The 88,111-nt window shown below is 68.5% G+C and carries 88 protein-coding genes, 1 tRNA gene and 1 pseudogene; 59 read left to right on the top strand and 31 right to left on the bottom strand.

The window, feature by feature from the left end:
• Nucleotides 1–37 precede the first annotated feature (37 nt).
• From H261_RS04710 to H261_RS26480, 5 genes are all read left to right on the top strand, one after another.
• Nucleotides 38–391: an EscU/YscU/HrcU family type III secretion system export apparatus switch protein gene (locus H261_RS04710; protein ID WP_008614905.1), complete on the top strand. Its 354-nt coding sequence runs from the start codon at nt 38–40 to the stop codon at nt 389–391.
• A complete protein-coding gene (locus H261_RS04705; protein ID WP_008614903.1) occupies nt 388–654 on the top strand; it encodes a hypothetical protein in 267 nt (88 codons plus the stop codon). Before H261_RS04710 ends, H261_RS04705 begins: the two co-directional genes overlap by 4 nt.
• A gap of 2 nt (nt 655–656) precedes the next feature.
• Nucleotides 657–980: a flagellar biosynthetic protein FliO gene (locus H261_RS04700; RefSeq protein ID WP_008614895.1), complete on the top strand. Its 324-nt coding sequence runs from the start codon at nt 657–659 to the stop codon at nt 978–980.
• Nucleotides 977–1,729, top strand: a complete 753-nt coding sequence (gene fliP, locus H261_RS04695) for a flagellar type III secretion system pore protein FliP (protein WP_008614893.1) — start codon at nt 977–979, stop codon at nt 1,727–1,729. Before H261_RS04700 ends, fliP begins: the two co-directional genes overlap by 4 nt.
• A gap of 149 nt (nt 1,730–1,878) precedes the next feature.
• The gene (locus tag H261_RS26480; protein WP_008614891.1) at nt 1,879–2,010 is read left to right on the top strand and encodes a hypothetical protein; all 132 of its coding nucleotides are present in this window, start codon (nt 1,879–1,881) and stop codon (nt 2,008–2,010) included.
• 64 nt (nt 2,011–2,074) lie between these two features.
• On the opposite strand, the gene H261_RS04690 is transcribed toward H261_RS26480, so the two are convergent.
• Nucleotides 2,075–2,653, bottom strand: a complete 579-nt coding sequence (locus H261_RS04690; RefSeq protein ID WP_008614889.1) for a TetR/AcrR family transcriptional regulator — start codon at nt 2,651–2,653, stop codon at nt 2,075–2,077.
• 125 nt (nt 2,654–2,778) lie between these two features.
• On the opposite strand from H261_RS04690, the gene rlmN reads away from it, so the two are divergent.
• The 7 genes from rlmN (at nt 2,779) to H261_RS04655 (ending at nt 11,271) form a co-directional block, all read left to right on the top strand.
• Entirely contained in the window at nt 2,779–3,906 is a 1,128-nt protein-coding gene (gene rlmN / locus H261_RS04685; protein ID WP_008614887.1) for a 23S rRNA (adenine(2503)-C(2))-methyltransferase RlmN, read from the top strand.
• Between the two features lie 73 nt (nt 3,907–3,979).
• Nucleotides 3,980–5,194: an argininosuccinate synthase gene (locus H261_RS04680; RefSeq protein WP_008614886.1), complete on the top strand. Its 1,215-nt coding sequence runs from the start codon at nt 3,980–3,982 to the stop codon at nt 5,192–5,194.
• Between the two features lie 133 nt (nt 5,195–5,327).
• A complete protein-coding gene (locus H261_RS04675; RefSeq protein ID WP_152426703.1) occupies nt 5,328–7,814 on the top strand; it encodes a PAS domain-containing protein in 2,487 nt (828 codons plus the stop codon).
• A 68-nt stretch (nt 7,815–7,882) separates the two neighbouring features.
• Nucleotides 7,883–9,187 carry an iron transporter MagA gene (gene magA / locus H261_RS04670; RefSeq protein WP_008614884.1) on the top strand — a complete coding sequence of 435 codons (1,305 nt, stop codon included), beginning with the start codon at nt 7,883–7,885 and terminating at the stop codon, nt 9,185–9,187.
• The gene (locus H261_RS04665; RefSeq protein ID WP_008614883.1) at nt 9,162–9,767 is read left to right on the top strand and encodes a ribonuclease HII; all 606 of its coding nucleotides are present in this window, start codon (nt 9,162–9,164) and stop codon (nt 9,765–9,767) included. Before magA ends, H261_RS04665 begins: the two co-directional genes overlap by 26 nt.
• Before the next feature lie 113 nt (nt 9,768–9,880).
• Complete coding sequence (locus tag H261_RS04660; RefSeq protein WP_008614882.1) at nt 9,881–10,957, top strand: site-specific DNA-methyltransferase; 1,077 nt, start codon at nt 9,881–9,883, stop codon at nt 10,955–10,957.
• A complete protein-coding gene (locus H261_RS04655) occupies nt 10,957–11,271 on the top strand; it encodes a hypothetical protein (protein WP_008614881.1) in 315 nt (104 codons plus the stop codon). The genes H261_RS04660 and H261_RS04655 overlap by 1 nt, the downstream gene beginning before the upstream one ends.
• Before the next feature lie 67 nt (nt 11,272–11,338).
• Here the strand turns inward: H261_RS04655 and H261_RS04650 are convergent, their stop codons facing one another.
• Nucleotides 11,339–11,962 (bottom strand): hypothetical protein, encoded by a 624-nt coding sequence (locus H261_RS04650; RefSeq protein ID WP_235062865.1) that lies wholly within the window; start codon nt 11,960–11,962, stop codon nt 11,339–11,341.
• Nucleotides 11,963–11,978: 16 nt separating this feature from the next.
• Nucleotides 11,979–13,034, bottom strand: coding sequence for an A/G-specific adenine glycosylase (mutY, locus tag H261_RS04645; RefSeq protein WP_008614878.1), 1,056 nt, complete (start codon nt 13,032–13,034; stop codon nt 11,979–11,981).
• 46 nt (nt 13,035–13,080) lie between these two features.
• Between mutY and H261_RS04640 the strand changes: the two genes are divergently transcribed.
• The 11 genes from H261_RS04640 to H261_RS04595 all read left to right on the top strand — a co-directional run bounded on the left by H261_RS04640 (nt 13,081) and on the right by H261_RS04595 (nt 21,487).
• Nucleotides 13,081–13,593 (top strand): DUF721 domain-containing protein, encoded by a 513-nt coding sequence (locus tag H261_RS04640; RefSeq protein ID WP_152426701.1) that lies wholly within the window; start codon nt 13,081–13,083, stop codon nt 13,591–13,593.
• Nucleotides 13,594–13,655: 62 nt separating this feature from the next.
• Nucleotides 13,656–13,841 carry a hypothetical protein gene (locus H261_RS04635; RefSeq protein ID WP_008614876.1) on the top strand — a complete coding sequence of 62 codons (186 nt, stop codon included), beginning with the start codon at nt 13,656–13,658 and terminating at the stop codon, nt 13,839–13,841.
• Between the two features lie 76 nt (nt 13,842–13,917).
• Nucleotides 13,918–14,520 carry a DsbA family protein gene (locus H261_RS04630; RefSeq protein WP_008614875.1) on the top strand — a complete coding sequence of 201 codons (603 nt, stop codon included), beginning with the start codon at nt 13,918–13,920 and terminating at the stop codon, nt 14,518–14,520.
• Nucleotides 14,521–14,682: 162 nt separating this feature from the next.
• Nucleotides 14,683–18,144, top strand: a complete 3,462-nt coding sequence (smc, locus tag H261_RS04625; RefSeq protein WP_040475702.1) for a chromosome segregation protein SMC — start codon at nt 14,683–14,685, stop codon at nt 18,142–18,144.
• Between the two features lie 60 nt (nt 18,145–18,204).
• Nucleotides 18,205–18,498 (top strand): nucleotidyltransferase family protein, encoded by a 294-nt coding sequence (locus tag H261_RS04620; protein WP_008614873.1) that lies wholly within the window; start codon nt 18,205–18,207, stop codon nt 18,496–18,498.
• 10 nt (nt 18,499–18,508) lie between these two features.
• Nucleotides 18,509–18,709, top strand: a complete 201-nt coding sequence (locus H261_RS23760; RefSeq protein WP_268743944.1) for a HepT-like ribonuclease domain-containing protein — start codon at nt 18,509–18,511, stop codon at nt 18,707–18,709.
• A 200-nt stretch (nt 18,710–18,909) separates the two neighbouring features.
• Nucleotides 18,910–19,278: an AtpZ/AtpI family protein gene (locus H261_RS04615; RefSeq protein WP_040475696.1), complete on the top strand. Its 369-nt coding sequence runs from the start codon at nt 18,910–18,912 to the stop codon at nt 19,276–19,278.
• A 13-nt stretch (nt 19,279–19,291) separates the two neighbouring features.
• Nucleotides 19,292–20,035, top strand: a complete 744-nt coding sequence (locus tag H261_RS04610) for a F0F1 ATP synthase subunit A (RefSeq protein ID WP_008614864.1) — start codon at nt 19,292–19,294, stop codon at nt 20,033–20,035.
• 78 nt (nt 20,036–20,113) lie between these two features.
• On the top strand, nt 20,114–20,338 hold the full coding sequence (locus H261_RS04605) for a F0F1 ATP synthase subunit C (protein ID WP_008614862.1): 225 nt from the start codon (nt 20,114–20,116) through the stop codon (nt 20,336–20,338).
• Nucleotides 20,339–20,462: 124 nt separating this feature from the next.
• Entirely contained in the window at nt 20,463–20,957 is a 495-nt protein-coding gene (locus H261_RS04600) for a F0F1 ATP synthase subunit B family protein (RefSeq protein ID WP_008614860.1), read from the top strand.
• A complete protein-coding gene (locus tag H261_RS04595; RefSeq protein ID WP_008614858.1) occupies nt 20,954–21,487 on the top strand; it encodes a F0F1 ATP synthase subunit B family protein in 534 nt (177 codons plus the stop codon). Before H261_RS04600 ends, H261_RS04595 begins: the two co-directional genes overlap by 4 nt.
• A gap of 64 nt (nt 21,488–21,551) precedes the next feature.
• Here H261_RS04595 and H261_RS04590 read toward each other — a convergent pair whose 3' ends face one another.
• The 3 genes from H261_RS04590 to H261_RS04580 all read right to left on the bottom strand — a co-directional run bounded on the left by H261_RS04590 (nt 21,552) and on the right by H261_RS04580 (nt 23,275).
• Nucleotides 21,552–22,253: a pirin family protein gene (locus tag H261_RS04590; RefSeq protein ID WP_008614856.1), complete on the bottom strand. Its 702-nt coding sequence runs from the start codon at nt 22,251–22,253 to the stop codon at nt 21,552–21,554.
• Between the two features lie 106 nt (nt 22,254–22,359).
• Complete coding sequence (locus H261_RS04585) at nt 22,360–22,947, bottom strand: exopolysaccharide biosynthesis protein (RefSeq protein WP_008614855.1); 588 nt, start codon at nt 22,945–22,947, stop codon at nt 22,360–22,362.
• Between the two features lie 28 nt (nt 22,948–22,975).
• Nucleotides 22,976–23,275, bottom strand: a complete 300-nt coding sequence (locus H261_RS04580) for a DUF1476 domain-containing protein (RefSeq protein ID WP_008614854.1) — start codon at nt 23,273–23,275, stop codon at nt 22,976–22,978.
• 192 nt (nt 23,276–23,467) lie between these two features.
• Between H261_RS04580 and H261_RS04575 the strand changes: the two genes are divergently transcribed.
• From H261_RS04575 to H261_RS04565, 3 genes are all read left to right on the top strand, one after another.
• Complete coding sequence (locus H261_RS04575) at nt 23,468–24,499, top strand: HlyD family secretion protein (RefSeq protein WP_008614853.1); 1,032 nt, start codon at nt 23,468–23,470, stop codon at nt 24,497–24,499.
• The gene (locus H261_RS04570) at nt 24,496–26,073 is read left to right on the top strand and encodes a DHA2 family efflux MFS transporter permease subunit (RefSeq protein ID WP_008614852.1); all 1,578 of its coding nucleotides are present in this window, start codon (nt 24,496–24,498) and stop codon (nt 26,071–26,073) included. Before H261_RS04575 ends, H261_RS04570 begins: the two co-directional genes overlap by 4 nt.
• Nucleotides 26,074–26,205: 132 nt before the next feature.
• Nucleotides 26,206–27,192: a sensor domain-containing diguanylate cyclase gene (locus H261_RS04565; protein WP_008614851.1), complete on the top strand. Its 987-nt coding sequence runs from the start codon at nt 26,206–26,208 to the stop codon at nt 27,190–27,192.
• A 77-nt stretch (nt 27,193–27,269) separates the two neighbouring features.
• On the opposite strand, the gene H261_RS04560 is transcribed toward H261_RS04565, so the two are convergent.
• The 9 genes from H261_RS04560 to H261_RS04520 all read right to left on the bottom strand — a co-directional run bounded on the left by H261_RS04560 (nt 27,270) and on the right by H261_RS04520 (nt 32,944).
• On the bottom strand, nt 27,270–27,914 hold the full coding sequence (locus H261_RS04560) for a phosphoribosylanthranilate isomerase (protein ID WP_008614850.1): 645 nt from the start codon (nt 27,912–27,914) through the stop codon (nt 27,270–27,272).
• A 4-nt stretch (nt 27,915–27,918) separates the two neighbouring features.
• The gene (gene pyrF, locus H261_RS04555; RefSeq protein WP_008614849.1) at nt 27,919–28,626 is read right to left on the bottom strand and encodes an orotidine-5'-phosphate decarboxylase; all 708 of its coding nucleotides are present in this window, start codon (nt 28,624–28,626) and stop codon (nt 27,919–27,921) included.
• 12 nt (nt 28,627–28,638) lie between these two features.
• Entirely contained in the window at nt 28,639–28,908 is a 270-nt protein-coding gene (locus H261_RS04550) for a LapA family protein (protein WP_008614848.1), read from the bottom strand.
• Nucleotides 28,905–29,195 carry an integration host factor subunit beta gene (ihfB, locus tag H261_RS04545; RefSeq protein ID WP_008614847.1) on the bottom strand — a complete coding sequence of 97 codons (291 nt, stop codon included), beginning with the start codon at nt 29,193–29,195 and terminating at the stop codon, nt 28,905–28,907. Before ihfB ends, H261_RS04550 begins: the two co-directional genes overlap by 4 nt.
• A 106-nt stretch (nt 29,196–29,301) precedes the next feature.
• The gene (locus tag H261_RS04540; protein WP_008614843.1) at nt 29,302–29,793 is read right to left on the bottom strand and encodes a glycine zipper 2TM domain-containing protein; all 492 of its coding nucleotides are present in this window, start codon (nt 29,791–29,793) and stop codon (nt 29,302–29,304) included.
• A gap of 2 nt (nt 29,794–29,795) precedes the next feature.
• Nucleotides 29,796–30,788 carry an NAD(P)H-dependent glycerol-3-phosphate dehydrogenase gene (locus H261_RS04535; RefSeq protein ID WP_040475695.1) on the bottom strand — a complete coding sequence of 331 codons (993 nt, stop codon included), beginning with the start codon at nt 30,786–30,788 and terminating at the stop codon, nt 29,796–29,798.
• Between the two features lie 58 nt (nt 30,789–30,846).
• Complete coding sequence (locus tag H261_RS04530; protein ID WP_008614840.1) at nt 30,847–31,086, bottom strand: CDGSH iron-sulfur domain-containing protein; 240 nt, start codon at nt 31,084–31,086, stop codon at nt 30,847–30,849.
• A 60-nt stretch (nt 31,087–31,146) separates the two neighbouring features.
• A complete protein-coding gene (locus tag H261_RS04525; protein WP_008614839.1) occupies nt 31,147–32,445 on the bottom strand; it encodes a methyl-accepting chemotaxis protein in 1,299 nt (432 codons plus the stop codon).
• Nucleotides 32,420–32,944: a PAS domain-containing protein gene (locus H261_RS04520; RefSeq protein ID WP_008614838.1), complete on the bottom strand. Its 525-nt coding sequence runs from the start codon at nt 32,942–32,944 to the stop codon at nt 32,420–32,422. The genes H261_RS04525 and H261_RS04520 overlap by 26 nt, the downstream gene beginning before the upstream one ends.
• Nucleotides 32,945–33,194: 250 nt before the next feature.
• On the opposite strand from H261_RS04520, the gene H261_RS04515 reads away from it, so the two are divergent.
• From H261_RS04515 to H261_RS04490, 6 genes are all read left to right on the top strand, one after another.
• The gene (locus tag H261_RS04515; RefSeq protein ID WP_008614837.1) at nt 33,195–34,952 is read left to right on the top strand and encodes a GGDEF domain-containing protein; all 1,758 of its coding nucleotides are present in this window, start codon (nt 33,195–33,197) and stop codon (nt 34,950–34,952) included.
• A gap of 87 nt (nt 34,953–35,039) precedes the next feature.
• The gene (trpB, locus tag H261_RS04510) at nt 35,040–36,263 is read left to right on the top strand and encodes a tryptophan synthase subunit beta (RefSeq protein ID WP_008614836.1); all 1,224 of its coding nucleotides are present in this window, start codon (nt 35,040–35,042) and stop codon (nt 36,261–36,263) included.
• On the top strand, nt 36,263–37,072 hold the full coding sequence (gene trpA, locus H261_RS04505) for a tryptophan synthase subunit alpha (protein WP_008614835.1): 810 nt from the start codon (nt 36,263–36,265) through the stop codon (nt 37,070–37,072). The genes trpB and trpA overlap by 1 nt, the downstream gene beginning before the upstream one ends.
• Before the next feature lie 12 nt (nt 37,073–37,084).
• Nucleotides 37,085–38,011 carry an acetyl-CoA carboxylase, carboxyltransferase subunit beta gene (gene accD / locus H261_RS04500; protein WP_008614834.1) on the top strand — a complete coding sequence of 309 codons (927 nt, stop codon included), beginning with the start codon at nt 37,085–37,087 and terminating at the stop codon, nt 38,009–38,011.
• A 115-nt stretch (nt 38,012–38,126) separates the two neighbouring features.
• Entirely contained in the window at nt 38,127–40,007 is a 1,881-nt protein-coding gene (locus tag H261_RS23220; RefSeq protein WP_008614833.1) for a sensor histidine kinase, read from the top strand.
• 16 nt (nt 40,008–40,023) lie between these two features.
• Nucleotides 40,024–41,328: a bifunctional folylpolyglutamate synthase/dihydrofolate synthase gene (locus tag H261_RS04490; RefSeq protein ID WP_008614832.1), complete on the top strand. Its 1,305-nt coding sequence runs from the start codon at nt 40,024–40,026 to the stop codon at nt 41,326–41,328.
• On the opposite strand, the gene H261_RS04485 is transcribed toward H261_RS04490, so the two are convergent.
• The 3 genes from H261_RS04485 to H261_RS04475 form a co-directional block, all read right to left on the bottom strand.
• Nucleotides 41,292–43,460, bottom strand: a complete 2,169-nt coding sequence (locus tag H261_RS04485; RefSeq protein WP_008614822.1) for an ATP-binding protein — start codon at nt 43,458–43,460, stop codon at nt 41,292–41,294. The two genes, H261_RS04490 and H261_RS04485, sit on opposite strands and share 37 nt — an antisense overlap.
• 97 nt (nt 43,461–43,557) lie before the next feature.
• Entirely contained in the window at nt 43,558–44,121 is a 564-nt protein-coding gene (locus H261_RS04480; RefSeq protein ID WP_008614820.1) for a flavodoxin family protein, read from the bottom strand.
• A 60-nt stretch (nt 44,122–44,181) separates the two neighbouring features.
• Nucleotides 44,182–44,604: an Rrf2 family transcriptional regulator gene (locus H261_RS04475; protein ID WP_008614818.1), complete on the bottom strand. Its 423-nt coding sequence runs from the start codon at nt 44,602–44,604 to the stop codon at nt 44,182–44,184.
• Nucleotides 44,605–44,715: 111 nt separating this feature from the next.
• On the opposite strand from H261_RS04475, the gene H261_RS04470 reads away from it, so the two are divergent.
• A complete protein-coding gene (locus H261_RS04470; RefSeq protein ID WP_008614816.1) occupies nt 44,716–46,335 on the top strand; it encodes a tetratricopeptide repeat protein in 1,620 nt (539 codons plus the stop codon).
• Between the two features lie 32 nt (nt 46,336–46,367).
• The gene (gene asnB, locus H261_RS04465) at nt 46,368–48,284 is read left to right on the top strand and encodes an asparagine synthase (glutamine-hydrolyzing) (RefSeq protein ID WP_008614815.1); all 1,917 of its coding nucleotides are present in this window, start codon (nt 46,368–46,370) and stop codon (nt 48,282–48,284) included.
• Here asnB and H261_RS04460 read toward each other — a convergent pair.
• Genes H261_RS04460 through H261_RS04450 form a run of 3 tightly spaced genes read right to left on the bottom strand, consistent with a single transcriptional unit; the run spans nt 48,274 to nt 50,233 of the window.
• On the bottom strand, nt 48,274–49,008 hold the full coding sequence (locus H261_RS04460; protein ID WP_008614806.1) for a substrate-binding periplasmic protein: 735 nt from the start codon (nt 49,006–49,008) through the stop codon (nt 48,274–48,276). The genes asnB and H261_RS04460 overlap by 11 nt on opposite strands.
• On the bottom strand, nt 49,005–49,688 hold the full coding sequence (queC, locus tag H261_RS04455; RefSeq protein ID WP_008614797.1) for a 7-cyano-7-deazaguanine synthase QueC: 684 nt from the start codon (nt 49,686–49,688) through the stop codon (nt 49,005–49,007). Before queC ends, H261_RS04460 begins: the two co-directional genes overlap by 4 nt.
• A gap of 2 nt (nt 49,689–49,690) precedes the next feature.
• Complete coding sequence (locus H261_RS04450) at nt 49,691–50,233, bottom strand: aspartate 1-decarboxylase (protein ID WP_008614795.1); 543 nt, start codon at nt 50,231–50,233, stop codon at nt 49,691–49,693.
• Between the two features lie 163 nt (nt 50,234–50,396).
• Between H261_RS04450 and H261_RS04445 the strand changes: the two genes are divergently transcribed.
• A complete protein-coding gene (locus H261_RS04445; RefSeq protein WP_008614793.1) occupies nt 50,397–51,764 on the top strand; it encodes a glutamate--cysteine ligase in 1,368 nt (455 codons plus the stop codon).
• 30 nt (nt 51,765–51,794) lie between these two features.
• Here the strand turns inward: H261_RS04445 and H261_RS04440 are convergent, their stop codons facing one another.
• The 9 genes from H261_RS04440 to gap all read right to left on the bottom strand — a co-directional run bounded on the left by H261_RS04440 (nt 51,795) and on the right by gap (nt 60,306).
• A complete protein-coding gene (locus tag H261_RS04440) occupies nt 51,795–52,277 on the bottom strand; it encodes a YcgN family cysteine cluster protein (protein WP_052004155.1) in 483 nt (160 codons plus the stop codon).
• The gene (locus H261_RS04435) at nt 52,240–53,466 is read right to left on the bottom strand and encodes a polyhydroxyalkanoate depolymerase (RefSeq protein WP_008614790.1); all 1,227 of its coding nucleotides are present in this window, start codon (nt 53,464–53,466) and stop codon (nt 52,240–52,242) included. Before H261_RS04435 ends, H261_RS04440 begins: the two co-directional genes overlap by 38 nt.
• 142 nt (nt 53,467–53,608) lie before the next feature.
• Nucleotides 53,609–54,934, bottom strand: coding sequence for a cobyrinate a,c-diamide synthase (locus H261_RS04430; protein ID WP_008614788.1), 1,326 nt, complete (start codon nt 54,932–54,934; stop codon nt 53,609–53,611).
• Nucleotides 54,927–55,529 (bottom strand): SCO family protein, encoded by a 603-nt coding sequence (locus tag H261_RS04425; RefSeq protein ID WP_008614786.1) that lies wholly within the window; start codon nt 55,527–55,529, stop codon nt 54,927–54,929. Before H261_RS04425 ends, H261_RS04430 begins: the two co-directional genes overlap by 8 nt.
• Nucleotides 55,530–55,545: 16 nt before the next feature.
• Nucleotides 55,546–56,304: a sulfite exporter TauE/SafE family protein gene (locus H261_RS04420; RefSeq protein WP_040475699.1), complete on the bottom strand. Its 759-nt coding sequence runs from the start codon at nt 56,302–56,304 to the stop codon at nt 55,546–55,548.
• Complete coding sequence (cobA, locus tag H261_RS04415) at nt 56,301–57,080, bottom strand: uroporphyrinogen-III C-methyltransferase (RefSeq protein ID WP_008614782.1); 780 nt, start codon at nt 57,078–57,080, stop codon at nt 56,301–56,303. Before cobA ends, H261_RS04420 begins: the two co-directional genes overlap by 4 nt.
• A gap of 37 nt (nt 57,081–57,117) precedes the next feature.
• Nucleotides 57,118–57,879 carry a precorrin-4 C(11)-methyltransferase gene (gene cobM, locus H261_RS04410; RefSeq protein ID WP_008614781.1) on the bottom strand — a complete coding sequence of 254 codons (762 nt, stop codon included), beginning with the start codon at nt 57,877–57,879 and terminating at the stop codon, nt 57,118–57,120.
• Nucleotides 57,880–57,988: 109 nt separating this feature from the next.
• On the bottom strand, nt 57,989–59,236 hold the full coding sequence (locus tag H261_RS04405; RefSeq protein ID WP_008614780.1) for a phosphoglycerate kinase: 1,248 nt from the start codon (nt 59,234–59,236) through the stop codon (nt 57,989–57,991).
• 71 nt (nt 59,237–59,307) lie between these two features.
• Entirely contained in the window at nt 59,308–60,306 is a 999-nt protein-coding gene (gene gap / locus H261_RS04400) for a type I glyceraldehyde-3-phosphate dehydrogenase (RefSeq protein WP_008614779.1), read from the bottom strand.
• 308 nt (nt 60,307–60,614) lie between these two features.
• On the opposite strand from gap, the gene H261_RS04395 reads away from it, so the two are divergent.
• The 19 genes and pseudogenes from H261_RS04395 (at nt 60,615) to H261_RS04310 (ending at nt 82,927) form a co-directional block, all read left to right on the top strand.
• Nucleotides 60,615–61,436: a peptidylprolyl isomerase gene (locus H261_RS04395; RefSeq protein WP_008614778.1), complete on the top strand. Its 822-nt coding sequence runs from the start codon at nt 60,615–60,617 to the stop codon at nt 61,434–61,436.
• A gap of 68 nt (nt 61,437–61,504) precedes the next feature.
• Nucleotides 61,505–62,737 carry a bifunctional glutamate N-acetyltransferase/amino-acid acetyltransferase ArgJ gene (gene argJ, locus H261_RS04390; RefSeq protein WP_008614777.1) on the top strand — a complete coding sequence of 411 codons (1,233 nt, stop codon included), beginning with the start codon at nt 61,505–61,507 and terminating at the stop codon, nt 62,735–62,737.
• An 18-nt stretch (nt 62,738–62,755) separates the two neighbouring features.
• Nucleotides 62,756–63,226 (top strand): annotated as a pseudogene (locus tag H261_RS26845) (GNAT family N-acetyltransferase); the annotation flags it as partial.
• A gap of 99 nt (nt 63,227–63,325) precedes the next feature.
• A complete protein-coding gene (mutT, locus tag H261_RS26840) occupies nt 63,326–63,739 on the top strand; it encodes an 8-oxo-dGTP diphosphatase MutT (protein ID WP_456095267.1) in 414 nt (137 codons plus the stop codon).
• 27 nt (nt 63,740–63,766) lie between these two features.
• Complete coding sequence (locus tag H261_RS04380) at nt 63,767–64,501, top strand: competence/damage-inducible protein A (RefSeq protein ID WP_008614775.1); 735 nt, start codon at nt 63,767–63,769, stop codon at nt 64,499–64,501.
• A 5-nt stretch (nt 64,502–64,506) separates the two neighbouring features.
• The gene (locus H261_RS04375; RefSeq protein WP_008614774.1) at nt 64,507–64,767 is read left to right on the top strand and encodes a hypothetical protein; all 261 of its coding nucleotides are present in this window, start codon (nt 64,507–64,509) and stop codon (nt 64,765–64,767) included.
• A 194-nt stretch (nt 64,768–64,961) separates the two neighbouring features.
• Nucleotides 64,962–66,728 carry a flagellar hook-length control protein FliK gene (locus tag H261_RS04370; RefSeq protein WP_008614773.1) on the top strand — a complete coding sequence of 589 codons (1,767 nt, stop codon included), beginning with the start codon at nt 64,962–64,964 and terminating at the stop codon, nt 66,726–66,728.
• Nucleotides 66,729–66,739: 11 nt separating this feature from the next.
• Entirely contained in the window at nt 66,740–67,546 is an 807-nt protein-coding gene (locus H261_RS04365) for a flagellar hook assembly protein FlgD (RefSeq protein ID WP_008614772.1), read from the top strand.
• Nucleotides 67,547–67,568: 22 nt separating this feature from the next.
• Nucleotides 67,569–70,067, top strand: coding sequence for a flagellar hook-basal body complex protein (locus tag H261_RS04360; protein WP_040475694.1), 2,499 nt, complete (start codon nt 67,569–67,571; stop codon nt 70,065–70,067).
• Nucleotides 70,068–70,277: 210 nt separating this feature from the next.
• On the top strand, nt 70,278–71,939 hold the full coding sequence (gene fliF, locus H261_RS04355) for a flagellar basal-body MS-ring/collar protein FliF (protein ID WP_008614769.1): 1,662 nt from the start codon (nt 70,278–70,280) through the stop codon (nt 71,937–71,939).
• Between the two features lie 12 nt (nt 71,940–71,951).
• Nucleotides 71,952–72,971, top strand: a complete 1,020-nt coding sequence (gene fliG / locus H261_RS04350; RefSeq protein WP_008614767.1) for a flagellar motor switch protein FliG — start codon at nt 71,952–71,954, stop codon at nt 72,969–72,971.
• 3 nt (nt 72,972–72,974) lie between these two features.
• Nucleotides 72,975–73,652, top strand: coding sequence for a FliH/SctL family protein (locus H261_RS04345; RefSeq protein ID WP_008614765.1), 678 nt, complete (start codon nt 72,975–72,977; stop codon nt 73,650–73,652).
• Between the two features lie 163 nt (nt 73,653–73,815).
• A complete protein-coding gene (fliN, locus tag H261_RS04340; protein ID WP_008614763.1) occupies nt 73,816–74,145 on the top strand; it encodes a flagellar motor switch protein FliN in 330 nt (109 codons plus the stop codon).
• 25 nt (nt 74,146–74,170) lie between these two features.
• A complete protein-coding gene (gene flbD, locus H261_RS04335; RefSeq protein WP_008614761.1) occupies nt 74,171–75,547 on the top strand; it encodes a sigma-54-dependent transcriptional regulator FlbD in 1,377 nt (458 codons plus the stop codon).
• Nucleotides 75,548–75,560: 13 nt separating this feature from the next.
• A complete protein-coding gene (gene flhA, locus H261_RS04330; protein WP_008614759.1) occupies nt 75,561–77,672 on the top strand; it encodes a flagellar biosynthesis protein FlhA in 2,112 nt (703 codons plus the stop codon).
• A 115-nt stretch (nt 77,673–77,787) separates the two neighbouring features.
• Nucleotides 77,788–78,789 (top strand): flagellar biosynthesis protein FlhF, encoded by a 1,002-nt coding sequence (locus H261_RS04325; protein WP_008614756.1) that lies wholly within the window; start codon nt 77,788–77,790, stop codon nt 78,787–78,789.
• Nucleotides 78,786–79,583, top strand: coding sequence for a MinD/ParA family protein (locus tag H261_RS04320; RefSeq protein ID WP_008614754.1), 798 nt, complete (start codon nt 78,786–78,788; stop codon nt 79,581–79,583). Before H261_RS04325 ends, H261_RS04320 begins: the two co-directional genes overlap by 4 nt.
• 4 nt (nt 79,584–79,587) lie before the next feature.
• Complete coding sequence (locus H261_RS04315) at nt 79,588–81,345, top strand: hypothetical protein (protein WP_008614752.1); 1,758 nt, start codon at nt 79,588–79,590, stop codon at nt 81,343–81,345.
• Between the two features lie 73 nt (nt 81,346–81,418).
• Nucleotides 81,419–82,927, top strand: coding sequence for a DnaJ domain-containing protein (locus tag H261_RS04310; protein WP_008614751.1), 1,509 nt, complete (start codon nt 81,419–81,421; stop codon nt 82,925–82,927).
• Between the two features lie 64 nt (nt 82,928–82,991).
• Here H261_RS04310 and H261_RS04305 read toward each other — a convergent pair whose 3' ends face one another.
• Nucleotides 82,992–83,978, bottom strand: coding sequence for a cyclic nucleotide-binding domain-containing protein (locus H261_RS04305; RefSeq protein WP_008614750.1), 987 nt, complete (start codon nt 83,976–83,978; stop codon nt 82,992–82,994).
• A gap of 181 nt (nt 83,979–84,159) precedes the next feature.
• On the opposite strand from H261_RS04305, the gene ubiT reads away from it, so the two are divergent.
• The 5 genes from ubiT (at nt 84,160) to H261_RS04280 (ending at nt 88,109) form a co-directional block, all read left to right on the top strand.
• Nucleotides 84,160–84,840, top strand: a complete 681-nt coding sequence (gene ubiT, locus H261_RS04300) for a ubiquinone anaerobic biosynthesis accessory factor UbiT (RefSeq protein WP_040475693.1) — start codon at nt 84,160–84,162, stop codon at nt 84,838–84,840.
• Entirely contained in the window at nt 84,840–85,847 is a 1,008-nt protein-coding gene (gene ubiU / locus H261_RS04295; RefSeq protein WP_008614748.1) for a ubiquinone anaerobic biosynthesis protein UbiU, read from the top strand. Before ubiT ends, ubiU begins: the two co-directional genes overlap by 1 nt.
• Nucleotides 85,848–85,970: 123 nt before the next feature.
• Nucleotides 85,971–86,867 (top strand): ubiquinone anaerobic biosynthesis protein UbiV, encoded by an 897-nt coding sequence (ubiV, locus tag H261_RS04290; protein ID WP_008614747.1) that lies wholly within the window; start codon nt 85,971–85,973, stop codon nt 86,865–86,867.
• A gap of 110 nt (nt 86,868–86,977) precedes the next feature.
• The gene (locus H261_RS04285) at nt 86,978–87,988 is read left to right on the top strand and encodes a hypothetical protein (RefSeq protein WP_008614745.1); all 1,011 of its coding nucleotides are present in this window, start codon (nt 86,978–86,980) and stop codon (nt 87,986–87,988) included.
• 48 nt (nt 87,989–88,036) lie between these two features.
• Nucleotides 88,037–88,109: transfer RNA gene (locus H261_RS04280), tRNA-Ala, on the top strand.
• Nucleotides 88,110–88,111: the final 2 nt, after the last annotated feature.

The following is an 88,111-nucleotide window of genomic DNA, read 5'->3' as shown; positions in this document are numbered from 1 at the left end:
ATTGTGGACGCTGGAGCACCCGCTGGGAAGCCGGTCTATGGGCAACAGGGACGTTTGGGACGAAGGGGCGGAGAGCGAGCAGGCCAAGGCCGCCGCGCGGCCCCCGCGCCGTCAGGTCGCCGTGGCCCTGGCCGACGACCCCGACAATCCCGGCCTGCCCACCGTCACCGCCTCGGGACGCGGCGCGGTGGCCGAACAGATTCTGCAGCTGGCCTTCGCCCACGGGGTGAAGGTCCGCACCGACCCCGATCTGGCCGAGGTCCTGGCCGCCGTCGAGGTGGATACCGTCATTCCGGTGGAGGCCTTCGTCGCCGTGGCCGAGATCCTGGCCTATGTCTACCGCGCCAACGCCGCCATGGGCGCGGCCCCACCGCCGGGAGGCGCCGCATGAGCGCCGAATCCGAGACTGTCCGCCAGGAACTGGAAAAGGCGTCCACCCTGGTGGGGGCCGCAAGGCGCCTGCTGGCCACCGGCACCGAGGTGGACCTCGCCGCCCTGGAAGGCCGGGTGCGCTTCGTCTGCGGCGCCGTCCTCGACCTGGAGCGGAGCGAGGGAGCGGCCTTCCGCCCCGGCCTCGAGACCCTGGTCGCCGACCTGGACCGGCTGGCCGCCGCGCTGACCCAGCGCAACAACCCGACCTCCCTGGACGCCTGAGCATGGATTCATCCCATTACCTGCGCTTCGTCCTGTCACTGGTGGCGGTGCTGACGTTGATCTTCGCCGTGCTGTGGGTGGTGCGGAGCCGCCTGCCGGGCATGATGGCCGGGCGGGCCGGAGCCGGCGGCCGGCGGCTCGCCGTGGTGGAAACCTTGACCTTGGACGTGAAACATCGTTTGGTCCTGGTGCGCCGCGACGACCGCGAGCACCTGCTGGTCCTGGGCGGCGGGCAGCCCGTGGTGGTGGAGGCCGACTGCCCCCGCGCCGCCTTCACCCTTCCCCCCGCCAAGGCGGGGACAGCCAAGCCGGAGACCGGAGAATGACCCGCCCTGCGCCGCGCCTCCGGACGGTCCTGGCCGCCGCCGTCGCCATCGCCGCCGCCCTGGCCGCCGGCCCGGCCCTGGCCCAGTCCCTGAGCATCGACCTGGGGGGACCGCAGGCCAGCGCCACCTCGCGCATCATCCAGCTGATCGCCCTGACCACCGTGCTGTCGGTGGCGCCGAGCATCCTGGTGATGATCACCTCGTTCACCCGCTTCGTGGTGGTGCTGGGCTTCCTGCGTCAGGCCCTGGGCACCATGCAGAGCCCGCCCAACACGGTGCTGGTCAGCCTGGCCATGTTCCTCACCGCCTTCGTCATGGCGCCGACCTTCGAGAAGGCCTGGGAAACCGGCATCCAGCCGGTGATGGACGGCCATCTGGACGAGATCGAGGGCTTCGAGCGCGCCGTCAAGCCGTTCCACGCCTTCATGAGCGCCCATGTGCGCGCCCAGGACCTGAAGCTGTTCATGGACCTGTCGCGCGCCAAGGAGGTGGAGAAGGCCGAGGACGTGCCGCTGAAGGCGCTGATTCCCGCCTTCATGATCAGCGAGCTGCGCCGCGCCTTCGAAATCGGCTTCCTGATCTTCCTGCCCTTCCTGATCATCGACATGGTCATCGCCTCGGTGCTGATGAGCATGGGCATGATGATGATTCCACCGGCCATGATCTCGCTGCCGTTCAAGCTGATCTTCTTCGTCATGGTAGACGGATGGTACATGGTGGTCGGCAGCCTGGTGCAGAGCTACGGATAAGAACCTACTACCGAATCAAGAAGTGACGCCGCGTTTTGAACTGGTTTAAATTCAGTTAACGGGCGTCGCGAAATGTGTTGACTATCTTCAGCCATACTTCGCGCAGGCCTAACGTATGGGCCACCTCCAACCCGGGGAAACGCTGAAGAATGGCTTTCGACCTCGATAAATTCCGCGCCGGTTTCGGCGCCACCATGGCCCGAATTCGCAGCCAATTGGATGAATTCGACCGTGCCCGAGATGAAATGCACCGCCGCATCCAGGCGTTCTGCGCCACCTGAGCGGACCACCACGGAAAAGCCCCGCCGGCGCGTTGCTGCCGGCGGGGCTTCCTTTTGCCGGCTCCTACAGCATCCGCACCGCCATCATCTTGGCTTCGGCAGCCGCCTGGGCGTCGCCGGCGATGGTGGCGTCGGCGATGGCGCCTTCCTTGAGCAGGGCCAGACGCCGGGCCAGGCGCTCGGGCTCGGGCAGTTCCGCCTTGTGGCACATCTCGCCCAGGGTCTCGACGATGCGGCGCTTGTGGTCGCCGGCGATCCGGTGGATGGGATCGCCCGGTTCGGCATACTCGGCCGACGCCTTGACGAAGGGACAGCCGCGGAAGGTTTCCGTCCCGCCGCCGCCGATCGCCGCCTCGCCCCGGAACCATTCGCCCAGGGCGTCGAACATGTTCAGCACCTGGGAGCGGGGGGTGCCGCCGATGGCCTGCATGCGACCGAACAGCCAGTCGCGGAACTGGCGGTCGCGCAGCTCCAGGGCGGCGACGATCAGCTCTTCCTTGGACTTGAAGTGATGATAGAGCGTCATCTTGGTCAGCCCCGCCACGTCGAGGATGGCGGCGATGCCGGTGGCGTGGAAACCATCGTTGAGAAACAGGCGGAGCGCCGCCACGACCAGATCATCACGGCGTGAGGGAGGAGCCATTGCCGTCTCCTTGTTAGACCAACCGGTTGGGTATGGATGATGCCAGCCCGCCCCCCGGCTCCACAACATCCCTTTGCACACACCACCATTGCTTTGCGGCGCGCTCATCCTTATGTGTTGCCACCATGGACGACACCAAGACCAACCTTATCGGCCTGTCGCGCGACCAGTTGATCGCCGAGATGGCCCAGATCGGCGAAAAGCCCTTCCGCGCCAAGCAGCTGTGGCACTGGATGTACAATCGCGGCGAAACCGATTTCGCCAAGATGACCTCCATCTCCAAGAGCATGCACGGCGCCCTGGCCGAGCGCTATGTGGTGCGCCGCCCGCAGGTGACCAGGGAGCTGACCTCCACCGACACTACCCGCAAGTGGCTGCTGAAGTTCGACGACGGCCACGAGGCCGAGACCGTCTACATCCCCGATGCCGACGAGGACAGGGGCGCGGTGTGCATCTCCACCCAGGTGGGCTGCACGCTGACCTGCCGCTTCTGCCATACCGGCACCCAGTTGCTGGTGCGCAACCTGTCGGCCGCCGAGATCGTCGGCCAGTTCATGGTGGCCCGCGATTCCTACGGCGAGTGGCCGACTCCCGACGACGGCGGACGGCGACTTTCGAATATCGTGGTCATGGGCATGGGCGAGCCGCTCTACAATTTCGAGAACGTCGCCACGGCGCTCGAAATCGCCATGGACGGCGAGGGCATCGGTATTTCCCGGCGCCGCATCACGCTGTCCACCTCGGGCGTGGTGCCCATGATGAAGGAATGCGGCGAGCGCCTGGGCGTCAACCTCGCCATCAGCTTGCACGCGGTCACCGACGAGATCCGCGACCGCATCATGCCCATCAACAAGAAGTATCCCCTGGCCGAGCTGATGCGGGCCTGCCGCGAGTATCCCGGCGCCTCCAACGCAAGGCGCATCACCTTCGAGTACATCATGCTGAAGGGGGTCAACGATTCCGCCGCCGACGCCCGGGCGCTGCTGAAGCTGGTCAAGGGCCTGCCGGCCAAGTTCAACCTGATCCCGTTCAATCCCTGGCCGGGCTCGGAGTTCGAGACGCCGGACATCAGGACCACCAAGGCGTTCTCGGACATCCTGCAGGACGCCGGCTATTCCGCCCCCATCCGCATGCCCCGGGGCCGCGACATCCTGGCCGCCTGCGGCCAGCTGCGCTCGGAAAGCCAGCGCGAACGCGCCTCGCTGTCCAAGGCCCGCGCGGCCGCCGGCATCGAGGACGGGCATCACGGCTGAATCTATTGCCTCCGCCGTCCCAATGCCTATACTGCGCGCCCAATTCCCTCCCCATCTCGGAAAGGCGTTTGCCATGAAGGGCGAAGTCAAGAAGGTCGTTCTGGCCTATTCCGGCGGTCTCGATACCTCCATCATCCTGCGCTGGCTGCAGGACCAGTATCAGTGCGAAGTGGTGACTTTCACCGCCGATCTCGGCCAGGGCGAGGAGCTGGAGCCGGCCCGCGCCAAGGCCCGCCTGATGGGTATCAAGGAAGAGAACATCTTCATCGACGACCTGCGCGAGGAATTCGTCCGCGACTTCGTCTTTCCGATGTTCCGCGCCAACGCCCTGTACGAGGGCGTCTACCTGCTGGGCACCTCCATCGCCCGGCCGCTGATCTCCAAGCGCCAGATCGAGATCGCCAACATGGTCGGCGCCGACGCCGTCTCCCACGGCGCCACCGGCAAGGGCAACGACCAGGTGCGCTTCGAGATGGGCTATTACGCCCTGAAGCCCGACATCAAGGTCATCGCGCCGTGGCGCCTGTGGGACCTCACCTCCCGCACCAAGCTGCTGGACTTCGCCGAGAAGCACCAGATTCCCATCGCCAAGGACAAGCGCGGCGAGGCCCCCTACTCCACCGACGCCAACCTGCTGCACATCTCCTACGAGGGCAAGGCGCTGGAAGACCCGTGGGTCGAGCCCTTCGAGGACATGTACACCCGCTCGGTGGCGCCCGAGCACGCTCCCGACAAGCCCACCTATATCGAGATCGAGTTCGAGAAGGGCGACGCGGTGGCCATCGACGGCGTGCGCATGAGCCCGGCCACCCTGCTGACCAGACTGAACGAGCTGGGCGGCGCCAACGGCATCGGCCGCCTGGACCTGGTGGAGAACCGCTTCGTCGGCATGAAGAGCCGCGGCGTCTACGAGACCCCCGGCGGCTCGGTGCTGATCGTGGCGCACCGTGCCATGGAGAGCCTGACCCTGGACAGGGGCGAGTCCCACCTCAAGGACGAGCTGATGCCGCGCTATGCCGAGTTGATCTACAACGGCTTCTGGTTCGCGCCCGAGCGTATCGCCATCCAGACCATGATCGACAAGGTCAGCGAGAACGTCACCGGTACCGTGCGCCTCAAGCTCTACAAGGGCGTCGCCTCGGTGGTGGGGCGCAAGTCGCCCAAGTCGCTCTATCGCATGGACTACGTCACCTTCGAGGAGGACTCGGTCTACGACCAGCGCGACGCCCAGGGCTTCATCAAGCTCAACGCGCTGCGCATGCGTCTGGCCAAGATGGCGCGCGGATAAGTTCCCCCGTCGCCGGAACGATTCCGGAAAGGGCTCCGCCGCGGCGGGGCCCTTTCCTTTTAGTCGATTAATCTATCCGCTTTACGCGCCCGACCACGTTTTATACCATCGGTTAGAGATTACCTCCCATCCGATGGTCGCAGCATTGCCCTCCGCCGCCAGACGCCGCCGCTCCGCCTCCGCCGCGACCCTGAAGTGGTGGCCGCTGGCCCTATGGGGCATCGCCATGGCGGTGGTCGCCACCTGGACGGCCATGACCGCCCTGCACGACCGCGACGCCTTCATGGCCCAGGCGGAGTTCCGCACCCAGTCCATGGCCGACCTCGCCGCCGAGCAGGTGCTGCGCACCATCGAGGGCGCCGACACCGCGCTGCAGGCGGCGCGCACCCTGTTCCGCAACAGCGGCGACTGGGAGGCGCTGTCCCAGGACCGCAAGACTTGGCAGGTTCTCTACGACTACGCCGAGGCCCTGTCGGCCGTGCCCATCCTGTACATGGTCGATCAGAACGGCGTCATCCGCCTGCACGGACAGAGCTTCCCCTTCCGGCCGATCTCCATCGCCGAGCGCGAGTATTTCAAGTTCCATCGGAATAATGCCGTCACCGGCGCCCAGATCAGCACGCCGGTCATCGGCGCGGTCACCGGCAATCAGGTGATCATCATCAGCCGGCGGCTGTCCAATCCCGACGGCGGCTTCGCCGGCGTGGTCGGCGCCACCCTCAGGGCCGATGCCTTCCAGGGCTTCTTCCAGACCCTGGGTCTGGGCGACGGCGCCATCGTCAACCTCCAGCGCGGCGACGGAATCATCCTGGCCCGCCATCCCCACCGGGACGGCGCCGTGGGGTCGAAGGTCGACAATTCCCGGATCTTCCCCGCCATCACCGAGGGCAAGCCCAAGGGCTCCGCCCTCACCACCTCGCCCCTGGACGGCGTCAGCCGGGTCACCGCCTTCCGGCGGCTGGACCGCTACGGGCTGGTACTCATCGCCGCCATTCCGGTCGAGACGGTGCTGGGCGACTGGCGGCGCCAGACCATCCGCCTGGCCGCCATGGCGGCGGCCGGCATTCTCGGCCTGTCGGCCCTGTTCGTGATGATGCTGCGCCGCTACCACAACGAGGCGGCCGCCCGCGCCGAACTGAAAAACAGCGAGGCGACGCTCAGCCGCGCCCAGAGCGTCGCCCATATCGGCTCCTGGCAGGTGGAGCTTCCCACCGACCGGGTCCGCTGGTCGGACGAGACCTACCGCATCTTCGGACGGGCTCCCGGCGCCCCCATTTTCTTCTCCGCCGTGATGGCGATGATTCACCCCGACGACCGCCCCCGGGTGCAGGACGCCCTGGCCGCCCTGATGGCCGGCAGCGCCTCCTTCGAGATCGAGCACCGCATCATCCTCGCCGACGGCGCGGTCAAGTGGGTGACCGCCCGCGCCCAGCTGACCAGTTCGGCGACGGGCGAGCCGCTGGAAATCCTGGGAACCGTCCAGGACATCACCGAGAAGAAGCTGGCCGAGACCGCCATCCGCGAGCATCAGGCCCTGCTGCTCGAGGTCCAGAGCGTCGCCAATCTCGGCTATTATGACTACGACATGCTCGGGGATTGCTGGCGAAGCTCGCCCATCCTCGACGACATCTTCGGCATCACCCCCGACTACCCGCACAACGCCCACGGCTGGCTCGACCTGGTCGCCCCCGCCATGCGGGGCGACATGGCCGCCTATCTGGACGAGGTCCGGGCCGGCGACCACGAGTTCGACAAGGCCTACGCCATCATCCGCTCCAGCGACGGCAAGCAGCGCTGGGTCACCGGCCTGGGCAAGCTGGAGCGCGACGGCGATGGCCGCCCCATCCGCATGGTCGGCACCATCAAGGACATCACCGACCAACGCCGCGCCGAGCAGGAATTGCGCGACAAGGCCGACGAACTGGAACGCTCCAACACCGAACTGGAGCAGTTCGCCTATGTGGCCAGTCACGATTTGCGCGAGCCGCTGCGCATGGTGTCGTCCTATGTGGAACTGCTGGCCCGGCGTTACGGCGACAAGCTGGACGACGACGCCCGCGAATTCATCGCCTTCGCCAAGGACGGCGCGTCGCGCATGGATCGCCTGATCCTCGACCTGCTGGAATATTCCCGCATCGGCCGCGTCACCCGGCCCATGCTGCCGGTGGCGCTGGGTCCGGTGGTGGAGCGCGCCCTGCGCGCCCTGACGCCCAAGATCGAGGAAAGCGGCGCCGAACTCGCCACCCCCCCGTCCGTCCTGCCCACCGTGTTGGGCGACGGCGAGGAGCTGATGCGGCTGTTCCAGAACCTGATCGGCAACGCCATCAAGTACCGCGATCCCGAGCGCAAGCCGGTGATCGCCATCGAGGCCGAGAATACCGGCAAGGAATGGATCATCACCGTCGCCGACAACGGCATCGGCATCGAGCCCAAGTACTACGACCGCGTCTTCCTGATCTTCCAGCGCCTGCACCGCAGGGGCGAGTTCGAGGGCACCGGCATCGGGCTGGCCGTCTGCAAGAAGATCGTCGAACACCACGGCGGCCGCATCTGGGTCAATTCGGCCCCGGGCGAAGGCTCGCGCTTCTCCATCACCCTGCCGCCCATCGGGCAGGTGTGAACGGCCGCCTCATTGCCGCCACAACCTGCCTTTAGACCGGAGCGGTCGAACGTGATAAGACCGCCGCCATGGACCTGCATCATCCCGAACTGACCTATGCCGCCGCCGTCGCCCTGGCCGCCGTGCTGTGCGGCGGGCTGATGACGCGCCTGAAGCAGCCGGCCATCGTCGGCTACATCCTGGCCGGCGTGGTGCTGGGACCTTCCGGCTTCGGGCTGGTCAGCAACCGCGACGCCGTGGCCGTCCTGGCCGAGTTCGGCGTGCTGATGCTGCTGTTCGTCATCGGCATGAAGCTGGACATCTCGCGCTTCCTCGGCGTGTGGAAGACGGCGGTGTTCACCACCGTGCTGCAGATCGCCGGCAGCGTCGGCACCGCCCTGTTGCTGCGCCACGTGCTGGGCTGGAGCCTGGGGCTTTCCGTGGTGCTGGGCTGCGCCGTGGCCATCTCGTCCACCGCCGTGGTGATCAAGGTGCTGGAGGCCTCGGACGAGTTGGACACGCCGGTGGGACGCACCACACTGGGCATCCTGATCGCCCAGGACATGGCGGTGGTGCCCATGATGCTGGTGCTGGAATCCATGCAGGCCAAGGCGCTGCTGCCCGCCGACCTGGCCCGGGTGGTGCTGTCGGTGCTGTTCCTGGCGCTGCTGTTCTGGTGGCTGTCCAAGCGCCGCATCGACCTGCCGCTGACCGCGCGGCTGGCCCGGGATTCCGACCTCGCCACCCTGTCGGCCCTGGCCTGGTGCTTCGGCACGGCGGCGATCTCCGGCGTGCTGGACCTGTCGCCGGCCTACGGTGCCTTCCTGGGCGGCGTGGTGCTGGGCAATTCCGCCCAGCGCGACATGCTGTTGAAGCGCGCCCAGCCCATCGGCAGCGTGCTGCTGATGGTGTTCTTCCTGTCCATCGGGCTGCTGCTCGACTTCAAGTTCATCTGGAAGAACCTGGGGACCGTGCTGACCCTGCTGGCCATGGTCACCCTGTTCAAGACGGCGCTCAACGTCGCGGCCCTGCGGCTGGCGCGCCAGGACTGGCCCAGCGCCTTCCTGGCCGGCGTGGCCCTGGCCCAGGTCGGCGAGTTCTCGTTCCTGCTGGCCGAGACCGGCAAGGCGGTCAAGCTGATCAGCGCCCAGGAGACCAAGCTGGTGGTCGCCGTCACCGTGCTGTCGCTGGTGCTGTCGCCGTTCTGGCTGTTCACCATGCGCCGCATGCACCGGGTGGCGGCGGTGCACGTCCATTCGTTCCGCGAGCTGGTCTCGCGGCTCTACGGCGACGAGGCCCGCACCGTGGCCCGCACCGCCCGGCGGGCGAGGCTGCTGGCCCATCGCGGTTCATGGAGGGATGACAGCAATGCCGGACCTGGCTCTGGAATCTGAGATCGGCGGCATCGTCTGCGGCATCGACGAGGTGGGCCGCGGCCCCCTGGCCGGGCCGGTGGTGGCCGCCGCGGTGATCCTCGACCCCGCTTGCCTGCCCAAGGCCCTGCTGGAGCGCCTGGACGATTCCAAGAAGCTGTCCAAGCGCCTGCGCGAGGAACTGGCCGAACTGGTGCCCGCCACCGCGACCATCGGTTTCGGCGAGGCGTCGGTGGAGGAGATCGACCGCCTCAACATCCTGCAGGCCACCTTTCTCGCCATGCGCCGCGCCTACGATTCCCTGGGCCGGGACTGCGCCTGCGCCCTGGTGGACGGCAACCGCCCGCCGAAGCTGTCCTGTCCCATCCGCTGCGTGGTGGGCGGTGACGGCCTCTCGCTGTCCATCGCCGCCGCCTCGGTGGTGGCCAAGGTGCGGCGCGACGCCCTGATGGCCGAACTGGCCCGCGCCCACCCGGATTTCGGCTGGGAGAGGAACGCCGGATACGGCACCGCCGAGCATCTGGCGGCGCTGAAAAGGCTGGGGCCGACCCCCCATCACCGCCGCTCCTTCGCCCCCGTGGCCCAACATATACCGGTCTAACCTGTGGATAACCCACTACCTGTGGCAATGAATCATTAGATTCCAACAGGTTCTTGACGGACTCTCATGTTTGACTCAAATTGAGTCTCCCAACTCATTTGAATCGGTCCGCCATGACCCTGCCCTTCAACACCATTCTCGCCGGCGACTGCATCGCCATGATGAACTCGCTGCCCGCCGGTTCGGTGGATCTGGTCTTCGCCGATCCGCCCTACAACCTGCAACTGGGCGGCGAGCTGCTGCGCCCCAACAATTCCAAGGTCGAGGGCGTGGACGAGGATTGGGACCGCTTCTCCGACTTCGCCGCCTACGACGCCTTCACCCGCGACTGGCTGAAGGCGGCGCGCCGGGTGCTGAAGGACGACGGCGGGCTGTGGGTGATCGGCAGCTACCACAACATCTTCCGCGTCGGCGCCATCCTGCAGGATTTGGGCTTCTGGATGCTCAACGACATCGTCTGGCGCAAGACCAACCCCATGCCCAATTTCAAGGGCACCCGCTTCACCAACGCCCACGAGACCATGATCTGGTGCGCCAAGTCGTCGGATTCGCGCTACACCTTCAACTACGACAGCATGAAGTCGCTGAACGACGACCTGCAGATGCGCAGCGACTGGACCCTGCCGCTGTGCACCGGGGCCGAGCGCCTGCGCAAGGCCGGGCGCAAGACCCATCCGACCCAGAAGCCGGAATCCCTGCTCTACCGCGTCATCATGGCGTCGACCAAGCCGGGCGACGTGGTGCTCGACCCCTTCTTCGGCACCGGCACCACCGGGGCGGTGGCCAAGAAGCTGGGCCGCCGGTTCATCGGCTGCGAGCGCGACTCCGACTACATCGCCGCCGCCAAGGAGCGCATCGCCAAGGTGATCCCGGTGGCCGATCCCAGCCTGCTGATGACGCCGTCCAAGCGGTCCGAGCCGCGCGTGCCCTTCGGCACCGTGCTGGAGCGCGGCCTGCTCACCCCCGGCGATTTGCTGTTCGGCGGCACGCGGCGCGACAAGGTGGCCAAGGTGCGCGCCGACGGCACCCTGATCACCGACGACCACCGCGGCTCCATCCACAAGGTGGGCGCCCTGGTCCAGGGCGCGCCGGCCTGCAACGGCTGGACCTATTGGCACTTCCAGGCCTCGGGCGAGGATTACCTGCCCATCGACGTGCTGCGCCAGAAGATCCGGGCCGAGCTGCACTGATGAAGCGTTTGGCCGCCCTCGTCCTGCTGACGGCGGCCCCGGCCCAGGCCGGCGTCTGCATCACCCAGGGCGAGACCCTGTCGTGCACCGATGCCGGCGAGACCGTGATCCTCAAGGGCGGCGAGGGCGTGGCCTATTCCAGGCTGGCCGGGCGGCCCATGACCGTCGCCCGGGATTCCCAGGGCAACATGATCGGCCTGATCGGCGAGCAGAAGCTGATCATCCAGAAGCTGGACGGCCTGTCGGTCGCCCGCTTCGGCAACCGCAAGATGATCTGCGCCGAAGCCGGGCCGGGCATCACCGTCTGCAAATAAGATCCCGATGCCCCCTTCCCCACCCCTCCTCCGGCAAGCCGAGGGAGGCCGGGAGGGGGGACTTCCATCACTTCGGGCAGGGATGCTTCGCCGGATCGGCCGTGTCGCAGACGGCGACGCCGCGCAGGAATTCCCCCCACTCCTTCAGCATCTCGGGCGGAATCGGCGCGGTGGAGTTGCGCTCGAAGGGCTGGCCGCGCCAGATGCGCTGGATGACGTAGAGCGCCTGGGCCCCCCGGATGGCCTTGACCGCCACCAGACCGCCCAGGCCGCTCTGGCGGCCCTTGGTGCAGGTCACGGTGAGGGTCGAGACGGGATAGCCGTTGACCGTCCCCTCCGTCACCGGGCTGGGGCCCGAGGCCTCGCAACTGGTGCGGCTGGCCTCGATGATCCGCTGGATATGCTCGCGCGCGTCGGCGGCCGAATCGCCCATCACCTGGATGGACAGCATCTCGCTCCACTTCTCGGACGTCTGGCCGGGGGGAAACAGATGGGTGGTGATGGCGTTGCGGGCCCGGGTGGTGCCGCCCTCCTGCCAGCCGGCCGGCGGCATCAGCAACAGCCGCTCGGTCAGTTCGGCGCCGGGAGCCTGGGCCGCCGGGGCCGGGCGGCCCTGCTGGCGCATCTGGGCCTGCGCCGCCGGGACGGCCAGGGCCACGGACAACCCGACGAGCAGCATAAGCTTTCGCATCACATCTCCATCCGCGTCAATAGGCCTTGGCCAGGGCATGGCGCGCCACCTTGCGCATCAGGGTGGGCAACGCCTGGTTCTCCAACCGGTCCAGGGGGCACCATACACCACGAACCGCCGCCTGGGCAGGGGTGCGCCCCGCCGCCACCGCCAGTTCCAGATGGAAATGGGTGAAGGTGTGGGTGACCAGTCCGGGCAGCAGCTTCCAGGATTTCGGCGCCAGCGGCGAAACGGGGGCCGCCTCGTCCAGACTCCACGCCGCCTCGCGCCACTCGGTGGAGGGGAATTCCATCATGCCGCCCAGCAGCCCCTTGGGCGGGCGGCGGCGCAGCAGCACCGAACCGTCGGGGGCCATCAGCCAGAAGGCGACGCCCCGCCGGGTGGGGCGCTCGGCCTTGGCCACCTTGGCCGGCAGGGTCTCGGCGATGCCCAACCCTTGAGCGCGGCAGGCGGGCCGCCAGGGGCACAGGCCGCAGGCCGGGCTCCTGGGCGTGCAGAGGGTGGCGCCCAGATCCATCACCGCCTGGGCGTAATCGCCGGCCCGGCTGCCGGGCGTGAGGGAGGCGGCCAGGTCCTTGAGCCGGGGCTTGGCGGCGGGCAGCGGTTCGAGGACGGCGAACATCCGCGCCATCACCCGCTCCACATTGCCGTCCACCACCACCGCCCGGCGGCCGAAGGCGATGGCGGCGATGGCGGCGGCGGTGTACTCGCCGATACCCGGCAGCTGCCGCAAGCCGGCCTCGTCGTCGGGGAAGCGCCCGCCGCGCCATTCGGCCACCAGCCTGGCGCAGGCATGCAGGTTGCGCGCCCTTGCGTAGTAGCCCAGCCCGGCCCAGGCGGCCATCACGTCGTCGACCGGCGCGGCGGCCAGGTCCTCGACCCGCGGCCAGCGATGGGTGAAGGCCAGGAAATAGGGAATCACCGCCGCCACCGTGGTCTGCTGCAACATCACCTCGGACAGCCAGACATGGTACGGGTCCGCCGTCAGGCCGGGAGCATAGCGCCATGGCAGGATGCGGCGGTCGCGGTCGTACCAGGCGAGCAGGGCGGAGGAGAGTTCGTCGGGGCGCATGCCCCGACCATAGTGCAAATCCCGGCCCTGGGGTATGCTCAGGTCCATGGCCGACAGCAAGACCAAACCCCCGACCAAGCCGTCCGACGAGCGCCGCACCTACGGGCTGGTGTCCATCGCCGTGCCCTGCGAGCGGGTGACGCGGCCGGTGTTCGGCAAGCACGGCTTCGCCGGTGGCGCCCTGGTGGTCGACTGGCCGGCCATCGTCGGCTCGGCGGTGGCCAGCCATACCCTGCCGCTCAGCATCAAGTTCCCGCCCAAGGAGCGCAGCGAGGGCACCCTGGTGGTCAAGGTGGATTCCGGGGCCTTCGCCCTGGAGATGCAGCACCTGGAACCGCTGATCGTCGAGCGCATCAACGGCTATTTCGGCTGGAAGGCGGTGGCCCGCCTGAGGCTGCGCCAGGGCCCCCTGCCCGAGGCCGCCACGGCGAAGCCCGCCCCGGCCCCGGCCCCGACGGCCAAGCCGCCGGCCGCCGGCCGGCTGGCCCAGGTCGAGGACCCGGAATTGCGGGCGGTGCTGGAACGCCTGGGCCGCCGGCTGGCCGAAAGTCGGCCCTAACCAAATCCTAAGGGCTTCCCATATACTGTGGGCGGAAGCCCAATCCCGCGAAGGGTGGCCGGATGAACGCGTTTCAGGACCTTGCCGAGATGACCCGTGACTACGGTCTGGTCCGCTATTTCGTGCTGACCATCGCCGTGGTCGCGGTGCTGATGGCCGTCCTGTTCCTGTGGGGCCATGTCCCCGAGAATGCACCCGAGGTCGCTCCCCTGCCGCCGGCGCCGGCCGCCGCCCCCGGCGGATATTGAGTCCCTACGCCTTGTGCGGAGCCGGTTGACCCCCTAATATCCCGCCCGGATTTCCGTTTCCCGGAGGGACCTCAAGGTGAAGCCGTTCATTCGTCTGCTCGGCGCCGTCGCGGCGCTGTTCCTGGTGGCCCAGACCGCCGCCGCCGCCGACCTCAGCTATCCCATCGACCAGGTCCTGGGCCGGCCCGACGCCCCCATCACGGTGATCGAGTACGCCTCGACCACCTGCCCGCACTGCGCCACCTTCCACAAGACCACGCTGCCCAAGTTCAAGAGCGAGTGGGTCGACACCGGCAAGGCCAAGCTGATCTTCCGCGACTTCCCCACCGGTCCGCGCGGATTGTCGGTGGGCGCCTCGATGATCGCCCATTGCGCCGGGCCCGAGCGCTATTTCGGCCTGCTGGCCCTGATCATGGAGCAGCAGGAGAAGTGGATGAACTCGGCCAACCCGCTGGTCGAGCTGAAGAAGCTGGCCAAGCTGGCCGGCCTGGGCGAGGACAAGGTGGATGATTGCCTGAAGCGCCAGGACCTGGCCAACGCCATCAACGAGCGCGCCAAGGAAGGCCACGAGAAGCTGGGCGTGGAAAGCACCCCCACCCTGATCGTCGCCGGCAAGGTCATGCCCGGCGCCATCCCCTACGACCAGTTGGACAAGGCGCTGAAGGCCGCGTCCAAGTAGCAACCATGCCATGGCGGGCATGGCCCGTCATGGCTAGGCGCAAGGCGCCGCACGGGCTTATGCCGCGAAAGCCAAGGAGCGCCGGGGGCGCTCCGCCCGGCGCCTGAGGGGCACATACCAAAACGCCGCATGTGATGCTGTCGGCCCAAGGGGATTTTGCCGGTGATCCAGTTCACCAAGCTGCGTCTGTCGGGCTTCAAATCCTTCGTCGATCCGGCGGAGCTTCTGATCGAGCCCGGCATGACCGGCGTGGTCGGCCCCAACGGCTGCGGCAAGTCCAACCTGATCGAGGCGCTGCGCTGGGTCATGGGGGAAACCTCGGCCCGGCAGATGCGCGGCGGCGAGATGGACGACGTCATCTTCGGCGGCACCTCGGGCCGCCCGGCCCGCAACGTGGCCGAGGTGATGCTGGGCCTCGACAACACCGCGCGCACCGCGCCGCCCCAGTTCGACCGCGACGAGATCGAGGTCATGCGCCGTATCGAGCGGGGCAACGGCTCCAACTACCGCATCAACGGCATCGACACCCGCGCCCGCGACGTGCAATTGCTGTTCGCCGACGCGGCGACCGGGGCGCGCTCAAGCGGGCTGGTCAGCCAGGGCCGGGTCGGCGCCCTGATCAACGCCAAGCCCGCCGACCGCCGCTCGCTGCTGGAGGAGGCGGCGGGCATTTCCGGCCTTTATTCCCGTCGCCACGAGGCCGAGCTGCGCCTGAAAAACGCCGAACTCAACCTGTCGCGCCTGGACGACGTGCTCAACACCCTGGACGAGCAGTTGAAGTCGCTGCAGAAGCAGGCGCGCCAGGCCAACCGCTACCGTACCCTGTCCGAGCAGATCCGCCGCATCGAGGCCCAGGTGCTGTATCTCGGCTGGCTGGAGGCGCTGGTCACCGTCGATGCGGCGCGCGGCGCCTTCCGCGAGGCTGAGATGAGGGTGGAGGAGGCCACGGGCCACGCCGCAAGCGCCTCGGTAATCCAGGCGGAGACCGCCGCCGGCCTGCCCGATCTGCGCCGGGCCGATTCCGAGGCCGCGAGCGCCCTGCAGAAGGTAATGGCCGAGCGCGAGCAGTTGGAGGCCGAGGAAGGCCGCCTGGCCGAGTTGCGCCGCGACCTGGAGCGTCGCCTGGAACAGGCCGGCGCCGACCTCCAGCGCGAACACGCCCGCGCCGCCGATGCCTCGGGAGCTTTAGCCCGGCTGGAGGAGGAACGCGCCTTGCTGGCCGAGGCCGGCGAGGGCGAGGCCGAGGCCAGGCTGCGCGCCGAGGAGGCGGTGGACCTCGCCGCCGAGGCGGTGGTGACGGTCGAACAGGAACTCTCCGTCCTGATGGAGGAGGTGGCCGCCGCCGACGCCGAGCGCGCCAGCGCGCTGCGCCGCCTGTCGGAAAGCGAGACCCGCCTCGCCCGTTTGGCCGAGCGCCTGGGCGTGGCCGAACGCCAGAAAGCCGAGATCGAGGGCGAGAGCATCGACCGCTCCGACCTCACCGCCCTGGAAATGGAGCTGGAGGAGACCCTGGAATTCCTGGAGGAATCCCGCGAACAGGCCGAAACCGCCGACCGCCGCCGCATCGAGGCCCTGGCGGCGCGCGAATCGGCCCGCGATGCCTTCCAGGCCGCCAGCGCCGCCAAATCCCGCCTGCAGGCCGAGGCCGACGGCTTGCGCCAGGTGCTGGCCCAGGGCAAGGCCGGCGACCACCGCCCCGTGCTCGACGACGTCTCGGCGCGGGCCGGCTTCGAGCCCGCCTTGGCCGCCGCTTTGGGCGAGGACCTCTCCGCCCCCCTCGACGCCACCGCGCCGCTGCACTGGGAAGACCTGGGGCCGCTCGACCATCCCCCCGCGCTGCCCGAGGGCGCCGAGCCCCTGTCCCGCGTCGTGGCCGCCCCCGCCCAGTTGGCGCGGCGCCTCGCCCAGGTCGGGGTGGTCAAGAACATGGCCAGCGGCGAAGCGCTACGCCCGCTTCTGGCCGTGGGCCAGCGCCTCGTCACCCCCGAGGGCGATCTGTGGCGCTGGGACGGCTATGTGGCCCGCTCGGGCGCCCCCTCACCCATGGCCTTGCGCCTCGCCCAACGCAACCGGCTGCGCGAGCTGGAAGCCGCCCTGGACGACGCCGCCATCGGGGTGGAGGAGGCCGAGGAAAAAGTCGAGACCGCCACGCGCGAGGTGGACGGGGCCGCCGAGGCCGAGCGCCGCGCCAAGGAGGCGGTCCGCCAAGCCGAGGCCGAGGCCGCCAAGGCCCGCGACTCCCATGCCAAACTGTCCCAGCGCTTCGCCGCCTTCGAGACCCGCATGGCCGCCGCCACCCAGGCCTGGGAGGATTCCCGCGCCGACCACGCCCAGGCCGGGGCCGAACTGGCCGAGGCACAGGGCGCCGTCGCCGCCTTCCCTGAATCCGCCGACGGCCGCGACAAGGTCAACGGCTTGCGCGCCACCCTGGCCGAGCGCCGCTCCGTCCTGGTCGAGGCCCGCTCCGCCCTGGACGGCGTGGCGCGCGAGGGCGCCGAGCGCCGCCGCCGCCTGGATTCCCTGGACGGCGATGCCCGGTCGTGGCGCTCGCGCGCCGAGGCGGCCAAGGCCCATGTGGAAGAACTGGCCGAGCGCCGCGAGGAGATCGCGCTGGAGATCGAGCGTCTCGCCAGCCTGCCCGACACCATCGCCCGGCGCCGGGCCGAGCTGTTCGAGCGCCTGGAAGCGGCGGAAGCGGCGCGTAAGGCCGCCGCCGACACCCTGATCGCCGCCGAGCAGCGTCTCGGCGAGGCCGACCGCCGCATGCGGGAAGCCGAGGCGCTGCTGGCCAACGCCCGCGAGGAACGCATCCGCCGCGAAGCCGCCGTCTCCGCCGCCGACCAGGCCTGCCGCGCCGTGGCTTTGCGCATCGGCGAGCGCCTGGACATGACGCCCGAGCAATTGCGCGAGGTGGCCGGTCTGGTGGAGGAGGAACGCCCCGACCCCGAGGAACTCCAACGCAAGCTCGACCGCCTGAGCCGCGAGCGCGACAACATGGGACCGGTCAACCTGCGCGCCGAGCAGGAGGTGGAGGAACTGGAGGCCCGCATCGGCGGCATGGTGGCGGAAAAGGACGACCTGCTGGCCGCCATCGCTAAGCTGCGCCACGCCATCGGCGACCTCAACCGCGAGGGGCGCGAACGCCTGCTGGCCAGCTTCCAGGAGGTGGACCACCATTTCCGCGACCTGTTCGTCAAGCTGTTCGGCGGCGGCCGCGCCCATCTGGCGCTGACCGAATCCGCCGACCCCCTGGAAGCCGGCCTGGAGATCATGGCCAGCCCGCCGGGGAAAAGGTTGCAGCAGCTCTCCCTGCTGTCGGGCGGCGAACAGGCGCTGACCGCTCTCGCTTTGCTGTTCGCGGTGTTCATGACCAACCCGGCCCCCATCTGCGTGCTGGACGAGGTGGACGCGCCCCTGGACGACGCCAACGTCGACCGCTTCTGCTCGCTGGTGGAAGGCATCGCCGGGGTGACCCGCACCCGCTTCCTGATCGTCACCCACCACCGCATGACCATGGCCCGCATGGACCGCCTCTACGGCGTCACCATGGCCGAGCGCGGCGTCTCGCAGCTGGTCTCGGTCGATCTGGCCCAGGCGGAGCTGCTCAGGGACAAGGTGGCGTAGGGCTGGCGGCGCACCCTTGCGCGGCCTATAATCGCTCGACCGACCAACAGGTGACGCGCCATGCGGAGCATCGACGACATCATCGGCCAACTTCGGACCATGCAGCCGGATCTGAGGCAGCGATACCGCCTCAGGGAAATGGGCGTGTTCGGCTCCTATGTCCGGGGTGAGCAGCGCGAGGACAGTGACCTGGACGTGTTGGTGGAGTTCGACGACGGAACCACTCTGCTGGATTATGCCGGACTCCAGATGGAACTGTCCGACGCCCTGGGGCTGCCGGTTGAGTTAGCCAACAAGAAGACGCTGAAGCCCCGCATCGGCAGGAGCATCCTGGCCGAGGTCCGGACATTGTGACCCCGCGAATTTGGCGACGTCTTCGTCGATATGCCCGATCACGCCCGTCTGGCGGCGGATCATCGGAATGCGCAACGTGCTGGCCCATAATTACGATGGCGCGGCCCCTCGCATCATCTTCGACACCGTCACCCTCTTCCTGCCCGATCTGATCCGGCTTCTGCCTGCCATCACCGCCGAAGATACGGACTCGTCCGCGCCTTCGGCCTGACGCCACCCCCTCGGGTGGGAGGATTTTTACCGCATCGCAGCATCAGAGGCGGTGCGATGGCGCAAACCCCCTGATTTCACAACGCAAATCGGCACGCGGCCCCTACCGGTTTGAGTCCTTGACACGGGTGGGGCCAGACCTTATGGTGCCCGCGCTTTTGGCACCAAGGGGCCAGAAGGGGGATTTCGAGGACCGACCCTATGGCTGACCACGAGACTCCCCCGTCTTTCGATGACCTCGATGCCCGTCTGCGCGCCGCGCGCGCCAGGGAGGAAGAGGACTCGGGTCGCGGACCGGAACGGCGTGGATCGCCCTCCGGAATGGGTCTGGGGATGCGCATCGGCGCCGAATTGGTGGTAAGCGTGCTGGTGGGGACCGGCATCGGCTGGACGTTGGACGCCTGGCTGAGGACCGCCCCCTGGCTGATGGTGGTTTTCCTGCTCCTGGGCGGAGCGGCCGGCGTCTTGAACGTGTACCGCCTTATGCGCGGCATGGACGAGACGGTGGGACTGGGCCAGGCCCAGCGGAGAGCCGAAGGGGCCGGAGAGAATCCGGCGAAGGACCATTGAGAGAGGCAAAGCGGTGGCTAATCCGATCGAGCAGTTCAAGATCCAGCCGTTGGTTCCGCTCAAGGTAGGGAGCGTGGACATTTCGTTCACCAACTCCGCTGCCATGATGGTGCTGTCCATCTGCCTGATCACCCTGTTCCTGACTCTGTCGGTCCGGTCCCGTGCCCTGGTGCCCGGCCGCTGGCAGTCCATGGCCGAGGTGTTCTACGAATTCATCGCCGGCATGCTGCGCGAGAACGTGGGGGCCGAAGGCCGGAAGTATTTCCCCTTCATCTTCTCGCTGTTCATGTTCGTGCTGTTCGGCAACCTGCTGGGCATGATTCCGATCCCGGTGATCGGCTTCACCTACACCAGCCACGTCATCGTCACCTTCGCCATGGCGCTGGTGGTGTTCGTCGGCGTCACGGCCATCGGCTTCGCGCGGCACGGCACCCATTACCTGCGCATGTTCTTCCCGCACGGCGCGCCCATCGCGACGGCGGTCATCCTGATCCCCATCGAGCTGATCTCGTACTTCTCGCGTCCCTTCAGCCTCGCCGTCCGTCTCTTCGCCAACATGACCGTGGGTCACATCATCCTCAAGGTCATGGGCGGGTTCGTGGTGTCGCTGGGCGCGTTCTACGTGATCCCGGGCGTGGTTCCCTTCGCCTTCCTGTCGGCCATCACGGTGCTGGAATTCGGCATCGCGCTGCTGCAGGCCTATGTGTTCACCATCCTCTCCTGCATCTATCTGCACGACGCCATCCACATGCACTAAGGGATGGCCGGGCGATGGTCCGGTAGAGTGTCTACAAGTTTCACCCCTGTTCCGTTTTGTCCTGAAGGAGTTGAGTAAATGGAAGCGAGCGCTGCTAAGTTCATCGGTGCCGGTCTGGCTGCCATCGGCATGATCGGTTCGGGTATCGGCGTGGGCAACATCTGGGCCAACCTGATCTCCACCGTGGGCCGCAACCCCTCCGCCAAGGCCAATGTCGAGCTGTACGGCTGGATCGGCTTCGCGGTGACCGAGGCGATCGCGCTGTTCGCCCTGGTCGTTGCTCTGATGGTCCTCTTCGCCTAACAGCGAAGAGTCTCTCCTTACGGAACGGTAGGGTCCGCGGCAGGACGCCCCAAAGGCGCCCCGCCGCGGTTCACCGGCCGCTCCGCACAGTTTTTTCGGGCCTTCCCCGTTTGGGAGCTTTGGGATGCCTCAATTCGATCCCGCCTTCTTCGCGCCGCAGCTGTTCTGGCTGGTGCTCACCTTCATCACGCTCTACTTCGTGATGTCCACGGTGGCGCTGCCCAAGATCGGCGCCGTTCTCGACGAGCGTCAGCGCAAGATCGACGACAACCTCGACAAGGCCGCCCAGTTGAAGGCCGAGGCCGAGGCCGCCGTGGCCGCCTATGAAAAGGCCCTGGCCGAATCCCGCGCCCACGCCCAGTCGGTCATCAAGGAAGCCTCGGACCGCCTGGCGGCCGAAGCCGAGACCCGCAACCGCGAGCTCGCCGCCCGTCTGGCCGATCAGGTCAAGGCCGGCGAGGCCCGCATCGCCGAAGCCAAGGACAAGGCCCTGGCCAACGTCCGCGACGTCGCCCTCGACGTTGCCGGCGCGACCATTGCCCGTCTGGTGGGCAGCCCCGCCGACACCGCCCGTCTCGAGGCCGCCGTCGCCGCCGCCCTCAAGGAGCACGGCAAATGATTTCCGTCGCTTACGCCGCCGATGCCGCCGGCGCCGCCCACGGCGCCTTCTACCAGCAGCCCCATTTCTGGGTGAACATCGCCTTCTTCCTGGTGGTGGCCATGGCCTTCAAGCCGGTGTCGCGCGCCATCGCCGCAGCGCTGGACGCCCGCTCGGCCAAGATCAGGGCCCGCCTGGACGAGGCCCACAAGCTGCGCGAGGAGGCCCAGGAAATGCTGGCCACCTATCAGCGCAAGCAGCGTGACGCCATGAAGGAAGCCGAGGAGATCATCGCCCACGCCCGGTCCGAGGCCGAGCGCCTCGCCAAGCAGGCGGCCAAGGATCTTGAGGTCTCCATGAAGCGCCGCGAGCAGATGGCCATGGACCGCATCGCCCAGGCCGAGGCCCAGGCGGTCAAGGAAGTCCAGAACCTGGCTGTGGACGTCGCCATCGGCGCCGCCCAGAAGGTCATCGGCGAAAGCCTGTCGGCGGCCCAGACCGGTTCCCTGGTCGATAACGCCATCAAGGACCTGCCGGGCAAGCTGCACTAAGCCGAGCCCGATCCGGACCAGACAAACCCCCGCCGGTCGCCCGACGGGGGTTTTGTCTTGGGCCTTACACCAGATCGAACAGCAGGACCTCCGCCCCATTCTCGGTGGCCAGGACCAAGGCGGCCTCGTCCTCGATGGCGACGCCGTCGCCGGCCGACGCCATCTGGCCGTTGACGGTCAGGGCACCGCCCACCACCTGCACCCAGGCGCCCCGCCCGGCCGCCAGGGCATGGCCGAGGGTCAGCCCGGGGCTGAGGATGCCGGCATGGATGGCGACGTCCTGATGCAGGATCAGCGAGCCGCCGCGTCCATCGCGCGAGGCGATCAGCCGCAGGCGGTCGCGCTTGGACTCGTCGTCGAACACCGTCTGGCTGTAGCCCGGCGTCAGACGCGGCGCCTCGGGCAGAATCCAGATCTGCAGCAGGTGCAGGGTCTGGTCGGCCAGGGGATTCATCTCGGAATGGCGGATACCGGTGCCGGCAGTCATGGCCTGCACCTCGCCCCGGCGGATGAGGCCGTGGCCGCCGGTGCTGTCCCTGTGCTCCACCGCGCCGGCGATCACATAGGTCAGGATTTCCATGTCGCGGTGGGGATGGGTGCCGAAACCGGTCCTGGGCGCCACCCAATCCTCATTGATCACCCGCAGGGCGCGAAAGCCCATGTGGGCCGGGTCGAAATACTCGGCGAAGGAGAAGCTGTGGCGGCTGTCCAGCCAGCCGTGATCGGCGTGGCCACGGGCGGCGGCGGGACGAAGCTGAAGGGTCATGGGGGATACTCCCGCTTGGATTCAACACTGCCCAAGACTTAAGACCCGAGCGCAGATTCAACAATACCGCATCAGCTCAATGCACTGTTGCGGCATGAGCAACAAATCAGGTGGCGAGGACCACCGCCGACCAGGCCAGCCCGCCGATGACGCCCAGCGACAGCAACCCGAGCAGGTGCCCGAGCAACACCCCGATTCCGTCGCGCCACAGCAGCCCGGCGGCCAGCACCACGATGGCCGCGGCGGGCGCCACGTTGCCGAACGGCAGGGGCACCGCCAGCACCAGCCCCTGCAATCCGATGGCGCCCAGGGCCAGTCCGTGGCCGCCGCCCTGCACCAGATGGGGAAGACGCGGACGGGTCAGGCGCTGGACGCGGCGCAACAACGGCACCAGCCGGCGCAGCGCCGCGTCCAGGATGCCGCGCGGCAGGGCGCGGCCGGCCAGCCGGACGGGAAGGCCGCCGCCCCGCCCCCGCAGGCTGGCGAAGGCCAGCCAGGCGATGGCCAGACCGGCCACCAGCCCGAGGGGCAGGCCAGGCGACGGCACCATGGCCAGGGCGGCCATCAGCATGACGATCAGCAGGGTCGAGCGCTCGGCCAGATGGGCGGCCGCCTCGGCCAGGGTGGGGCCGGCCGGTCCCCCGACGCGACGCAATCCGGCGAGATGAAGGGCCGGAGACGGGGGCCGGCTCATGCAATCCTCGCCGCGACGCCCGCCGGAATCATGTGGTCCCCGCCTCCGCCTCGGTGAGGCAGCGGGTCAGCGCCGCCCGGATGTCGGCCTCGGACACGCCGGTGGCGGCCATCTCGCTCCGCAGGCGGCCGATCACGTCCTCGTCGCCGGGTTCATCGAAATCCGTGGCCACCAGCGACTTGGCGAAGGCTTCGGCGGCATCGCCGGACAGGCCGAGATGCCCGGCGGCCCACAGGCCGCACATCTTGACCCCGCGCGCCCTGGCCCGGAAGGCCCGGTCGTGGTCATGGGCCAGCTTCTTGTCGTGAACGGGATTGTCCATGGGCATGAAATCACTCCCTCGCGGTTTCGCGGCCCGGCAGAGAACCGGACCGTCCGTTGATCATCTGGGGCAATCCGCCGCACCGCGAAAGGCCGGGGGCCGATTAATGTTTGGTAACCCGCCGCCGGCCCGGCAATTGACTCCCCCGGCCGGCCCCGCTATAAACTGAACTGAACGGTTCAGTTTTTCGGACATGCCATGAAAAAGCCCATCCTTCTCGCCGTCATTCTTGCCGCCACCGCCGCCGGCGGATGGAGCGCCCTGCGCTGGTCCCAGGACTGGCGGTGGATGGAAAGCACCGACGACGCCTATGTGGACGGCGACATCACCGCCATCTCGCCCAAGGTGGCCGGGCATGTGGTGGAACTGGCGGCGCGCGACAACCGCCCGGTGGCCAAGGGCGAGGTGCTGCTGCGCATCGACGACCGCGACTACCGCGCCCGCGCCGACGAAGCCGCCGGGCAGGTCAAGGCCCGCCTGGCCCAACTGGTGCAGATCGACGACCGCACGGCGGTGCAGGAGGCGGTGATCGCCCAGTCGGGCGCCTCCATCTCGGCCGCGCGGGCCGAGATGGTCCGCGCCAAGGCCGATTACGAACGCTCCCGCCGGCTGGTGCGCGAGGATTACGTCAGCCGCCAGCGCTTCGACATCTCCCAGGCCGACGCCGCCCGCGCCGAGGCGGGGCTGAGCGGCTCGGGAGCCGGGCTGCAGGCGTCCCGGCGGCAATTGTCGGTGCTGGCCTCCGAGCGCAACGTCGCCCTGGCCCAGTTGGAGCAGGCCCGCGCCACCCTGATCGTCGCCGAGACCGAGCTGGAGGCCACAATCCTCCGCGCCCCCGTGGACGGAGTGATCGGCAACCGGGCGGTGCGCGACGGCCAGTACGTGCGCCCCGGCCAGACGCTGCTGGCGGTGGTTCCCCTGGGCGACGTGTGGATCGACGCCAATTTCAAGGAAACCCAGATCGGCCGCATGAAGGCCGGCAACCGGGTGGAGATCAGGGTCGACGCCTTCCCCGGCACGGTGATCGGCGGCCGGGTGGACAGCTTCGCCCCGGCCTCGGGCGCCAAGTTCAGCCTGCTGCCCCCCGAGAACGCCACCGGCAACTTCACCAAGGTGGTGCAGCGCATCCCGGTGCGCATCCGGGTGGACGAGGGCCACCCCCTGGCCGGCCAGTTGCGGCCCGGCCTGTCGGTGGTGGTCAAGGTCGACACCAGGGATGCCGGAAGGTGACCATCCCCGCCCCGCCCAGCCCCCACGACCGGGTGGTCACCCCCCGCGACTGGGTGGGATTCCTGGCCATGGTGGTGGGAATGTTCATGGCGATCCTCGACATCCAGATCGTCGCCAGCTCCATCGCCCAGATCCAGGCGGGCATCTCGGCCTCGGCCGAGGAGATCAGCTGGGTCCAGACCTCGTACCTGATCGCCGAGGTGGTGATGATCCCCCTGTCGGGCTGGCTGGCCCGGGTGGTCTCGACCCGCTACCTGTTCTTCGCCTCCTGCGTCACCTTCACCGTGGCCAGCGCGGCCTGCGCCATGTCGTGGAGCATCGAATCCATGATCGCCTTCCGCGCCGTCCAGGGATTTCTGGGCGGGGCCATGATCCCCACGGTGTTCGCCATCACCTACATCATCTTTCCGCCGCGCATGCAGGCCGGCCTGTCGGTGGTGATCGGCCTGGTGGCCACCATGGCCCCGACCATCGGCCCCAGCCTGGGCGGCTGGCTGACCGAGACCTGGAGCTGGCACTGGCTGTTCCTGATCAACGTGGTCCCCGGCGTGGTGGTGGCCGCCCTGGTCTTCACCTGCGGACGGCATGAAAAGCCGCAGCTCTCCATGCTGAAGGGCTTCGACATGGCGGGCATCGTCCTGGTGGCGGTGTTCCTGGGTTCGCTGCAATACATGCTGGAGGAAGGCCCCGGCGACGACTGGTTCGAGAGCGGCCACATCGTACTGGCCACCCTGGTCTCGGCCCTGGCCGGAATGGGCTTCGTCTGGCGCGAGCTGACGGCGCGCAATCCGGTGGTGGATCTGCGGGCCTTTTCCGACAGCAATTTCGCCGTGGGCTGCCTGTATTCCTTCATCATCGGCATCGGACTCTACGGCTCGGTCTACGTCATCCCCCTCTATCTCGGCCGGGTGCGCGGCTATTCGGCGCTGGAGATCGGCGTCACCATGATGGTCACCGGCGCCTTCCAGGCCCTGTCGGCGCCGCTGGCCGGCAATCTGGCCCGCCACATGGACCTGCGCCACATGCTGGGGCTCGGCCTCGCCCTGTTCGGCGGCGGCCTGTGGCTGAACAGCGCCCTGACCTCGGAATGGGGCTATTGGGAGATGTTCCTGCCCCAGGCGGTGCGCGGCCTGTCGCTGATGTTCTGTTTCGTGCCCATCAACGCCGTGGCGCTCGGCCATCTGCCGCCCGACAAGGTGCAGAACGCCTCGGGGCTCTACAACCTGATGCGCAACCTCGGGGGAGCCATCGGGCTGGCCGCCATCAACACCGCCCTGACCCATCGCCTCGACCTGCACATGCTGCGCCTGTCGGAAACCCTGACCGCGGCGCGCGGCGCCGCCACCGGCATGCTGGACGGACTGTCCGCCCGCCTCGCCCCCCTGCTGGACGGCGGCGCCGACCGGGCGGCGCTCAAGCTGCTGTCGCAGCTGACCCGGCGCGAGGCCATGACCATGGCGTTCGGCGACGTGCTGCTGATGATGGGTCTGGTCTTCGCGCTGGGCCTGCTGCTGCTGCCGCTGCTGCAGCCGGTCCGCCACCCCAGCGCGGGCGATGGCGGCGGCGGACATTGAAATCGCTCTGATCGAGTGCGGAGTTGACGGAACCGGTGGAATCAGATGCCGGTTCCATGCATGATTGCATCCAAGGGAGTAGCCAGGACCGCCACAGAAGCGGCCGGCCGTGAACGTCACACGGGGGAAGCGGTGCCTACCTCACGCAATACCGAGTCCGCGCACGTCTTCGCCGTGCGCCTGATGCAGCATCTTGTGGTTCCCACTTTCGTCCTCAACGCCGAGCGGCGGGTGATCATCTGGAACAAGGCCTGCGAGCGCCTGACCGGCGTTCCCGCCCACGAGGTGATCGGCACCACCAACCACTGGCGGGCCTTCTACGACCAGGAGCGCCACTGCCTGGCCGATCTGGTGGTGCTGGGCTGCCCCGACACCATGGACCAGCTGTACGTCACCCACACCGAGCCCAGCGACTGCGCCCACGGCCTCAGGGCCGAGAACTGGTGCGTAATGCCCCAGGTGAAGAAGCGCCTCTATCTGGCGGTGGATGCCGGCCCCATCTACGACGAGGAGGGCAACCTGCTGGCCGTGGTGGAGACGCTGCGCGACCAGACCGAGCAGAAGCTGGCGCAGATGGCGCTGCAGAGTCTGGCGGTCAAGGACGGGCTGACCGGACTGGCCAACCGCCGCTCCTTCGACGAGAAGCTGGAGGCCGAGTGGCTGCACAACCAGCGGGAAGGCACCTCCATGGCCATCCTGCTGGTCGATGTGGACCACTTCAAGCTCTACAACGACACCTATGGCCACCAGAAGGGCGACACCTGCCTGAAGGCGGTGGCCGCCGCCCTGGACCAGCAGGTGTTCCGCCCCGCCGACCTGGCGGCCCGCTACGGCGGCGAGGAATTCGCGGTGATCATGCCCAACACCGACCTGGACGGCGCCCTGCACGTGGCCGACCGCATCCAGGAGGCGGTGCAGGCGATGAACCTGCCCCATGGCGCCAGCCTGACCGCCGAATGCGTCACCCTGTCCATCGGCGCCGCCGCCCTGCTGCCCTCGGACGATCATGCCGCCGCCGACCTGGTGGCCGCCGCCGACGCGGCCCTCTACCGCGCCAAGCGCCAGGGCCGCAACCGGGTGGTCTGCACCGACCGGGTGGAGGAACTGGCGGAGGCTTGAATGCGGGCAGGATGCCCGCGCTCCCGACCGGGCGCGTCCTGGAGCGCGGCCGTCTCGGCAGTATCATCCGCCAGAAACTATCCTGACGAACGGGCCGCCCGGATGAAGGCCTGAATTTTTTCTGCGTCCTTGACGCCCGGCGCGCTTTCCACCCCCGACGAGACGTCGACGCAGAGAGCGCCGCTGATGCGCACCGCCTCGGCCACGTTGGCAGGCGTCAGGCCGCCGGCCAGCATCCACGGCAGGCCCCATTTGCGTCCCGTCAGGATCGACCAGTCGAAGCTCGTCGCGTTGCCGCCGGGCAGCAATGCGCCCTTGGGCGGCTTGGCGTCGAACAGCAGGCGGTCGGCCACCGCCAGGTAGGGCTCGGCGGCATCCAGGTCGGCCGGCTCCGACACCGGCAGCATTTTCATCACCGGCAGGCCGTATTCCAGGCGGATGGCCTCGACCCGCTCGGGCGTCTCGCGCCCGTGCAACTGCAGCAGATCGAGCCGCACCCGGGTCAGCACCGCGTCCAGGGTGGCATCGTCGGGGTCGACGAACAGCCCGACCTTGCCCACGTCGCCGGGGGTGAACTCCACCAGTTCGGCGGCGCGGTCGGGGGTGACGTTGCGCGGGCTCTTGGGAAAGAACACCAGCCCGACATAATCGGCCCCGGCCTCGATGGCGGCATCCATGGCGTCTTCGTCGGTGATGCCGCAGATCTTGACCTCGACCGGCATGATCTTAAAGTCCCAGTTCGGCCTTGATCCGCCCGGCGGCCTCGGCCGGGTCGGCGGCGCCGGTGATGGGCCGCCCGATCACCAGCACGTCGGCGCCCTTGGCACGGGCCTCGGCCGGGGTGAGGAAGCGCTTCTGGTCGCCGGCCTCGCTCCAGGCGGGGCGGATGCCGGGAATCACCAGCTTGAAATCGGGACCGCAGAGGGCGCGCACCGCCTCGACCTCCAGCGGTGAACAGACGATGCCGGCGGCCCCGCTCTCCTGGGCCAGGGCGGCGAGGCGCTTGACCTGATCGAGCACCGGGCGGTCGAAACCCACCTGCTCGGCCCCGGCCTGATCCAGGCTGGTCAGCACGGTCACCGCCACCACGGCGGGCGGGACCATTCCCAGGCGGGCAGCCTCGTCATTGGCGGCGTCCACGGCGGCGCGGATCATGGCGCCGCCGCCCGAGGCGTGGATGGTGGTGATGGCGGCGCCCAGGCGCACCACGCCCTTCATGGCGGCGGCCACGGTATTGGGAATGTCGTGCAGCTTGAGATCGACAAACAGCGGCATGCCGAGGCCGGACACCGCCTCCATGCCGGCCGGACCGTTGGCGGTGAAGTATTCCAGGCCCAGCTTGAACCCGCCGACCTGCCCCTTCAGGCGTTCGGCAAGGGAGATGGCGCGGGCGGCCTCGGTGGTGTCGATGGCGACATAGACGGGATTGGTCACGGACAGGCTACCTCAAGCTTGAGACTGGGTCTTCTCGGCGGCGTCCAGCCGGCGGCGCAGCGAACCGGCGCGCAGGCGGGCCTTCAGCCCCGACGCCCAGCCCAGCAGGAAACCGCCGGCCAGCCCGATGCCCAGCGGGGCCAGCACCGCCAGATAGCCGGGCAGATCCACGCCGAACGGCAACGGCCACAGGTCGAAATGAATCTCCGCCCGGTTGGCGACGGCGAACACCGCCACCAGCACGGCCAGGGGCAGGCCGGTTATCCAGGCCAGCAGCCTCACGAGCCGCCGCCGACGTTGAGCTTCTCGCGCAGCTGCTTGCCGGTCTTGAAGAAGGGAACCGCCTTGCCCTCCACCGACACCGTCTCGCCGGTGCGGGGATTGCGTCCGGTGCGCGGGTCGCGCTTCTTCACCGAGAAGGCGCCGAAGCCGCGCAGTTCCACCCGGTCGCCCCGGGCCAGGGCCGAGGCGATCTCGTCGAAGATGGTGGTCACGATGCGCTCCACATCCCGCTGATAGAGATGGGGGTTGGCCTCGGCCAGGCGGGCGATCAGCTCCGACTTGGTCATGGATTTCACGTCCTTGGTTGTGCTCCAGGTTGCGGGCCAGCATGCCGAAGCCCCCCGCCCCCGTCAAGCCGGGTCTATTGGGCAAGTCTATGATGAGGAAGGATTTTTAGCTTTTCGGCTCATCTTCGGGCGGCAGCACCACTTCCCAGGTGCCGTCCGCCAGCCGGCAGGCCACCACCTGGCGGGAATAACCGCCGCCGGTCTCGCCCGTCCGCAGGGCCGACTGCGCCAGCCGGCGGCAGGCCCGCCCGCCGTTATCGGTCCAGCCCGCCCCCTGGGGCACCACCGCGCCTTCCAGACCGCGCGCTGCCCAGCGGGCCTCCTGCCCGGTCTCGGCCGCCTCGATGGTCGCCGCCGACCACAGCCGGTTGGGATGGGGATCGAACCAGCCGCCGACCATGCTGCCGGCCACCGCCCCGGCCACCGCGCCCACCGGCGTGAAGGTGGCGGCCAGATGGGGGGCGCCCAGGGCGGCCGCCCGGCCGATGCCGCCGCCGACGATGGCTCCGGCCCCGGCGCCCCACAACTGGCCCTCGGTGGGATTTTCGGCGCAGCCGCCGAGAGCCAGCAGGCACAGAGCAAGGGCGGAGCGGCGCATGGCTATAATCCTTCGGTGCGGAACGGGCGCGACAGCAGGGCGCGGATGGCCTCGTCCAGACTCTGGCCCTTGTTGATCACCGCGTCCACCGCCGCCGAGATGGGCATCTCGACGCCCAGACGCCCGGCCATGTCGACCACGGCGCCGGCGCTGTAGACGCCCTCGGTCACCGAATGGCGCTCGCCCAGGATGTCGGCCAGGGCGCGGCCCTCGCCCAGGGCGAAGCCCAGCGAGTAGTTGCGCGACTGGGTGGACGAGGCGGTGAGGATCAGGTCGCCCAGGCCGGACAGGCCCATCAGGGTCTCGGGCCGGCCGCCCTTGGCCATGGCGAGGCGGGTCAGCTCGGCCAGTCCCCGGGTGATCAGGGCGGCGCGGGCGTTGTCGCCCAGGCCGCGCCCCTCGACGATGCCGCAGGCGATGGCCAGCACGTTCTTCACCGCGCCGCCGATCTGGGCGCCGATCGGATCGTCGGAGAGATAGGGACGGAAGGTGGCGGTGCCCAGCGCCTCGACCAGCCTGCGGCCCAGGGAGGCGTCGTCGCAGGCCAGGGTGATGGCGGTGGGCAGGCCGCGCGCCACCTCGGCGGCGAAGGTGGGGCCGGACAGCACGGCGATGGGAGCGTCCGGCAACGCGGCGGCGACGGCGTCCTGCATCAGGGCGCAGGTGGCCAGCTCGATGCCCTTGGCGCAGATCACGGCGGGCACCCCGGCCCGCCAGTGGGGGGCCAGGGCATGGCAGGCGGCGCGCAGATGCTGGGCCGGCGCCACCAGCAGCACCGCGTCGGCATCCGCCGCCTCGGCCAGATCGCCGGTGGCGCGCAAGCCCGGATCGAGGGCGACGCCCGGCAGGAAATCGGGATTGGCGTGGTTGGCGTTGATGGCCGCGACCACGCCCGGCTCGCGGGCCCACAGCACCACGTCGCGGCCGGCCCGGCGGGCGGTGAGCGCCAACGCCGTTCCCCAGGCCCCTCCGCCGATCACACCGATTCTGTTCATGGAAACCCCGCCATTGCCGTCCCCCGGTTTACCCCGATGACGGGTTGCGGGCAAGGGATCACAGAGTTTTGTGGCTGCCGTCGCACAGCGGCGGCTTCTTCGTCGCCTTGCAGCCGCAGAAATAAAGGGTGCCCGCCTTGTCCGGGGTATGGGCGACGGGGGCCAGCCCGGTGCCCTTGTGGCTGCCGTCGCAGAAGGGCTGCGCCTGGGAGCGGCCGCAGGCGCACCAGTGATAGGTCTTGCCCGCCTCGACCGCGACGGGATAGGGCGCCTTCTGGGCGATGACGGGTTCGGTCATGGGATTGCCTCCTGGTTGCGGCATTCCCACACATGGGAATGCCGCAACGGGGAAACAATCTCAGGCGGCCTGGCCCTTGATCTTGGCGATGAAGCCGTTGATCTGGGCCTCCAGGTCGTCGGCGCGGTGGGCCAGGCTGGCGGCGGCGGCGGAGATGTCGCGGGCCTCCTGGTCGGTGGTCTCGGCGGTGTCCTTCACATAGGCCACCGCTTCCGACACCGAGGCGGTGCCGGTGGCGGCCTCCTGGACATTGCGCGAGATCTCCATGGTCACCGCGTTCTGCTCCTCCACCGCGCCGGCCACGGCGGTGGAGGTCTCCTGGATGGTGCCGACGATCTGGGCGATCTCGCGGATGGCCACGGCGGCGCCCTGGGAGGCCAGCTGGATCTGGCTGACATGGGCCGAGATCTCCTCGGTGGCCCGCGCCGTCTGGTTGGCCAGGGTCTTGACCTCGTTGGCGACGACCGCGAACCCTTTTCCGGCCTCGCCGGCGCGGGCCGCCTCGATGGTGGCGTTGAGGGCCAGCAGGTTGGTCTGGGACGCGATGTCCTGGATCAGCGACAGCACCGAGCCGATCTTCTCGGCGGCATGGCCGAGGTCCTGCACGGTCTCGTCGGTGCGCTGGGCGGTGACCATGGCCTCGGACGAGATGGCGGTGGCCCGCGTGGTCTGCATGTTGATCTCGCCGAACGAGGCGGCCAGCTCCTCGGCGGCGCCGGCCACCGACTGGACGTTGACCGAGGCCTCCTCGGCGGCGGCGGCCGAGGTCATGGCCTGGTGCACGGTCTGGGTGGCGTTGTTCATCAGCCGGTCCGAACTCTGCCGCAGCTGGGTCGAGGCCGACGACACCTCCTGCACCAGGACGCGCACCTTCTGCTCGGCGAAGTCCAGCGCCTCGGCGTCGCGCTGCTTCATCAGGTCGAGGGAGGAATTGATCACGCCGGCATAGCGGGCGAAATCACCGCGCAGGCCGGTGGGGATGATCTTGCGGAAGTACTGGCGCTGGTTGGCGTGCTCCATGGCCGCCTGGGACTCGCGGCAATAGGCCTCGGTCAGGTCGAGCAGCCGGTTGATGGAACGCAGCATGACGGCCAGGTTGCCGCCCCCCCGGATATCCATGATGCGCTCGCCGAGATTGCCGGCGGCGGCCCCCTGGCAGACCTTCACCGCCTTCTCGATGCTGGCGTTGGCGCGGTTGAGGTAGCCGATGGGCAGCCAGGCCGGCACCGCCAGGGCCAGGGCGAAACCCGCCGCCACCCAGTTCTGCAGCAGCAAGGCGACGACGGCCAGGGCGAGAGCCAGCCCGAAGGTGATCTGGCACGCGCGCAGGGCCTTAGAGACCGAGGACAAATTCTGCATAGGGCTTTCCTTCGCGCTTCAACTGGTCGACGAGGGCGGTGAACGCCGTCTCCATCCCCTGCTTGCGGTCGGGGCTCGCGGCCTCGATCTTCAGCAGGCTCTGATACAGGGGCACAACCTTGGCCAGCGCCGCGCGGCTCGGCACGCGGCGGTTGGAGTGATAGCCGACGATCTGGCCGTCGGGGCCGAAATCCGGGGTGACGTGGGCGAGAACCCAGTAATGATCGCCGTTCTTGGCCAGATTCACCACATAGGCGAACAGCTCCTTGCCGGACGCGATGGTGTCCCACAGGAGCTTGAAGACGCAGCGTGGCATGTCGGGATGGCGGATCAGGCTGTGCGGCTGGCCGATCAGCTCGGGCTCGGTGAAGCCCGACACCGACATGAACACGTCGTTCACATAGGTGAGGCGCCCCTTGATGTCGGTCTTGCTGACGATGATCTCATCCTCGGCGAAGGCCCGCTCCCTACCCGAGGGTTGAATGGTCTTGCTGCTCATTCGACTCTACCATCCCAATGACATAGGCATATTAGCCCTTTGATACAAATTAATATCAATCGAGTAATAACGATTCAACATGCTTCGTGTAACTTCGTATGTCTTTCGTTTAAATCTGGTTTATGGCAGCGATGAAATCCGGGCGTGTGACAGGCGCGTGAATTTGCCTTCCGCCCCCCATCCGGGCGTTGACCCCGCCCCGGCTTCGGCGGATGAATCCGTACCGGGATGACCGGCCGGAGCGATCGGAATGCCGCCCCACACCCTGGGCCCCAATATCCTCGACCGCCTGACCATCGCCCTCCAGCCGGTGGTCGGCATCCATTCCGGCGCCTGCCACGGCTACGAGGCGCTGCTGCGGGGCACCGAGGCGGCGGGCTACGCCTCCATCCAGGACTTCTTCGATCGCTGCCATGCCGGCGGCCATCTGGCCGAGGTGGAGCTGGCCCTGCGCGAAAAGGCGGTGGCCGCCTTCGCCACCCTGCCCCACCACCCCCGGGCCAAGCTGTTCCTCAACATCGACAACCGTGTCCTGGGGCTCGAGGGCGACCCGGCGCGGCGGACGCGGGCCATCCTGGAGCGCCACGGCCTGCCCGAATCCTCGGTGGTGTTAGAGATTTCCGAGCGCCACCCGCTGGAGCCCGGCCTGGACGCCGTCGCCACCTTCCGCCATTTCAAGCGCCAGGGCTTCCGGCTGGCCATCGACGATTTCGGCACCGGCTTTTCCGGGCTGCAGCTGCTGTACTACTCGGAACCCGACTACCTGAAGATCGACCGCTTTTTCGTGGCCGACATCGCCGCCGATTCCAAGAAGAAGGTGTTCCTGGCCCATATCGTCACCATCGCCCACCTGCTGGGCGCCATCGTGGTGGCCGAAGGGGTGGAGACCGAGCGGGAATTCCGCGTCTGCAAGGAGATCGGCTGCGACATGGTCCAGGGCTGGCTGGTGAGCCGCCCGACCACCGAGTGGGCCGGGCTGCGGCCCCATTACCCCGAGATCGAACGGCTGGCCCGCCTGGACCGCCGGGCCGGCGCCTCGGACCAGCGCATCATCGCCGACCAGATCGCGCGGCCCGAGCCGCTGGGGCTGGACACCCCCATGGAGCGGGTGTTCGAACGCTTCCGCACCGACAAGTCGGCAACCTTCTTCCCGGTGGTGGACGGATCGGGCGCGCCGGTGGGGATCGTGCGGGACCAGGAACTGAAGGACTACACCTATTCCCCCTTCGGCAAGGAACTGATCGCCAACAAGAGCTACGGCCGCTCGCTCAAGGATTTCATCGTCCGCTGCCCGATGGCCGACATGGGCGCCAGGGCCGAGCAGATCCTGGAAGCCTATTCGGCGGTGGAGCGGTCGGAAGGCATCCTGATCGTCAACGACATGCGCTATGTGGGCTTCCTGTCGGCGGATTCCCTGCTGCGCGTCATCAACGACAAGAATCTGGCCACGGCGCGCGACCAGAACCCGCTGACCCGGCTGCCCGGCAACGCCGTCATCCTGTCCTGGGTCTGCGAGGCCATGGAGGACAGGGACGGCAGCTATCTGCTGGCCTATTTCGATTTCGACAATTTCAAGCCGTTCAACGACAAGTACGGATTCCGCCTCGGCGACCGCGCCATCCTGCTGTTCGGCGACCTGCTGGCCAAGGCCATGACGGCGGCGGGCGGCTTCGCCGGGCATATCGGCGGCGACGATTTCTTCGCCGGCTTCCGGGGAGCGGCGGCGGAGAACGCCGAGGACACCTGCCGCCGGCTGATCGCCGATTTCGCCCGCGACGTGGAAAGCTTCTACGACGACGAGACGCGGCGCCTGGGCCATATGGTCGGCCAGGACCGCCTGGGCCATACGGCGCGCTTTCCCCTGATGACGGTGAGCTGCGTCGCCGTGCACCTGGCCCCGGGCCGGGCCGCCGGCTCCTCCGACGAAGTGTCGCGCCTGCTGGCCGCCCACAAGAAGGCGGCCAAGCAGGCCGCCGGCCATCTGTGCGTGGTCCGGCCGGAGGGTTGAGAAAACTTCTCCCCCACAAAATCTCTCCTCAGGGGCGGCGCTTTCTGCTTTATTGGCGCCTTTCCGCCCCCGGGGTCTTGGATACAGATGCAAAGCCTGAACACCTACCGCGCCGGTCCCGACGAGCGTGGCCATTTCGGCATCTTCGGCGGCCGCTACGTCGCCGAGACCCTGATGCCGCTCATCCTCCAGGTCGAGCAGGCCTATGGGGCCGCCAAGGCCGATCCCGCCTTCCAGGCCGAGTTCCGCTCGTTGCTGGCCCAGTATGTGGGCCGCCCCAACCCGCTCTACTTCGCAAGGCGGCTGACCGAGGCGTTCGGCGGCGCCAAGGTGTTCCTGAAAAGGGAAGACCTCAACCACACCGGCGCCCACAAGATCAACAACTGCATCGGCCAAATCCTGCTGGCCCGGCGCATGGGCAAGCAGCGCATCATCGCCGAGACCGGAGCCGGCCAGCACGGCGTGGCCACCGCCACGGTCTGTGCCCTGTTCGGCATGCAATGCGTCATCTACATGGGCGCCACCGACATCGAGCGGCAGATGCCCAACGTCTACCGCATGAAGCTGCTGGGCGCCGAGGTCAAGCCGGTGACCGCCGGGGCGGCGACCCTGAAGGACGCCATGAACGACGCGCTCAGGGATTGGGTGTCCAACGTCGCCGACACCTATTACCTGATCGGCACGGTGGCCGGCCCGCACCCCTATCCCGCCATGGTCCGCGACTTCCAGTCGGTGATCGGGGACGAGGTGCGCGGCCAGATCATGGCCCAGGAAGGCCGCCTGCCCGATTCCCTGGTCGCCTGCATCGGCGGCGGCTCCAACGCCATGGGGCTGTTCCATCCCTTCCTCGACGACAAGTCGGTGCGCATCATCGGCGTCGAGGCGGCCGGCCACGGCCTGGACAAGCTGCACGCCGCCAGCCTGACCGGCGGCAAGCCCGGCGTGCTGCACGGCAACCGCACCTATCTGCTGCAGGATGCCGACGGCCAGATCGCCGAGGCCCATTCCATCTCGGCCGGCCTGGACTATCCCGGCATCGGGCCGGAGCATTCCTGGCTGCACGAGGCGGGCCGCGTCGAATACGTCTCGGTCACCGACGACGAGGCGGTGGCCGCCTTCCAGCAATGCACCCGCCTGGAAGGCATCATCCCGGCGCTGGAATCCAGCCACGCCATCGCCCACGCCGCCAAGATCGCCCCTAAGCTGCCCAAGGACCACCTGATGGTGGTCAACCTGTCGGGGCGCGGCGACAAGGACGTCAGCACCATCGCCAAGGCCCTGGGCGACGAACATCTGGGAGGGCTGGTCTGATGTCCCGCATCGCCAAGCGCTTCGAAAAGCTCAAGGCCGAGAACCGCGCCGCCCTGGTGACCTTCATCACCGCCGGCGATCCCGACCGCGCCACCAGCCAGGCCCTGCTCGACGGCATGCCGGCGGCCGGCGCCGACATCATCGAGCTGGGCATGCCCTTCACCGATCCCATGGCCGACGGGCCGGTAATCGAACTGGCGGCGGGCCGGGCCTTGAAGGCCGGCGGTTCGCTGAGACAGACCCTGGAGATGGTGGCGGCCTTCCGCAAGACCGACGCCGAAACGCCGGTCATCCTGATGGGCTACTACAATCCCGTCTATGCCTGGGGACCGGAAAAGTTCGCCGCCGACGCCGCCCGGGCCGGAGTGGACGGGCTGATCATCGTCGACCTGCCGCCGGAAGAGGCCGACGAGTTAGTGCCCCATCTGCGCGCCGCCGGCATCGACTTCATCGTGCTGACCACGCCGACCAGCGACGATTCCCGCCTGCCGGTGGTCCTGGCCAACGCCTCGGGCTTCGTCTACTACGTGTCCATCGCTGGCATCACCGGCACCGCGTCGGCGGCGCAATCGGCCGTCGACGAGGCGGTCGCCCGCATCCGCCGCCACACCGGCCTGCCGGTCTGCGTCGGCTTCGGCATCAAGACCCCCGCCCAGGCGGCCGAAATCGCCCGAATCGCCGACGGCGCCGTGGTGGGCTCGGCCATCGTCTCGGTCCTGGCCGCCAACATCGGCAAGCCCGGCGCCGTCTCCGCCCCGCTGGCCCTGGTCAAGGACCTGGCCGAGGGCGTGCGTGGCGCCAGGAAGTAGGAGCATTTTTCCATGAATTGGCTGACCAACCTCAACGAGACCCGCCGCTCGCTCAAGGAGCGCCTGGTCGGACTTGTCGCGCCCAAGGAAGTGCCGGACAACCTGTGGCACAAATGCCCGGGCTGCGGCCACATGATCTTCCACCGCGATCTGGAGAAGGCGCTGAACGTCTGCCAGCATTGCGGCCACCATATGCGGCTTTCGGTCAAGAAGCGCCTGGGCATGCTGTTCGATGACGGCCAGTTCCAGCGCATCGAGCTGCCCAAGGTTCCCGACGATCCCCTGAAGTTCAAGGACCAGAAGCGCTACTCCGACCGCCTCAAGGACACCCGATCCAAGACCGGCGAGGTGGACGCCATCGTGGTGGCCCACGGCCGCATGGGCGGCATGAACGTGGTGGCGGCCTGCTTCAACTTCGACTTCCAGGGCGGCTCCATGGGCATCGCCGTGGGCGAGGGCATCGTGGCGGCGGCCGAACTGGCCGTGCTGCAGGATGCGCCGCTGATCGTCATTCCCGCCTCGGGCGGCGCCCGCATGCAGGAAGGCATCCTGTCGCTGATGCAGATGGCGCGGACCACCGTGGCGGTGGACAAGGTCAAGGAGAAGCGGCTGCCCTATATCGTGCTGCTGACCGACCCCACCACCGGCGGCGTCTCGGCCAGCTTCGCCATGCTGGGCGACATCGCCATCGCCGAGCCCGGCGCGGTGATCGGCTTCGCCGGCGCCCGCGTCATCGAGAGCACCATCCGCGAGAAGCTGCCCGAGGGTTTCCAGAAGGCGGAATACCTGCTGGAGCACGGCATGGTCGACATGGTGGTGCCGCGCCGCGACCTGCGCGCCACCATGATCCGCATCCTGTCCCTGCTGAAGAACCGCGGCGCGGCGGGCGATCTGGTGGCGCTGCCCATCGATACGCCCGATTCCGCCGATCAGGACTGACCCGGCCTCCTGCGGGCTGGAAATCCTCCGAAAGACACACTATACTACGTCAATGGTAATACCGAGGCCCTGGGCCTCGGTATTGTCGTTTATGGGGTAGGGTGCGAGGTCTTCCGTGGTGAGCCGAGTCGAGAAAAGCATCCTGCCGCTGGTCCTGCCGCCGCTGTCGCTGCTGGTGGCGGCGGGGCTGTGCGGCGTGGCGGTGCAGGCCGTGCCGCCGGGCCGGGTCTTCGACGACCCCGCGTCCTATCTGCCGGTCCACTCCATTCTCGAGATGATCTCCATCGCGGTGTCGCTGATGGTGTTCTCACTGGGCTGGACGGCGCACCGGGCCGATCAGAGCCAGCGAAATCTGATTCTGGGGCTGGCCGCCCTGGTGGCCGGAACCATCGACATCTTCCACACCCTGTCCTATCCGGGCATGCCGGATCTGGGAGCCCCCAGCGACACGGAAAAGACCATCAATCTCTGGCTTTTAGGGCGGCTGGCCATGGCGGTCGGCCTGATCCTGGCCGTGGCCGCCCCCGAACACCAATGGAGCGGCGCGAGGCGGCGCTGGTGGCTTGCCGGAATCGGGCTGCTGACCATGCTGCTGGTCACCGCCGGGCTGTTCCACCCGGAATGGTTCCCGCGGACCTTCATCCCCGGCAGCGGCCTGACCCCCTTCAAGGTGAACGCCGAGTACACCCTGGCCCTGGCCTATGTGGCTGCCTCCAGCCTCCTGACCCTGGAATTCCGCCGGACCGGGGACCGCAACGACCTGAAGATGGCGGTGGCCGCCTGGATTCTGGCCCTGTCGGGCCTGCTGCTCACCCTTTACGGCGAGGTGGGCGACGTCTTCAATCTGGCCGGCCATGTGGGCAAGGCGCTGGCCTACCTGCTGATCTACAACGCATTGTTCGTCTCGGGCGTCCAGACCCCCTATGACGCCCTGGCCAAGGAGCAGGCCCTGCTGCGCACCCTGATGGATTCGGTGCCGGACCTGATCTTCTTCAAGGACCCGCAATCGCGCTATCTCGGCTACAACCGGGCCTTCGCCGCCTATTGCGGCCGGCCCGAGGCCGGAATGATCGGCAGGACCGACGACGAGTTCGTCCCCCCCGAAATCGCCGAGTTCTACCGGAGCAAGGACCGCGAGGCCATGGCCGCCGGGCGGCCCACCAGCAACGAGGAATGGATCGACTATCCCGACGGGCGGCGGGTCCTGCTGGAGACCGTCAAGGCGCCGATCCACGACCACCGGGGAAGCCTGCTGGGCATGGTCGGCGTCAGCCGCGACATCACCGGCCGCAAGTCCGCCGAGGAAAAGCTGCGCCGCGCCCATTACGACCTGGAGATGGTCACCGCCGTCGCCGCCCACGACCTGCAGGAACCGGCGCGGACCATCGCCAGTTTCCTGCAATTGCTGCAATTGCGCTACGGCGACAAGTTGGGCGAGGACGCCGACCAGTACATCACCTACGCGGTGGAAGGGGCGCATCGCATGCGGGCTCAATTGGCCGGGCTGCTGGAATACACCCTGATCGACCGGGCGGATGCCTCGTTCCCGCCGGTAGACGCCTCCACCATCCTTGCCCAGGCGCTGGACGGCCTGCGACCCCGGATCGGCGAGGCCGGGGCGGCGGTCGTCCAGGAGTCCCTGCCGGTGATCAACGCCGATCCCGGGCAATTGCGGGTTCTGCTGCAGCACCTGATCGGCAACGCCATCAAGTTCCGCCATCCCGACCGCAAGCCGGAAATCCGCGTGACGGCGGCCCGTCTTCCCGATTGCTGGGAATTCTCGGTGGCCGACAACGGCATCGGCATCGAGGAGGATTACTGGGACAAGATCTTCGTGGTGTTCCAGCGCCTGCATTCCCTGCACCACTACGAAGGCACCGGGATTGGCCTTGCCATCTGCCGCAAGATCGTGGAACGTCACGGCGGCCGCATCCGGGTGGTGTCGGTCCCCGGCCAGGGCAGCACCTTCAGCTTCACCCTGCCGGATCGCGCCTGACCCCTTTCGGCAAGCCATGATCGACAGCATTCTCGACCGCCTGACCCGGCTGCACCCCAAGGTCATCGACCTGTCCCTGGACCGCGTCCTGCGGCTGCTGGACGCGCTCGGCAATCCCCAGGAGCGGCTGCCGCCGGTGATCCACGTGGCGGGGACCAACGGCAAGGGCTCGACGGTGGCGACCTTGCGCGCCCTGTTCGAGGCGGCGGGGATGCGGGTCCACGTCTACACCTCGCCCCATCTGGTGCGCTTCGCCGAACGCATCCGCATCGCCGGCCGCCTGCCCACCGACCCGGAACTGCTGGCCCTGCTGGAGGAGGTGGAGGCGGCCAACGGCGACGCCCCCATCACCTTCTTCGAGATCACCACGGCGGCGGCCTTCCTGGCCTTCGCAAGACAGCCCGCCGAATTGTGCATCCTGGAGACCGGGCTGGGCGGGCGGCTGGACGCCACCAATGTGGTGGAGCGGCCGGCGCTGACCGTCATCACCCCCATCGCCATGGACCACGAGAGCTTCCTGGGCGGCCGCATCGAGGCCATCGCCGCCGAGAAGGCCGGCATCATGAAGCGCGGTATCGCCTGCGTGGTCACCCGGCAGGGACGCAAGGCGGCCAAGGTGCTGGAGGCGCGCAGCAGCGAACTGGGCGTGCCGCTGATCAGGGAGGGCGAGCACTTCTTCGCCCGCACCGCCCCGGATGGCGGGCTGGTCTATCGCGGCCCGTCGGTGGAATGGAGCCTGCCCGCCCCAAGCCTGGCCGGCGCCTTCCAGTACCGCAACACCGCCCTGGCCCTGGCCTGCGTCGAACGCCTCAGCCGCACCGCGCCGGTCCCGGCCTTCCCCGATTTCCCCCAAGGCGCGCTGGGCCCCGGCATCCGCGCGGTGGAGTGGCCGGCCCGGCTGCAGCGCCTGTCCCGGGGGCCGCTGGTCGATCTGCTGCCCGCGGGCTGGGAGCTGTGGCTGGACGGCGGCCACAACCCCCATGCCGCCGAGGCCATCGCCCAGCACGCCCGCGCATGGCGGGACAAGCCGCTGATGGCGGTGTTCGGCATCCTGTCGACCAAGGATGTGGACGGCTATCTCGAGCCCCTGGCGCCCCGCTTCCACGCCTTGCGCGCCGTGGCGATCCCCGGCGAGGCGGCGACGCTGTCGGCCGAGGACGGGGCGAAGGCGGCGACCCGGCATTTCTGCCTGGACGCCAGCCCCGCCGCCTCGGTGGCGGCGGCCATCGGCGACCTCGTCGCCTCCGGTCCCGGCCCGGCCCGCATCCTGATCTGCGGCTCGCTCTATCTGGCGGGAACGGTGCTTTCCGACAATTCCTGAGGCGCGCCGAAGCGCTGGACCATCGCGGCGCGGGTCGCCGACCACACCTGGTCCAGGGGCTGGACGCGCCGGCGCACCTCCTCGGCATGGCCGTCGCGGGCGGCGGCCTCGATGGCGGCGGCGAGATCGGCCAGCGGCCCGCAGCCGGCCGCCCCGGCCATGCTCTTGAGGTCGTGGGCCGCCATGTGCAGGCGCAGCAGGTCGCCGGTCTCCCCGGCCAGGATGCGGCAGGCCTCCTCGGCCTGGGTGAGGAAGGTGGCGATCAGGCCGGCCATGCCCTCGGGGCCCAGATGGGCGGCCAGCTCGGTGAAGGGCGCGGTTCCCGCCACCAGGGGCGCCGCCGCCGCCTCCACCGGCCGGCCGGCCAGCACGTCAGCGATGACCTGGAACAGGATGTCGGGGTCCACCGGCTTGGCCACGTGGGCGTTCATGCCGGCCTCGCGGCAGCGCTCGGCGTCGCCGCGCATGGCATTGGCGGTCAGCGCGACGATCGGCACCATGCCGGCCGGGGCGGGTAGCGCCCGGATGCGCGACGCCGCCTCCAGCCCGTCCATCACCGGCATCTGCATGTCCATCAGCACCACGTCGAAGCCGCCGTCCCGCGCCATCTCCAGCGCCTCGGCGCCGTTGGCCGCCACGCTGACCCGGTGGGAGGCCTTGGTCAGGAACCCCAGCGCCACCTTCTGGTTGATGGCGTTGTCCTCGGCCAGCAGCACCGACAGCGGCGGCAGCACCGCGCCGCCCTGGGCGTCCACCGCGCCGAGGGCGGGGGCCGCGGTGGCGGGCAGGTCCAGGCGGAACCAGAAGCGGCTGCCGATGCCGGGGCGGCTTTCCACCCCGATCTCGCCGTCCTGAGCCTCCACCAGCCGGCGGCAGATGGCCAGCCCCAGCCCGGTGCCGCCGAACCGCCGGGTAATGGAGGAATCCGCCTGGGCGAAGGCGTGGAACAGCCGCTTGATCTCGGCCTCGCCCAGGCCGATGCCGGTGTCGGTCACCGAGAATTCCAGGCGGCCCGATCCGTCGCCGGCCAGCCCGGCGCGGATCAGCACATGGCCGGCATCGGTGAATTTCAGCGCGTTGCCCGCCAGATTGAGCAGGATCTGGCGCAGGCGGCCGCCGTCGCCCTCCACCCATTCGGGCACGCCGGAGGCGATGACGTGGGACAGTTCCAGCCCCTTCTCGCGGGCGCGGGCCGACAGCAGGGTCTGGATGCCGGCGACCACGCGGGCCGGACTGAAGGCGGCCCGCTCGAACTCCATCCGCCCGGCCTCCACCTTGGACAGGTCGAGGATGTTGTCCAGGATGCCCAGCAGCAGCTCGGCGGAATGGTGGACCATCTCCAGCCGGTCGCGGTCCTCGGATTCCAGGGGCCGGTCGAGCAGAAGGCGCACCATGCCGAGGATGCCGTTCATGGGGGTGCGGATCTCGTGGCTCATCACCGCCAGGAATTCGCTCTTGGCCCGGGTGCCGGCCTCGGCCGCCTCCTTGGCCTCCAGCAGGGTGACCCGCGCCCGCCGCTCGCCCTCGACCAGCAGGAACTGGCTGCGCCCCATGCGCTTGAGCTGGATGCGGGCGGTGGCGCCGACCAGATAGGCCACCACGGTCATCAGGGCGATGATCGCCATGTCGGCGGAGCTTTCCGGCACCGCGCGCAGCTCGGCCCAGGCCACCAGGCTGAGCAGGGGGGCGACGGCGCACAGCAGCGCCACCCGCCGGAACGAGCCCGGCAGGAACATGAACATGGACATGGCGATCAGCGGAAAGAACATGCCGCCGTGGCGGTCGAGCAGCGGATGGGCGAAGACCAGGGCGTTGAGGCAGAAGAAGGCGTAGAGCTGCAGGTGGGTGACGGCGATGACCATGCGGGCGGTGGCGGCCCGCGCCAGGGCGGACAGCCCGATGGCCAGCACGGTGGCGATGGCCAGCCGCACGGTCAGGAAGAACGCCAGCCGGTCGCCGTCCAAGGTCATCATGTCGAGGGGGACGAAGGACAGGCTGGTCAGGCCGGTGGCCAGCATGCAGAGATAGGCCCCGTCCCGCAGCCGCTGCCGGGACGATTCGATGAAGGTGCCCTCGAGTTCACGCGAACGGAACTCGCCGCACCAGGTGATGGCGGCGTCCCTGATCCCCATGGGGCGCAGGGTAAGAAGCGGATAGGACTCCAGTCAATACACTGAAACCCTGAGAGCCGGGGAATGGAGGCGGCCGGAGCCGCCCCCACCGTTCACCCTATTTCTTCCACCGCGCCGCCGCCTCGGCGACCCGCTTGCCCAGATGGGCGGCGGTCTTCCTGTCGGCCGCGGTGACGCCTTCCGGTCCCTGGTCGGAATTGGCCTGGGCCATGGCGCCGAGGAAGCTGCCCAGCCGGTTGAGATCCTCGACGCTGCCCTTGGAACTGTTGTTGCCGGGCAGCAGGTCGAGGCCCACCCACACCATGCCGTGCTGGGCGGCGAAGACCGACAGCTGGATCAGGGCGTTCAGCTTGTCGCCGCTCTGGCTGGCCGAGACGGTGAAGCCCGCCGCCACCTTGTCCTGCCAGCCCCGGCCGTACCAGGTCTTGGAGCTCCATTCCATGAACTCTTTGAACTTGGCCGAGACCGAGCCCATGTAGGTGGGCGAGCCGAAGACGATGGCGTCGGCGCCGTCCAGCAGGGCGGCCTTGGCCTCGGCCTCGTCGGCCGGAATCAGGTGAACCTGGGCGCCGGCCACCTGGGCCGCCCCCTGGGCCACGGCCTCGGCGACCGCCCGGGTGTGGCCGTAGCCGGAATGAAAGACGATGGCGATGGAAGTCATGCTGTTCTCCTTGATGTAATGGTATCTGTTACCGTTACGTTTATCCGCAAAAAAAGAGGGCTACCCCTCGACCTTCAGGGCTCCCACCACTTCCGACAACAGGGTGGTGGAAAGGACCGCGTCGCGGGCGGCGTCGGCCCGCTCCATCACCCGGACCAGCACCGACTGGATGTTGCGCCCCACGGGACAGGCCGGGTTGGGCGGCTGGTTGTGCAGGGCCGGCTCCTCGTCCTCGTCCACCGCCCGATGGATGTCGAGCAGGGAAATCCTGTCCGCCGGCCGGGCCAGCACCGACCCGCCGGCGCTGCCCCGCGTCGAACGGACCAGCCCGGCCTTGGCCAGGGCCGACAGCAGCCGGCGCACCACCACCGGATTGGTATTGACCGAACCGGCGATCCATTCCGACGTGCACGGCTGCCCCTCCATGGTGGCGAGCAGGGCGGTGATGTGGACGGCAACGGCGAAGCGGCAGTTTCTGGCCATGGGAAATATGTAACAGATACAGTTTCTATTCGCAACAGGAAAACCCGCCCCCGGTTTCCCGCGTTGCTCGCTTTGGCCGGGGCGGCCTATTCTGGGGACAGGGAGAAAACCATGAACACGGGTAATCCGCTGAATATCGGTGAGGCGTTCGGCCGCGCCATGCAGGCCTGGGACGACGGCAATGCCGCCGAGGCCCGGCGGCTGGCCCGCACCATCGTCGAGGCACGGCCGGATTTCGGCGGCGCCCATTACCTGCTGGGCCTGATCGCCCTGGGGCAGGGTCAAGCCAAGCGGGCGGTGGAACACCTGACCCAGGCGGTGGCCGCCGACCCCAGCCAACCGGTGCCGCGCCTGGCCCTGGGCCGCGCCCTGGAGGCCCTGGACAATGTCAACAGCGCCATCCTGCACTACCGCGCCATCCTGGGCCGCGAACCCAATCATGCCGAGGCCAATGCCCGGCTGGCCGACCTGCTGGGCCGGCTGGGGCGCAACAAGGCCGAGGCGCTGGACCATGCCCGCCGGGCGGTGGCCGCCGACCCCCGTCACGCCGAGGCCCTGTGTACCCTGGGCGCCCTGCTGCACCAGGACGGCGAGAACGCCGAGGCCGCCGGCATGCTGGAGCGCGCCCTGGAGCTGCGCCCCGACTGGGCGGTGGCGCTGAACAATTACGGGCTGGTGCTGCGCGCCCTGGGCCGGAACGAGCGGGCGGTGGCGGTGCTGTCGGGCGCGGTGGATTTGCGCCGCGACCATGCCGGCACCAGGGCCAATCTGGCCGCCGCCTTGCGCGGCCTGGGCCGCCTGGACGACGCCCGCGTCCATGCGGAACGGGCCACCAAGCTCAATTCCCGCGATCCGTCCGGCTGGCTGGAACTGGGGCTGATCCGCCGGGGCCTGGGGATGCCCGAGGCCGCCGCCGCCGCCTTCGAACGGGCGGTCACCGCCAGCCCCGATTCGGTGAACGCCCATTACTGTCTGGCCGAGGCCCGCCTCGCCCTCGGCCAGAAAGAGCGGGCCGCCAAACATTTCCGCCGCTGCCTGGAACTGGACCCCGAGGATCGCCACGGCGCCGCCCTCGGCCTGACCCAGGCCGGGGCCGGAGACGCCCCCAGCCGCGCCCCAGACGCCTATGTGCGCCAGCTGTTCGACGATTACGCCGACAAGTTCGATGCCGCCCTGGTGGACAAGCTGGCCTATCGCGCCCCAGCCTTGCTGGCCCAGGCCCTGGACAAGACCCTGGAGCGCCGTCAAGACCTGGACGTGCTGGACGCCGGCTGCGGCACCGGGCTGGCCGCGCCGGTGCTGCGCCCCCTGGCCGCCCGCCTGGACGGCATCGACCTGTCGGGCGCCATGGTGGACAAGGCCCGCAGCCGCGGGCTGTACGACCGGCTGGAGGTGGGGGAGCTGGTCGCCAGCCTCAAGGACCGCTCCGAGACCTACGACCTGGTGGCGGCCGCCGACGTGCTGGTCTATTTCGGCGACCTGGAGGAGATCATGGCCGCCGCCGCCCGGGCGCTGAAACCCGGCGGCGTGTTCGCCTTCACGGTGGAGCGGGCCGAGGATTGCGCCTCCTACCTCCTGGGCGCCAAGAACCGCTATGCCCATGCCCCCGGCTACGTCGAGGCGGTGGCCGCCAGCCACGGCTTCGCCATCGCCGCCATGGAACAGGCCTCCACCCGCCAGGAGGCGGGCGAGGACGTGCCCGGCCTTGTGGTGGTGCTGCGCAAGGGATAAGGTCCCGGCGGTTCCATCTGGATTGACTCCGCATGTGCGGCTTCGCCGGCTTCCTCGACCTGACCCAGGCCACTCCCGAGCGGGAAACGGTGGTGCGCGCCATGGCCGCCACCCTTCTCCATCGCGGCCCCGACGACGACGGCGCCTGGGTGGACGACGCGGCCGGGGTGGCGCTGGGTTTCCGCCGCCTGGCCATCCTCGACCTGTCGCCCCAGGGCCACCAGCCCATGACGTCGCACGACGGGCGCTGGGTGATCAGCTTCAACGGCGAGATCTACAACCACGGCGACCTGAAGGCCCGGCTGGGCGACGGCATCGCCTGGCGCGGCCATTCCGACACGGAAGTGCTGCTGGAGGCGGTCGCCGCCTGGGGGGTGGAGGCGGCGCTGGCCGAATGCGACGGCATGTTCGCGCTTGCCCTGTGGGACCAGCGGGACCGGGCCCTGACCCTGGCCCGCGACCGCTTCGGCGAAAAGCCGCTCTATTGGGGCAGGGCCGGCGGCAGCCTGCTGTTCGGCTCGGAACTCAAGGCGCTGGCCGCCCATCCCGCCTGGGAGGGCGGCATCGACCGCGACGCCCTGGGGCTTTACATGCGTCTCGGCTGGATTCCGGCGCCCCACACCATCCATCCCGGCATCTTCAAGCTGGAGCCCGGCCACCTGATGCGGGTGAGCGGCGGGCAGATCGCGGCCAAGGCCTACTGGTCGGCCGCCGACAGCGCCGTCCGCCTGGAGAACACCTTCACCGGCGATGCCGGGCAGGCCGCCGACCGGCTGGAGGACTTGCTGCGCCAGTCGGTCGGCTTGCGCATGCAGGCCGACGTGCCGGTGGGGGTCTTCCTGTCGGGCGGCGTCGATTCCTCCATCACCGCCGCCCTGATGCGGCAATTGTCGGCCGGACCGGTCCATTCCTTCACCATCGGCTTCGACCAGTCGGGACTGGACGAAAGCCCCCACGCCCGCGCCGTCGCCGACAATCTGGGCACCATTCACACCGAGGTGCGGATCGGCGATTCCGAGGCCCTGGCCATGGTGCCGCGCCTGCCCGTCCTCTACGACGAGCCCTTCGCCGACGCCGCCGCCCTGCCCACCGCCCTGCTGGCTCAGGTGACGCGCCGGAGCGTGACGGTCGCCCTGTCGGGCGACGGCGCCGACGAGCTGTTCGGCGGCTACGGCATCTACCGCTCCATACCGAAGGACTGGCTGCGACTGCAAGGCCTGCCCGGCGGCCTGAAGAGCGCCGGCGCCCGGGCCGCCCGCCTGCTGGCCGGACCGGCGGAGGGCCTCGCCGCCCTGGCCGGGGGAATCGTCAGACGCCGCAGCCATCCCGGCTACCGCCTGGGGCGCGAGGCCGAGCGGCTGGAGGCCGCCTCGCTGGCCGAGCTGCTGGGCCTGCATTATTCCCGCTGGCGCGGCATGCCCGGCCCGGTCCTGGGCGCCGGCCGCGCCGACAGCCTGTTCACCGCCCCCACGCCGCGGGTGAGCGACGATGGCCTGGCCACCATGCTGCTGGATGCCGGCGGCTACCTGCCCGACGATCTGTGCGTCAAGACCGACCGCGCCACCATGGGCGCCTCGCTGGAGGCCCGCCTGCCCTTCCTGGCGCCCGGCATCGCCCAATTCGCCTGGAGCCTGCCCGCGCCCTTGAAGATCGAGGGCGAGGTGGGCAAGGCGGTGCTGCGCCGGGTGCTCTACCGCCATGTGCCGCGCGCCCTGGTGGACCGCCCCAAGATGGGGTTCGAGGTGCCGCTGCGCCGCTGGCTGAGCGGCCCGTTGCGCGGCTGGGCCGACGACCTGCTGTCCGAGGACAGGCTGCGCCGCCAGGGCTGGCTCGATGCCGGCCTGGTCGCCCGCTGCTGGAGCGAGCACCGCTCGGGCGCCAAGAACTGGCAGAACGAGATGTGGCACGCCCTGATGTTCCAGGCGTGGCTGGAGACGGTCAGTCCCTGACCGAGTTCCGCTCGCGGGCCGCCCGGATGACGGCGCGGTCGGCGGCCAGGATGGAATCGACGGCTCCGTCCTGGCGCATGGCCTTCAGGGCTTCGGCCAGCCTGGGGGCCAGGTGGGCGTGGCGGATGTTGACGTAGTGGTAAAGCGGGGTGACCGCCACCGGCGTCTCCAGCGCCCGGAGCGGCCCCAGCTTCAGCTCGTCGATCAGCAGCCAGACCGCATCGCCCAGCAGCGTCATCTGGCAATGCCCGGCCTTGACCATGCGCAGCGACGCCTCGTTGGTGGAGACCAGCTCGCGGTTCATGCCCTCGGTGCCGTTCTCGCCCAGCTTGAAGCCGCGCACCACGCAGATGGAATAGGGGCGCAGGCTCTCCCAGCCCCTGACCTCGAATCTCATCCCGGCGGTGAAGGCGACGGTATCGAAGCTCAGCACCGGCTCGGGCACCCGCACCAGATTGGGATAGCGGGCTTCCAGCCCGGCCATGCGCATGGTGTCGCCGTCGGTGTCGCCGCTGTCGGCCGAGACGATGCCGCGCTCGTTGGGACGGATGTCGGCCACCGCCTGCAAGCCGATGCGACGATAGGCCTCGCGCACCACCTCGAAGCCGCGCACGCTGAGATGGTCGCCCTGGATCTGCGAGATCATGTGAATATCGGCGGCACCGGCCGGTCCCGTCACCGGCCAGGCCAGCAGGACGAGGAGGCTGAGCGCCGCCCGGATCACGGGGAATACTCCGCCGGATCGGCCAGTCCGGCCTCGGCGAAGCCCTTGAGGCGCAGGCGGCAGGAATCGCAATGGCCGCAAGCCCTTCCCCCGGGATCGGGGTCGTAGCAGGTCGAGGTGATGGAATAATCGACGCCGAGGCCCAGGCCGCGCCGGATGATGTCGGCCTTGCTGAGATCGATCAGCGGGGTGTGCAGCCGCAATCTGGTGCCCTCCACCGCCGCCTTGGTGGCCAGGTTGGCCATGGCCTCGAAGGCCCCGATGTAGTCGGGACGGCAATCGGGATAGCCGGAATAATCCACGGCGTTGACGCCGACAAAGATGTCGGCGGCGCCGATCACCTCGGCGAAGGCCAGGGCGAAGGACAGCATGATGGTGTTGCGGGCCGGCACGTAGGTCACCGGAATGCCGGCCGGAATGGCCTCGTCCAGATTACCTTTGGGCACCGCGATGTCCGACGTCAGCGCCGAACCGCCGAACACCCGCAGATCGATGTCGGCGATGCGGTGGTCGGCGATCCCCATGGCCGCCGCCACCCGCTCGGCCGCCCGGATCTCCACCGCGTGGCGCTGGCCGTAGCGGAAGGTCAAGGCGGCGGGCGCGAAGCCCTCGGCCTTGGCGATGGCCAGCACCGTGGCGGAATCTAGACCGCCGGACAGCAGGACGACGGCCGGCCGCATGGCTACAGCGAGAAATGCGACGCGATGAAGGCGTCGATCTCGGCCTCGGACCAGCCCTTGGCGGCCAGACCGTCCCTGACCTTGGTGATGTCCACGTTGGGCCAGGTGTGGCAGCTCTCGATGGTGTGCTTGTCGGCATCGACGATGCGGAAGTCGTAGGGCCGCCTCTCGCTCTGGAACACGTCGTAGTACAGCACCTGATCCACGTGGTTGTCGGGCAGGAAGGTCAGGATGCGCGGCTTGATCTCGTACAGCTTCTCCGGCCCGGCGATGTCGGCGGACGCCGCGATGATCAGCTCGTCGCCCTTCTGGCAGGTGCGCGCCGCGGCGCCGTTCAGCACGCAGCAGCGCGAGCCGGGCTCGCCGAAGATGACGTAGGTGGAGATGCGGGCCGCCGAGTTCTTGTTCCAGATATCGACGAATTCCATGGGGTAGATGCCGGCCATCTCGCACTGCTCGGGGTCGAGCGTGATCGAGCCGTGGTAATTGAGGTCGGCATTGGTAACGCGAATGCCGTGCAGCTTCGCGCGAATGATCTTCATCATGGGACACCGGAACAAACTTGCAGCATAGTGCAGTGACCTAAACGTACCGGGCCCCCTTCCGCAACACCTTATTGCGGTGAGGGGCGCGGATTCGGCGCTTGACGCCCTCATGCGCCCTGTCGTTTGCTGGGGCTCCGAGTTGTTCAGTAGGATAATCCCGCCCATGTCCGCACCCGCCAAGCCCAGCGGCGAACCCATCGCCGGCAAGCATCAGCTGGTCGAGTACCTGGAATCCGGGTGCAAGCCGAAGGATGCCTGGCGTATCGGCACCGAGCATGAAAAGTTCGGTTTCTCCCTCGACGATTTCAAGCCGCTGCCCTATGGCGGCGAGCGTGGCATCAAGGCCATGCTGGACGGGCTGGTCGGCCTGGGCTGGGAGCCGGTGTTCGAGGGCGGCAACGTCATCGCGCTGCACGATTCCTGCGGCGCCGCCATCAGCCTGGAGCCGGGCGGCCAGCTGGAACTGTCCGGCGGCCTGCTGGAAACCATCCACCAGACCGCCGCCGAGGTCACCCACCACCTGGCGCAGGTCAAGCACGTCGCCCAGGGCCTGGGCATCGGATTCATGGGGGTCGGCTTCCAGCCCAAATGGAGCAAGGACGACACGCCGTGGATGCCCAAGGGCCGCTACGCCATCATGCGCCGCTACATGCCCGAGGTGGGAACCAAGGGCCTGGACATGATGCTGCGCACCTGTACCGTGCAGGTGAACCTGGACTTCGCCTCGGAAGCCGACATGGTGAAGAAGCTGCGCGTTTCCCTGGCGCTGCAGCCCGTCGCCACCGCCCTGTTCGCCGCCTCGCCCTTCGTGGACGGCAAGCCGTCGGGCTTCATCTCGGCGCGCGGCGACGTGTGGACCGACACCGACCGCCACCGCACCGGCGGCTTGGCCTTCGCCTTCGACGACGGCATGGGCTTCGAGCGCTATGTGGACTGGATGCTGGACGTGCCCATGTACTTCGTCTACCGCGACGGCAAGTACATCGACGCGGCGGGCCAGAGCTTCCGCGATTTCATGGCCGGCAGGCTGCCGGCCTTTCCCGGCGAGCTGCCCACCATGGGCGACTGGGCCGACCACCTGACCACCGCCTTCCCCGACGTGCGGTTGAAGAAGTTCCTGGAGATGCGCGGCGCCGATGCCGGACCGTGGCGGCGGCTATGCGCCCTGCCCGCCCTGTGGACGGGCCTGCTCTATGACGACGCGGCCCTGGATCAGGCCTGGGAACTGGTCAAGGGCTGGGGGCCCGAGGAGCGCGAGGCCCTGCGCGCCGCCGTCCCCGCCCAGGGACTGGCCGCCACCATCGGCGGGCGCAGCGTGCGCGAAGTGGCGCTGGACGTGCTGGCCCTCGCCTCCGCCGGCCTGAAGGCGCGCGCGCGGCTCAACGATTCGGGACGCGACGAGAGCATCTACCTCGATCCCATCGAGGCGGTGGCGAGGAACGGCAAGACCGCCGCCGAGGACATGCTGGAGGCCTACGCCACCCGCTGGCGGGGCTGCATCGATCCGATCTTCAAGGAATACGCCTACTGAAGACGCGGCCGGGATGGCCGCATCCCGCCCCTATTCCGGCCAGGTGACCACGTGGTAGTCCAGCAGGTCGGCGCGGGATTCGGCGATGACCTTGCCGCGCACCGAGATGCCGGCCCGGTGCACCGTTTCGGAGTCGCCGGACACCAGCGGATGCCACCATTGCAGCACCTTGCCTTCGGAGAGCACCCGGTAGGCGCAGGTTGACGGCAGCCATTTGAGGGTGGGCAGCACCACCGGGCTCAGTTCGACGCAGTCCGGCACCGAATCCCAGCGCTTCGCATAATTCTTGCAGCCGCAGGTGTGCAGGTTGAGCAGCCGGCAGGCCACGTTGGTGTAGTGGACCTCGCCGGTATCGGCGTCCTCGAGCTTGTGCAGGCAGCAGCGGCCGCAGCCGTCGCAGAGCGATTCCCACTGTGCGCGGGTCATGGCCGACAAGGGCGTGGTCCGCCAGAACGGCGGACCCTCCTCTGTCACCTTATCCCCGGTCGTGTTGGCGGATGAACTCGGAGACATTGGGATAGACCTCTTCACGCCAGCGGCGGCCGTTGAAGACGCCATAATGGCCCACCTTGGGCTGCAGGTGGTAGCGCTGCTTCTCGGGCGCCAGATTGACGCACAGGTCGTGGGCCGCCTTGGTCTGGCCGACGCCGGTGATGTCGTCCTTCTCGCCCTCGATGGTCATCAGGGCGGTGTGGCGGATGGCGGCGGGATCGACCTTGCGGCCCCGGGACACCATGATGCCGCGCGGCAGGTGGTGCTCCTGGAACACCTTGCGGATGGTCTCCAGGTAGTAGCCGGCCGGCAGGTCCATCACCGACAGGTACTCGTCGTAGAACTCGCGGTGCTGGGCGGCGGAATCGCCGTCGCCCTTGACCATGTTCTGGAACAGCTTGACGTGCTCGCCCACGTGGCGCTCCAGGTTCATGCTCATGAAGCCGTGCAGCTGCAGGAAGCCGGGATAGACCTTGCGGCCGTGGCCGGGATAGTTCATGGGCACCGAGTGGATCACCGTGCGCTCGAACCACGAATGGGGCTTGTGGGTGGCCACCTCGTTGACCTTGGTGGGATTGATGCGGGTGTCGATGGGCCCGCCCATCATCAGCATGGAGCGCGGCTGGTTGGGATTGCCCGCGGCGGCCATCAGCGACACCGCCGCCAGCATGGGCACCGACGGCTGGCACACCGCCATGATGTGGGTGTCCGGCCCCAGGACCTCCATGAACTCCACCAGCATGTCGATATAATCGTCCAGGGTGAAGTCGCCCTGGGCCAGCGGCACGTTGCGGGCGTCGATCCAGTCGGTGATATAGACGTCGTGCTCGTGCAGCATGGTCTCCACCGTGCCGCGCAGCAGGGTGGCGAAGTGCCCGGACATGGGGGCCAGCAGCAGAACCTTGGGGTCGTTGCGCCCCTCGACGCCGCGCTTGAAGTGCAGCAGGTTGCAGAACGGGGTCTCGTGGACCACCTGCTCGACCACGTTCACCGTCTCGCCGTCCACCGTGGTGGTGGGCAGGTTGAAGGGCGGCTTGGGGTAGCGCCTCGTGGTGCGCTCCACCAGCTCCGCCGTCGCCGCCACCGTGCGGCCGAACTTGGTATAGGCCATGGGCACCCAGGGGTGGCTGTACACCGACTGCATGGCCTCGGCCAGCAGGCGCATGGGGGCGAAAGCGTGGTGCTGCATTTCGTGCAGGTGATAGAGCATGTCCGTCAATCCCAGGCTGGTTGGAACGGTGGCTTGTTCTTTTGTTACAGCTTGACGCCACTCCTCGCAATAAAATTATTCGGTACTCGGCTGCCTATTTCGCCTTGACCCTGGAATCATTTTATGCTGCGCCGCAGCAAGTTCAAGGAGCAGCGGCGTCGATCAGATGGACGAAGGAGCCCATCACCCGGCCCGCCACCAGCCCGGCGCCGCCCAGCGCCGCCCCCGGCGCATCGGCGACGGCGAACAGCGGCGCCCCCTGCTCGGCCAGGATGGAGGCGTAGTGGAATTCATGGCCGCGAAAGGCGGCGCCCGCCCCGCCCAGCGGCCCAGCGGCGGCCAGGGTGGCGCGGCGATAGCCCAGGTGCAGCTTCCGCCGGGCGAACGAGGTCTCCAGCCCCAGCAGCCCGGCCATGGCGTGACGGGTTCCGTCCGCGTCCTCCATGCCGCGTCCCAGCACCATGTAGCCGCCGCATTCGCCGTAGAGCACCGCCCCGCGGGCGGCGGCGGCGCGCAGGCCGTCCAGGAAGGCGGCATTGCCCGCCAGCGGGCCGGCATGCAGCTCGGGATAGCCGCCCGGCAGATAGACGGCGTCGGCGGTCTCCATGGGCCCCTGGCCGGCCAGGGGGGAGAAGAACGACAGATCGACCCCGGCGGCGCGCCAGCCTTCCAGCATGGCGGGATAGGCGAAGGCGAAGGCGGTGTCGCGGGCCACGGCGATGCGCTGGCCCAGGGGGGGGACGGGAATGCCCCCCTCTCCCCCGCCCAGGCGCGAGGGTCCGGCCAGGCCCACCAGCCCGTCCACGTCCAGATGCTCGGCCGCCAGGGCGGCGGCGCCGTCGAGGAAGGCCTGGAGATCGGCGCGCTCGGCGGCCTGGACCAGCCCCAGATGGCGGGACGGGGTCTCCAGCCCGGCGGACGGCGGCAGGAAGCCCAGCAGCCTGATCTCCGGGCAGGAGATGGCGCAGGCCGCCGCGATGGCCGCCTTGTGCTTCGCCCCCATCACCCGGTTGAAGATCACGCCCCGGATGCGCACCTCGGGCCTGAGATGGGCGAAGCCGGCCAGCACCGCCGCCGCCGAGCCGGTCATGCCGCGCCCGTCGATGACCAGCACCACCGGCCAGCCGGTGGCGGCGGCCAGATCGGCGGTGCTGCCGTCCGGCTGCCCCGCCGGCACGAAGGCGCCGTCGAACAGGCCCATGACGCCCTCGCAGACCAGCAGGTCGGCCCCGTCCGCCGCCCTGGCCGCCAGGGCGCCCAGGGTCTCTGCGCGCATGGCCCAGGAATCCAGGTTGTAGCAGGGCCGCCCCGAGGCGCTCGCGTGGAAGGCGGGATCGATGTAGTCCGGCCCCACCTTGGCCGAGCCCACCGCCATGCCTCTGCGGGTCAGCAGGCGCAGCAGGCCCAGGGTCAGGGTGGTCTTGCCGCTCCCCGAGGCGGGAGCGGCGATGATCAGGCCTTTAGCCAATATGTTTCTTCAGCCCCGCCACCAGATCATCCACCGAGATACCGTGGGTGAAATGGGCGACGAACCGGCCGTCGGGCCCCATCAGGTACAGGATGGCCGAGTGGTCCACCGTGTAGTGCTCCGGCCGGTCGCCCTTGACCTTGGCGGCGTAGACCTTGAACTCCTTGGCCACCTTGGCCACCTCGTCCGGCGTGCCGGTCAGGCCGACGATGTCGGGGGAGAAGGCGCCGACATATTCCTTCATCACCGCCACGGTATCGCGCTCGGGATCGATGGTGACGAAGATGGGCACCACCTTCCTGGCGTAGCCGGGGCCCAGCTTCTCCAGGGTCGCCGTCACCGTCGACAGGGTGGTCGGGCAGACGTCGGGGCAGAAGGTGTAGCCGAAGAAGACCAGCATGTAGCGATTGCGGTAATCGCGGTCGCTGACCGATTTGCCGTTATGGTCGGTCAGCTGGAAGGGGCCGCCGATGGCGGGAACCGCCTTGGCGCCTTCGGAATTCTGGCCGCTCCAGATCACCAGGCGGACACCGACCACCACCAGGGCGACAACGATCACCACCATCAGGGCCAGCAGGCTACGCGAAAACTTCATACCGCTCTCTCCGCATTCAGGAGGCGAGAAGCTGCCAGGCCATGAAGCCCAGCATCCCCGCGTTCAGAACCAACAAGGCGGGCGCCGCCCGCAGCAACGGTCCGCGCCAATGGGACAAGGCCGCCTGCCCCACCGCCGCCACCAGCACCAGCATGGGCACCGTGCCCGCCCAGAAGGCCAGCATGCCGAAGGCGCCGGCCACCGGGTTGCCGCCCGCCGCCGCCGCCGCCAGGGCGGCATAGAGCAGGCCGCAGGGGATGAACCCCAGCATGACGCCCAGCGCCCAGCCGCGCAGCCCGAAGGGCCGCGCGAACAATGGTCCGGCCATGCGTCCCACCGCCCGCGCCCAGCCACTTTCGCCGCCCCCGCCGGCCAGCGCCTTGACTCCGGGCAAGGCCATGGCCAGCAGCAGCAGGGCCGCGACGCCCAGCAGCAGGGCGGCCAGCAGGCGGAACGATCCCGCCCCGCCCAGGATGCCGCCGAAGGTGGCCGCCGCCGCCCCCAGCACCCCGTAGGTGGTGGCGCGGCCCAGATGATAGGGCAGCAGCGCCGCTCCCGCCAGCCGCCGCATCTCGGTCATGCGGCCCAGGGGAATGGCCTCCAGCCGCGCCGCGCATTGCGACAGGGCGAAAGGGCCGCACATACCGGCGCAATGGGTCAGGCTGCCCACCAGACCGGTGACGAACAGCCCGAGGATCAGGTTTTCGCGCCCGTCGATGCCGGCGCGGCAGATACCGATGCCGGCATGGGCCAGACCGGTCAGCGCCTCGATCACGGCATCCACCAATCCAGCTGGCGGCGCAAGGCGACCACCGGGCCGACCACCAGCAGGGCCGGCGGCTTCAGCCCGGCCCGCTCGACCGCGCCGGCGGCTTCGGCCAGGGTGGTTTCCAGCACCGCCTGACGCGGGGTGGCGGCGTCGCAGACCACGGCCACCGCCTCGTCCGCCCGGCGCCCCGCCGCCATCAGGCGCGAGGTCAGGCGGTCCAGATGCTTCAGCCCCATGTAGAACACCAGCACCGGCGCGCCGCGCGCCAGGGCATCCCAATCGAATTCGTCGGGCATCTCGCCGTCGGGTCCGTGGCCGGTGACAAAGGCCACCGCCGAATTGGTTTCCTTGGCGGTCACCGGAATGCCGGCATAGGCCAGCCCGCCGATTCCCGCCGTGATGCCCGGCACGATGCGGAACGGCACCCCGGCCGCCGCCAGGGCCAGGGCCTCCTCCGGCCCGCGCCCGAAGACGAAGGGATCGCCGCCCTTGAGGCGCAGCACCTTCTTGCCCGCCCGTGCCAGTTCGATCAGCCGCGCCGTGATATCGGCTTGCCGCGCCGAGGCCGCGCCGCCGCGCTTGCCCATGGATTCCACCGCCACGCCGGCCGGGATCAGGGCAAGGATACGGCCATCGACCAGGGCGTCGTGCACCACATGCTCGGCACCGCGCAGCCCATGCAGCGCCAGCAGGGTCAGCAGGCCGGGATCACCGGGACCGGCACCGGCCAGCCAGACGGAACCGGGGGCGAAAGCGGGGAGATCGAAGGGCAGGTCGAGCATGGCGGCCCGTACTATAAGGCTTTGCGCGGCGGGAGTCTCACCCCTTGGCCGGACGCAGCACGTGGGTATGGTCCTCGGCATAGAGCCGTGAATCGGTGAACTCGGCCCCGCCCAGCACGCGGCCCACCAGGATCAGGGCGGTGCGGGTCAGCCCCGCCGCCTTCACCGAGTCGCGAATGTCGGCCAGGGTTCCCCGGATGAAGCTCTGGTCCGGCCAGCCCACCCGGAAGGCCACCACCACCGGGCAATCCCCGCCGTAGAGCGGCGACAATTCCTTGACCACATGGGCCAGGTTGCTCACCGACAGGTGGATGGCCAGCGTCGCACCACTTTTGCCCAGCGTCGCCAGATCCTCATTATTGGGCATGGAAGACGAACGCACCGAGGTCCGGGTCAGGATCACCGTCTGGCTGACGTCGGGCAGGGTCAACTCGGTGGCGAGCGCGGCGGCGGCGGCCGCGAAGGCGGGAACCCCGGGGGTCACGTCATAGGCGATGCCCAGAGCGTCCAGGCGGCGCATCTGCTCGGCGATGGCGCCGTAGAGGGAGGGATCGCCGGAATGGATGCGGGCCACCTGCACGCCGAGCTTATGAGCCATCTCCATCTCGGCGATGATCTCATCCAGGTTGAGCGGCGCGGTATCGACCACCCGGGCGTCGGACATGGCCTCGGCGACGATCTCGGCGGGCACCAGCGAACCGGCGTACAGCACCACCGGGCAACGGCGGATCAGGTTCAGCCCCCGCACGGTGATCAGGTCGGGGGCGCCCGGTCCGGCGCCGATGAAATGGACGGTCATGAAATCAATATCCTCGAATGGATCGGGCCCTCGCCCGAGCCCAGTCGGGGCGATGCCCCGAACTCCCTTCGCGTTGCGACGAAGACGGTTCGGGGAGTGACCTGAAGACTCAGCCGCAGCCGCCGACGCCGCCGGCGCCGCAGCCGCAGCCACTGCCGCGCACCTGATCGGGCTGGACGTGCAGGGCGGCCACGCCGGGCAGCTCCTTGCCCTCCAGCCATTCCAGGAAGGCGCCGCCCGCCGTGGAGATGTAGGAGAACTTGTCCTCGACCCCCGCCTTGGCCAGGGCCGAGACGGTATCGCCGCCGCCGCCCACGGTCAGCAGCCCGCCCTTGGCGGTCAGCGCGGCGGCCGCCTGGGCCACGGCGTTGGTGGCCTTGTCGAAGGGGGCGATCTCGAAGGCGCCCAGCGGGCCGTTCCACACCAGAGTCTTGCAGCCTTCCAGCAGCCGGGCCACCGCCTCGGCCGAAGCCGGACCGGCGTCGAGGATCATCTTGTCCTCGGGCACCGCGTCGACGCCGACCACGGCATTGGCGGCGTTCTCGGCGAACTCGCCGGCCACCACGACGTCGGTGGGAAGGATGATGCGGCACTTGGCCGCCTCGGCCTTCTTGATGATCTCGCGGGCGGTGCCGGCCAGATCCTTCTCGCACAGGCTCTTGCCCACCTGCTTTCCCTGGGCGAACAGGAAGGTGTTGGCCATGCCGCCGCCGATGATCAGGTAGTCCACCTTGGCCACCAGATTGCCCAGCAGATCCAGCTTGGTGGAGACCTTGGCGCCGCCGACGATGGCGGCCACCGGCTTCTCCGGCATTTCCAGCGCCTTGCCCAGCGCTTCCAGCTCGGCCTGCATCAGGCGGCCGGCGGCGGCGGGCAGCAGGTGCGCCAGACCCTCGGTGGAGGCATGCGCCCGATGGGCGGTGGAGAAGGCGTCGTTGATGTAGAAATCACCCAGGGCGGCCAGGGCCTTGGCGAAGGCGGGGTCGTTCTTCTCTTCCTCGGGATGGAAGCGGACGTTTTCCAGCAGGGCGATGTCGCCGTCCTTCATGGCGGCGATCAGCTTTTCCGCTTCCGGCCCGATGCAGTCGTCGGCCCAGGCCACGGTCTTGCCCACCGCGCGCGCCAGCGGCTCGACCAGCAGCTTCTGCGAGTACTTGTCCTCGCGCCCCTTGGGGCGGCCGAAATGGGTCAGCACGATGACCCTGGCGCCCTTGGCGGCCAGCTGGATCAGCGTGGCGGCCGAGCGGTCGATCCGGGTGGTATCGGTGACCTTGCCGTCCTTGGCCGGCACGTTGAGGTCGGCGCGCACCAGCACCCGCTTGCCCTTGACGTCGAGCTTGTCGATGGTCCGGAACATGGAAGCGTCCTTATGTCTTGAAGGTGACGGGCGGAAGGCAAACCCTTCCGCCCGAACCGGAGCGAAGCGGCCTACTTGGCGATATGCTGCAGGAAGCGCAGCATGTTGCAGGTGTAGCCGTACTCGTTGTCGTACCAGGTGACGACCTTGACGAAGGTGCTGTCCAGCGCGATGCCGGCATCGGCATCGAAGATGGACGGCAGGTTGCAGCCGACGAAATCGGTGGCGACCACCTTGTCCTCGGTGTAGCCCAGCACGCCCTTCAGCTCACCCTCGGAGGCGGCCTTCATGGCCTTGCAGATGTCCTCGTAGCTGGCGTCCTTGTTCAACTCGACGGTCAGGTCGACCACCGAGACGTCCGAGGTGGGAACGCGGAAGGCCATGCCGGTCAGCTTCTTGTTCAGCTCGGGCAGCACCTTGCCCACCGCCTTGGCGGCGCCGGTCGAGGACGGGATGATGTTTTCCAGGATGCCGCGGCCGCCGCGCCAATCCTTGGACGACGGGCCGTCCACGGTCTTCTGGGTGGCGGTGGCGGCGTGCACGGTGGTCATCAGGCCGCGCTTGATGCCCCAGTTGTCGTTCAGCACCTTGGCCACCGGGGCCAGGCAGTTGGTGGTGCACGACGCGGCCGAGACGATCTTCTCGCCGGCATACTTCTTGTGGTTGACGCCGTAGACGAACATCGGCGTCTCGTCCTTGGAGGGCGCGGACATCAGCACCTTCTTGGCGCCGGCCTTCAGGTGCTTCTCCGCCACGTCGGCCGACAGGAACAGGCCGGTGGACTCGATGACGATGTCGGCCTTGACCTCGTCCCACTTCAGTTCGGCCGGGTCCTTGACGGCGGTGAGGCGGATGGTCTTGCCATTGACGATCAGGTTCGAGCCTTCGACCGAGACGTCGCCGTTGAAGCGGCCGTGCACCGAATCGTACTTCAGCATGTAGGCGAGGTAATCGGGCTCGAGGAGGTCGTTGATACCGACGATCTCGATCTCGGGGAATTCCTTCGCCACGGCGCGGAACACCATGCGACCGATGCGGCCGAAGCCGTTGATGCCAACGCGAACAGTCATAATATCCTCCACTTGGTCCGACACGACGTCTTACAGGCACGCCCAGGCCGGGGGCTGAATGGGTGGCGCCGGCGCGCGGTGGATGCGCGCCCTGGCCTGCGAAGTCGGGCAACCATATTGCACAGAGTGAGTTCCGAATCCAGTGCTCGTACGGGGCGGAATTCCGCCATGACTTTGCCGCATTCCAGGGCGATACCAATCGGCCTCTTGTGCCGCCCGCCCGGTTATGCTTCAACCGCTGGCACTGATGTCTCGGCCGTGGGCGCCCCCCGGCGCCCAGACCTACCGACGAGAAGGAATGATCGCCCATGAAGATGCTGTTCGCGCGCCGCCCCATGCTCGCCCTTTCCCTGGCGGCCGGGCTGGCCGCCAGCCCGGCTTTTGCCGCCGACACCGTTGTCGCCAACGTCAACGGCTCCGACATCAAGATGTCGGCGCTGGCCGAATACGGCCGCCAGATGGGTCCCCAGGCCCCCTACGAGGCTGTGCTTGAGGTCGCCATCAACAACCAGCTGGTCTACGAGCTGGCCAAGAAGGAAAAGATGGACGCCGATCCCGACGTCAAGGCGGCCATGAAGCGAGTCGAAATCCAGCTGATGGCCCAGGCCCTGATGCAGAAGAAGGTGCGCGGCGCCGTCAACGACGAGGCCATCAAGGCCCGTTACGACGTGGCGGTGAAGAACTTCGTGCCGCAGGAAGAAGTGCGCGCCCGCCACATCCTGGCGGAAACCGAGGAAGGCGCCCGCTCGATCGTCGCCGACCTGAACCGCGGTTCGGATTTCGGCGAGCTGGCCAAGAGCCGCTCCACCGACAAGGGCTCGGGCGCCATGGGCGGCGACCTCGGCTATTTCGTCAAGGACGCCATGGTGCCGGAATTCTCCGCCGCCGCCTTCGCCATGCGCCCCGGCGAGGTGTCCAAGACCCCGGTGAAGAGCCAGTTCGGCTATCACGTCATCAAGGTCGAGGACAAGCGGATGGCCTCCATCCCGCCGTTCGACCAGGCCAAGCCGGTCATCGCCCGCCAGATCGCCGAGGAAATCCAGGAAAAGATGGTGGTCGACCTGCGCGAGAAGGCCAAGATCAAGCGGTTCAAGCCCGACGGCACGCCGCTGGAAGCGGCCAAGAAGTAAAAGCCTGAACGGGCCCGGCCAGCGAAAGCGGCCGGGCCTTCTACCCTGTGAGCACGGAAATCCCCGCCATGAGCACCGCCATCTCCCCCCTCGCCCCCAAGGGCTTCCCCGACATGCCCGTCATCGCCGGCATCCGGCTGGCCAGCCATGCCTGCGGCGTCCGCTATGCCGGGCGCACCGACCTGCTGATGGTCGAGATGGACAAGGGCACCAGTGCCGCCGGCGTGTTCACCCGCTCGCTGACGGCCTCGGCGCCGGTGGAATGGTGCCGCGAGGCCGTGGCCAAGGGCTCGGCCCGCGCCCTGGTGGTCAATTCCGGCAACGCCAACGCCTTCACCGGCTCGGTGGGCGTCGCCTCGGTGCGCCGCACGGTGGACTCCACCGCCAGGCTGGTGGGCTGCAAGGAGTCCGAGGTCTACATCGCCTCGACCGGCACCATCGGCGTCCGCCTGCCCGACGAGAAGATCACCGCCGCCCTGGCCGACGTGCGCGCCAAGCTCCAGCCCGGCAACTGGCTGGAGGCCGCCCAGGCCATCATGACCACCGACACCTATCCCAAGGGCGCCACCCGCATTGCGGTGATCGACGGCACCCAGGTGATCATCAACGGCATCGCCAAGGGCGCCGGCATGATCGCGCCCGACATGGCGACCATGCTGTCCTACGTCTTCACCGACGCCGCCTTGCCGTCCGGGGTGCTGCAGGAGCTTCTGTCCAAGGGCGTCGACCGCTCGTTCAATGCCATCACCGTGGATTCCGACACCTCGACCAGCGACACCCTGATGCTGTTCGCCACGGGAAGAGCCGGCAACACGGTGGTCAAGGACGCCAAGGACAAGCGCCTGGCCGATTTCAAGGCCAAACTGTTCGACCTGCTGCTCGACCTGGCGCTGCAGGTGGTCAGGGACGGCGAGGGCGCCACCAAGTTCGTCACCATCCATGTGAGCGGCGCGGCGGGCAAGCGGGCGGCGCGGACCATCGGCATGTCCATCGCCAATTCCCCCCTGGTCAAGACCGCCATCGCCGGCGAGGACGCCAATTGGGGCCGGGTGGTGGCCGCGGTGGGCAAGGCGGGCGAGAAGGCCAACCGCGACAAGCTGTCCATCCGCATGGGCGGCGTGCTGGTGGCCGACCGGGGCGAGATGGCCCACGGCTACGACGAGGCGCCGGTGGCCGCCCACTTCAAGGGCCAGGACATCGTCATGGAGGTGGACGTCGGCGTGGGCAAGGGCAAGGCGACCGTCTATACTTGCGACCTGACCCACGCCTATATCGACATCAACGGGTCCTATCGCACCTGACGGAACGGAGAAAGCGCCATGGCGGAGCGGGGTTGCCGGGAACCGGGCACGGTCTGGGCAGGGCATCCGCTGCTCACCGCCCGGTTGCGCCTGCGTCCGGTCGCGGACAAGGACCTCGACGCCCTGGCGGCGCTGCTCGGCGACTGGGACGTGGTGCGGCTGACCGCCGCCATTCCCCATCCCTACAGCCTGGACGATGCCAAGGCCTTCGTCGCGGACCAGGAAATCCGCCGCATCGAGGGCAAGGGCGTCGCCCTGGCCATGGAACGCACCACCGACGGCGTGCTGGTCGGCGTGATGGGCTTCGGGCTGGAACGGGACGGCGCGCCGGAACTGGGCTACTGGATCGGCAAGGATTTCTGGGGCCAGGGCTACGCCACCGAGGCGGGCCATCGCCTGATCCGCCACCTGTTCGATACCCTGGGCTTCGAGCGGGCATGGGCGTCTTACCACCCCGACAATCTCGCCTCAAAGCGGGTGCTGGAAAAGCTCGGCCTTACCTTTCTCAGGGTCGATACCTGCCCCATGCCGGCACGGGGCGACAGCGTGGTCGCCCCGGTCTTCGAACTGCGCAAGGGCGAATGGCTGATGGCCCGCGGCTTGCGTCCCACCCTGCTGGTGGTGGCCGCCGCCCTGGTGGACGGCGACGGCCGCGTGCTGATGGCGTCGCGGCCCGCCGGCAAGACCATGGCCGGCCTGTGGGAGTTCCCCGGCGGCAAGATCCACGAGGGCGAGACGCCCGAATCCGCCCTGGTGCGCGAGCTGGAGGAGGAGTTGGGCATCGACGTGCGGGAAAGCTGCCTCGCCCCGGTCGCCTTCGCCTCCCACGACTACGACACCTTCCACCTGCTGATGCCACTCTATCTGGTGCGGGTGTGGAAGGGCAACCCCAGCGCCCGCGAAGGGCAGGAACTGCGCTGGGTGCGCGCCGCCCGCCTGGGCGACCTGCCCATGCCGCCCGCCGACATCCCGCTGGTCGCCATCCTGCGGGAATGGGTATAATACACTTCCCTGATATGGGAGACGGTCATGGCCAACGCGGCGATCCTGGTGATCGGCAACGAGATCCTGTCGGGACGCACCCAGGATGCCAACGTCGCCTTTCTGGGCAAGGAACTAGCGGCGCGCGGCGTCACGCTTTCGGAAGTGCGCATCGTCCGCGATGATCAGGCGGCCATCGTCGCCGCCCTGGACGCGCTCCGCTCGTCCCACACCTACGTCTTCACCAGCGGCGGCATCGGCCCCACCCACGACGACATCACCTCGGCGGCGGTGGCCAAGGCCTTCGGCGTGGCGCTGGAGCGCGACCCGGAAGCCGTCCGCCGCCTGCAAAACCGCTACGGCGAAGGCGAGCTGAACGCCGCCCGCCTCAAGATGGCCGAAATTCCGGCCGGCGCCGAACTGGTGGACAACCCCATCAGCCAGGCGCCGGGCTTCCGCCTGGGCAATGTCTTCGTCATGGCCGGCATTCCCGCCATCCTGCGCGCCATGTTCGAAGGCATCCGCCACACCCTGGCCGAGGGGCCGCCCCAGGTCTCGCGCTCCGTCACCCTGACGGTGCGGGAAGGCGACCTGGCCGAGGGCCTGGGCCGCATCCAGGACCGCCACCCCGAGGTGGACGTGGGCTCCTATCCCTCGTTCACCGACGGCCGTTCGCTGGTCACCATCGTGGCACGCGGCACCGATCCCGGGCGCCTGGACAGCGTCATGAGCGAAACCCGCGCCCTGGCGGCCGAACTGGGCGCCGCCGTCGCCGAGGGGTGACCGCCATGACGCCCAGGGAACGCGAGCCGCTGAAATTCCTGGCCCAGCACCTGTGCTACGGCCTGGCCGCCGGGGCGACCTTCGGCGGGCTGGTGCTGGCCACCGATCTCGGCCACATCCGCACCATGGCCATGGATTCCCCCAATCCCGCCCCGGTGCTGCTCCTGCTGTTCGGCGGCCTGTTCGTCACCTTCGGTTCGGTGGCCATGGGGGTGGGGATCATGAGCCTCGCCAAGGACGATGAGGACGACGCCCCTCCCTACTGAACCGGCAGCCTTTTCCCCGCACCCGGCATTTTTTTCCGTCCGGCCGCCCCCGCCCTTCGTCCCGGCCGTCAGGGGCAAGGCATAGAATACAGCAAAAACAACAAGTTATCCGAGACGGCACGACTTGGCCCGCCGCTTGCTGAGGAATGGTCGCGACAGACCGTTCGCCAGCCCAATTCCGCGGGGACAAGACCATGACCGTGCAATCCATCGACAAGCGTGTGGTACCTGAAGCCAACATGACTGCGGTCAGCCAGGACAAGCAGCCCTCCGCCCTGTCGGCGGAAGCCGCCTTCCTGTCGGTGCTGCAGCAGAGCACCCAGCGCTTTTCCGGCAAGACGGGCAATCTGAACGGCCTGATCTCCGGCGACAAGGTCCTGTCCGAGCACATCACCCGCCTGCACATGGAAGTGAAGGTGGACAGCCGCCAGGAAGCCCGCGAGGAAGCCCCGCCGGCGCCCAAGGAGGCCCGCGGCGCCGCCAAGGCCGACAAGCCCCGCGCCGCCGTCGCCGGTGCCGCCAACGCCCGCAAGGGCGACGACGCCGAGGCCGCCCCGGCTCCGGTCAAGGCCGACGACGACACCGCCACCGTCCAGACCGCCGATGCCGATGCCTCGGACGAGGATGCCTCGGCCCACGACGACGACACCGTTCAGGCCCCGCTCGAGACCAAGGCCCAGGACGACGAAGAGATCGTGGTGGCCATCGACGTGACCATCACCGAGACCGTGCAGATCGTCCAGGTCGATACCTCCGGCGACGCTCCCACCCTGGATCTCAACGCCCTGGCCCAGACCGTGCGGGCCCAGCTGACCGGCGCCGACGAGGCCAAGGGCGAGGACGACCCCATGGCCGGCCTGTCCGCCGCCGACCGCCAGCGCATCTCCGACCTGGAGAACCGCCTGGTCAACGAGGTTCTGGACGGCGACCTGGACGACGCCCTGGATGCCGCCACCGAACTGGTCAACCAGATGATTTCCAAGGTCGGCGAGCACAAGGCCGCCACCGAGGCCACCGGCGCCGAGCAGATGGGCGACCTGGCCGACGAGCAGGCCCGCGACCTGGCCGCCATGCTGTCCGGCTCCAACGTCCACCTGGACATCAAGGTCCAGACCAGGACCACCGATGCCGGCCCCACCGCCGCCCAGAATACCGCCACGGTGGTCGAGGCGCTGTCCCTGATCGACCTCGCCGCCCAGGGCGCCGCCGCCCAGGATGCCGGCCCGAACCCGCAGGCGGGACAGGGCTTCGCCTCGGACAAGAATGGCGGCGCCGCCGTGCAGCAGGCCACCGCCGCCCTGAGCCAGGATACCGGCGCCAACCCGGCCGCCGAAGCCGAGGTGCGGCCCTTCACCGCCATGCTGGCCGCCCAGATGGAAGCCAACGTCGCCGACGACGCCGCTCCCGAGCAGCGCACCGTCGCCGGTCTGGCCGGGGTGGGGTCCACCCAGGCCGCCGACAAGGCCTCGGCCGGCCAGGCCGCCCATTCCGCCGCCCGGACGCCCCGTACCCAGCTGCAGGCCCAGGTGATGGAGCAGGTCTCCGTCCAGATCAGCAAGCAGGTCAAAGACGGCGCCGACACCATCAAGATCCAGTTGAAGCCCCATGAGCTGGGCAAGATCGAGATCAAGCTGGAGGTCAGCGCCGACGGCCGCGTCTCGGCCACCGTCACCGCCGACAAGCCCGAGACCCTGGCCATGCTGCAGAAGGACGCCAAGGGCCTGGAAAAGGCCCTGGAGGATTCGGGCCTCAAGCCCGACGGTACCGCCACCACCTTCAGCCTGAAGGGTGGCGAGCAACAGCAGAACGCCGACCGCGGCAACAACAACGCCCGTTCGCGCCGCGGCCGCAACCGTGGCGGCGACGGCGGCGAGGAGGCCCAGCTGGCCGGTGCCGGCGCGGCGCAATCCGCCCGCCAACGCGGCCTCGGCGGACGCTCCGGCGTCGACATCTCGGTGTAGGAGCAGGTCCCATGACCACCGTCGACAACGCAGCCGCAGCAGCCAATGCCGCCAGCACCGGCACCGGATCATCCGCCGGCAAGGCGACCTTGGGCAGCAACTTCAACACGTTCCTGACCATGCTGACCACCCAGCTGAAGCATCAGGACCCGCTGTCGCCCATGGACTCGACCCAGTTCACCAACCAGTTGGTCCAGTTCTCCAGCGTCGAACAGCAGATCAACGCCAATTCCAACCTGGAAAAGCTGATCAAGCTGCAGCAGACGTCCCAGACATCGCAGGGCATCAGCTATCTCGGCCAGACCGTCGAGGTGGCGGGCACCGACCTGCCGCTGCAGGACGGGGCGGCCTCGCTGTCCTACACCCTGCCCAAGGAAGCCCGCGACGTGAAGATCCAGATCAAGGACTCGTCGGGCACCCTGGTCAATACCGCCACCGGCGAGACCTCGTCGGGCCGCCACGAGATGTCCTGGAACGGCAAGGACTCGTCGGGCACCCAGCTGGGCGACGGCCGCTATTCCATCTCCGTGGTGGCCACCGCCGCCGACGGCTCGGCCATCACCGCCACAAGCACCACCTTCGGGCGGATCACCAAGGTCACCAACGACGCCACCAACGGCAGCCAGCTGGTGATGGGCGCCGGGACCAAGGGCAACGACATCACGCTGACCATGGATAAGGTGGTCAGCGTCAACGACAACACGGCTGGCGTCAACTCGGCCCAGGTGGCCGCCGCCAATGCCCAATACCAGGCCGCGCTGGCACAGCTCCAGGCGCTTCAGGCCGCTGCGAACAACACCGGCTCGAGCAGCCAGTAGGAATTAGGATCAGGAGGATATCATGAGCTTGTACGGCGCATTGTTCTCGGGTGTCTCCGGCCTGGCCTCTCAGTCGAGCGCCATGGGAGCCATTTCGGACAACATCACCAACGTGAACACCACCGGCTACAAGGGAGCCAAGGTCAACTTCCAGACCCTGGTGACCAAGCAGGTCTCCCTGACCACCTACTCGCCGGGCGGCGTCCAGTCCAAGCCCAGGGCCGCCATCGACAACCAGGGCCTGCTGCAGGCCACCACCAACTCCACCGACCTCGCCCTGTCGGGCCAGGGCATGTTCGTGGTCAACACCGACCCCGACTCGGCCACCTCCGGCAACGGCATGTTCGCCTACACCCGCGCCGGGTCGTTCAAGGTGGACAAGGAAGGCTATCTGCAGAACGTGTCCGGCTTCTACGTCCAGGGCTGGCCGCTGCAGCCGACCAACAACAACGTCCTGGCCAAGCCGACCGAACTGACCGTCGACGGCAACACCTACATGAAGGCGTACAAGCAGGACGACGGCACCTTCCACTACGTCAACCAGAACATTATCAACCCACAGGAAGTGAAGTCCCTCAATCTGAAGACCATCGGCGGCACCGCCGACCAGACCACTCAGATCAAGATGGGCGCCAACCTGCCGTCGGGCGACACCATCTACAACCCGGCCAGCACCTCCTCGTCGGGCTATCACCAGACCAGCGTGCTGATCTACGACAGCCTGGGCGACACCCATAATTTCAACGTCAACTGGACGAAGACCAATTCGAACCAGTGGGACGTGGAAACCAAGAGCAACTTCTTCTCGGTCTCCACCACGCTGACCGACGTCAAGCAGAACGACACCGCCGCCCTCAAGCTCTATGGCGGCGCCGACGGCAACACCAGCCAGGGCGTCACCACCCTGATCGCCGCCAACACCACCGATCTCGGCTATTTCGCCGGCACCGGCGCCATCGCCATGCCGGCCGGCACCCTGACCACCGCGGACATCCCCATCGGCTCGGTCCTCAACGTCTCCGGCGCCTCGGGCACCGCCAGCACCAATAACGGCGACTGGTACGTCAGCGGCACGGTCGCCACCACGCCCGCCGTCACCGACGACATCCCGGTGGCTTCGGCGACCGTGGTCATCGGCGGCAGCACCAAGACCTACAGCACCAATCCGAGCTTCACCGCCGCCACCCAGGAACTGGACCTGGGCGAACTGGCCACCAACACCTACGCGGTCGACGACTACATCAAGGTCAGCAACTCGGACAGCACCACGACCAATACCGGCTATTACCGGATCACCGCCGTCGCCAACGGCGCCACCACGGTGCTGACGCTGACCCCGGCCGACTACATCACCACCTCGACCGCCCCCTACCAGGAGCAGCGCGGCGTCAACCCGCCCTCGGGCGCCGCCTCCATGGACATCCTGGACGGCTCGACCCCCTCGCTGGTCTATGCCAGCCAGGCCCGCCTCGACTTCGTCGCCTCCTCGGCCGCCGACATTTCGTCGCTCAACGAAAAGACCTTCGCCATCACCGTCGGCGGCGAAACCCTGAACGTGTACTTCGACACCACCGGCACCATCACCCCGGTGGCCGGCAAGGAAGTCGTCATCAACCTCAACAACACCACCTACACCTCGGGCTCGGACGTCGCCACCCTGGTGGCCCAGGCGCTGCGCAACCCGCGCAACTGGGACAGCAGCACCAATGCCGCCCTGGCCGCCGACGTGATCTCCCTGGGCTCGACCATCCCGCTGTTCCGCGCCAACGGCTCGACGGTGGAGGTCATCCAGCAGCAGGGCGCCTCGACCATGAGCTTCAACTGCACCGACATGGAATCGACCCTGGCCCAGTCGCAGACCCGCAACTGGACCTCGTCCATTCCCTCGCTGGACAACGTGGACGGCGAGTTCACTCTGAACGCCATCACCGTCACCGACCCGGCCATCACCTTCAACGGCGACGGCACCCCCAAGGAGGTCAACGTCTCCAAGATGGCGGTCAACTGGACCAACGGCGCGCAATCCATGACCCTGGTGCCCAACGGCACCGGCGCCGACCAGCGCATCGACTGGTTCGTGGGCAACACCTCGCAGGCCGACGGCATGACCCAGCTGGGCGGCACCTACCAGCTGGCCTATCTGACCCAGAACGGCGCCAAGTTCGGCAACTTCTCGGGCGTGTCGGTGGGTACCGACGGCGTGGTCACCGCCCTGTTCGACAACGGCGTCCGCCGCCCGGTGTTCCAGATCCCGGTGGCCACCTTCACCAACCCCAACGGCCTGGAATCGCTGACCGGCAATTCCTGGATCGAGACCAACACCTCGGGCTCCTACACCCTGCGCGTCGCCAACAACGCCGGCGCCGGCTCGGTGCAGTCGGCCTCGCTGGAAGCCTCGACCGTCGACATCGGCTCGGAGTTCACCACCATGATCGTCACCCAGCGCGCCTACTCGGCGGCGGCCAAGATCATCACCACCGCCGACCAGATGCTGGACGAACTGGTGCAGATCAAGCGGTAGGCACCCCATCCCGCTTCCTGACGGAATCCGGCGGCCAGAAGGCCGCCGGATTGATTCCAGGCGGACCGTCGGGAGGCATCCAAACTACGGCAAAACCCGACCCGGCAAAAATTGCCGGGCGTTAACCATCTCTTCAGCGCCACGACCTTAGTCTGTCATCTGGACGTGTGTGCCGGCCGGCGGCGCATGCGTGCACGCGATGGAGACGACGTGAACGCATTCCTGCAGATGCTGCGCGGCCTGGGACCCATGCGGCTGGCCGCCATCGCTGGCGTCGGTGTCAGCATCCTGGGCTTCTTCATCTATCTGATGAGCCGCGTCGCCGCGCCGCAGATGGAGTTGCTCTACGGCGATCTCGACCTGGGCGATTCCAAGCAGATCATCGAGAAGCTGACCGCCGACAAGATCCCCTACGAACTCCGGAAGGACGGCACCGAGGTCTGGGTGCCCAAGGACCGCAAGCTGGACCTGCGCGTGCGCATGGCCGAGCAGGCGCTGCCCGCCGGCGGCCGCATGGCCGGCTACGAGCTGTTCGACAAGCAGGACGCCCTGGGCTCCACCAGCTTCCAGCAGAACATCACCATGATCCGCGCCCTGGAAGGCGAGCTGTCCAAGACCATCCGCTCCATCGACAAGGTCAAGGCGGCCCGCGTCCATCTGGTGCTGCCCAAGCGCGAGGCGTTCTCCCGCGACACCCAGGAGCCGTCCGCCTCGGTGATCATCAAGATGAACGGCGCCCAGCGCCTGGACAAGGGCCAGACCTCGGCCATCCAGCACCTGATCGCCGCCGCCGTCCCCAAGATGAAGCCGTCGCGCATCTCCATCGTCGACGACAAGGGCACCCTGCTGGCCAAGGGCTTCGAGAACTCCAAGGAGTTCCAGGCCCAGACCGCCGAGGAGATGAAGGTCCGGACCGAGGTCAAGCTGGTCAAGACCATCGAGGACCTGCTGGAGCGCTCGCTCGGCCCGGGCCGCGTACGCGCCGAGGTCACGGTGGACATGGACATGAGCCATGCGGTCACCACCGAGGAGACCTTCGATCCCGAGACCAAGGTGGTCCGCTCCCAGGTCACCGTCAACGAGGGCGAGCAGAGCCAGGACGCCGAGCCCACCCCGGTCACCGTGCAGCAGAACCTGCCCGATCCCAACGCCAGTTCATCGGGCAACATCCGCACCTCGACCAAAATCAACAAGAACCAGGAAACGGTGAACTACGAGATCTCGCGCAAAACCAGGAACACGGTCCGCGAGATGGGTGAGATCCGCAAGGTCTCGGCCGCCGTCATCGTCGACGGCGTGCGCGAGAAATCCTCGGACGGCAAGCAGACCACCTACCGCGAGCGGACGCCCGAGGAACTCACCCAGATCGAGGCCCTGGTCAAGTCGGCCATCGGCTTCACCAAGGACCGCGACGACCAGGTCAAGGTCGCCTCCATGCCCTTCTACAAGGGCGAGGAGCTGGACATGGCCGAGGAGCCCGGCGAGTTCATCTTCGGCATGCGCCGCGACTTCATCGAGAAGGTGGCGTCGAACCTGGGCCTCTCCGTGGTGGCCATTCTGTTCCTGCTGCTGGTGCTGCGCCCGCTGATCAGCCGGGCCATCGAGTCCATGCAGGGCCAGGTCGGCCCCGACGGCCGCCGCCTGCTGACCGCCGAGGGCGGCGCCCTGCCGCAGCTCACCGGCCCCAGCGGTGCCGCCATGCCGGCGCCCCTGGGCGGCGAGGAAGAGGTCATCGCCGACGAACTCATCGACATCGACAAGGTGGAGGGCCGCGTCAAGGCCTCCTCGATCCGCAAGATCGGCGAAATCGTCGAGAAGCACCCGGAAGAGGCTCTGTCCATCATCCGCAACTGGCTCTACCAGGAAAGCTGATAGGGAACCGCCATGGCACGCGTCAAGGAAGACTACCGCAGCCTCACCGGCCCCCAGAAGGCCGCCATGTTCATGCTGTCCTTGAACGAGGAGCACTCGTCCAAGCTGTTCGGCATGCTGGGCGACGACGAGATCAAGGAACTGTCCCAGATCATGGCCAGCCTTGGCACCGTGTCGTCCAACCTGGTGGAGCGCGTCTTCGTCGAATTCGCCGACGCCCTGTCGTCCACCGGCTCGCTGACCGGCTCGTTCGACACCACTGAACGCCTGCTGATGAAGAGCCTGGACAAGGACCGCGTCAACTCCATCATGGAGGAAATCCGCGGTCCCGCCGGCCGTACCATGTGGGACAAGCTGGGCAACGTGTCCGAGCAGGTGCTGGCCAACTACCTGAAGAACGAATATCCGCAGACCGTGGCCGTGGTGCTGGCCAAGATCAAGCCCGACCACGCGTCGCGCGTGCTGGCCATCCTGCCCGAGAACTTCGCCATGGAAGTCATCATGCGCATGCTGCGCATGGAGGCGGTGCAGAAGGAAGTGCTGGACGGCGTGGAAAAGACGCTCCGGACCGAGTTCATGACCAACCTGGCCCGTACCCAGCGCCGGGATTCCCACGAACTGATGGCCGACATCTTCAACAACCTGGACCGCAACACCGAAAACCGCTTCATGTCGGCCCTGGAGGAGCGCAACCGCGAAAGCGCGGAAAAGATCAAGGCGCTGATGTTCACCTTCGACGACCTCACCCGCATCGACGCCGCCGGCATCCAGGTGCTGCTGCGCTCGGTGGAGAAGGACAAGCTGGCCATCGCGCTGAAGGGCGGCGCCGACGCCGTCAAGGAACTGTTCTTCAAGAACATGTCCGAGCGCGCCGGCAAGATGCTGCGCGAGGACATGGAGGCCCTGGGCCCGGTCCGCCTCAGGGACGTGGATCAGGCCCAGGCCGCCATCGTGGTCATGGCCAAGGAACTGGCGGCATCGGGACAGATCGTCATCTCCGAGGGCCGCGAAGAAGACGAGCTGGTGTACTAAGCCATGGCTTATCAGAAGTACATGTTCGACCTGGATTTCGGCCCGCCGCCCGCCACGCGGCCGAAGACGGCCGAGCAGGCCGAGGACAGCTACCAGGCCGAGCCCGAACCCGAGCCGCCGCCGCCGCCCACCTTCACCGAAGAGGATCTCCAGGTGGTGCGCGAGGCGGCCTACGAGGAAGGCCACCGCAACGGCATGGCCGAGGCCAACGAAACCCAGCAGGCCCTGCTGGCCGCCTCGCTGGAGCGGGTGTCCAACGCGCTCGCCATGCTGGACGCCGCCCAGGCCGACGCCAACGACGACAACCAGCGGGTCGCCGCCAGGGTGGCCCTGGCGGTGCTGAAGAAGGTGCTGCCCGCCGCCTGCGAACAGAACGCCTTCGAGGAGGTCGTCCGCACCGTGCAGGAATGCCTGGGCCACGTGCTGGACGAGCCGCGCATCATCGTCCGGGTGGATTCCTCGCTGGTCGATCCCCTGCGCGAGCGCCTGGAGCAATCGGCCATCGAGCACGGCTTCGAGGGCCGCGTGGTGGTCCAGGCCGACGCCCGGGTGGCCATCGGCGATTGCCGGGTGGAATGGACCGACGGAGGTGCGGAACGCGATCAGACCCGCCTGATCGCCGATATCGAGACGGCGGTGAACCGGGCCCTGGCGCCGCCCGAACACCGCCCGGAGGAATGAAGGCTGTATGGTGGAACCGGTTCCGAGCGAGGCGAAGCCGACGCGCGCGAGCGTTGAGCGAGCCGGAGCGTAAGCGGAGGAGCCAAGGGCGCGGAACGCGCCCGCCCGGCGCCTGAGGGACAAAAAGAAAATTTCCGGCCCGTGGCCGGACTTGGAGGACGCGATGCCCGATTTCGAACTCAATGACTTCAAGGCGGATGGCGACGAGCCCCAGGGGCGCGGCGATGTTCCGGACATGCCGCGGTCGGCCCGCGACCTCGAGGCCGTCTACGACATTCCGGTGCAGGTCTCGGCGGTGCTGGGCAAGGCCACCATGCAGGTCAACCAGTTGCTGAAGCTGGGGCGCGGCGCTGTGGTCGAGCTGGACCGCAAGGTCGGCGAGGCCATCGACATCTACGTCAACAACCGCCTGGTGGCGCGCGGCGAGGTGGTCGTCGTCGAGGACCGCCTGGGCGTGACCATGACCGAAATCATCAAGACCGACCGGGCGTAACGCGCTCTAGCGGGAGAGGGACGACATGCGACTTCTGATCATCGGCACGCTCGACGGCCAGATCGGCGCCGCCAGCCAGATCGCCATGGCGCGCGGCGCCAAGGTCCGCCAGGCCGAGGACGTTCCCGCCGGCCTCGAGGTCCTGCGCACCCAGGGTGCCGATCTGGTGATGATCGACGTCAAGCGCGACATCAAGGGCCTGATCGATTCGCTGGAAGCCGAACGCATCATCGTTCCCGTGGTGGCCTGCGGCATCGCCTCGGACGCCTCGGCGGCGGTGCGCGCCATCAAGGCCGGGGCCAAGGAATACATCCCGCTGCCCCCCGACGCCGAACTGATCGCCGCCGTCATCGCCGCCGTCACCCAGGAAAGCCACAACATCATCTTCAAGGACCCGCGCATGGGGCAGACCTTGAAGCTGGCCGAGCAGGTGGCCAATTCCGACGCCTCGATCATGATCACCGGCGAATCCGGCACCGGCAAGGAGCTGATCGCCCGGTTCATCCACAACAAGTCCAAGCGCTCCGACAAGCGCTTCGTGGCGGTCAACTGCGCCGCCATCCCCGAGAACCTGCTGGAATCCGAATTGTTCGGCCACGAGAAGGGCGCCTTCACCGGCGCCGTGGCCCGGCGCATCGGCAAGTTCGAGGAGGCCCAGGGCGGCACGCTGCTGCTGGACGAAATCTCCGAGATGGACGTCCGCCTGCAATCCAAGCTGCTGCGCGCCATCCAGGAAAAGGAGATCGACCGGGTGGGCGGCAACCAGCCGGTCAAGGTGGACGTGCGCATCCTGGCCACCTCCAACCGCAACATGGAGGACGAGGTCCACAAGGGCACCTTCCGCGAGGACCTCTATTACCGCCTCAACGTGGTGACCCTGGCGCTGCCCGCGCTTCGCGAGCGGCCGCTGGACATCGCGGTGCTGGCCGACCACTTCGTCAAGCGCTACACCGAGGCCAACGGCCTTCCCAGCCGCCCCCTGTCCGCCGAGGTGCGCCAGATGCTGTCGCGCCACCACTGGCGCGGCAACGTGCGCGAGCTGGAGAACACCATGCACCGCGCCGTGCTGCTGGCCAGCGGCGCCGAGATCGGCTCGGAGGCCATCGTCCTGTCGGGCAGCCCGGTGGGCACCAATTCCGACCCCATGGTGGCCCAGGCGGCCAATGCCGCCGCCTCGGTGATGGGCGCGCGGGGCAGCAACATGGTGGGCAAGACCGTGGCCGAGGTGGAACGCGACCTGATCATCGACACCCTGTCCCATTGCCTGGGAAACCGCACCCATGCGGCCAATATCCTGGGCATTTCCATCCGCACCCTCCGGAACAAGCTGAAGCAGTACAACGACGAGGGCATCGACGTCCCGCCGCCCGCCGGCGGCGAGATCGAACGAGCCATGATCTAGCCCGTGATGAATCATGGCTGAAGGACAGGCACAGGGCGCAAACGTAGGCAGGGAGATCCTGAACCGGTTCGCCGCGTCGGCCCGGCGCGGCGACGTGGGACTGGCGTTCGGCATCATCGTCATCCTGATGGTGCTGATCCTGCCGTTGCCGCCGTGGCTGCTCGACATCGGCCTGGCGCTGTCGCTGACCATCTCCGTGCTGATCCTGATGGTGGCCATCTTCATCGAGAAGCCGCTGCAGTTCAGTTCGTTCCCGACGGTGCTGCTGATCACCACCCTGATCCGCCTGGCGCTCAATCTGGCCTCGACCCGCCTGATCCTGTCCCACGGCCACGAAGGCGTCGAAGGCGCCGGACAGGTGATCGCCGCCTTCGCCAGCTTCATCATGAGCGGCAGCTTCGTCATCGGCATCATCGTCTTCGCCATCCTGGTGATCGTCAATTTCGTGGTCATCACCAAGGGCTCGACCCGCATCGCCGAAGTGGCGGCGCGTTTCACCCTGGACGCCATGCCCGGCAAGCAGATGGCCATCGACGCCGATCTGTCGGCCGGCCTGTGCGACGAGCCCACGGCCCGGAAGCGCCGCGCCGAGCTGGAGGGTGAATCCTCGTTCTTCGGCGCCATGGACGGCGCGTCCAAGTTCGTGCGCGGCGATGCGGTGGCCGGCCTGATGATCACCGCCATCAACGTCATCGGCGGCATGATCATCGGCATGGCGCAGCAGGGGCTGACCTTCAGCCAGGCGGCCGAGTTCTATACCAAGCTGACGGTGGGCGACGGCCTGGTCACCCAGGTTCCGGCCCTGATCGTCTCGGTGTCGGCCGGCATGCTGGTGACCAAGGCCGGCGTGCAGGAAGCCGTCGACCGCGCCCTGTTCACCCAGCTGGCCGGCTATCCCCGCGCCGTGGGCATGGCCGGCGCGCTGATGGGCCTGATGTCGCTGGTGCCCAACATGCCGTTCATTCCCTTCGCCCTGCTGGGCATCGGCATGGGGGCCTCGGCCTACCTGCTGGACCGCAACCAGCGCGCCAAGGCCGAGCAGGCCCAGCAGGCGGAAGCGGCCGAGGCCATGCAGCAGGCCCCGGTGCCCGAGGAACCCATCTCCACCGCGCTGAAGATCGACCATGTGCGCCTGGAACTGGGCTACGGCCTGCTGCAGCTGATCAACACGCCCAAGGGCCAGCGCCTCACCGACCAGATCAAGAGCTTGCGCCGCGCCATCGCCACCGAGATGGGCTTCGTCATGCCGTCGGTGCGCATCCAGGACAACATGCAGCTGCCGGCCAACACCTACGTCATCCACGTCAAGGAGGTGGAGGCCGGACGCGGCGATCTGCGCCCCGCCGCCCTGCTGATCATGGACCCCAGGGGCGAGGACATCACCCTGCCGGGCGAGAAGACCCGCGAACCCACCTTCGGCCTGCCGGCCATGTGGATCGACCCCACCAACCGGGAGGAGGCGCTGTTCCGCGGCTATACCGTGGTGGACCCGCCCACCGTGATCACCACCCACCTGACCGAGGTGATCAAGGACAACATGAGCGAGCTGTTGTCCCATGCCGAGACCCAGAAGCTGCTGGACGAGCTGGACAAGGAGCACCAGAAGCTGATCGCCGAGCTGATCCCCAGCCAGATGACCATCGGCGGCCTGCAGCGGGTGCTGCAGAACCTGCTGGGCGAGCGCATCTCCATCCGCGACCTGCCCACCATCCTGGAAGGCATCGCCGAGGCCTGCGGCCATACCCGCAACGTCACCATGATCACCGAGCATGTGCGCGCCCGCTTGGCCCGGCAGATCTCCGACAACAACACCGGGCCGCAGGGCTTCATCCCGCTCGTCACCCTGTCGCCGGAATGGGAACAGGCCTTTGCCGAATCCCTGGTGGGCAGCGGCGAGGAAAAACAGATCTCCATGGCGCCCTCGCAGCTGCAGGACTTCATCAGCCGCACCCGCCAGACCTTCGAGCGCTTCGCCATGCAGGGCGAGACCCCCATCCTGCTGACCAGCCCCATGGTCCGGCCCTATGTCCGCTCCATCGTCGAGCGCTTCCGGCCCATGACCGTGGTGATGAGCCAGTCGGAAATCCATCCCAAGGCCCGCATCAAGACACTGGGGCAGATTTGATGAGAACAGGCCGCAACCGCCGTCATGCGGGCAGGATGCCCGCGCTCCGAAGGAGGGCCTCTCCGGGAGCGCGGCCGTCCCGGCCGCATTCCCGCGCCATGGACGGGGGTGACGCATGAGGCTCAAATCCTTCACCGCGCCGACCATGACCGAAGCCATGGAGCTGGTGCGCCAGGAACTGGGCGACGACGCCATCATCGTCTCGACCCAACGCGCCGCCGGCTCCAAGGGAGTGCGCATCACCGCCGCCCTGGAATCCGTCGATGCCGACCTGGCGGTGGCCTCCATGCTGGAGGAAGCCACCGGCGGTTCCGAGGTCTCGGAAGCGGTGAGGAAGGCCCTGGCCGATCACGGCGTGCCGGCGCGGCTGTCCGACCGGCTGGTCAACGCCGCCCACACCTCGGGCCTGACCCAGCCGCCGCTGGCCTGCGCCGCCGCGCTGGAAGCCGGCTTCACCTTCGCCCATCTGCCCGAGCACGGGGCCCCGCGCCCCTTCATGCTGGTGGGGCCCAACGGCTCGGGCAAGTCCATCGCCGTGGCCAAGCTGGCGGCCCGCTCGGTGCTCAAGCAATGGCAGGTGGGCGTCGTCACCTGCGACAACATCCGGGCCGGAGCCGTCGAGCAGTTGGCCGCCTTCACCTCGATCCTGGAGATCGACCTGGTGCGGGCGCGGGGGCCGGAATCCCTGGCCCGGGCGGTGGAAAGCATGAACGGGAACTTCGATCTGGTGGTGATCGATTCGCCCGGCCTCAATCCCTTCAAGCAGAGCGACATGGACTACCTGCAGGCACTGATCGAGGCCGCCGACGTCGAGCCCGTCCTGGTGATGGCCGCCGGCGGCGACCCGGAGGAGGCCGCCGAGATCGGCGAGGCCTTCGCCGCCATCGGCGCCACGCGGCTGTTCGCGTCGCGCCTGGACACCACGCGGCGCCTGGGCGCCATCCTGGCCGCCGCCGAGGGCGGGCAGATGGCCTTCTGCGACGTTTCCGCCAGCCCGCACGTGGCGTCGGGCATCTCGCCCATCTCGGCAATCGCGCTGGCCCGGCTGATCATGCCGCAAGCCGCCGAAGCCGAACCCAAAGACCAAACCTTCTGGACCGAGGCATCCGCATCATGACCACGATGGAAGTTCCCACCCTGGCCCCCCGCCCGACGCTCCGGGCCAAGGGGCGCAACATCGTCGCGGTGGCGTCCGGCAAGGGCGGCGTCGGCAAGACCTGGTTCTCCATCACCCTGTCCCACGCCCTGGCGCGGGCCGGACAAAAGGTGATGCTGTTCGACGGCGACCTGGGGCTGGCCAACGTGGACATCCAGCTGGGCCTGATGCCCAAGACCGACCTGGGCAGCGTGGTGGCCGGGCGCATGACGCTGAACCAGGCGCTGACCCGCTTCCCCGAGGGCGGCTTCGACATCATCGCCGGGCGCTCGGGCAGCGGCACCCTGGCCAACATCCCGCTGTCGCGGCTGCAGATGCTGGGCGACGATCTGGTGCTGCTGGCCGGCAATTACGACCGGGTGGTGGTCGACCTGGGGGCCGGCGTCGAGAAGACCACCCGCAACTTCTCGCAGCAGGCCGGCATCATCATGGTGGTGACCACCGACGAGCCCACCTCGCTGACCGACGCCTACGCCTTCATCAAGGTCACCCACATGGAGCGCCCCGGCACCGACATGCGCATCGTGGTCAACATGGCCAATTCGACGCGCGAGGGCGAGCGCATCTACAACACCCTGCTCAAGGCCTGCGAGGGCTTCCTGAAGATTTCGCCGCCGCTGGCCGGGGTCATCCGCCGTGACCTGAAGGTGCGGGAAGCCATCCGCAACCAGACGCCGATCATGATGCGCTCGCCCAACGCCGAGGCCGCCGCCGACGTCGAGGCCATCGTCGAGCGCCTGATCCGCTCGCGATAACGTCATGTGCTCGGCCATCCCGCCGGCCCCGCCGCCGGTCGCTCCGCCTCCCCAGGCGAGCGCGCCGCCGGTGCTGAGCGTGGTGGCCGACAAGGCCGCCGCCGAGGCTCTGGCCAAACTGCAGGCCGGCGCCGTGCTGGCCGCCACCATGGCGGCTTCGGAGGGCAAGGGACCCGATGGCCGAGGTGTGGTGCGGGTGATGACCGCCGACGGCGCCAGCCTGTCGCTGCGCCTGCCCCCCGGCCAGCCGCTGCCCCCCGACGGTGCCCAGTTGGCCATGCAATACATCCAACAGAACGGCCTGCCCGCCTTCAAGCTGCTGTCCATCAACGGCCGCCCCACCGGCGGCCTGCCGCTGCCACCGCCGCAGACCGGGCTGCCCGGCCTGCCCGACCTTGCCGGGCTGCTCGGGTCCGGGGCCAAGCCCAATACCGCCCAGCTTCCCCTCGCCCAGCCCGGCCCGGCCGGCGCGCCGGTGGTGACCTCGCCCGGACTGGCGGCGGGACCGCTGGGCCTGACCGCGACGGTCATCCGTTCCGGCCCGCCGGGAGCGGTGATGCTGCCGCCCGATGCCGGGCGGCCGGGCCTGGAGATGGCCGAGCCGCTGCCCGCGGCGCTGACCAACCTCGTCCCCGGCACCCGCCTGACCGTACGCATCGCCGCCATGGCCCCGCCCGGCCAGAACGCCATCAGCGGCGGCCAGCCCATTCCCACCGCCACGGCGCAGCCCGCCCAGGCGGCTCAGGGTCCCATGGCGCAAGCCCCCGGCCCGGCCGCCCCCGGCGTGGGAACACCGCCCATGCCCGCCGCACCCCATGTTCCCGGAACGACGCAGCCGGCAGCGGCGGTGCCGCCGCCCTCCCTGGCCGGCGCTCCGTCCCCGCCGTCCGTCGCCACGCCCCAGCCGCCCAACGTCACCCTGCCCGGCGTGGTGGTGGCCCAGCCGGCCGGCGGCGCCGCCCTGGTGCAGAGCCCGGCCGGCATGCTGTCGCTCAACGTGGCCACCCCCCTGCCGGTGGGGAGCATGGTCCGGCTGGAGGTGATCGACCGGCCGCTGCCGCCGCCGCCCATGGCCCCCGCCCCCGCTCCAGCCCCGGGCCTGACCCCCGGCGGCTGGCCCAGCCTGGATCAGGCGGTCGACGTCCTGCTCGGCTCCGACCGCCAGGCGGCCGAACAGCTGATGCGGATGATTCCCCAGGCCGGCCCCCGCCTGGCCGCCGCCATGTCCATGTTCAGCGGGGCGGTGCGGGCCGGCGATGCCCGCCAGCTGCTGAGCGAGCCGGTGACCCGCGGACTGGAAAAGGCCGGGCGCAAGGATCTGGCCGAGCGGCTGAAGAAGGAATTCCTCGACCTCGCCGACGACGCCGCCCGGCCCATGGGGCGCGGCGACTGGCAATCCATCACCCTGCCCTTCGCCCACGGCGCCAATATCGACCCCATCAATCTCTACGTCCACCGCCCGCCGGAGGACGAGGGGGGCGGCAAGAAGGGAAGCGAACAGCGCTTCATCCTCGACGTGCGCATGAGCGCGCTGGGCCGCATCCAGCTGGACGGGCTGGTCCAGAAGGATACCAAGCGCTTCGACCTGATCGTGCGCACCGCCGAGCCGTTGCCCGCCGCCATGTGCCGCGACATCGCCGGCATCTTCGCCGAATGCGGTCAGCTGACCGGCATCACGGGGCTGGTCTCGTTCCAGGCGGGACGGTCTTTCGTCGATCTGCTGCCGACCAGTGCGGCGCCGGCAACGCAAATCGTGGTATGATCCCTGCGCTCCCGTTCCACTCCCCTGACCGATGGCATAGGCTTTGCTTGAAGATTCCGGCAACGCAGCTTCCATGACCGGCATGAACACCATCGCGCGCGACCCCAAAGGCTATTACGCGATCCTCGGCCTCGCCCCGGGGGCGGATTCGGGCGCCATCAAGAGCGCCTACCGCTCGCGCGTCAAGAAAGTGCACCCCGACCGTAACGCATCGAAGCGGGCGCGCGAGGAATTTCAACGGGTTATCGAGGCCTATGGCGTCCTCAAGGACGTGGTGCGGCGCGCCGAATACGACACGTTCGGCCAGGAATCCACCCATGACGACGACGAGGTGGTGGCCGGCGCCCCCATCGCCTGCGGCGGCTGCGGGGCGCTGACCGCCCAGCCCCGCTACGTGGTCTACCACTGGGTCCGCTCGTTCCTGGTATGGGCAAAAACCGGCACGGTGGAGGGCATTTTTTGCCGGGTCTGCGCCGACCGCGCCGCCGTCCGCGCCTCGACCGCCACCTGGGCCTGGGGCTGGTGGTCGCTGCCCGGCCTGCTGCTCGCGCCTCTGGCCTTGGTCCACAACCTGCTGGGCGGCTCCAAGCCGCGCCACGAGAACGCCCGGCTGCTGATCCGCCAGGGCCGCGCCTTCCTGGGGCGCGGCGAATTGGAGCTGGCCCGCTCCCTGGCGCTGCAGGCCGGACGCTTCGCCCGCCAGCCCGACGATTGCGCCCGGGTCGAGGACCTGCTGCACGCCACCCGCGACGTCTCCGACACCCGCCGGCTCAAAACCCGCTGGCGCCTGGGCGGCGGCGTGTTCCTGGCGCAAGCCTTGCCGCTGCTGGCCCTGCCGGTCACCATCGGGGTGTTCGCCCTGATCGCCGCCAAACCCTGGGACCAGCCGGTCGCCACCGCCGCCGCGCCCATCGCCATGCTGCCGGCCAGGAGCGGCGAAATCCGCCACGTGGCGGTGGACAACCTCAAGGTGCGCATGGCGCCGCTGGCCGGCGCGCCGGTGCTGACCCTGCTGGACCGCTTCACCACCGTCGAGGTCACCGCCGACCCCGCCGATCCGGAATGGGTCAAGGTGCGCACGCCGTCGGGCATCGACGGCTTCGTCGAGACCCGCTCGCTCTATGCCGGATCGGGCGGACGCTTCAAGGCGCAATGGTGCGCGGAGAACCGGGGCGCCCCGCCCAGCGCCGGCGAGATCCTCACCCGCCGGGTCAGCGGCGACCACCGGCTGCTGGTCCACAACGAGGGCCGCCGCGACGGAGTGGTCAAGCTGAAGACCATGGCCGGCAACACGGTCACCGCCTTCTACGTGCCGGCCACCTATCACATCGGCATCGGCGGCATCCCCGAGGGCGTCTACCGCATCGAATTCGCCACCGGGTCCCGCTATTCGCGCGGCTGCGGCATCTTCATCGAGGAGATGCAGACCTCGGTGCTGCCGGTGACGCTGACCTTCAAGTACCTTTCGGCGGGAACCATCCGCTCGCTGACCCACATCGCCGAGATTTCCCTGTCGCCCGCCTCCGACGACCCGGTGCAGCCGCAGCCGCTGCCTGCCGACCGCTTCGCGGCGGACGATTGACAGCGGGCAGGATGCCCGCGCTCCATGGTGTGTCGGAGCGCGGCCGTCCCGGCCGCATAACGGCCTACTTCCCCGCCCGCTTCTTTTCCAGGGTGGCGCGCACCTGGCCCAGTTCGCGGCCCATCTTGCGGATGTCGTAGAGCAGGGTTTCCAGCACCAGGATCACCAGGTCGGGCGTCTTGCCGATCTGGGATTTCAGCGCCGCCATGGGAATCACCAGGCAGACGGCATCCTCGGCGGCCATGGCCGAGGCCATGCGCGGCTCGTTGTCGATCAGCGCCATCTCGCCGAACACGCCGTTGGGGCCGATCTGGCCCAGGGTGACCTTCTGGCCGTTCACCGTCTTGAAGATGGTGACCTTGCCGCTTTCCACCACATAGGCCATGTCGCCGGCATCGCCCTCGCTGAAGATGATCTGGCCGGCATGGAACTTCTTGCGCCCGGTGCGTTCCTGGGCGGGCTTGGGCGCCTGGACGACGGGGGCATGGGGAGCGGCGGTGGGACGGGCGGCGGCGGCGGCGCCCGCCGGCACCACCAGGGGCAGCGGCTTGGGCAAAGGCGGCGCCACCCGGCGATCGGCCACGCCGGGCGGTGGACGCGACAGCAGCCGGCGGTCGGGGCCCTTGAAACCGGGGGTGCGCACGAAGGCCTTGGGATTGACCAGGGCGTTCCTGATGCGGCGGAACAGGGAATCCGTGGACATGGGCTTGACCAGGAATTCGTTCACCCCGGCGCCCCTGGCCTGGAACACCACCTCGGTGGCGGATTCGGCGCTCATCATGATGATCGCCACGTCGTCGCAGGCCACCATGTCGCCGGCCCGCACGAAGCGGGTGAAGTCGATGCCGTCCATGGGCGCCATGTCGTGATCGACGATGACCAGCTGGATCGGCTGCCGGCCCAGGATCTCCAGGCCGGAGGGGCCGTCCCCCGCCTCGAGGATGGTCTTGATGCCGAAGGATTGCAGCGCCGTCTTGATGAACGAGCGGGCATAGCGCGAATCGTCGATGATGAGCGCGGTGATGGGGCTCAGATCGACATCGATGTTCATCCGGACAATCCCCCGTGTGCAGGTCTTTCTGAGGTTAGCCAGGGCGCGGGCCTCTGCCAAGCCCTACTGGAGCTTAATCCTTCCGACTGGGCGGCTCCTCGTGTCGTTTGCTTGACGGCGGTCAATGAGCGGGGCTATCACCGCTCGGCAGAATGCCTGTCTTGAAAGAGGGCCGCACGTCATGACGCAAGCACACGCCAGAACCGGGACCACGCCGGTAACGCCGCCGTTCTCGCCGGTGCTGCTGCTGGGCATGGCCCTGAAGCCATTGCGCCCGGCGGCGCTGCAGCCGCTGTTCGACGCCATGCTGAAGGTGGTGCGCCGCCGCCACCCCGACATCCTGGAGCGCATGGCCGATTACGCCGACAAGGCGGTGTGCATCGATCCGGTCGACCTGCCCTTCGTCATCCTGCTGGAGCCCAACCCCGAAGACCCGCGTCTGACCGTGCGCCGCTCCATCGAGCCCGGCGAGGTGGCCGCCACCATCCACGGCCCGCTGGAGATGCTGATCGCGCTCGCCGAAGGCAAGGTGGACGGCGACGCCCTGTTCTTCTCGCGCCGCCTGGTGATCGAGGGCGATACCGAGGTGGTGGTGGCGCTCAGGAACGCCATCGACGGCGCCGGCATCGACCTGATCGAGGACATGGCCCAGGAACTGGGGCCGCTGGCCCGGCCGTTCCGCGGTCTGGCCGGCGCGGTGATCGGCCTGGTGGGCCGGATGCGCGAGGATTTCGAGACGCTCCGCGCCGCCATCATCGCCCCGGCGGTCAAGGATTCCGCCAACCAGGGGGCGCGTATCGCCCAACTGGAGGGGGAGTTGAAGCAATTGCGCAAGGCGGCCCGGCGCGGAGGCGTGGCCTGATGGCGTCGGTCGCCTCCCCCAACCGTCCCGAGCTGGTCTGCCCGGCCGGAACCCCGGCGGCGTTGCGCAGCGCCGTGGATGCCGGCGCCGATTGCGTCTATGTGGGCTTCCGCGACGAGACCAATGCGCGGAATTTCCCCGGCCTCAACTTCAACCGCAAGGAACTGGCCGAGGGCATTGCCTATGCCCACGAGCGGGGCGCCAAGGTGCTGGTGGCCATCAACACCTTCCCCCGCGCCGGTCAGCCGGAAATCTGGCACCAGGCGGTGGCCGACGCCGCCAAACTCAAGGCCGACGCCGCCATCCTGGCCGATATCGGCCTGATCGAGCACGCCCACCGCGCCCATCCCGAGCTGCGCCTGCATCTCTCGGTGCAGGCCGCCGCCTCGAACCCCGACGCCATCCGCTTCTACGCCGAGCGCTTCGGAGTGCGCCGGGTGGTGCTGCCCCGCGTGCTGACGGTCCAAGAGATCGCCGCCGTCAACGCCCGCATCGCGCCGGTGGAGACCGAGGTCTTCGTGTTCGGCGGGCTGTGCGTCATGGCCGAGGGGCGTTGCGCCCTGTCGTCCTACGCCACCGGCCAGTCGCCCAACATGAACGGCGTGTGCTCGCCGGCCGGCGAGGTCCGCTACACCGAGACGTCCCAGGGCATCACCTCGGAGCTGGGCGGCTTCACCATCAACAAGTTCGCCCACGACGAGCCGGCCGGCTATCCCACCTTGTGCAAGGGCCGCTTCATCGCCAAGGACAAGGCCAGCTACCTGTTCGAGGAGCCCACCTCGCTCAATACGCTCTCCATGCTGCCCGACCTGGTCAAGGCCGGAGTCACCGCCTTCAAGATCGAGGGCCGCCAGCGCGGCCGCGCCTATGTGGCCGCCGTGGTCCAGGCCTTCCGCGCCGGCGTGGACGCGGTGATGGCCGGCAAGCCCCTGCCCGACATCGATCTCGACCGGATCACCGAAGGCGGCAAGCAGACCACCGGCGCCTACGAGAAAGCCTGGCGATGAGCGAGCATAGCGAACGCGGGCGCATTGAGCGCCCCGGAGCGGCCCCGAGCCTGGGCGAGGGAGCAGCCGCGGAGGAAAGCCATGCCCGCGGAGGCGGGCGCCCGGCGATTGAGGGACAATCCAATGACTAAACTTACCCTCGGCCCGGTCCTGTTCAACTGGAAGCCGGAGACGCTCCGCGACTTCTATTTCCGCATGGCCGACGAATCCTGCGTCGACAGCGTCCATGTGGGCGAGGTGGTGTGCTCCAAGCGCACGCCCTTCTTCGAGCCCTTCATCCCCGAGATCGTGGAACGCCTGGCCGCCGCCGGCAAGGAAGTGGTGCTGTCCTCCCTGGCCCTGATCATGAGCGACCGCGAGATGGCCCAGGCCCGCGATCTGGCCCAGAGCGACGGCATCATGGTCGAGGCCAACGACATCTCGGTGGCCGCCCTGATGCAGGGCCGACCCTTCGTGGCCGGGCCGCTGCTCAACGTCTACAACGAAGGCACCCTGGCCACCCTGCGTTCCATGGGCGCCGTCCGGGTCTGCCTGCCGGCCGAACTGTCCGCCGACGCGGTGGCCGCCCTGGCCGCCTCCACCCCCATGGAGGTGGAGATCCAGGCCTTCGGCCGGCTGCCGCTGGCCATCTCGGCACGCTGCTACGCCGCCCGGGCCCGCAACCTGTCCAAGGACGGCTGCCAGTACGTCTGCGCCGACGACCCCGACGGCATGGCGGTGGAAACCCTGGACGAGGTGCCCTTCCTGGCGGTCAACGGCACCCAGACCATGTCCTATCACGCCATGGACCTGCTGGGCGACGTGGCCGGGCTGGCGGCGCGCGGCATCGGGCGCTTCCGCCTGTGGCCGCAGACCTTCGACATGGTGGCGGTGGCCGCCCTGTTCCGCGCCGTGCTGGCCGGCAAGGCCGGGGTGGAGGAGGCAGAGGACCGGCTGGCGACCCTCTGCCCGGGAGCGGAATTCGCCAACGGCTACATCCATGGCCGCCCCGGTCACCTGTTCATCGAAGCAGGAGATTGACCGCCTCTTGTTCACGGGCTCGTGGCCCGGCATACTGGTTTGGCCGCAGGTTTGGCTTTCGGGATGGTGGCGTAGCCTTGGGGGGGCGCCGCTTGGGGTGAGCGACATACATGGCTGATGAAGGCAAGGGCAAGGCGTCCAGCGAGATCGAGGGAGAAATCTCCTTCGAGCACAAGTTCTTCACGTCCTTCGAGGATCTCTATTTCCGCCTGACCGATTCGGGCGAGCCGGTGGCCGTGCTGAAACTCGCCACCAACGAAGCCGTTCTGTCCTTCGACGGCATCAAGCGCGAATTCGGCATGAAGGAAGACCACCACGATTTCAAGATGCTCGACAAGGTGGCCGAGGGGCTGCAGTTCGTGCGCGGCCTGCGCCCCGGCGACCGGCTGCCCAAGGAGGTCACCACCCGCGAGGCCTCGTGGGAGCCCCAGGACCGCCACCGCCGCATCGCCTACCAGCGCCTGACCATGCAGCTGGTCACCTGGCTGACGGGAAACGAGCACGTCATCAGCAACGTCTCGGAACTGGCCCAGGTGGCCGATGACCCCCAGGTCAAGAAGAACGTCCAGCTAGCCTTCACCGAGGCGGCCGAGGAATTGGGCCTGGGGCGCGGCAACCGTGACGAGGTGGTGCGCTACATCGAGACCCTGGCCCGGGAACTGGCCTATATCGAGGCGCTGCGCGACACCTTCGGCGAAGTGCAGAAGATCGACGAGAAGATTCAGGGCCTGCGCCGCATCTACAGCGCCGACCGCTCGATGATCGACACCACCGACCAGGTGGCCCGCCTGTCCCAGCGGGCGCTGAAGGTCTTCCAGGATTATTTCGACCAGGTGGACGCCCAGACCGGCGAAATCCTGGCCATGCTGAAGAACATCGACAACCAGATCGGCTATATCCGCCAGGTGCGTGACGCGCTGCACTGCCGCCTGCTGCCCTGGGAGGATTTCATCCAGATCTGGAAGACGGTGTTCGTGGTCCGCTCGGACGACAACACCAACAAGATCAGGGACATCTACCAGTTCCTGGCGCCCCGCTACATGCAATTCAACGACTGGGTCCTGATCACCCGGCGCGGCGCGCAGAAATCGAAACCCCTGGGCGGCCAGATGCGCTGGTAGCCGCTTGACAGAGCGGGGTGGTTTGAACATTATCGCGCTTCCCTTTTCGGGGCCGTAGCTCAGTTGGGAGAGCGCCTCGTTCGCAATGAGGAGGTCAGCGGTTCGATCCCGCTCGGCTCCACC

The organism is Paramagnetospirillum caucaseum, from assembly GCF_000342045.1.
Classification (GTDB): domain Bacteria; phylum Pseudomonadota; class Alphaproteobacteria; order Rhodospirillales; family Magnetospirillaceae; genus Phaeospirillum; species Phaeospirillum caucaseum.
The sequence above is the reverse complement of the archived record's forward strand: the minus strand, read 5'-3'. Positions and strand labels throughout refer to the sequence as shown.

What these genes read in the sequence shown, in the direction of transcription:
- H261_RS04710 (WP_008614905.1), top strand. Translation starts at nt 38, where the DNA reads ATGGGCAACAGGGACGTTTGGGACGAAGGGGCGGAGAGCGAGCAGGCC.
- H261_RS04705 (WP_008614903.1), top strand. Translation starts at nt 388, where the DNA reads ATGAGCGCCGAATCCGAGACTGTCCGCCAGGAACTGGAAAAGGCGTCC.
- H261_RS04700 (WP_008614895.1), top strand. Translation starts at nt 657, where the DNA reads ATGGATTCATCCCATTACCTGCGCTTCGTCCTGTCACTGGTGGCGGTG.
- fliP (WP_008614893.1), top strand. Translation starts at nt 977, where the DNA reads ATGACCCGCCCTGCGCCGCGCCTCCGGACGGTCCTGGCCGCCGCCGTC.
- H261_RS26480 (WP_008614891.1), top strand. Translation starts at nt 1,879, where the DNA reads ATGGCTTTCGACCTCGATAAATTCCGCGCCGGTTTCGGCGCCACCATG.
- H261_RS04690 (WP_008614889.1), bottom strand. Translation starts at nt 2,653, where the DNA reads ATGGCTCCTCCCTCACGCCGTGATGATCTGGTCGTGGCGGCGCTCCGC.
- rlmN (WP_008614887.1), top strand. Translation starts at nt 2,779, where the DNA reads ATGGACGACACCAAGACCAACCTTATCGGCCTGTCGCGCGACCAGTTG.
- H261_RS04680 (WP_008614886.1), top strand. Translation starts at nt 3,980, where the DNA reads ATGAAGGGCGAAGTCAAGAAGGTCGTTCTGGCCTATTCCGGCGGTCTC.
- H261_RS04675 (WP_152426703.1), top strand. Translation starts at nt 5,328, where the DNA reads ATGGTCGCAGCATTGCCCTCCGCCGCCAGACGCCGCCGCTCCGCCTCC.
- magA (WP_008614884.1), top strand. Translation starts at nt 7,883, where the DNA reads ATGGACCTGCATCATCCCGAACTGACCTATGCCGCCGCCGTCGCCCTG.
- H261_RS04665 (WP_008614883.1), top strand. Translation starts at nt 9,162, where the DNA reads ATGCCGGACCTGGCTCTGGAATCTGAGATCGGCGGCATCGTCTGCGGC.
- H261_RS04660 (WP_008614882.1), top strand. Translation starts at nt 9,881, where the DNA reads ATGACCCTGCCCTTCAACACCATTCTCGCCGGCGACTGCATCGCCATG.
- H261_RS04655 (WP_008614881.1), top strand. Translation starts at nt 10,957, where the DNA reads ATGAAGCGTTTGGCCGCCCTCGTCCTGCTGACGGCGGCCCCGGCCCAG.
- H261_RS04650 (WP_235062865.1), bottom strand. Translation starts at nt 11,962, where the DNA reads ATGCGAAAGCTTATGCTGCTCGTCGGGTTGTCCGTGGCCCTGGCCGTC.
- mutY (WP_008614878.1), bottom strand. Translation starts at nt 13,034, where the DNA reads ATGCGCCCCGACGAACTCTCCTCCGCCCTGCTCGCCTGGTACGACCGC.
- H261_RS04640 (WP_152426701.1), top strand. Translation starts at nt 13,081, where the DNA reads ATGGCCGACAGCAAGACCAAACCCCCGACCAAGCCGTCCGACGAGCGC.
- H261_RS04635 (WP_008614876.1), top strand. Translation starts at nt 13,656, where the DNA reads ATGAACGCGTTTCAGGACCTTGCCGAGATGACCCGTGACTACGGTCTG.
- H261_RS04620 (WP_008614873.1), top strand. Translation starts at nt 18,205, where the DNA reads ATGCGGAGCATCGACGACATCATCGGCCAACTTCGGACCATGCAGCCG.
- H261_RS04615 (WP_040475696.1), top strand. Translation starts at nt 18,910, where the DNA reads ATGGCTGACCACGAGACTCCCCCGTCTTTCGATGACCTCGATGCCCGT.
- H261_RS04605 (WP_008614862.1), top strand. Translation starts at nt 20,114, where the DNA reads ATGGAAGCGAGCGCTGCTAAGTTCATCGGTGCCGGTCTGGCTGCCATC.
- H261_RS04600 (WP_008614860.1), top strand. Translation starts at nt 20,463, where the DNA reads ATGCCTCAATTCGATCCCGCCTTCTTCGCGCCGCAGCTGTTCTGGCTG.
- H261_RS04595 (WP_008614858.1), top strand. Translation starts at nt 20,954, where the DNA reads ATGATTTCCGTCGCTTACGCCGCCGATGCCGCCGGCGCCGCCCACGGC.
- H261_RS04590 (WP_008614856.1), bottom strand. Translation starts at nt 22,253, where the DNA reads ATGACCCTTCAGCTTCGTCCCGCCGCCGCCCGTGGCCACGCCGATCAC.
- H261_RS04585 (WP_008614855.1), bottom strand. Translation starts at nt 22,947, where the DNA reads ATGAGCCGGCCCCCGTCTCCGGCCCTTCATCTCGCCGGATTGCGTCGC.
- H261_RS04580 (WP_008614854.1), bottom strand. Translation starts at nt 23,275, where the DNA reads ATGCCCATGGACAATCCCGTTCACGACAAGAAGCTGGCCCATGACCAC.
- H261_RS04575 (WP_008614853.1), top strand. Translation starts at nt 23,468, where the DNA reads ATGAAAAAGCCCATCCTTCTCGCCGTCATTCTTGCCGCCACCGCCGCC.
- H261_RS04560 (WP_008614850.1), bottom strand. Translation starts at nt 27,914, where the DNA reads ATGCCGGTCGAGGTCAAGATCTGCGGCATCACCGACGAAGACGCCATG.
- ihfB (WP_008614847.1), bottom strand. Translation starts at nt 29,195, where the DNA reads ATGACCAAGTCGGAGCTGATCGCCCGCCTGGCCGAGGCCAACCCCCAT.
- H261_RS04540 (WP_008614843.1), bottom strand. Translation starts at nt 29,793, where the DNA reads ATGCGCCGCTCCGCCCTTGCTCTGTGCCTGCTGGCTCTCGGCGGCTGC.
- H261_RS04535 (WP_040475695.1), bottom strand. Translation starts at nt 30,788, where the DNA reads ATGAACAGAATCGGTGTGATCGGCGGAGGGGCCTGGGGAACGGCGTTG.
- H261_RS04530 (WP_008614840.1), bottom strand. Translation starts at nt 31,086, where the DNA reads ATGACCGAACCCGTCATCGCCCAGAAGGCGCCCTATCCCGTCGCGGTC.
- H261_RS04525 (WP_008614839.1), bottom strand. Translation starts at nt 32,445, where the DNA reads ATGCAGAATTTGTCCTCGGTCTCTAAGGCCCTGCGCGCGTGCCAGATC.
- H261_RS04520 (WP_008614838.1), bottom strand. Translation starts at nt 32,944, where the DNA reads ATGAGCAGCAAGACCATTCAACCCTCGGGTAGGGAGCGGGCCTTCGCC.
- H261_RS04515 (WP_008614837.1), top strand. Translation starts at nt 33,195, where the DNA reads ATGCCGCCCCACACCCTGGGCCCCAATATCCTCGACCGCCTGACCATC.
- trpB (WP_008614836.1), top strand. Translation starts at nt 35,040, where the DNA reads ATGCAAAGCCTGAACACCTACCGCGCCGGTCCCGACGAGCGTGGCCAT.
- trpA (WP_008614835.1), top strand. Translation starts at nt 36,263, where the DNA reads ATGTCCCGCATCGCCAAGCGCTTCGAAAAGCTCAAGGCCGAGAACCGC.
- accD (WP_008614834.1), top strand. Translation starts at nt 37,085, where the DNA reads ATGAATTGGCTGACCAACCTCAACGAGACCCGCCGCTCGCTCAAGGAG.
- H261_RS04490 (WP_008614832.1), top strand. Translation starts at nt 40,024, where the DNA reads ATGATCGACAGCATTCTCGACCGCCTGACCCGGCTGCACCCCAAGGTC.
- H261_RS04485 (WP_008614822.1), bottom strand. Translation starts at nt 43,460, where the DNA reads ATGGGGATCAGGGACGCCGCCATCACCTGGTGCGGCGAGTTCCGTTCG.
- H261_RS04480 (WP_008614820.1), bottom strand. Translation starts at nt 44,121, where the DNA reads ATGACTTCCATCGCCATCGTCTTTCATTCCGGCTACGGCCACACCCGG.
- H261_RS04475 (WP_008614818.1), bottom strand. Translation starts at nt 44,604, where the DNA reads ATGGCCAGAAACTGCCGCTTCGCCGTTGCCGTCCACATCACCGCCCTG.
- H261_RS04470 (WP_008614816.1), top strand. Translation starts at nt 44,716, where the DNA reads ATGAACACGGGTAATCCGCTGAATATCGGTGAGGCGTTCGGCCGCGCC.
- asnB (WP_008614815.1), top strand. Translation starts at nt 46,368, where the DNA reads ATGTGCGGCTTCGCCGGCTTCCTCGACCTGACCCAGGCCACTCCCGAG.
- queC (WP_008614797.1), bottom strand. Translation starts at nt 49,688, where the DNA reads ATGCGGCCGGCCGTCGTCCTGCTGTCCGGCGGTCTAGATTCCGCCACG.
- H261_RS04450 (WP_008614795.1), bottom strand. Translation starts at nt 50,233, where the DNA reads ATGATGAAGATCATTCGCGCGAAGCTGCACGGCATTCGCGTTACCAAT.
- H261_RS04445 (WP_008614793.1), top strand. Translation starts at nt 50,397, where the DNA reads ATGTCCGCACCCGCCAAGCCCAGCGGCGAACCCATCGCCGGCAAGCAT.
- H261_RS04440 (WP_052004155.1), bottom strand. Translation starts at nt 52,277, where the DNA reads ATGTCTCCGAGTTCATCCGCCAACACGACCGGGGATAAGGTGACAGAG.
- H261_RS04435 (WP_008614790.1), bottom strand. Translation starts at nt 53,466, where the DNA reads ATGCTCTATCACCTGCACGAAATGCAGCACCACGCTTTCGCCCCCATG.
- H261_RS04425 (WP_008614786.1), bottom strand. Translation starts at nt 55,529, where the DNA reads ATGAAGTTTTCGCGTAGCCTGCTGGCCCTGATGGTGGTGATCGTTGTC.
- cobA (WP_008614782.1), bottom strand. Translation starts at nt 57,080, where the DNA reads ATGCTCGACCTGCCCTTCGATCTCCCCGCTTTCGCCCCCGGTTCCGTC.
- cobM (WP_008614781.1), bottom strand. Translation starts at nt 57,879, where the DNA reads ATGACCGTCCATTTCATCGGCGCCGGACCGGGCGCCCCCGACCTGATC.
- H261_RS04405 (WP_008614780.1), bottom strand. Translation starts at nt 59,236, where the DNA reads ATGTTCCGGACCATCGACAAGCTCGACGTCAAGGGCAAGCGGGTGCTG.
- gap (WP_008614779.1), bottom strand. Translation starts at nt 60,306, where the DNA reads ATGACTGTTCGCGTTGGCATCAACGGCTTCGGCCGCATCGGTCGCATG.
- H261_RS04395 (WP_008614778.1), top strand. Translation starts at nt 60,615, where the DNA reads ATGAAGATGCTGTTCGCGCGCCGCCCCATGCTCGCCCTTTCCCTGGCG.
- argJ (WP_008614777.1), top strand. Translation starts at nt 61,505, where the DNA reads ATGAGCACCGCCATCTCCCCCCTCGCCCCCAAGGGCTTCCCCGACATG.
- mutT (WP_456095267.1), top strand. Translation starts at nt 63,326, where the DNA reads ATGGCCCGCGGCTTGCGTCCCACCCTGCTGGTGGTGGCCGCCGCCCTG.
- H261_RS04380 (WP_008614775.1), top strand. Translation starts at nt 63,767, where the DNA reads ATGGCCAACGCGGCGATCCTGGTGATCGGCAACGAGATCCTGTCGGGA.
- H261_RS04375 (WP_008614774.1), top strand. Translation starts at nt 64,507, where the DNA reads ATGACGCCCAGGGAACGCGAGCCGCTGAAATTCCTGGCCCAGCACCTG.
- H261_RS04370 (WP_008614773.1), top strand. Translation starts at nt 64,962, where the DNA reads ATGACCGTGCAATCCATCGACAAGCGTGTGGTACCTGAAGCCAACATG.
- H261_RS04365 (WP_008614772.1), top strand. Translation starts at nt 66,740, where the DNA reads ATGACCACCGTCGACAACGCAGCCGCAGCAGCCAATGCCGCCAGCACC.
- H261_RS04360 (WP_040475694.1), top strand. Translation starts at nt 67,569, where the DNA reads ATGAGCTTGTACGGCGCATTGTTCTCGGGTGTCTCCGGCCTGGCCTCT.
- fliG (WP_008614767.1), top strand. Translation starts at nt 71,952, where the DNA reads ATGGCACGCGTCAAGGAAGACTACCGCAGCCTCACCGGCCCCCAGAAG.
- H261_RS04345 (WP_008614765.1), top strand. Translation starts at nt 72,975, where the DNA reads ATGGCTTATCAGAAGTACATGTTCGACCTGGATTTCGGCCCGCCGCCC.
- fliN (WP_008614763.1), top strand. Translation starts at nt 73,816, where the DNA reads ATGCCCGATTTCGAACTCAATGACTTCAAGGCGGATGGCGACGAGCCC.
- flbD (WP_008614761.1), top strand. Translation starts at nt 74,171, where the DNA reads ATGCGACTTCTGATCATCGGCACGCTCGACGGCCAGATCGGCGCCGCC.
- flhA (WP_008614759.1), top strand. Translation starts at nt 75,561, where the DNA reads ATGGCTGAAGGACAGGCACAGGGCGCAAACGTAGGCAGGGAGATCCTG.
- H261_RS04325 (WP_008614756.1), top strand. Translation starts at nt 77,788, where the DNA reads ATGAGGCTCAAATCCTTCACCGCGCCGACCATGACCGAAGCCATGGAG.
- H261_RS04320 (WP_008614754.1), top strand. Translation starts at nt 78,786, where the DNA reads ATGACCACGATGGAAGTTCCCACCCTGGCCCCCCGCCCGACGCTCCGG.
- H261_RS04315 (WP_008614752.1), top strand. Translation starts at nt 79,588, where the DNA reads ATGTGCTCGGCCATCCCGCCGGCCCCGCCGCCGGTCGCTCCGCCTCCC.
- H261_RS04310 (WP_008614751.1), top strand. Translation starts at nt 81,419, where the DNA reads ATGACCGGCATGAACACCATCGCGCGCGACCCCAAAGGCTATTACGCG.
- H261_RS04305 (WP_008614750.1), bottom strand. Translation starts at nt 83,978, where the DNA reads ATGAACATCGATGTCGATCTGAGCCCCATCACCGCGCTCATCATCGAC.
- ubiT (WP_040475693.1), top strand. Translation starts at nt 84,160, where the DNA reads ATGACGCAAGCACACGCCAGAACCGGGACCACGCCGGTAACGCCGCCG.
- ubiU (WP_008614748.1), top strand. Translation starts at nt 84,840, where the DNA reads ATGGCGTCGGTCGCCTCCCCCAACCGTCCCGAGCTGGTCTGCCCGGCC.
- ubiV (WP_008614747.1), top strand. Translation starts at nt 85,971, where the DNA reads ATGACTAAACTTACCCTCGGCCCGGTCCTGTTCAACTGGAAGCCGGAG.
- H261_RS04285 (WP_008614745.1), top strand. Translation starts at nt 86,978, where the DNA reads ATGGCTGATGAAGGCAAGGGCAAGGCGTCCAGCGAGATCGAGGGAGAA.